Here is a 115,343-nt window from a genome sequence, read left to right as displayed (position 1 = left end):
AGGGCAACGCATTTTATTACTGCAACCGCGGCGTATCGCAGCGTTATCGATAGCGCGCTTCTTAGCCAGCCAGTTGGGTGAACACGTTGGCCAACAAGTCGGTTACCATGTTCGTGGTGACCAACAACAAAGTGCCGACACCCGCTTACTGGTGCTCACCGAGGGCATGTTCACCCAGTATCTGCAACGCGACCCTGAACTGCAGGGCGTTGGCTTGGTGATCTTTGATGAATTCCACGAACGCAATTTAGCCTCTGACTTGGGGCTGGCGATGCTGTTGGAAAGCCTGCAATTGCGACCCGACCTAGCGCTATTGATTATGTCGGCAACGCTGCCTGCCCAGGCTATTGCCGATTGGCTCAATGCCGTCGTGACAGTAAGCGATCACCAAACCAAAGTACTCAGCACCGCTGGTCGCAGCTATCCCGTCACCATTCACTACCGACCACCAACCCCACATAGCCCATGGTTAAGCCAAGTGCCCAGCGCCATTCATGAGGGGCTGCAGCTAGCGCAAGCCGGGGTGTTGGTGTTCTTACCCGGGCAAGCTGAGATTGAACAGGTAGCGGCGCAGTTGGGTGAGATCCCAGGTGTCATGGTGTTGCAGTTATATAGCCAATTACCGCTAGCGCAGCAGCAGCTCGTATTGCAAGCGCCAGAGCAGGGTGAGCGGCGCGTCATTCTCGCCACCAATATCGCTGAAACCAGTTTGACCATTGCTGCTATCGATGTGGTGGTGGATTGCGGCCGCGAACGCTTGGCGCAGTTTTATCCCCAGCATGGTATTAGTCGGCTGCTGACCCGTCGTATTAGCAAGGCTTCGGCGACACAACGGGCCGGCCGCGCAGGGCGGGTACAAGCCGGGCATTGCATTCGCTTATGGGGCAGTGCCGAACAAGCTGGGCTGCGCGATTATCAGGCCGCCGAAATAGAGACCGCTGATCTGAGCGACTTTTTATTAGAGTGCAAGCGCTGGGGCAGCGAACCACAGGCGCTGCACTTTTATAGCCCGGCCAATCAGGCACATCTAGCCGCTGCCCAACAATTATTGCAGGGGCTGGCTATTTGTCATGAGCACGGTGGCTTAACCCAATTAGGCCAGCAACTGGCTGAGTTTGCTGGCGATGTGCGGCTAGCACGTATTGCCGTATGGGCCAAGCAACAACCAGCCCCGGTGCGTGCTGGCATGGCCCTGTTGCTGGCGCAGTTAGAGCAAGCCACTGTCCATGCCAGTAGCTTTCCGTTACCCCCACAACACTTACCGGGGGCGGTGAAACAGCGCTGGCAACACTGGTTGCGGGTATTGCGGGCGCAGCCTAGCGACCTCAACCTTGAGCAATTACCCTTGGCTGATTTGTTATGGGGCTTTGCCGATCGGCTGGCTCAGCGGCGCGGTAGCAGTGACCGCTATTTGCTCAGTTATGGCGGCGGTGCACGCTTTCATGATGTGGATACCCAAGCTCGCAGTGACTGGTTGCTGGCGCTCGGTTTAAGCTTGTCGGAACAACAGGCTGATGCACTGATTCGGCTGGCTATTCCGCTTAGCACGGCCGACCTTGATCATCCAGCGTTGCAGCGGGTGCAGGAGCAGCAGGTTGAATTGCTCGGCCCGCAGCAGCGCCTGCAACTGGTAGAACGTGAGCGTATTGGTGCCATTGTGCTGTCGCAACGGCCCAGTAAGCAGCCGATCTCAGCCGAGTTACGGCTACAAGCCTGGTTGGATTTAACCCGTCAACATGGGCTGGCGCTATGGCAGTGGTCGGCGACAGCGCAGCAATGGCTGGCGCGGGTGCGGTTAGTCAGTGCGGTACAGCCAGAGCTTTGGCCAGACTTTAGTGAGGCAGCGCTGTTACAGCAACTCGAGCAGTGGGCTGCGCCCTATTGGCAGACCATCACCAGCGCCCAGCAATTACGCCAATGGTCGCCGCTACCGGCATTGCAAGCGCGGCTCAGCTATGCCCAGCTACAGCAGTTGGAGCGTGAATGCCCGAGTCATTGGCAAGCTCCCAGCGGGCGTACTCACAGTATTGATTACAGCCAAGCGCAACCGCTGGTGGCAGTGAAGCTGCAAGAAGTTTTTGGTGAGCCGGTATCGCCCACTATTTGCTATGGTCAGCTAACGCTTACCATAGATTTACTCTCGCCAGCCGGCAGATTGTTGCAACGCACTGCTGATTTAGCTAGTTTCTGGAGTAATGCGTACCAACAGGTCAAAAAGGAAATGCGCGGCCGTTACCCCAAACATCCGTGGCCCGATGATCCGCTGCAAGCGCGCGCCAGTCATTTAACCAAGAGACACCTTGAATGAGTAAAAAAAACACGCCACCTAAGCCGTCACGTTGGCGTTATGTGTTGATTACCGGTAGTAAAGTCAGCCTGGTGCTACTGGTACTGCTCGGTGGTTATTTGATTTATTTAGATAGTACCTTAACCGAGCGCTTTCGCAGCAGTCGCTATGAGGCACCGGCCTTAGTTTATGGTCGTGCCTTGGTACTCACGCCGGGCGCGGCGCTTACCATGGCGGCGGTTGAGCGTGAACTGACCTTGTTGCAATATCAGCGCGTGGCGCAGGTGGTTGATAGCGGCCAGTATAGTGTCAGCGGGCCAACCATCACGCTGTATCGGCGGCCTTTTGATTTTGTCGATGGACCGGTGATGGCGCAGCATCTGCGCTTGGAGTTTCAAGGGTCACGGCTGCAACGCTTAATCAGTTTGCCCGATCAACGACCGCTAACAGCGCTGCGATTAGAGCCGCCGTATCTGGGGCGCTTGGCGGGTGGCAATCAAGAAAACCGCCTATTGGTGGGGCTGGAGTTAGTCCCCGACCTGTTGGTGGAAACTTTATTACTGGTGGAAGATCGCGATTTCTACCACCATGGCGGCATCTCACTGACCTCTATTGGTCGTGCTGCGTTGGCCAACTTAGCCGCCATGCGCACGGTACAAGGCGGCAGCACACTCACCCAGCAACTGGTTAAAAACCTCTATCTGACCCGCGAAAAGACGCTGTGGCGCAAGGCTAATGAAGCGCTGATGGCAGTGATATTGGATTATCGTTTCAGTAAAAATGAAATTTTAGAAACCTATTTTAACGAAGTGTATTTTGGCCAAGATGGCGGTTCGGCTATTCATGGTATTGGGCTGGCCAGCCAATTTTATTTTGCCAAGCAGGTACAGCAACTTGAAGCGGCAGAGATTGCGCTGTTAGTGGCCATTATCAAGGGCCCGTCCTACTACAATCCACGCCGCTATCCAGAGCGTGCGCAGCAGCGCCGTGATTGGGTGCTACAACTGATGGTCGCCGAGAACTTACTGAGCCAGCGTGACTATCAGCAGGCGCTGGCGCAACCCCTAGTAGAGCAACAGCGTAGCCGACTGACGCAACAACCGGCAGCGCATTATTTAGAGCTGGTGCAGCAAGAATTGAACGCACTCACGCTACCGGCTAATTGGAGCCAGCAGGGTTTGCGGGTATTTACCTATTTGGACCCATGGGCGCAACAATTGGCGCAGCAGGCACTGGCCAGCCAACTGCCGCTGGTCAGCAAAGATACGCAGCTGCAAGGCGCGGTGGTGATTGCTGATCACCAGCAAGCCGGTATTTGCGCTGTGGTAGGCGATCGTGATGGCCAGCGGGTTGGCTTTAATCGTGCACGTGACGCACTGCGGCCCATCGGTTCATTGCTAAAACCGATGATTTACGCCGCCGCGCTAGAACCCAGCGGTGGCTATGATTTAGCGTCGTTTTTGGATGATTCGCCAGTCAGCATTAGCAGCCCAAATCAACCCGATTGGCAGCCGCAGAACTATGATAGCGAGTATCGCGGCATGTTGATGCTGTACGATGCCTTGGTGCAATCACGCAATATTCCGGCGGTGCGCTTGGGTTTAGATATCGGCCTACCGACCTTGGTGGAAAAGCTTCAGCAAGCTGGCGTAAGCTCTCCCATTGCTGCGGTACCAGCGTTAACCTTGGGCGCGGTGGAAGTTTCCCCGCTGATGATGACCGAAGTCTACGCTATGCTGGCGCAACTCGGGCAGCATCGGCCCTTAGCCACAGTCGCGGCAGTCACCAACCACCAAGGGCTACCCTTGTATCAGCGTAAATTAACCACGCCAACCCAAGTCTTTAGTAACGAGGCCAGTTATTTGGTGAACCATGGCTTACAGGGGGTGATCACTATGGGCACCGGGCGCAAGTTAGGTGAGCGTTTTGCTGGTCACCAATTAGCTGGTAAAAGCGGTACCACTAACGATTATCGTGATAGTTGGTTTATCGGTTATGACGGCCAGCATGTGGTGACCGTATGGTTGGGGCGCGATGATAATCAGCCGATTGGCTTGACCGGCAGCAGTGGTGCGCTTCCGGTAGTGAGCGAGGTGTTTGCCGGGCTGTCGGTGCAGCCATTTGACCAGTTGTTACCGAGCGGGCTAAGCATGGCCGCATTTCACCGCCAAACCGGTGCTCGGGTGCCACTGAATTGTGACCAAGCGCTGCGCTTTCCGGCACGGCCGCAGCGGCTGCCAGAAAACCTCGGTTGTGATGGTCAAATTGAAGACAAATCATGGTGGCAGCGCTGGTTTTAGCCAGCGCTGCACTAGTGCAAAAAGCAATAACCTTTACTTTAACAGCGCGAAGGCTTTTTCGGCCGCAGCAAGCGTCGCTTCAATATCGGCATCGCTGTGGGCGAATGACATAAAGCCCGCCTCAAAGGCTGATGGTGCTAAATACACGCCTTGTTGCAACATGGCGTGGAAGAAGGTCTTAAAGTGTTCAACATTGCATTCAGTGGCTTGCTTGAAGCTGGTGACCTGTTTGGCTTCAGTGAAGAATAGGCCAAACATGGAGCCAGCGCGGTTGGTCGTAAAGGGCACCCCAGCTTTATCGGCAAGTGCTTGCAGACCATCAACCAGTTTATCCACGCGCGCATACAAGCCCGGATAAAGTTCCGGATTATCCAACTGTGCTAAAGCGGCTAAACCGGCAGCCATGGCCACTGGGTTACCCGACAAGGTACCGGCTTGATAGACCGGACCAATGGGGGCGATAAAGTCCATGATGGCGCGTTTACCACCAAAAGCACCCACTGGCATGCCGCCGCCAATCACTTTACCTAAACAGGTCAAGTCTGGGGTGACGCCGTAGAATTCTTGGGCACCGCCACGAGCGACGCGGAAACCGGTCATTACTTCATCAAAAATCAGCACGCTACCATACTGGTCACAAATAGCGCGCAGGCCTTCGAGAAAGCCCGGTGCGGGCGGAATACAGTTCATATTGCCGGCCACCGGCTCAACAATAATGGTGGCAATTTGGTCTCCCAGTTCAGCGAAAATCTGCTCCACCGAGGCTAAATCGTTATAGGTAACTGTTAGTGTGTGCTTGGCAAAGTCGGCCGGGATACCCGGTGAGTTCGGTACGCCCATGGTCAGTGCGCCAGAGCCGGCTTTCACTAACAAGGCGTCGGCATGACCGTGGTAGCAGCCTTCAAATTTCAAAATTTTGTCGCGCCCGGTATAACCACGCGCTAAACGAATCGCGCTCATGGTCGCCTCGGTACCAGAATTCACCATGCGGACTTTTTCGATAGACGGCACAATATTCTTGATGCGCTCAGCCATGGTGATTTCAATAGCTGTTGGCGTACCAAAGCTCAAGCCACGCTCAACCGCTTTGATGGTCGCCTCGCGAATGGCCGGGTGATTATGGCCTAAAATCATTGGCCCCCATGAGCCAATGTAATCAATGTAACGAATGCCATCGGCATCGAACATGTAGGCACCGTCGGCGCGCTCCATAAAAATTGGTGAACCACCCACCCCATTGAAGGCACGAACTGGTGAGTTTACCCCACCAGGAATACTGTGTTGGGCTTGGGCAAATAACTGTTCTGAGCGAGACATCGCGTTCCTCTTTTTTCGGTTGACCTATTACAGGTTAGGCTTGTCGCTGAACCAATTGACGGTGCGATCATAGTTTTCGACCTGCTCCGCAACCCCGAGGGTTAACGCAAACAAAGCCATGCGGATCAATACACCGTTATCAGCTTGTCGGAATATGGCTAGATTCGGGTTTTGGTTCAGATCATTGTCTAATTCATTGGCTTCAGCGCGCGAATCACGCGGTAACGGGTGCATGATCACGGTATTCGGCTTGAAGTGCTTGGTATAAATGTCGCTATTGAGCCGGAAGCGGCCACGGTACTGATTAGCCTCTTCGACACTTTCAAAACGCTCTTGTTGAATGCGCGTTTGGTACAAAATGTGGGCATCCGAACTCTCACTCACTTGGTCGGTGATGGTGACTTGATGACCAGCTTTTTCAAGCACCGCCAACACCGATTCTGGCATCGCCAGCTCGCGCGGTGAGATAAGGGTAAAACGCACATTCGGATACAACGCCAGAAGTCGCGACAGGGAGTGCACGGTACGGCCAAACTTGAGGTCACCCATCATACAAATGTGCAGGCCATTGAGGCTAGTGCCGTGATAGGCCAATTCTTTTTTAATGGTGTATAGGTCGAGCAGGGCTTGGGTGGGGTGCTCATTGGCACCGTCGCCGCCATTTATCACCGGCACCCGGCTGCCTTGGGCAAATTCTGCCACCGAACCGGATTTTGGGTGGCGCATGGCGATGATGTCGCTGTAGCTGCTTAAAACCCGTGCGGTATCGTACAGTGACTCGCCTTTACTGAGTGCCGAACTTTCCATGCCGGTGGTTTCACGCACTTCTCCGCCAAGTAAATTAAAGGCGGTACCAAAGCTCACCCGAGTACGGGTAGAGGGTTCAAAAAATAGGTTGCCGAGAATCGCACCATCAAGCACTGTGGTGCGCTTTTGTCGTCGCGCATAGGGCTGCATGCGGTCGGCAATTTGGAAAATATAGTCGATACTATCGCGATCAAATTGCTCGACAGAGAGGATATTTGCACCGGTGAAATTCATCGTGGACTGGCCCTGCAGTGAGTGAAACACTGGACCGGTACTTTAGCAGAAATAGCCACCAAAAAGAATGCTTGGTGGCTATTTGCTGGTTAAAACGGTTTCAAAATAGCAAGGATGATAATAGCGAACAGCGCTAGCACCGGAACCTCGTTAAAGATGCGGTAAAATTTATGGCTGCGGCGGTTACGATCATGGTAAAAATCAGCCAACAGTTTGAAGCAATAACCGTGATAGACATAGAGCAGCGCAACCAGCACTAACTTGACATGCATCCAGCCACTGGCCTGCCACCACGCCACTCCATAGCTGTAAATCAATAAGGCGCCGAATATCAGCGTCAGCAGCGCGAATGGCGTGACAAAAAACAGTAAGCGGCGTTCCATAACTTTTAATTGCGCGCTGACTTCGGCCGATTCCGTCTGCGCATGGTAGACAAACAAGCGCGGAAGGTAAAAAATACCAGCAAACCAAGCGACCATAAAAATTAGGTGCAGGGCTTTATACCATAAGATTTCCATTGCAGATTCCTGTAGCATGAAGGCGTCATCATCATAAGAACTCAGAGCATGAATGAGAAGCGAAAATTACCCGATTTAGTCCGTTTACATCGCAGTGTGCAGTGGCTACTGCTCGTGGTGGTGTTATTGATTGGTGGGTTAAGCGGTTATTTAGGCGGTAATTGGCAGGTATTGGTGCTGCAAGACAAGGTGGCGCAACTGCAACAGCAGATCACTGAGCTCTATGAGCGTTCCGAGCAATTTGATTATCAGCAGCACATTGCCCAAGTTGAGCTCGGCATTGAGCGAGCCGCGGCAACCAGCCTACAACAAGAATTACTCGCCGCCCAAGATGAAAACTTTGCCTTGCGGCGCGAGTTAACCTTCTATCAGAAAATCATGTCACCGGAGAACGAAGCCAGTGGTGTGGTGATTGACTCACTTGAACTGCAGCCTAGTCGGCAAGCTAATACCTATCATTTTCGCTTGGCTTTGGTGCAAACCGAAAGGCAGCGTAATTTGATCTCCGGAACGGTGACGATTCGTCTGCGTGGTCGTCAGGACGGTACCCCAAAAGAATTCGATCTGCAAAGCCTCGCTGCCATTGAAGCCAAAGATCGGCAATTTAGCATGCGTTACTTTACTGTGCAGGCCGGTACCTTCGTGGTCCCCGATGGCTTTGTTGCCGAACGTATCGACGTTGAGGTAACGATCAAAGGTGCCGGTAATCAGCCACTGGCACGTAGCTTTTTTTGGGAGCAGTTGTTGAACGCACCGGCAACCGAGGCTGAGAACAATACTTGACCCTTTTACTCAGGTAAGCGAAAATAGAGCCCTGTTGTTTAGAGGTAACCATCCATCATGACTGTAGCAGCGCAAGCTATGCCCATTCAGTTTACTGAAGCGGCCGCCAACAAAGTAAAAACACTGATTTCTGAAGAAGAAAATCCAGAGCTGAAATTACGCGTGTACGTCACCGGTGGTGGCTGTTCGGGTTTTCAGTACGGTTTTACCTTTGATGAGAAAGTGAATGCTGGCGACACCCAAATCGAGCGTAATGGGGTATTGCTAGTGGTTGATCCCATGAGTTTGCAGTACTTGGTAGGCGGTACGGTGAACTATGAAGAAGGCTTGCAAGGCGCACGCTTTTTTGTCGAAAACCCCAATGCCACCTCAACCTGCGGCTGCGGTTCTAGCTTTACTATTTAACATTGCGGATGAGATAGACCTCGCTTTCGGTTAGAATGCCTCTACATTCGACCAGCGAGGTTTTTTTATGAGTTCTTATGCCCAGCATCTCAGCACTGTTTCTGCACGCTTCGATGAAGCCCTTGCGGCAACTGGCTATGACGCGGTAATCATTTACGCCGGCCAACCACGATACGCTTTCCAAGACGATAACCCGTACGCTTATCGGGTTAACCCATTATTCAAATACTGGCTGCCCCTGACTCATAGCCCGCAGAGTGCGCTGTACTATAAGCCCGGTCATAAGCCGGTGGTATTTTTATACCAACCACGCGATTTTTGGCATGCCCAAGTGGCGATTGCGGCCGGTGAATGGCAACAACATGTCGACTTAGTGGTCATTGATGACCCGCTAAAAATTGCCGCTCATTTGGGCGACAAGCTCAAGCAGGCGGTGCTATTAGGTGAGGATTTCGCGGAGCCAGCGAGCAGTTGGCCAGTATCGCAGCGCAACCCGCAAGCCTTATTAGACTATCTGCATTATCAACGTGCGGTAAAAACTGCGTGGGAAATTGACAACCTGCGCATCGCCAATGAACGCGCTACTCGTGCCCACGTAGCGGCACGCGATGCATTTTTCGCTGGTGCCAGTGAACTCGGTATTCAGCAAGCCTATTTAGCCGCTATTGATGCGCGCGAAATTGATATGCCGTACAACAATATCGTAGCGTTGAACGAGCATGGCGCAATTTTGCATTATGATATTTACCAACACCAAGCACCGCAGCCGGTACGCTCGTTTTTGATTGATGCTGGCGCCTATTACCACGGTTACTGTGCCGATATTACCCGTACCTACACCACTCAAACCAACGGCTTTTTTGCTGAGCTGATTGCCGCTATGGATGCCAAGCAACGTGGTTTGATTGACAGTATTCAGGTTGGTCAGAGTTATGCCGACTTACATGTCGCGCAGCACCACAATACCGCCCAGCTATTGCATGATTTTGGTCTGATGAATGGTTCGGTGGAGAGTATTCTGGCACAAGGCTATACCCGCGCATTCTTCCCTCATGGCCTTGGCCATTTGATTGGCTTGCAAGTGCATGACGTAGCCGGACACCTGAAAAATCCGCAAGGCGAGCTGCATGAGCGTGACCCAAATCATCCATTCTTGCGGCTAACCCGCACCATGGAAGAGGGTCAGGTGTTCACCATTGAGCCAGGTCTGTACGTGATTGACCAACTGCTGGAGCCTTACGCTGGCAATACTGATTTTAATTGGCAGCGGATTGATGAATTACGGCCTTATGGCGGTGTGCGGATTGAAGATAGTGTCGTAGCAAGTGCTAGCGGAAAGCACCAGAACCTTACTCGTGATGCCTTTGCCAAACTTGGCGTGCGCTAATCCGGTAAAAACAGCCCGCCTAACACCGCGCGCCTGCTGGCGCCGGTTACGGCGGGTAAATTGGCCGGAATTCGTTGCATAAAGCAGTAGGCCAACCACGCGAAAGCCATGGCTTCAACGTGCTGCGGTTGCACCCCAAGAGTGGCCGTAGAATGCAGTTGTTGCCGCGGTAAATGGCGCTGTAACGCTGCCATTAACACACTGTTGTAAACCCCACCACCACACACGAAAACCTGCTCATAGGGCTGTTCAGAGCCATCAGTAAGGCCATTAATTGCCATCGCCACACTGGCGGCGGTTAACTCCACTAAGGTTGCCTGTACATCGGCGGCGGCCTCGTCGCCATGAAGATACTGCTTAAGCCAAGCTAAATTAAAGTCATCACGGCCAGTGCTCTTTGGCGCTGGGCGCTGGAAAAACTCCGCCTGTAACAGTTGCTTCAATAAGGCTGTATCAACCTGACCGTTGGCGGCGAAGGCGCCATCACGATCAAAACTTTCACCAGCATCGGGGTGACAGTAACCAAACCATTGGTCGAGCAGGGTATTGGCGGGGCCGGTATCAAAACCGATCACTGCCTCAGGTGCACCCGGTAGCACGGTGATATTCGCAATGCCACCCAGGTTCAGAATGATACGACGCTGCTGATTATTGGCGAAGATAGCTTGGTGAAATGCCGGTACGAGCGGCGCACCCTGGCCACCGAGGGCGATATCCTTGCGGCGAAAATCGGCCACCACGGCAATACCGGTGAGGCAGGCAAGGGTGTTTGGGTCGCCCAACTGCAGCGTGTAACTCGGGCTAGCGTAAGGCTGATGACGGATAGTTTGGCCATGGCTGCCAATAGCAACAATGTGCTCGACAGTTAGCTGTTGTTGCTGCAGCAAGCGGTGTACGACCACAGCGCAATACTGGGCAAATTCGCGATCGGCTTGCGCGAACACATGCAGCTCATTGCTGCTACTCTGGCAGAGTTGATGCAAGCGTTGGGCTAACGGCTCAGGGAGGGCTTCGCTATAGTGGGCAATGAAACGCGGTTGGGTATCACTGAAATCAACCAATACTGCGTCAAGGCCGTCCATGCTGGTACCAGACATCAGGCCGACGTAGTACTGGGTCATTACAACATCGCCAAATAAATGCGCTTGTTGGTGTTGAGCGCCGCCAAACGTTGCTCTGCGATACCACGGAAGCGCGGTAGTTCAGTGCCAGCCAGTGATTCAGCTTGCGGTAGTTCAACGGTGCGTGGATTACGATGCACCCCGTCCACCAGAAATTCGTAATGCAAGTGAGCGCCGGTAACACGACCAGTGGCGCCAACGCGTCCAATTAATTCGCCCTGCTTAACGCGCTGGCCGTTTTTCACCAAGCGTTTGCTCAAATGTAAATACTTGGTGACGTACCGTTCACCGTGTTGAATAAATACGTAATGACCATTCAAATTATTGTAGGCACTCGCGATTACTTTGCCATCGCCCGCTGACATCACTGGAGTACCGGTTTTGGCGCCATAGTCGATGCCATTGTGTGGGCGCACTTGACCAGTCACAGGATGTAAGCGGCGTGGATTGAAGTTCGAGGTGATATGGGTAAAGTTCACCGGCGAGCGCAGGAACGATTTGCGCATAGCGCGCCCCTCAGCAGTGTAATACTGACCGTTGTCGTGCAGGATGGCCTGAAACACTTGGCCACGGTTAACGAACTCGGCAGCCAGTACTTTGCCGAAACCAATAAACTCACCATCAACGTAATTGCGCTCGAACAGCAAACTGAATTCATCGCCTTCACGAATATCCAAGGCAAAGTCGATATCCCAACCAAACATATCGGCGACGCTCATGATTTGCTGTGACGTTAAGCCTGCTTCAAGCCCAGCGTTCCAGAAGTTACTGGTAATTTTGGCGAAGGCAAAACTAGGGCGGCTTTCAATGGTTTTGGTTTCAATATCGCTGCGATAACGCTCGCCTTCTTTGCTGACCACAAGTGTTTCAGTGGCACTCAGTTGGTAGGTAAGCTGCGCTAATTCACCGTTATCATCGCGGGCAAAACGTAAGGTTTCACCGGGGTGAATGCGGCGCAGCATTTTTTCTGCTTGGGCATCGCGGGTCAGCACATACAGTTGCTGTGGGGTGAACCCCATTTTGTCAAAAATGCGCGCTAAGCTATCACCACTACGGACCGTGTGACTGGTCCAGTTGAGTTGTTGCTCTGGGCCTGCGGTGGGTGCACTGCCAGTAGTATTAACGCTGACTTCGAGTGGGGTGGTAGCCTCAGCTTGGGCAAGCTCTAGGCTGAGATCATAGCGCTTACCGATTTCGAGTTCAGTTTGTTGGTTATCGAGATTGGCGCTCTGTCTTGACGCTGTCGCAGGCTCTGACGGAAGCAATAACAGCACCACTAATAGCGCACTGATACCACTCAGCAAGAGCCGATGGCGCCGCGGCAGGGCAGCGATAGTCGCAGTGATCCACTGTGGTATTGACATCATAACGTTCCGATTTAGCGCACAATTTTTATATAATTGTTGGCAGAATAATACGAAGCCGGCAATTTTTCCAGTTGCTTTACCCATTTTTGCGCTTAAAACCGCGCTGTAATTAGCATACAATGCGGGCTTGAGCGAGATAAGCAGGGTCAATAGAGGATGTCGTTATGGCGCTATCAGCTGCCGCAGCATTTGCTGAAATAGCACGTGGAACCGAAGAAATATTACTTGAAGATGAGTTAAAGGAAAAATTAGCCACTGGTAAGCCATTGATCATTAAGGCAGGCTTTGACCCAACCGCGCCTGATTTGCATTTTGGCCATACCGTACTGATCAACAAGCTGCGTACGTTCCAAGAGCTCGGTCATCAAGTGGTATTTTTAATCGGTGATTTCACCGGCATGATTGGTGATCCCACCGGTAAAAACGTCACTCGCAAGCCATTATCCCGTGATGATGTGCTGGCCAATGCACAAACCTATCAGCAGCAAGTGTTTAAGATCCTTGACCCAGCTAAGACCACCATTCGTTTTAATTCTGAGTGGATGAGTCAACTGGGTGCTGATGGCATGATCAAATTGGCGGCGCGACAAACCGTGGCACGCATGCTTGAACGCGATGATTTCAAAAAGCGTTACAATGGCGGCCAAGCCATAGCTATCCATGAATTTTTATACCCGCTGGTACAAGGCTGGGACTCGGTGGCATTAAAGGCTGATGTTGAGCTAGGTGGTACCGATCAGCGCTTTAACTTGCTGATGGGCCGCGAACTGCAAAAAGACGAAGGCCAGCGGCCGCAAACGGTTATTATGACGCCGCTGCTAGAAGGCCTCGATGGCGTGCAGAAAATGTCAAAATCGTTAGGTAATTACATCGGTATTACCGATGCCCCGAACGATATGTTTGGCAAAGTCATGTCGATCTCTGACGTCTTGATGTGGCGCTATTACGAGCTACTGAGTTTCCGTCCAATCGCGGAAATAGAGCAGTTCAAACAAGCTGTGGCCGACGGCGCCAACCCGCGCGACTATAAAGTGCTGTTGGCGAAAGAACTGATAGCGCGCTTCCATGATGAGGACGCAGCCGCCGCCGCCGAGCAGGATTTTATTGTGCGCTTCAGCAAGAACGCCATCCCCGATGAAATTGATGAGGTGACGGTGCATAGCGCGGGTGAAAGTATGGCGATTGCTAACCTGTTGAAAGAAGCTAATTTAGTCGATTCAACTTCAGAAGCTATGCGCATGATCAAACAACAAGCGGTCAAAATTGATGGTGACAAAGTCACTGATTCGCGGCTGATGGTGGCACCGGGTACCAGCGCGGTGTATCAAGTCGGCAAGCGTAAGTTTGCTCGCATTACCTTAACGGCTTAACCCCATTCAGCGCTGGTTGTTGCCAGCGCTGACCATCCGGCCACCGCCATAGGGTTAAATGCTCACCCCACACGCAGCCAGTATCTAAGCCAATCACATCATCACGCTGGGTGGCTCCGGCCAGAGCTGCCCAATGACCAAATACCAGCCGCTGATCACAGGGTTGCCATAATTCAAACCAAGGAATCAGACCGTGGCTGAGGCTATCGCTGTGTGGTGACTCTTTGCCAGCAAAGTCGAGGCGACCATCAGCGTAAACAAAGCGCATGCGGGTGAAGGCGTTGATGATAAAGCGGATACGTTGTTCGCCGGCTAAACCGCGTTGCCATTGCGCTGGTTGGTTACCGTACATGGTATGTAACCAGTGGCCTAGTTGTTGATTTTGCCAAGCGGCTTGCAGACTGGTCGTTACTTCTTGCGCATAGGCAGCCGCTTCAGCGACTGTCCACCATGGGTAAATACCAGCATGAGTGACCACTAACTGCTGCTGCTGTAACAGCAAAGGGCATTGGCACAACCAATCAATGATGTTCTCACGCTGCTCGCTGGGCAACGCTAAGATAGGTTCTAAGCGATCCGAGGGTTTGGCGGCTTTGACGCCAGTCAAAATGCTCAGTAAATGTAAATCGTGATTACCCAATACCGTTTTGGCGGCATCGCCAAGTTGCTGAAATAGCTGTAAGACCGCCAGTGAATTGGGGCCACGAGCAACTAAGTCGCCCACTGCCCATAATTGATCAAAACGTGGATTAAAAGAAACCTTCTCGAGCAGCGCATCTAACTCGGCATAACAGCCTTGAATATCGCCGACCAAATAGAGCGCCATAACTCGCTACTCAATGCAAAATGTTAGGAATGGCAAGCCGAAACGACGGGATCTCAACCTGAAACAGCTCGCCTTGGTTATCGACCATGCCGTAGTGCCCTTGCATGCTCCCAATCGGTGTTGCTAGCACGGTACCACTGGTGTAGCTGTAGCTTTCACCGGCGGCAATTAACGGCTGTTGACCGACCACGCCATCGCCGGCAACCCGAGTGATTTTGTGGTTAGCATCAGTAATTTGCCAAGCACGATTGAGCAGTTGTACTGGCACGTCACCGCTGTTGTGAATGGTGATGGTATAGGCGAACACATACTGCTGTTGCTCTGGCGCCGACTGGGCCGGCAAATACTGGCTGGTAACGCTAATTTCTACCTGACGCATAGCGCTCTCTATAGTTGTTGATGGTACCAATTAGCCAACTTACAGTAATCCGCCACCGCTATGGTTTCTGGGCGCGCGTCGGGGTCAATCCCCAATGCTTCAAGTTGACTATCACTGATGATCTGCTTCAAGTTATTACGAATGGTTTTGCGCCGTTGATTAAAGGCCACCAAACAAATTTTATGCAGTGTTGCGCGGTCGGTGACCGGGTACGGCGACTCACGATAAGGCTGCAAGCGCACTATGGCAGACTCTACTTTGGGAGCGGGAGTAAAGGCTTCAGGTGGTACCAATAACACCAGCTCTACCGCACAGGCCTGCTGAACGGCCACACTAATACGGCCATAATCGCGACTACCCGGTGCTGCTGCTAAGCGCTCAACTACCTCTTTTTGCAGCATAAAATGCATATCTTGCACGATATCCAGCTGTTCCAGTAAGTGGAATACCAGCGGTGTAGAAATATTGTAGGGTAGGTTGCCAAATACGCGTAACAAGCCGTTATCAGCAAATTGCCGAAAATCAGTTTTCAAGGCATCGCCGCGATGAACCTGCAGCTTACTGGCCAACAACGGATGGCGTTCAAGCCGATCGGCTAAGTCGCGGTCGAGTTCTACCACGGTCAAATGGCCAGCACGTTCTACCACTGGCTCGGTCAATGCGGCTAGACCCGGACCAATCTCGACCAGATTCTCGCCAGGCTGAGGATTGATGGCATCAACGATATCGGTGATGACAAACTGGTCATGTAAAAAGTTTTGCCCAAAGCGCTTGCGAGCGCGATGGCCTAAGTGAGTTTGACTCATGCAGATACCATATCAATTGCTGTACGCACAGCGAGTTGTGCACTGCCGCTGTGGATGGTGCCACGACCGGCTTTATCAAGCGCGGTGCCGTGGTCGACAGAGGTGCGAATAAAAGGCAACCCTAAGGTAATATTAACCGCCTGGCCAAAGCCTTGATACTTCAACACCGGTAGGCCTTGATCATGGTACATCGCGATCACTACATCGGCATGTTGCAAATAGTCTGGTTGGAACAAGGTATCGGCTGGCCATGGCCCGCTGATATCAATCCCTTGCTGCTGCAATCGAGCGATAGCTGGGCTAATAATGTCGATTTCTTCGCGGCCCAAATGGCCTTGTTCGCCGGCATGTGGATTTAAACCGGTCATCACAATACGCGGCTGAGCAATCCCAAATTTGTGTTGTAAATCAGTCGCAACAATCTGCGTAACCTGTTCAATTAACTCGCCGGTGATAGCCTGTGCTACTTTGGCAAGAGGTAAGTGAGTGGTCACTAACGCCACCCGCAAATCAGCGCTGGCGAGCATCATCACCACCTGCTTGGTCTGACTCACCTCAGCAAAAAATTCGGTATGACCAGAGAAGTCGATACCGGCATCATTGATGATACCTTTATGCACTGGGCCGGTGACCACAGCGGCAAATTCACCCTGCAAACAGCCGTGTGCAGCGCGTTCAAGCGTGGCAATAACTGCGGCGGCGTTCGCAACATTGAGCTTACCCGGCTGAATGCTCTCGGTATAGTCGCAGGGTAACAAGGTGAGGCTACCAGCAGCCTGCGCTTGTGCAGGCTGTTGTGGCTGGTAGTCGCGCAAGGTGAGCGCTATGCCGAGTTGCTCAGCGCGCTGCAGTAAGCATTCAGCGCTGGCTAACACCACCAGTTCTATAGGCCATGCAGATTGACTCAGGTAGACTGCCAGATCAGGACCAATGCCTGCTGGCTCGCCTACGGTGAAGGCAATCCGCTTTACCGTCATAGTTCAACCTGTTCGATATACGCTTGGTCGCGGATCTCTTGTTGCCAGTTTTCCAGTTCTTCTTGGTATTTGCGGCTAAACAGCATTTGATAAGCGCGATTCTGGTTACTGGCACGGGTGGTATCTTGCACTCGTGTACCTAGTACCTCAACGATATGCCAGCCAAACTCGGTCTTAAAGGGCTCACTCACTTCGCCGACCGGGGTGGTCTTGATGGTGTCACGAAATACTGGGGTAAATATTTCTGGATCAGACCAGCCTAAGCTACCACCTTGTTGTGCTGAGCCTGGGTCCGCTGAATGTTCGCGCGCTAAGTCAGCAAATTCAGCTTCGCCGGCTAACAGTTGTTGACGATAACCGTCCAGCATTTCTTTGGCACGTGCGTCCGATAAAATAATCGACGGGGTAATGAGAATATGGCGTGCCTCGTATTCAACGATTTCGACGCGATCAACACCACGGGTATCAAGTACTTTCAGAATATGAAAACCAACGCCGCTGCGCAGTGGGCCAACTAACGTGTCTTTTTCTTTGCCACGTACTACTTCAGCGAACAAGGTCGGCATAGCGTTGATGTTCATCCAGCCTAAATCACCGCCTTCAAGCGCTGACGAGCCAGACGATGAGGTGATCGCTGCTTGGGCAAAATCGGCACCATTGCGAAGACGAGATAATAGAATATCGGCGTTATCGCGCGCTTTTTGAATCTGTTCGGCAGTCGAACCTTCAGGCGTTGCCACCAAAATATGACCGAGGCGATATTCGGTTTCTTGTTCGGCCATTTGTTCAATGACTTTGGTGAGGTTATCCACCTCTTGTGGCGAAACGTAGACGCGTCGCTGCACTGCACCGCGCTGCACTTCGCCGGTAACCATTTCATCGCGAATATTTTCGCGATAAGCCTGCCAACTTAGCCCGCTTGCTTCAATATCTTCACGCATTTCGTCGAGTGTGGCACCGGCTTCACGGGCCATGGTCACTAAGGCTTGTTGTAATTGCGCATCACTCACCTCAATACCAACACGACGCGCCATTTGCATTTGCAGTTCGCGTAATACCAAGCGGTCAATCGCCTGCACCCGCAATACGCTGTCCGCTGGCAAAGTCAGTTTTTGCGCCTCAGCGTTACGCTTGACTTGGGTTAACATTTGTTGAATTTCACTCTCTAACACCACGCCGTCGTTAACAATAACGGCGACCCGATCGAGCACTTCTTGGGCTTGGCTGACAGCACTGCTGACGACAATCAGCATCATGCCTAACCACTTAACTAATTTATTCATGTAAACGACCTAGTTACTTAAATGAAATGGGTGGCGGTAGCCAAACAGACTTTGCTCGAGTAAATCGATTAAACTGCGCTTGTCACTACCTAAGCCCTTGATTATAAACTGCACACTAATACCGTTATCGAACTCTGGAGTGCCTACAATGGGGCTTCCTAGTGCTTCGGCGACGCTACGATTAATACGCCGATAGGCACCGATACGGAAGGCCCAACAACAATCACTGTACTGTACGGCAAACAGTGCATCGTTGGTACGCTTTTGCCCTAAATCGTAGTACCAATTACTGGCTAATTGCCACTGTGGTGATAGCTCGAAGACCGCTTGAACACCGAGCTGTTCGATATTATCACCCAATAACGTGGTGACGTTACGATGGCTAAATTGCACCAAGTTCGCTTGGTCCTTGCGATACTCTACTGCTGTCTGACTCTTTTGCGTGCGGTTGAGTTCCATATCGTATTGCAAGGCGCTATTAAAGTACCATCGATCAGAGATACGAATGCGACTTTCTAGGGCTAAATCTGAGCGACTAGCGGTCACCGTACCGGTGTTACCCAGTAGTTCCGTTCGGCTATCTTCAAAGTAATAAATTTGCGCCGCACTAAACCGAAATACTTCGCGAGAACTGCTGTCGTACAGGCTACTGGAGGCGCCCACAGTCACTTGATTGGCATCAGCAATACGGTCAAGACCACTGAAGCGGCGGGCCCTAAACAAACCACGGTAGTCGTCTTGCATCAGCGTGGCGTCATAAATACCGATACCCGACTGATCGCGATAGGGGGTCCATAAATACTGTACTTGCGGTTCTAAGGTTTGCCGATAATCCTTACCAGCGAAGCTCAGCAGCCGCTCAAAATTGAGCCGCCCACGCCAGCGCACATGCGGCAGACCACGGCTTGGGTTAGCGCTGCGGCCACTGGCGAGGTCTTCAGCTTGATCATAATAGGTGTAGCTGTAGCCGACTTCAGCGAGCCAATCATAGCCCGGGCGCTCCATGTGATAGCGTACCTGTGGTTCAATATGCACTCGGGTGGCATAGTCGCGACTATCATCCTGATTGCGAAAATGGCTGATTTCGGAGGCGACTTGATATTCTAAATCAAGAGCACCTGACGCCACGTAGACGCTACTAATTTGCGGCAGGGTGCGATAGGGCGACCGATAGTTACCGAGCAATTCAAAATCTTCCGCACGAATGGTCACGCGCCAACTATCGCTGCGATAATCAGCTTGCGCATGACGATATAACTGGGCGTCAGCACGACCGGCAAAGTCGCTACCAAAATCACTCAAATAGTCGTCATCACTAATGCCAACACCATGCACATAGGTGCGCCATTGTTCGCTCCATACCTGCTGATGCTCGACGCGCCATTGAAAGCGCGAATTATCACTGGTGTAGGCTTTATCATTGCCTAAATAAGAAAGATTAAATTCACCACCACCATTCTGACTCCGATAGCGATACTCAGCCTGCATCATCAGGCCGCGTTCGGCCATGTAGCGCGGTGTAATAGTAGCATCCTGGTTGGCGGCAATATTGATGTAATAGGGTAGTTCGACTTCAAAGCCGTTCTGTTGCGATGAGCGTATGGTCGGAAACAGCAAACCACTTTTGCGTTCATCGTTGATGGGAAAATTGATATACGGCACATAAAGTACCGGTACTCCAAACAACTCAAAGCGTGCATGCCAGGCTTCGCCCCAAGCTTCATCTTCATTCAGTTGGATAGTTTGAGCACTGAGCTGCCAGGCCGGGTCATCGCTGGGGCAAGTGGTGAAGGTAGAGCCACTAAGGATCACTTGCTGCGGTTCAAGCGCTAATAAATCGGCTTTGCCGTGCGCTCCGGTGCTACCAATCTGATACCGTGCACCGCTCAGGTAAGCACGGTTTTCTGCCGAATTCAGACGAAAGTTTTCACTTGCCACTTGCACGTAACCGTCGCTAAAGCGCGTGGCACCACTGGCATTGATATTGCCGGATTGCTGGTTGATTTGCGCTTGTTCGGTCCATAGCTGTTGCTCATCCAGTTGCACTTCAACGTTGCCAAAGAATGATGCCACTTGCGTATCAGAGGCGACATCAGCGCGATCGGCGCGCACACCAATGGCGCCCATAGGCAACTGCACAAACGGCTTTGCGGTATTTTTAATCAGTGCTTGCGGAACTGCACATACGCCATAAGCGTCTGCAGATTGTTGGGCATTTGCCACAGTACTTCCGGCAGCACTGAGGAACAGTGCGAGCGATGTGCTGTAGGCTAAATTTTTCCGCATCTCGTTGGTGACCTAATGTTATTCTTGGCGTCTTGCAGGGTATGATAAAGCAATTTTTGTTACCCTGCCATTTGCTAAGCTACGGATTTTAGTGTGGCGAACATTAAAGCAGCTTAATTGCTGTGAAAATTCAGTTTATTTTTAGTCTGGCTGTTGCCGCGCCCCAACGTAGCTAGGCCATTGCGAGGAATTCATGATAGGTCGGTTATTAGGCACGTTATTTGGTTTCATGCTGGCACGTTTTGCTGGCGCGGTAGTCGGGTTTGCGATTGGCTGGTGGTTTGATAAATCATTGCAGCAAGCACTGCGCAGCTCACCCAATCAAGGCGCCCGGCAGCAACAATTTTTACTGACCTTTTTTGAGGTGCTGGGGCATCTAGCCAAATCTAAAGGCCGTGTCACCGCAGATGATATTCAGTTTGCTAGCCGACGGCTAGACGAACTGCGCCTTGATGGTGAGGCTCGACAAGCAGCCATGGCCGCATTTAATCGTGGCAAGCAAGCTGATTACCAAGTACAGCAACAAGTACAAGCGTTACGCCAAGGCGGTGTCGCGCGGCGCGACTTACTCAACTACTTTTTGGGGCAGGTGATTGTTGCGGCGCTCCTCGATGGTCAGCTCGAAGCTGCCGAATATGAGGTAATTCGCAAAGTAGCAGCTGCACTTGGGGTAAGTAAGTTGCAGCTCGACATGATGCTGCAAATGACTCAGGCACGCTTCCGTTTTGAACAGTATCAGTCCCATGGCGGTCAGTCATACCATGAGCAAGCGCAAGGCCGCAGTGCCCGGCCATCGTCGGCACAGCAGTTGGCCGATGCTTATGCCGTGCTTGGGGTAGAGCGCAGCGCCTCAGCGGCCGAGGTGAAACGTGCTTATCGTAAATTAATGGCGAAACATCACCCGGATAAGCTCGCAGCACAGGGGCTACCGCCGGAGATGCGCGCCAGTGCACAGCAAAAAGCGCAGCAAATTCAAGCAGCCTACGAATTAATCAAGCAAGCGGGTTAATTAAAACTCGGCCGCGCACTCAAAACGCAGCAGTGCGCCGCTGCTGGGGTGGGTGAACTGCAGTGTTTCGGCATGCAGCAGCAGGCGCGGTGCGGCAGTGAATGCCTCACCCTCGGCATAAAACTTATCACCACAGATGGGCGTGCCCAGTGCTTGCATGTGCACGCGCAGTTGATGCGAACGACCGGTGATTGGGGTTAACGCTAACACCGCACCAACAGCGTTGGTATGCAGCACACGGTAAGCAGTTTGTGAACTTTTACCGAGCACTAAATCAAGCATTTGCCGCGGTCGATTAGGCCAATCACAGCGCATGGGTAGATCAATATAGCCCGCCTGCGCCGGTGGCATGCAATAGACTTGCGCGCGGTAGCTTTTCTGCACCGTGCGGCGTTCAAACTGGCGCTGAATCGCCGCTTGCGCGGGCTTATTGAGGGCAAACAGCACAATCCCTGAGGTGGCCATATCCAAGCGATGCACCACCCGTGCCGTTGGCAATACCAGTAATAACCGCGTATACAACGAATCATAATGCTGCGGCTCTTTGCCCGGCACACTCAACAACCCGCTAGGTTTATCCACCACCACGATATCGTCGTCGCGATAAAGTATGCGCAAATAAGGCTGCATGGGTGGGTCATAGCGCAGTAAGGTCATGTTGGTAAATTCACCACTAAGCGCACCGCATCAAGTTGCAACAACGGCTGAGTAATACCTTGCAGCAGTTGCTGGCGGCGTTGCTGCAGCGCCGCTAATTCAACGGCAGGTGCCTGCGGATTGCGTTGGAGCAATTGTTGCATGCGCTGTTGCGCGCGGTCTAATTCACCCTCGAGCTGCTTTAAAGCACCCGCAGCAAGCTGCTGTTGCTGCTGTTCAGCGGGTACCCAGGCTTGCTTCAGCAATTGCTGCCACTGCGGTCGTAGCTGTTTCAGCAAACCACGGGCGGTTTGTTTATCAACCCGTTGCAACTGGCTATCAAAGCCCTGACTGCCAACTTTCGTGGATAAGTCACGACCTTGGCTGTCGAGTAATACTCGCAGTGTTTGGCGTGGATAGAACTCGGCGGCAACCGCCGGTGCTGGTGCAACAGCGACACTACTAAAAAACACTTCAAGGAACCAACTGCCGGCCGGTAACGCACGGTTCTTCAGCAGCGCCACGGCGGTACAGCCGAAGTGATGTTCACTGAATAATTCCAGTGCGTGCTGAACTTGCGGATGATCCCAGCTTAAAAATTCCACATCATCATGGGCCAGCGCATACTGCCGGTCAAAGCTCACGGTCAGGCCATCTTCGGGTAGGCCCGGTAGATTCACTCGTAATTGTTCGGTAGGGCGTAGCCAGCCACTGTGAGCATTGAGTTCATCGTAATCGACCCCAAACGCCAACCAAAACGCCTGCATAAAACTGACCAGCTGTGGGTCGTCGTCAAAGTCGCGAATGGTGTCGATGATGGCCGCCGCTGCGTGTGGGCGGTAAGCATTCAGTTCTTGCAGTAAATCACGACCGGCGGCAACTTCTTCACGGAATTGCTGGGCGGCAATGCGGGTTTCCTCACATAGCGCGTCAACATGTGTCGCGATAAGTTGGGTGTCAGCGTCGGCACTGGTCTGCTGCTCAATCAGCGTCTTTAATCGCGCCGCAAATTGCTGATACAGTTGCGCGCCCACCGGGTTCGGGGCGCTAAAGGCCTGCATGCTGTCGTACCAACGGAACCAAATTTGTTCGGCACTATCAGCTACCACCGGCACATGAATAATCACTGCACCAGTTTGTCCGAGGCGATCCAGCCGGCCAATGCGCTGTTCGAGTAAATCAGGGTGTGGCGGTAAGTCGAACAACACCAAGTTTTGCGCACTCTGAAAGTTGCGCCCCTCGCTGCCAATCTCGGAACAAATCAGCAGCTGGCAGCCATCTTCCTCACTGGCAAAATACGCCGCCGCGCGATCACGTTCCAGTAAGCTCATGTGCTGATGGAACACCGCGGCATGAATGCCGTGACCAATGCGCAAGTGATCACTCAGCTGCAACACCTGCTCAGGTTCTCGGCAGATCACCACAAATTTATGCTGGCGCTGCTGTTTCAGCAGCGTTGTAAGCCAGTCGGCACGGCTTTGAAAGCTATCGCTACTGGCTGGCAGTGGCACTGCGCGCAGCTGACGCTCGGGGAAGCCGCCAATGTGGGCGCGGCTATTGCGAAACATCACTCGGCCGGTACCGTGGAGGTCAAGTAGGCGGTCCAACAGCAACGGCGCTTGAGCCTGCGCTAGCGCTTGGGCCAGTGGTGCAAGGGCACGGTAATTGTGTTGCTCTTGAGCAAAGGCTTCGGCATCGGCAAAGCGGTCGCTATCGAGCAAGCGCAGCCGTGCTAAATGAGCCTCGCTGCCAGCCCGTTCAGGGGTGGCACTTAATAACAGCAATGCTGGAATAGCTTCACAGAGTTGTTGTAGCGCACTGAAATGCGGCTGCTCTGGGGCAATTTGATGGGCTTCATCGACGACCAGCAAATCCCAGGGTACATCGATAAGTTCGGCGAACCAAAACGGTTTGCTGAGCATGCTCAGCGGTAGCAGCACCAGTTGCTCGCTAGCAAAAACCGCATCACTACTGAGCGCGGTTTGCTCGCAACGTTCTTGGTCAAACAAACTGAAGCGCAGCGCGAATCGGCGCTGTAGCTCCACTAACCATTGGTGACAGAGACTGTCTGGTACCACCACCAACAGCCGTGAACTGCGCCCGGTGAGCAGCCGCCGTTGCATGATCAAGCCGGCTTCGATGGTCTTACCCAAGCCAACCTCATCGGCCAGCAGTACCCGCGGTTGAAAGCGATCAGCAACACTTGCGGCGATATACAATTGGTGGCCCAGTAGCTGCGCCCGCGCACCCAACAGCCCAGCCATGCGACTGTGTTGCCAGCGGCGCAAATACTGTTGTGCTTGTTGGCGTAGTCGAAATAAATCCAGGCGATCAATTTTACCTGCCAACATGCGTGTCAAAGGTTGTTGCGTGGCGACATTGGCGGCCAGCTGTGCTTCGGCCACGCTGACCGTTTGTTGATCATCTTCGCGCTCGCCTTGATACACCCAACAGCCATTGCGGGCGCTCCGAGCAGTAATCCGAAACCACCAGCCTTCGGCATGTTGTGCGCGTTCATCGATTAGTAGGGTAAAGCGTGCCAGTGGCGCAGCGTCACGAGCGTATTGGCGTAAGGCATCAGTAGCGGGGAAAAATACACTGATAAGGCGGCCTTGCACCTGTGTAATGAGACCCAGACCTTGGTCCGTTTCAGTTTCACTGAGCCATCGTTGCCCGACCTGAAACTCGCTATCCATGTCAGTGTTTATCTGCGCTTGCGCCATGCCCGAACAACCTTACCTAAGAAGACCTCGAAAAAGGGCGCACATGGTAACGAAAAAAAATCGAATGTTCACACCCTTTTCATAAAAACTGCGCTAGTCTTAAGTAAGTAAGGTTTAGCGCATCATAACTATAGTTCATAACCGCTGCTGAGGTACTGCATGCCTGAAACTCAATCCAAGTATTACCTGCTCGATACCAATATCCTTCTGCACGAACCGCTCGCCTTTTTAAACTTTGAAGAACACCACGTGGTTATTCCCATGGTGGTTCTTGAAGAACTCGACAACATCAAAGATCGCCATAAAGATGTCAGCCGTGAGGCACGAGTTGCTATTCGCTCGTTAGAAAATGCACTGAAAGATGCCACCCCGGAGCAAATCCTGGCGGGTGTGCCATTAGCGGCTATGCAGGGCGCCCATCATGCCCAGGGTACCTTGTCGATTTTCCCTGACTATCAACTCAAGCAAAGTGATTCAGCGCTGAATTTGCACGAGAATGATCACCGCATCATTCAGGCCGCCTTGGAATTACAGAAGCAGCACAGCAAAGCCAAAGTAGTCTTGGTGACCAAAGACATCAATATGCGCTTAAAAGCGAAAGGCGCAGGGGTGAAGCTGGTTGAAGATTACCGTACTGACCAGTTGATCGACGATATTCGCTTTCTCTCTAAAGGTTTTGTTGAAGTAGAGGGCGATTTTTGGGATGGCGTGGGTGAAGTCACTTCCGTCCAAGAGGGTCGTGAAACCTTTCATGAAGTTGAACGCTCAGTACTGCCAGCGGTATTTCGCAACCAATATATTGTCGACCAAAGCGAGACCTTTGCCGCGAAAGTGGTGGGTTACGATAACCAATTTGTGCGCCTGCATGATTTAGGCTTTGAGCGGATGATGTCTTACAAAGCGTGGGGCATTCACCCGAAGAATATCTACCAAGCCATGGCCTTGAACGCCTTGCTGGACCCGAATATTGATTTGGTGATTTTGACTGGCCCCGCCGGCAGCGGTAAAACTCTGCTAGCGCTCGCTGCCGCTCTTGAACAGGTGGTTGAACAGGGTATTTACGAAAAAATTATCGTCACCCGTAACACCCCTGAAATTGCCGAATCCATTGGTTATCTGCCGGGTACCGAAGAAGAGAAAATGGCACCGTGGCTGGCGGCTATCACCGACTCATTAGAAGTACTGCACAAACATGATGAAAGCATGGAATCGAGCATGAACTACATCATGAATAAGGCCAATATTCAGTTTAAATCGCTGAACTTTATGCGCGGCCGCAGTATTCAGAATGCCATTGTACTCCTCGATGAATCGCAAAACTTAACCGCGTCACAGTTAAAAACCATTATTACCCGCTGTGGGCAGGGTACCAAAATCATCTGTTCGGGTAACTTGGCGCAAATTGATAGCTATTATCTGACCGCGGTGACCTCAGGCTTAACCTATATTGTTGAGCGCTTTAAGGATTATCCGGGCAGCGCGACCATTAATTTAAACGGCGTGGTGCGTAGTAATTTAGCCCAGTACGCTGAAGAAAACTTATAAACCTAGGCGGAACGACTCAGATAGTCTTCGAGGATCAGTTGGGCAGCAGCGCTGTCCACCTTTTCTTTTTGCAGGTTTTTGAAACCGCCACGGGAAAACAGCGATTCTTTCGCTGCTACCGTGGTTAAGCGCTCGTCTTGCAGATGCACCGGTAAGCCAAAGCGGCCGTGCAAACGGTTGGCAAATTTTCGCGCCATATCGGTCAGCGGCTGTTCGCTGCCATCCATATTCAGTGGCAAGCCTACCACCAGCTCCTTAGGTTGCCAGGTGCTGATGAGTTTACTCACGTCATCCCAGTTGGGCTGACCATCTTTGGCACGCAGCGCGGCCAGCGGCGAAGCGGTGCCAGTGATACGCTGACCCACCGCTACGCCAATACTAAAGGTACCAAAATCAAAGCCTAAAATTTGGCTCATGCATGCCCCACATCTGGGCCTAGTTGCCATGGTTCAATACCTAATTTCGCGGTAGCGCGCTGCCAGCGTTCGCGAATAGGTGTGTTGAACAAAATCTCCGCATCGGCAGGGATCACCAACCAACTATTTTCGGCTAACTCACGTTCCAGCTGTCCAGCTTCCCAACCAGCATAACCTAAGGTCAGCAAATACCGTTCTGGCGCATGACCTTGGCCCATGGCCTCGAGGATATCTTTGGAGGTGGTGATCATCACTTGCTCGCTCAGCTTTACCGAACTGCGCCAGCCATGATCCGGCGCATGCAGCACAAAGCCGCGGTCGCGCGCTAACGGGCCGCCGGCAAATACCGGTTTTTGCAGCACTGGGCTTTTACTGGGCACCACAATTTCAAGTTGTTGCAATAGGCTTTCTACGGTCACATCTACCGGCTGATTAATCACTAACCCCATAGCGCCATCTTTGTTGTGCTCGCAAATGTAGGTCACGGCACGAGCGAAAAATGGGTCATCCATAGTCGGCATGGCAATTAAAAAGTGATTTTCTAAGCTGGTTAAGGTTTCCATACAGCGTTTCTACCTCACAACAACAAGCCAACACTAGTGCTGGCGATAGCGTTCAATGGCCTCAAATAACTGACCGGCGATATTGATGTTATATGCGGCCTCAATTTCACGCATGCAAGTAGGGCTGGTGACATTTATTTCGGTAATGCGGTCGCCGATCACGTCAAGGCCGACGAGTAACAGGCCACGACGTTGCAATTCCGGCCCCACAGCGCGAGCTAGAGCCCAGTCGCTATCGCTCAGCGGTTGTGGTCGACCGCTGCCACCAGCGGCCAAGTTACCGCGGGTTTCACCGGCCGATGGTACCCGTGCGAGGGCATACGGCATGGCTTCACCGTCAATCATCAAAATACGCTTATCGCCGTCTTTAATAGCCGGTAAGTAGCGTTGCACCATAGCAAATTGCTGACCGTGATTGGTCAGTGTTTCAATGATCACGCCAAGGTTGGCGCCATCGGCGGCGACGCGGAAAATCGAAGCACCACCCATGCCATCTAAAGGCTTCAAAATAATATCGCCATGCTGCTGATGGAAGGCGCGAATTTGCTCCGCACGGCGGCTGACAATAGTTGGCGGTGTGTGCTCGGCAAACCAAGCAGTAAAGAGTTTTTCATTACAGTCGCGCAGGCTTTGCGGCTTATTTACCACTAAACTGCCGCGCTGTTCCGCTAACTCCAACATATAAGTGGCGTACACATATTCCATATCAAAGGGCGGATCTTTGCGCATCATGATCACGTCAAAATTAGCCAATGGTTGTTCGTTGGCTTCGCCCAAGGTGAAGTAGTCAGTGGCTTGGTCACGCACGCTAACGCTGCGGGCACGCGCCATCGGTTCACCCTGCACAATAGAGAGGTCGGCGAGCTCCAGGTAATAGCACTCATAGCCCCGCGCTTGCGCCTCTAGCAGTAAGCGAAAGCTAGTATCTTTGTAGGTTTTGATGCTGGCGATGGGGTCCATAATCATGGCAAGTTTCATGAGCTATCCTCGTAAACGACTAACGCAGCAGTTAGGCAAGATCGCCAAACTGATACTGAATCACGGTTAATGCGGCCAATGCCGCGGTTTCGGTACGCAACACACGCGGGCCTAGGCGTACTGGGGCAAACTGATGCGCTTGCGCTTGGCTTACTTCGCTGTCGGTCAGACCACCCTCAGGGCCAATCAACAGCTGAATGCGTTCAGCTGCCACCACCTGCTGTTGCAGCGGTGTCGTGGCATGTGGGTCAAGAGTTAAGCGCAACGCTGGCGGAAGCTGGTTGAGCCAATCCTGCAGCGACTGCGGTTGATGCACCAGCGGCACCACACTGCGACCACTTTGCTCGCAGGCGGCAATAACGATTTTTTGCCACTGTTGCTGCTTTTTATCCAGCCGCTCGCCAGTCAATTTAACCCCGCAGCGTTCGGTAAATAGTGGGGTAATAGCACTCACCCCAAGCTCCACCGATTTCTGCAACACAAAGTCCATGCGGTCGCCGCGCGAAATACCTTGGCCCAAATGAATCGCCACCGGCGCTTCGCTGGAATTAGCGGTTACTGCATCCACCCGCACCTGAACCTGACGCTTGTCGACCTGCACAATGCTGGCATCGTAGTTATTGCCATCACCGCTAAACAGTTGCAGCGCCTGACCAACCTGCATACGTAATACCCGGCCAACATGATTAGCCGCATCATCACCAAGCTGCAGCACCGCCCCCACTGCTAAGGGGCTGGCAGTTAATGGTAAGTCATGGAAAATTCGCGGTTTGCGCATACATTAATCTCGTTCACACTTTTCTGCATCTTAGCAGACCAACGGCTAAACCGTCAGTAGCAAAAGCATTTGACCTGAGCGCCACAGCAACGGATCATGCAGTTATTGTTAATTTATGTTGAAGCGATTTTCAGGAGTCATCAATGAGCCTCAAGCAGCCGATTAAGCCGGTGCTAGCAGCCGCCTGTGCGTTAGTTACGCTGGCCAATGCCGCCCCCGCAATGAGCAAAGATTTACACAGCTACGCCGCGCTTGACCAGGTCAGCACCAGTCATTTGCATTTAGCGGTAACGGTAGATTTTGAGCGCAGTGAAGTGCGCGGAAGCGCCAGCTACGATTTAGTCCGCCATACTGATGCTAGCGAAATTCATCTCGATACCCGCGAGCTCACTATTAGTAAAGCTGAAATTGCCGTCAACGGTGATTGGCAAGATACCACCTTTACCCTGGCTGAGGCCCACCCGGCACTGGGGCAAAAGCTGACCGTGCAGATTGGTGATAAAGCCGACAAAGTTCGTATTCATTATGCCTCGGCGCCAACTGCCAGTGGTTTGCAGTGGCTTACACCGGAGCAAACTGCCGGCAAACAGCAGCCATTTATGTTTAGCCAATCTCAAGCTATTCATGCGCGCAGCTGGATCCCGATTCAAGACACCCCGGCGCTGCGCTTGACCTATAGCGCCGAAGTCACCACCAAGCCTGGCTTGTTAGTGGTCATGAGTGCGAATAATCCGTTGGGTGATGAGCGCCCGGGGCGTTATGAATTCGCCATGCCGCAAGCTATTCCGCCGTATCTGATCGCCATAGCTGCAGGTGACCTTGCGATTAAAGAAATCAACCAGCAAGTGGCGATTTTCGCGGAACAATACATTGTTGATGCCGCCGCCTGGGAGTTTGCTGATACCCCGCGCATGATCGATATCACCGAGCAAATGTACGGCCCATATTTGTGGGACCGTTACGATTTATTGGTGTTGCCACCGAGCTTTCCGTTTGGTGGTATGGAAAATCCACGCTTATCGTTTATCACCCCAACGGTGGTTTCCGGTGACCGCAGCTTAATTAACCTGATTGCCCACGAGCTGGCGCATTCATGGTCGGGCAATTTAGTCACCAATGCCACTTGGCGCGACTTATGGATCAACGAAGGCTTCACCAGCTACGTTGAAAACCGCATTATGGAAGCATTATTCGGCACCGAGCACGCGCAAATGGAGTTGTCACTGGGCTATCAAGACCTGATGGCTGATTTGCAGCGCTTGCCGGAAGGCGACCAAGTGATGCATCTTGAGCTCGGCCAACGCGACCCCGATGATGCCTTCTCGCAAGTACCGTACGTAAAAGGCCAACTGTTTTTAGTTTACCTAGAGCAGCAATTTGGGCGCCAGAATTTCGATAAATTCTTACGCCAGTATTTTGCTGATTTCGCCTTTAAGAGTATTGATACCGCTACCTTGAAAGCGTATCTGCAAGCCGAATTGTTGGCTAAATATCCAAGCGAAGTAACTATCGCCAAAATCGACCAATGGTTGCATCAGCCTGGTTTACCAGTCGATGCGCCACGGCCTAGCTCCGATGCTTTTACCAAGGTTGAGCAGCAAACTCAGCGTTGGCTAAAAGGTGGGCAGTTGCAGCCAGCGGGCTGGACCACCCATGAATGGCTGCATTTCATTAATAACCTGCCGTTAGATATTTCAGCGGTCAACATGGCGCGTTTAGATCGTGAGTTCAAACTCACAGATAGTCAAAACAGCGAGATTGCCCATGCCTGGTTAAAGTTAGCAATTATCAAAAAATATGAACCAGCACGTGATAGATTGCGTAGTTACCTGCTAACTATTGGTCGCAATAAATTAGTCAGCCCACTGTATCGCGAGCTGGCCCGAACCCCAGATAACCTAAGCTGGGCACGGGACGTGTATCAACAAGCGAAGGCGGGTTATCACCCGCTCACACAAAGTGTTGCCGAGGGCCTGTTGTACCCAGCTGACACCACCACCGAGGACAAATAATTATGAGCAAAGCTATTGGATATGCCGCCCAAGCTGGCGATCAGCCGTTAAATTACTTTGAATTTGAGCGTCGTGAGCCAACCGGCAACGATGTCGAAATTGTCATCGATTATTGCGGCGTGTGTCACTCTGACTTACACACTGCTCGCGGCGAATGGGCTGGGGTGCGCTTCCCAGTGGTACCAGGCCATGAAATTGTCGGCCGCGTACTGCGCGTAGGCAGTAACGTGACCAAGTTCAAAGTAGGCGATACCGTCGGTGTGGGCTGTTTAGTCGATTCATGCCGCAGCTGCGACTGCTGTGCTGAGGGCCTCGAGCAGTATTGTGAAAATGGTTTTGTGGGAACCTATAATGGTGATGACAAGCATCTTGGCGGCCATACCTTTGGCGGCTACTCAAACCATATCGTTGTCGACCAAGATTTCGTGTTACGGGTGTCGGATAAACTCGACTTAGCAGCTGTTGCACCGTTGTTGTGCGCCGGTATAACGACCTATTCACCATTACGCCATTGGAATATTGGTCCGGGTCATCGCGTCGGTGTGGTTGGTTTGGGTGGCCTTGGCCATATGGCGGTAAAATTAGCCAAAGCAATGGGTGCCGAAGTGGTGCTATTTACCACTTCGAGCAATAAAGTTGCCGACGGTAAACGCTTGGGCGCTGACCATGTGGTGATCTCGAAAGACCCAGAGCAAATGGCGGCGTGGGCGAATAAACTCGACTTTATTTTGAATACCGTCGCAGCTCCGCATAACTTGGATAGCTTCTTAGCATTACTGCGGTTCAATGGCACCATGACCCTAGTAGGCGCCCCAGCAGAGGCGCATCCATCGCCGAATGTATTCAATTTAATCTTCAAGCGACGCAGCTTAGCTGGTTCGCTGATTGGTGGCATCAAAGAAACCCAAGAAATGCTGGATTTCTGCGCCGAGCACAACATTGTTGCTGACATTGAAATGATTGCTATGGACGACATCAACGACGCCTACGAGCGGATGTTGAAAAGTGATGTGAAATATCGTTTCGTTATCGATATGAGTACGCTCAATCAGAAATAAAGACTTTTAGACGTCTAAATGTGGAAAGTGCGTGGCCAGTCTGCTAGACTACGCGCACTTTTTTTATCACCGTTTTTAGCTGAGTTTAGCCACCATGAGCAAGCACGTTTTTACCTCCGAGTCGGTGTCCGAGGGGCATCCAGATAAAATTGCTGACCAAATTTCAGATGCCGTCCTCGACGCCATTCTGGCTGAAGATCCACATGCCCGTGTGGCCTGTGAAACCTTCGTCAAAACCGGTATGGTGCTGGTGGGTGGTGAAATTAGCACCAATGCTTGGGTGGATATCGAAGACATCACCCGCCGTACCGTCAGTGAAATTGGCTACGTGCATTCTGACATGGGCTTTGATGGCGCCTCATGCGCAGTGTTAAACGCTATTGGCAAGCAATCACCGGATATTAGCCAAGGTGTTGACCGTGCCCGCCCTGAAGATCAAGGTGCTGGTGACCAAGGCTTGATGTTTGGTTATGCCTCCAATGAAACCGACGTATTGATGCCGGCACCGATTACCTATGCACACCGCTTGGTGCAGCAGCAGGCCTTGGTGCGCAAAGATGGCACCTTGCCATGGTTGCGCCCAGATGCAAAAAGTCAGCTGACCTTTGTCTATGAAAACGGCAAGCCGGTGGGCATTGACGCCATTGTGTTATCGACCCAGCACGCCGATGTGATTAGCCAGAAAGATCTCCGTGAAGCAGTGATTGAACATATCATTAAGCCGGTGATCCCAGCGCAGTGGTGGCCCGCCAGCAGCGAGCGTATTTTCATCAACCCAACCGGTAAATTCGTCATTGGTGGTCCTATGGGCGACTGTGGTTTGACCGGTCGTAAGATCATTGTCGATACCTATGGTGGCATGGCTCGTCATGGCGGTGGTGCGTTCTCCGGTAAAGACCCATCGAAAGTTGACCGTAGTGCTGCCTATGCCGCTCGTTACGTGGCGAAAAACCTGGTCGCTGCTGGCTTAGCTGAGCGCTGCGAAATTCAGGTTTCCTATGCCATTGGCGTGGCTGAGCCGACCTCCATCAGTATTGAAACCTTCGGTACTAGCCGTCATGACGAAGACACCTTGATTGCTCTGGTGCGTCGTCATTTCGATTTACGCCCATATGGGCTCATCAAAATGCTGGATTTAGAGCGGCCCATTTACCGTGCTACAGCGGCCTATGGCCACTTTGGTCGTGACGAGTTCCCGTGGGAGCAAACCGACAAGGTTGACGCGCTTCGCGCTGACATCTAATTTGCTAAAAAGCCCCGAAATGTGGACAATACGCGTCATCATTGATGCTATCCACTTCGGGGTTTTTTATGACGACTGCAGTTTCCCAACGCCAACACCTAGCGAACGCTATCCGCGCTTTAAGTATGGATGCCGTTCAGCAAGCCAACTCGGGTCATCCGGGCGCGCCAATGGGTATGGCAGACATCGCCGAAGTGTTGTGGCGCAAGTTTCTCAAGCATAACCCCAATAACCCGCAGTGGGCTGACCGCGACCGTTTTGTGTTATCTAATGGTCATGGTTCAATGCTGATTTATTCATTGCTGCATTTGAGCGGCTATGATCTGAGCATTGATGACCTTAAACAGTTTCGCCAGTTGCATGCAAAAACCCCAGGGCACCCAGAATTTGGCTATGCGCCTGGGGTAGAAACCACCACGGGGCCGCTGGGTCAGGGTATTACCAATGCCGTGGGTATGGCGCTGGCCGAGAAAGTCTTAGCCGCGCAGTTCAACCGCCCGCAGCACCAAATCGTGGATCACTACACCTATACCTTTTTGGGCGACGGCTGTCTCATGGAAGGCATCTCGCACGAGGCTTGTTCACTGGCTGGCACTCTGGGGCTGGGCAAACTGATTGCGTTTTATGATGACAACGGTATCTCCATTGATGGCGAAGTAGAGGGCTGGTTTACCGACGATACCCGTATGCGCTTTGAAAGCTACGGCTGGCAGGTGCTGGGCCCGCTCGATGGCCACGACGCTGATGCTGTTGAAGCGGCCATTACCGCAGCGCAAGCTGAGGTGCGCCGCCCCACACTGATTATTTGTAAAACCATTATTGGCTTTGGCGCGCCCAACAAGCAGGGTACTGAGAGCTGTCACGGCGCGCCGTTAGGTGCTGATGAAATTGCTGCAGCTCGGCAGCAACTGAACTGGAACCATGGCCCGTTTGAAATCCCCGCTGAAGTGTATCAGCAGTGGGATGCGCGCAGCAGCGGCAGCATCGCTGAAGCCGCCTGGCAGGTTAAATTTGATGCTTACCGTGCGGCGTACCCAGCGCTGGCGAGCGAATTTGAACGCCGCTTAAACGGCGATCTGCCAGCCGATTTTGCCGCCCAAGCGCAACGCTATATTGAGCAATTGCAAGCCAACCCAGCTACTATCGCTAGCCGCAAAGCCTCGCAAAATGCCATTAATGCCTTTGCCCCACTGTTGCCAGAATTACTCGGTGGCTCAGCCGACTTAGCGGGCTCCAATTTAACCCTGTGGAGCGGTTCAAAAGGTATCAGCGCCGACGATGCCAGCGGTAACTATGTCTATTACGGTGTGCGTGAATTTGGCATGTCAGCCATGATGAACGGCATTGCCTTACACGGTGGTTTTGTGCCGTACGGCGCCACTTTCTTGATGTTTATGGAGTATGCGCGTAATGCCGTGCGCATGGCAGCGTTGATGAAACAGCGCTGTATCTTTGTGTATACCCACGATTCCATTGGCCTTGGCGAAGATGGCCCAACCCACCAGCCGGTTGAGCAAACCGCCAGCTTACGCATGACCCCGAACATGAGCACTTGGCGCCCCTGCGACCAAGTCGAATCAGCGGTAGCTTGGCAGGCGGCATTGCAGCGCCAAGACGGGCCAACAGCGTTAATTTTCAGTCGCCAGAATCTGCCACAACAGGGGCGTGATGCTGAGCAACTCGCCAATATTGCCCGCGGCGGTTACGTGCTGCGCGATTGCAGCGGCACCCCAGAGTTGATTCTGGTTGCCACCGGCTCAGAAGTCACCTTAGCCATGCAAGCTGCCGAGCAGCTCAGCAGCGCTGGTCATGCCGTGCGTGTGGTGTCGATGCCAGCTACCGATGTGTTCGACGCGCAACCAGCTAGCTATCGCGAGCAGGTACTGCCAGCTGCAGTGAGCAAGCGTGTTGCAGTGGAAGCGGGTATTGCCGATTACTGGTACAAGTATGTTGGTCTGCATGGCCGCATCATCGGCATGAACAGTTTTGGTGAATCCGCACCAGCGGGTGATTTATTTAAGCATTTTGGCTTCACCGTTGAGAATATCGTTCATCAGGCGCAGGAGTTATTGGCTTGAGCCAAGCGCGGCGTTATCGCATAGCCATCAATGGTTTCGGCCGCATTGGTCGCTCGGTGTTGCGGGCGCTGTATGAGCGTGGCTACCAGCAGCACCTTGAAGTGGTGGCGATTAACGAGCTCGCGCCGGTGCAGAGTATGGCGCACTTACTAAAATATGACACCAGCCATGGCCGCTTTGCCATGGCGGTGACCAGCCCTGACCAAGACACCTTGCAAGTGGGTGCTGATACAATCGGGGTGTCATCAGCGCTGACTATTGCTGAGTTGCCGTGGCAGCAACTTGAGCTTGATGCAGTGCTTGATTGTACCGGTGTGCATGGCTCCCGCCAGCATGGTCAAGCCTATGCCGAGGTTGGTGTGGAGCGGGTATTGTTCTCGCAGCCAGGCGATGCCGACCTAGATTTTACCGCCATATTTGGGGTCAATAGCGATGCCCTAGCGGCACAGCATCGTTGGGTATCCAACGGTTCATGCACCACCAATTGTATTGTGCCGGTGATTCAAGTGCTTGACCAAGCTTTTGGGATTGATAGCGGTGCCATCACCACCATTCACGCCGCCATGCACGACCAACAAGTGATTGATGCCTACAGCCCCGATTTGCGCTTAGCACGCGCCGCTGGGCGATCAATTATTCCAGTGGATACCCGCTTAGCGCGCGGTATTGAACGTATTTTGCCCAAATTTGCTGGGCGCTTTGAAGCCATTCAAGTGCGCGTACCAACCACTAATGTTACCGCCATGGACTTGAGCGTCACAGTCAACACCGCGGTATCGTTAGCCGAGGTCAATCAGGTGCTTAGCGATGCCGCTCGTGGGCCCATGGCCAGTGTGCTGGGCTATGTGGATGAGCCACTGGTATCGATTGATTTCAATCATGATCCACGTTCAAGTATTGTCGATGGCACGCAAACGCGGGTCGCCGATAAGCGATTAATTAAAGTTCTATGCTGGTGTGACAACGAATGGGGCTTTGCTAACCGCATGCTCGATACCGTTGGCGTAATGCTAGCGCGACAGTCTGCTGAGTCGATAAGGAAATAACCATGCCTGTAATCAATATGACCGATCTAGATTTAGCCGGTAAGCGGGTGCTGATCCGGGAAGATCTCAATGTGCCCATTAGTGACGGCAAAGTCAGTTCAGATGCGCGCCTTAAAGCGGCGCTGCCAACCCTTGAGCTAGCGTTGCAAAAAGGCGCCAAAGTGATGGTGATGTCACACCTAGGCCGCCCTGAAGAAGGCGTTTATGACGCTGAATCATCGTTGCAGCCGGTGGTCGATTACCTGCAGCAAGCCTTGTCAGTGCCAGTTCGCTTGGTCAGCGACTACCTCAACGGCGTTGAGGTGCAAGCTGGCGAGTTAGTGGTGTTTGAAAACGTGCGCTTTAACAAAGGTGAAGGCAAGAATAATGATGCCCTAGCGCAGCAGTTGGCCGCGCTGTGTGACGTGTTTGTGATGGATGCCTTTGGCACCGCCCACCGCGCCCAAGCATCCACCCACGGTGTAGCAAAATATGCCCCGATTGCCTGTGCTGGGCCACTGTTAGCAGCAGAGCTCGATGCGCTCGGTAAAGCACTAGCCAACCCGGCACGGCCATTAGTCGCTATTGTCGGCGGTTCAAAAGTCAGTACCAAACTCACGGTACTCGAGTCGCTGTCCGGTATTGTTGACCAGCTGATTGTTGGTGGTGGTATTGCCAATACCTTTATTGCTGGCGCCGGTCACGCCATTGGTAAATCGTTGTATGAGGCCGACTTAGTCCCAGAAGCACAGCGTTTGGTTGCGGCTGCCCGCGCCAAGGGCGGCGATATTCCACTACCAAGCGATGTGGTTACCGGCACCGAATTTAGTGCCACGGCAGCGGCTAGCACCAAAGCAGTCAGCGCGGTTGCTGCCGACGATATGATTTTTGATATTGGCCCAGATACTGCCGCGGCGTTCGCAAAAATCATCGAAAACGCCGGCACTATTGTATGGAACGGCCCAGTCGGGGTGTTTGAATTTGATCAGTTTGGTGCCGGTACCGAAGCCTTGGCCCAAGCTATTGCTGCGAGTTCAGCTTTTTCAATTGCCGGTGGCGGTGATACACTGGCGGCCATTGATAAGTATGGCATCGCTGATAAAATCAGCTACATCTCGACCGGTGGTGGAGCATTTTTAGAGTTTTTGGAAGGCAAGCAATTGCCAGCCGTCGCGATTCTGGAAGAACGCGCATTAAATGGCTAACGAGCCAAACCCAATAGGAATTTAGGAGCACATAATATGGCATTGATTTCATTACGTCAGCTACTTGATCACGCTGCCGAACACAACTATGGCGTACCAGCCTTTAACGTCAATAACTTAGAGCAAATGCGGGCAATCATGGAAGCGGCAGATGCCACTGACAGCCCGGTTATTGTGCAAGCCTCAGCGGGCGCACGTAGCTATGCCGGAGCACCGTTCTTACGCCACTTAATTCTAGCCGCCATCGAAGAATGGCCGCACATTCCAGTGGTGATGCACCAAGACCACGGTACCTCGCCAGCAGTCTGTCAGCGCTCCATTCAGTTGGGCTTTAGCTCAGTGATGATGGATGGCTCGTTACGTGCCGATGGTAAAACCCCAGCCGATTACGACTACAACGTCAGCGTGACCCAGCAAACTGTCGCTATGGCCCATGCCTGTGGCGTATCCGTTGAAGGTGAAATTGGTGTATTGGGCTCGCTCGAAACCGGTGAAGCTGGTGAAGAAGATGGTGTAGGCGCTGAAGGTAAACTCAGCCACGATCAATTACTCACTGACCCAGAAGAAGCCGCGCAATTTGTTAAAGCCACTAATGTTGATGCCTTAGCCATTGCTTGTGGCACGTCACACGGCGCCTATAAATTTTCACGACCACCAACCGGTGATATTTTGGCCATTGGACGCATTAAAGAAATTCACCGTCGTATTCCCAACACGCACTTAGTGATGCACGGTTCATCGTCGGTGCCACAAGAGTGGTTGAAAATCATTAACGACTTTGGCGGTGACATTGGTGAAACCTATGGTGTACCGGTTGAACAAATCGTTGAAGGCATCAAGCACGGCGTGCGTAAAGTCAATATCGATACCGATTTGCGTCTCGCTGCAACCGGTGCCATTCGCCGTCATCTGGCCAACAACACCAAGAATTTTGATCCACGGAAATTTTTACAGGCATCAACAGATGCCATGTATGATATCTGTAAAGCACGTTATGAAGCATTTGGTTGCGCTGGACAGGCCAGCAAAATTAAAGTTATATCACTCGAGGATATGTTTAAACGCTACGAGCGGGGCGAATTAGAGGCTAAAGTGAACTAATTCACGCATCGACAAGCCACAATCAGCGGTTATACTTATCCCTGCTGGTTGTGGCTTTTTTATTTTGTGCGCTATGAAATTACAAGGGGAACACGTGAAATATATCATCACGCCAATCGCTCTCGCCATCGCAATGTCAACAGCGTTGCCAGCTAGTGCGTCGATCTTTATGTATGACGACGCTAGCGATCTCGATACCGAAGCGAAAAAAGACTGGGATGCAAGCGCTGAACTTGGGCTGCTGTACACCTCAGGTAACACCAAAACTGAGACCTTACGCAGTAAACTGAGTGCTGCCCGCGATTATGAAAATTGGCGTCACAAAGGCGTTATTGATTATTATCGCGCCGAGCAAGAAAACCAAACCACTGGGGTGACAGCTACCACGGGTGACAAGTTATTTATTTCGGCGCAGTCCAACTATAAGTTTTCTCCAGAAAGCCGTTCGTCGCTATTTGTTTTTACCTCGTATGAAGAAGACAAATTTAGTGGTTACGAGTATCAAGGTACCGTGGCGGTCGGTTATGGTGCCCGTTATCGCTACAGTGAGAGCTTATTTGCTGATTATGAAATAGGTCCGGGTTACTCGCTCAACAAACCTATTATCAATGGTGTGGTGCAAGAGCAAGAGAGCAGTGCAATTCTGCGTATTGCGGGTAATTTAGTATGGGATGTCAGCAAAAACTCTAAGTTCAATGCATTAGCCGCTACTGAAATTGGTGAAGTGAATACTAAAAGCCGTGCCGAAGTCTCAATTTCAGCCAATGTGAATAGTTCACTAGCGCTCAAGTTCAGTATCTCTGGTACCCACAATTCATTTTTAGACGACCCCAGCAAAGAGAAATTAGATACCGAAACCGCCGTCACATTGGTGTATAGTTTTTAAAATCTTTGCGTCAGTTTAACAGTTTGGATAGTATGCGCGGCATCCGTTAAGGATGCCGTCTACTATTAACTACTAGCAGCAACAAAGGCGAAACTTTATGTCTGCAAATTCGTTTCTTGGTATGTTTGCCAAGTCGCCGATCAAACCGATGATCGACCATATTGAGCAAGTGCATGAATGTGCTTTACTGCTCAAACCCTTCTTCCAAGCTGTCTATCAAAATGATTGGGATAAAGCGCACGAATGTCGTGAAATGATCGTGCTGAAAGAGCGTGCTGCCGATGAGCTTAAGCGTGACATTCGCTTGAATCTGCCGGGTGGATTATTCATGCCGGTTGAGCGCACCGATTTGTTAGAGTTGGTTTCTCAGCAAGATCGTATCGCCAATAAAGCCAAAGATATTTCCGGCCTTGTTACGGGTCGGCAAATGCTGATCCCTGAGTCGATGGTTGCAGCATTCGATGAGTATCTGACGCGCTGTTTAGATGCCTCTGATAAAGCGCGCGATACTATCGGTGAATTCGATGACTTGCTCGAAGCTGGCTTCAAAGGCCGCGAGCGTCAAATCGTTGACCGGCTGATTAAAGAGCTCGATGTCATTGAGCAAGATACCGATGCGTTGCAAATTCGTTTACGCCGCAAACTCAAGGCACTAGAAGGCGAGTTAAGCCCGTTAGATGCCATGTTCCTGTACCAAATTTTAGATTGGGTCGGTGATTTAGCAGACCTAGCCGAGCGCGTGGGTGCACGTTTTGAACTCATGCTTGCACGTGTCTAAGTCGGAGAGCTAACCATGGATATTATTAATACCTATAACGCCACACTGATCTTACTGGCGGCTGGCTTTGCCTTTTTCATGGCATGGGGTATCGGCGCCAATGACGTGGCCAATGCTATGGGAACCTCGGTAGGTTCCAAAGCATTGACCATCAAGCAAGCCATTATTGTGGCGATGATTTTTGAATTTGCTGGCGCCTACTTAGCCGGCGGTGAAGTCACCGCAACCATTCGTAGCGGTATTATCGATTCCGGTTATTTTGTCGATACGCCAGAGCTACTGGTATTCGGCATGATCGGCTCGTTATTGGCGGCAGGTACTTGGTTGCTGATTGCTTCATGGCTTGGCTGGCCGGTATCCACCACGCACTCTATTATCGGTGCTATCGTTGGCTTTGCCGCAGTAGGCGTCGGTACTGAAGCAGTACACTGGTCAAAAGTAACCGGTATTGTCGGTAGCTGGGTGATTACGCCGTTAATTGCCGGTTTAATTGCTTATTTTATTTTCTTAAGCGCCCAGAAGCTGATTTTTGATAGCGAAAATCCACTCGCTATGGCCAAGCGCTATGTGCCGTTTTATATGGCATTGACCGGCTTCATGGTGTCGTTGGTTACGATCAAAAAAGGCCTTACCCACGTTGGTTTAGATTTAACCAGCATGCAAGGTTATGGTGCTGCCATTGCCATGGCGGTAGTGCTGTTTTTTGTCGGTAAATACGCTATCGGTAGGCTTAAGTTTGATCCCTCGGCGGATCGACACATGCACTACACTAACGTTGAACGGGTATTCGCTATTTTGATGGTGGTGACTGCGTGTGCCATGGCCTTTGCCCATGGTTCAAACGATGTCGCTAACGCTATCGGCCCGCTCGCTGCGGTGGTCAGTATCGTCAACAGTGGTGGCGAAATTGCTAGCACTGCCAAACTAGCCTGGTGGGTATTACCGGTCGGTGCGGTTGGTATCGTGCTCGGTTTGGGCATGCTCGGCCGCCGCGTTATCGCCACCATCGGTAAAGGTATTACCCATTTAACGCCTAGCCGCGGTTTTGCCGCGGAGCTAGCGGCAGCCACCACGGTGGTCATCGCCTCAGGTACTGGCTTGCCTATTTCTACCACACAAACTTTGGTGGGCGCGGTGCTGGGTGTTGGTATGGCGCGCGGTATTGCGGCTCTGAACTTAGGTGTGGTGCGTAACATTGTGGTGTCGTGGGTAGTCACCTTACCCGCAGGTGCCATCATGTCGATTATGTTCTTCTACATGCTGAAGGGTATTTTCAGCGCGTAACTCATAATGCACTGCGCGAGATTGAAAAAAAGGTGGCTACTGAGCCACCTTTTTTTTGCCATAAACAAACTTTTTAAGCGCTGCTGGCGACTAAGGTTACAAGTCATTAAGGAACGAAACGCGTGTTTGCACCCTCAGATGAACGGCTCATTGAACGAGCGCTGGATAACAACAAGCAAGCTTGGCTGCAATTAGTTAAGCGTTATGAAGGCTTAGTCTATAACTATGGCTTGCGGATGCTTGGCCAGCGTGAGGATGCGCAGGATTTACTGCAAGACGTATTTTTGTCCGTGTTTCGCAATTTAGCTGGCTGGCGCGGTGAGGCGAGCTTTAAAACCTGGTTACTGACAATCGCCCATCATCGGTGTATTGAGGTGTATCGGCGCCGTCGAGACCATCTCGACATGGATAGCGTTGACAGTCAGGTCAGTGACCAAGATTGGCATCATCCAGAGCAGGTCTATCAAGGCCAGCAGCGCGGCAATCAACTGGTCGCTGCACTGCAAAAGCTGCCGCTGGAGCAGCGCCAAGTGGTGGAATTGAAGTTCTTTCAGCATCTGCCCTTGGCTGATATTGCGGCCCAACTTGAGGTGCCGCTGAGTACCGTTAAATCACGACTTTATAGCGCTGTAGAAAAACTACAACGCGACTTGGAGGCAGTATGAAGCAACAGCATCCATTCACTGACCAGTTACAGCAGCTTGCCGACCAATGGGAACCCCAACCGGTACCTAACTGGGATCGCCAGCGCACCTTTCGCGCCGTGCAGCCGCCGCGTCTAGCTTGGTGGCAGCGGCCATGGTTGCCGTTAGCCTCAATGGCCTGCTCGGCGTTGGCACTGTTGCTGGTGGTGGGTAATACCCAGGTCATCAGTAACGAGCAGGGGCTGACCGTACGTTTTGGTGGCAACGCTATTGATCCTCTAGTGATTGAACAGCGCGTTGCCGAGCGTCTGAATGAATATGCCGCAGCGCAGCAAGTAGCCCTGGTCAATTATGGTGTCACCCTGCGTAACGACATGCGTGAAGATATGAACGTGGCGAATCAACAGCTGGTCAATTACGTGATTGCCGCGAATCGTGAAGAGCGCAATGACGACATGGCTGATCTGATCCGCTACGTCAACGCTCAGCGTGAAGATGATCAGGTATTTTTCGCCAATCAAATTCAGCAAATTTCCGAAGATTTACTCCAACAAAGCGGCTATCCGCTTTATCAACCTGTTAGTCAATAATTGAGGATCATGGTATGCGCACATTCATTTTGACCGCCACCGCAGCGGCACTCACCCTAAGCGCTGCGAGCTGGGCAAACGCGCAGCAACGCGAGGCGTTGACCAAGCAGTTAGATATTATGGCCAGCATTATTAACACTGCTATCGGTCATCAGCAGGGTGATGACCGCAAGCGCAGCTGGGCTGAGCGTAGCCCGCTTGAGAGCACCTATTTAGCCGGTCAGGGTGTGGTGTATCGAGTCAATTTTGGCAGTCGCATGCAACGCTTTGGCATCGCCGGCGCACCTATGCCGCCCATGCCACCCATGGAAAAGCTCGAATTAATCCAAATTGACCGACGCGGGCCACGGGTCGAAAAAGTCATTGAGATAGATGATGGCGAGCAGCGTGAGGTTGAGGTTATCATCGATAGCCACGAAGTCCGTATCGAGGGTGATGAGATTCATTTTGAAGACGGTGTGACTTTTTCTGATGAATTGCGCCAAGCGGTCTCGACCATGCGTGATGCCGCAGAGGAAATGCGCGATGCGCGGCGGGTGATTCGTGATTTATCGCGGGTCGATAAAGACGCGAGTGACAGCGCGCGTAAACAGTCTGAGCAGCAGTTAGCCGAGGCTAAAATGAAACTCGAGCAAGCGCAGCAGCGTATGCAATCAGCGCGAGCTGAACTGCGTGAAGCGCAGGGCCAGATCGAGCAACGCACCAGCGCTCGCATGGAAGAGATGCAGCAAGCGCGCAGCGCACGAGTGGCTAGCTTTGAACAGACCTTTGTGCAGACCTTGTGTGATTATGGCAGTACCTTGCGAGACTTACCCAATAACGAGCACATCAGCCTAGTCATCATTGGTGCTGGCGAACAGGATAACGACAAGATTCACGTGTTCACGAAAAAAGATGTGGTGAATTGTAAAGGCGAGAAAGGTGCCAGTGATCTGTTAAGCAAAGCAATCACGTATTCTTTTTAGTGAACGGTAGAAGGGTTGTTCATAGCTTCGCGCACCGCTAGTCGGTGCGCTTTTTTTTGCCCATCAAACAGGGTAAAGTACGCGCCACAACTGCTGTTAACGGAACCTTGAAATCCAGCCATGAACGTGACCGATTTTAGCTTTGAGTTACCTGATGAATTAATTGCCCGCTACCCGCAACCCCAGCGTAGTGCCAGTCGCTTACTGTGCCTTGATGGCAATACCGGTGCCATAGCGCATCAGCAGTTTAGCGATATCATCGCGGTATTACAGCCGGGCGATTTATTGGTGTTTAACGATACGCGGGTGATCCCCGCGCGGCTACTGGGTGAAAAGCTCTCAGGAGGCAAAGTTGAAGTGCTGGTCGAACGCATTTTGGATGACCGCCGTGCGCTAGTGCATTTGCGCAGTAACCGTTCGCCAAAACCAGGGCAACGGATGCTGCTTGAAGGTGCCGTTGAAGTGGAAATGCTCGGTCGTGATGACGCCTTGTTTGAGTTGTATTTTCATCATAGCGACAGCGTGTTAAGCCTGTTAGAGCAGTATGGACACATGCCGCTGCCACCGTATATTGACCGCCCTGATGAAGCCAGTGACCGCGAGCGTTATCAAACTGTCTACAATAAAAAGCCCGGCGCGGTTGCTGCACCAACCGCCGGTTTACACTTTGATGAGCCGATTTTAGCAGCATTGCGCGAGCGTGGCGTTGAGTTTGCCTATGTCACTCTCCACGTCGGCGCCGGTACCTTTCAGCCGGTGCGGGTGAGTAATATTCTTGAGCACCACATGCACAGTGAGCATGCTGAAGTGCCCGCCGAGACCGTCGCCGCCATCGCTGCAACACGCGCCCGTGGTGGTCGCGTAGTCGCCGTGGGGACCACCTCAGTACGCTCATTAGAATCTGCCGCTCAGGCGGCGCTGAAGAGCCAACAGCCGTTGCAGCCATACACCGCCTATACCGATATCTTTATTTACCCGGGTTATCAGTTCCAAGTGGTCGATGCCATGATCACCAATTTCCACTTACCGGAATCCACCCTGATCATGTTGGTATCGGCCTTTGCTGGCCGTGAGCAGGTGTTGCATGCCTATGCTGAAGCTGTGCGTGAGCGCTACCGTTTCTTCAGTTACGGCGACGCAATGTTTGTGACCGCGAAATCCAGCTAGGGTATACTAAACGCCCTCGGACTGTTTATCCGTTATTAACGTGGTGATGTGATGAAATTTGAATTATTAGGGACTAGCGGCAAAGCCCGTCGCGGCCGTATGACCTTTGCCCGTGGCATTGTCGATACCCCAGCCTTTATGCCCGTTGGCACCGCCGGCACGGTAAAAGGCATGACCCCCGAAGAAGTCGCCGCTACCGGCGCGCAAATTTGCTTGGGCAATACTTTCCATTTGATGTTGCGACCCGGTACCGCCATTGTCAAACAACACGGCGACCTGCATGACTTCATGAATTGGGATAAGCCGATTCTAACCGACTCCGGTGGCTTTCAGGTGTTCAGCTTAGGCGAATTGCGCAAAATCACCGAAGAAGGCGCGACCTTTCGGTCGCCTATTAACGGCGAAAAGATTTTGCTGACCCCAGAAAAATCCATGCAAGTGCAGCGCGATCTTGGCGCTGATATTGTCATGATCTTTGATGAATGTACCCCGCATCCGGCCACACCCGAGCAAGCGCGTACCTCGATGGAGTTGTCATTACGTTGGGCGCAACGCTCGAAAGATGCCCATGGCGATAACCCCGCAGCGCTATTCGGTATTATTCAAGGTGGCATGTACGAAGAGCTACGTACCATTTCGCTTGATGGCCTCAGCCAAATTGGCTTTGATGGCTATGCCATTGGTGGCCTCTCAGTTGGTGAGCCGAAAGAAGACATGATGCGGGTGTTGGACCACATTACCCCGCAAATGCCAGCCGATAAGCCACGCTATTTAATGGGCGTGGGCAAGCCCGAAGACTTGGTTGAAGCGGTGCGTCGTGGCGTGGATATGTTCGATTGCGTGATGCCCACCCGGAACGCCCGTAATGGCCATCTGTTCGTTTCGAATGGGGTGGTGAAGATCCGCAATGCGGTCAATCGTACCGATACTGGCCCGCTCGACCCAGAGTGCGATTGCTACACCTGTAAGAATTACTCGCGGGCTTATTTGCATCATTTGGATCGCTCCAACGAAATGCTCGGTGGGCGTTTGAACACCATTCACAACCTGCATTTTTATCAACGGGTGATGAAAGATATGCGTAACGCGCTAGAAGCCGGGACCTTTGACCAATATGTCACCGACTTCTATGCCAAACGTGGCCTTGAGGTGCCCGCGCTCGGTTAAATGGAGCGCGCGATATCAATGATGTAAGGCTTGATGCCGGCGAAGAAGAACTCGACGGCAATCAGCATCACAATTAAGCCCATCAGCCGCATCAGAATTTTAGTGCCGCTACGGCCTAAGCGGGCCAGCATGCGGCGACCGCTGGCCAGAATGATAGCGGTCAGCACGCTCACGGCAATAATGGCGCCAAATAAGCTGATGGTGTTGGCTGAGTCTGGGCTGGCTTGAATGAAGATGATCACCATGGTGATGGCGCCGGGGCCGGCAATCATCGGGATGCCGATAGGCGTTACTGCTACGTCGGAGCCGAAATCGCCGTCGGTTTCACCGTCCATGCGCTTAGGCACAGTGCGACCGCGCAGCATTTCAAAGCCCATGACAAAGAACAGCACGCCACCAGCTACACGCAGGCCGTTGACCGAAATATTAAAGAAGCTAAAGATCGCTTCGCCCAGCAGGGCAAACACACACAGCGCAATACAGGCGGTGAGTGAAGCGCGCATAGCCACCCAACGCGCCGCCTTCGGCGTCATGGCTTCGGTCAGTGCAATATAGATAGGGATCGCGGCGATCGGGTTGATCATGGTAAACAGTGAGGTAAATTGCACTAAAAAGGTTTCGATCATGGAACCGTGCTCCAATAGCTTGCGCCAACAAAATTTGCACAAGTTTACCTGATGGCGCAACAAAAATCAGTGGCATCAACGATTAGAATTTAATTGATCTCAGGCTTTACATCAGGATCTGAAGCCGCTACAATTCAGCACCAAATTTAATTGTCGTGGTTATTTTTTAACCAATTCGATAAACAACAACGAATTATTCATTGAGGTGAGATTTTAATGCCAGTTGTTAAAGTGAAAGAAAACGAGCCGTTTGACGTAGCTTTGCGTCGTTTCAAGCGCTCTTGCGAAAAAGCCGGTGTATTGTCTGAAGTACGTAGCCGCGAGTTCTACGAGAAGCCAACCACTGAGCGTAAGCGTAAGAAAGCTGCTGCTGTGAAACGTCACGCCAAGAAAATGTCACGCGACAACGCTCGTCGTACTCGTTTGTACTAAATCAGTTCGCACTGACAACAGTCATCTCGACAGCATAAGCAAGACACCTCGAAACCGGATTGATACGCTCAATCCGGTTTTTTATTGGCTGCTGATAATTACTCACGAAGCATGTACAATCAGCGCTGACCAAATCAAGGTCGCGGCATAATAGATAGCGAAAGGATTGCATGGCTGGGCTGATTCCAAAGCATTTTATTCATGATCTGGTGGATCGCGCCGACATTGTCGAGGTGGTCGACAGCCGTGTGCCACTGAAAAAAGCCGGCCGTAATTATCAAGCCTGCTGCCCATTTCATAATGAAAAAAGCCCCAGTTTTACCGTTGCTCCAGACAAGCAGTTCTATCACTGCTTTGGCTGTGGCGAGCATGGCAATGCACTTGATTTCTTAATGAAATTTGATGGCCTGGAATTTGTCGAGGCGATTGAAGAACTCGCCAGTATGCTCGGCGTAGAAGTACCCCGCGAAACCAACGGCAACCCGCAGGCCGATGCCAAAAAGCGCGAGCAAGCTGCCAACGACTATGAACTGATGGAGCAGGCCAGCAAGTTTTTTGCCAAGCAACTGCGTCAGCACAGTAATTCCGCCAAAGTCATTGAGTACCTGAAAGGTCGTGGCTTAAGTGGCGAGATCGTTAAAGCCTTTGATATCGGCTATGCTCCCGATGGCTGGGATCAGCTGTTACAGAGCTTAGGCCGTGGCCCGCAGAGCCGTGAGCAATTGCTTGAATTAAAGCTAGCCAACCGCAATGATCAAGGCCGTGTTTACGACTTTTTCCGCGACCGGGTGATGTTCCCTATTCGCGACCGCCGTGGTCGGGTAGTCGGTTTTGGCGGCCGCGTGCTCAGCGCCGAGCAAGGCCCTAAGTACTTAAACTCACCAGAAACCCGCATTTTCCATAAAGGTCGTGAACTCTACGGCTTTTATCAGGTACGCCAGGCCCACAAGCAACCTGAACGGGTGATTATTGTTGAAGGCTATATGGATGTGGTAGCGCTGGCGCAAGCTGGTATTGATTATGCTGTAGCCTCACTCGGTACCGCTACCACCACCGAACAGCTGCAAATGTTGTTTCGCGCCACCAATCAAGTGACCTGTTGTTACGATGGCGATCGCGCTGGCCGCGATGCTGCTTGGCGTGCACTAGAAAACGCCCTACCGCTACTCAACGATGGGGTAGCATTAGACTTTCTATTTTTACCCGATGGCGAAGACCCTGATACCTTGGTGCGCAAAGAGGGTAAAGCAGCATTCGAGCAACGCCTGCAGCAAGCACAAAGTTTCATCGATTACTTTTTTGCCCATCTCACCGATGGCTTGCAGCTAGACACCGATAGCGGTAAATCGGCGTTGCTAAAGCAAGCCAAGCCGCTGATCGAGCGGGTTGCTAGTGCCTTCTATCGCGAGACCTTGTTAGAGCGGCTAGCGCGCTTATTGCGCCGGGATGTATCGCAAGTGAGTGCTCACATAAGCGTGGCTAAAGCGGCCGCTAAGCAAGCCGAAAGCTTTAAGATCACTCCCATGCGTCGTGCTATTGGCTTGCTGTTACAGCATCCGCAGGTGGCTGCGACTATTCCACTGCACCCGCAGCTGCAGGGCTTAAAAATAGCCGGCATGAAGTTACTATTGGCGTTGCACGAACAAACCCATCAAGGCTGTCATAGCACCGCGCAACTGCTGGAGCGCTGGCGCGATAGCAAGGAAGAATCAGCGCTGCGCCAGTTGGCACGCTGGGAGCATCATCTCGACGACGAAGCGGTGCTGCGTGAGCTGTGCGATATCTTTGTTTATTTTATTGATCAGTTCGTGGAACAACGCGCTTCGCAACTGTTAGAAAAAGAACGTCACACGCCATTAACGCAAGTGGAAAAGCGCGAATACCAAGAACTTCTGCGCTACCGCAGCGATAAAGGAAAAAGCCAATAATTAGTGAAATTACTCACTAATTATCGGCGCTTTGCTAGTCATTTCACGTCTTGTTACAAACAAATCAATATCTTACACACTTTGGCAAGATGTTTGCATTAAGCTAACTACCGAACCGACTGAGTTGATACTTGGTCATATTTTTACTTGTCTGGAGAATAACTATGAAAGCATCGCAACTGGCTGCACTGAGTCTTGTCGTGGTATTGGGTATGGGTTTACAAGGCTGCGTGATTGCGGTGGGCGGTGAGGGCTACGATAGCTACGATAGCTCAAGCGACTATCGCAACACGGAAAAACGTAATCGTCAGTATATTGCTAGTTTGACTGAAGGCACCACCTTGGCCGCTGTTGAAGCCGAGCTAGGAGCCCCGAATTTCTCTGATTTAGTGACTGTTGACGGCGTGCGCTATCGGGTTATGTATTACCGTACTCACCGGGTTCAGGCCGATGGTAATACCACCCGTGACGAATGCACCCCAGTGGTGTTCGCAGACGGCTTGATGATTGGCACTGGCGACCTTGCACTAGCCCGTGTACCTAGCCTCAACTGATTAAATTCTGGCTGAAAACATCAGTATCTGCTATAATTTCCGGTCTTAAATTAGTGTCCCAATTTGACATAGTAAATAGACATTTTTGAGACCGGTAATAATCCTGTTATTGCTCGGTTCGCTTTCTTTTTTTGCAATTTAGAACAGGTGGTAGATCTGTATGCAGCAGAGTCGTCAATCGCAACTCAGAATGCTTATTGCCAAAGGCAAAGAGCAAGGCTATTTAACGTTTGCGGAAGTAAACGATCATTTGCCCTCTGAGATCGTTGATTCGGATCAAATTGAAGACATCATTGGCATGATCAATGACATGGGTATTCAGGTGTTTGAAACAGCACCCGATGCCGATGAATTGATGATGAGCGAAGACACCGCCGATGAAGATGCTGCTGAAGCTGCTGCGCAAGCGCTGGCAAGCGTTGATGGTGAGCTAGGCCGTACCACCGACCCAGTGCGCATGTACATGCGTGAAATGGGTACGGTTGAATTGTTAACCCGTGAAGGCGAAATCGACATCGCCAAGCGTATTGAAGATGGTATCAACCAAGTTCAATGCTCGGTCGCGGAGTATCCAGAAGCCATCAACTTCTTACTCGATCAGTGGGATGCCTGCGAAGCTGAGCAGATGCGTCTGACCGATATCATCTCAGGCTTTATCGACCCCAATGAAGTGGACACCGCACCAGTTGTTGCCACTCACATCGGCTCTGAATTGAGCGATAAAGAACTCGACGATGAAGATGACGATGCCGACGACAGCAGCGATGACGACGACAGCGCTGATACCGGTATTGATCCTGAATTCGCGCGGCAGAAATTCGCTGAATTGCGCGAGCAGTATGAGAAAACCCGCAAAGCCATCAGCAAACATGGCCGCGATCACGCCAAAGCGCGCACTGAAATTGATGCTTTAAGCGAGCTGTTCAAACAGTTCCGCCTAGTGCCGAAGCAGTTCGACCGCTTAGTGAAAGACATGCGCGACATGATGCATCGGGTGCGCGTGCAAGAGCGCTTGATCATGAAAATGTGCGTTGAGCAGGCTGCCATGCCGAAGCGTACCTTTATGAAGGTGTTCTCAGGTAACGAAAACAGCACCGCTTGGTTAGCCGCTGCTGCCACTGGCAAAGACAGCTATGCCGAAGCGCTGGCTACTTTACAGCCAGAAATTGAGCGCTGCATTCATAAATTGGCTGAAGTTGAAGTAGAAACCGGGCTGACCATCGCCAAGGTAAAAGACATCAACCGCCGCATGTCTATTGGTGAAGCCAAAGCCCGTCGCGCCAAGAAAGAAATGGTCGAGGCCAACTTGCGTTTGGTGATTTCAATCGCCAAAAAGTACACCAACCGTGGCTTACAATTCTTGGATCTGATTCAAGAAGGTAACATTGGTTTGATGAAGGCGGTGGACAAGTTCGAATATCGCCGTGGTTATAAGTTTTCAACTTATGCCACCTGGTGGATACGTCAGGCCATTACCCGCTCCATTGCCGACCAAGCGCGGACTATTCGTATTCCGGTACACATGATCGAGACCATCAACAAGCTCAACCGTATTTCACGGCAAATGCTGCAAGAGATGGGCCGCGAGCCGTCGCCAGAAGAATTGGCAGAACGCATGATGATGCCAGAAGACAAGATCCGCAAAGTGCTGAAAATCGCCAAAGAGCCAATCTCTATGGAGACGCCTATTGGTGACGATGAAGATTCGCATTTAGGGGACTTTATTGAAGACACCACCTTGGATCTGCCGGTCGATTCTGCCACTTCAGAAAGCCTGCGCAACGCCGTACGTGAAGTACTCGGTGGCTTAACCCAGCGTGAAGCTAAAGTGCTGCGCATGCGTTTTGGTATCGATATGAACACCGACCACACCTTGGAAGAAGTCGGCAAACAGTTCGACGTAACCCGTGAGCGGATTCGTCAAATTGAAGCCAAAGCGCTGCGTAAATTGCGCCATCCAAGCCGTTCAGAGCAGCTGAAATCGTTCCTTGACGACTAAGCGCTAGCGTTGAATGATAAAGCCCTGCTCGGTGCAACCGCGCGGGGCTTTTTTATGCCGCGAGGTCATGACAAGCGTAGCAAAATTCCTTATACTTGCCGCCGCTTTGCAATTCCCATGGGAATACAACATCCCATCTCAATGGCCCCTTAGCTCAGTGGTTAGAGCAGCCGACTCATAATCGGTTGGTCCCCAGTTCAAATCTGGGAGGGGCCACCATTCATCGCTACAGGGTTGAACCATGGCGCTACAAGCAACCCCCTATAAAATTAGCTTAGATATTTCCGATACCGACCGTGGCGTTTACGAGAGCGTAAAGTTTACCGTGGCGCGGCATCCGTCGGAAACCGAACTGCGTTTGGCCAGCCGGGTGCTGGCCTATGCCTTGTTCTATCATCCGCAGTTGGCGTTTGGGCGTGGCTTGTCGGATAGCGATGAAGCGGCGCTGTGGCAAAGCGACTTGACCGGTGCCTTAGAGCATTGGATTGACGTAGGCCAGCCCGATGCCGCGCGCATTACTAAGGCCAGCCGCCGGGCGCCAGTCATGTCAGTGCTGGTGTATGGCAATGCGCGGTTGTGGCGTGACAAGGTGCTGCCGCAGGTGGCGCATTTGAGCACTGTGCGGGTGTTGGCATTACCGCAAGACGGGTTAGCAGAAGTGGCCAGCAAACTGCAGCGCAACACCCATTGGGGTGTGCTAATTAGCGATGGCCAGATATATATCAGCGATGGCGATGAGCAAATCACCATCGCGCTGGAACTTTGGCAGGGCGAATTACCTAGCGCCTAATACCCACACCGAGCGGCTAGTCGCGCTGCTGCGCGCGCCAAGCGTGTAGCTTCTTATAGCTGTCAATCAAGCGTAAGTGCTTGTCGAGGCCTTCAAGCTGCATGTTGGTGGGCGTTAAGCCGGCAAAACGCACGCTACCGTTGACCGAACCTATCACCGCAGCCATGACCTGCTCACCGTACATGCGGGTCAAGTTGTGCTGATAGTCGCTAAGCTCTAACTCGTCATCCAGAGCAATTTCCAGTACTGCTTGCATGGCGCGGAAGAACAATTGCCGCGCAACGGTGTTGTCGTTGTATTGCAAGAAGGTTTCTACCCCTTCTAGCGCCTCTTCGTGGCGGCCTAAGGCTAAATAAATTAGCGTTTTTAACTCTAAAATAGTCAGCTGGCCCCACACCGTGTTCTCATCAAACTCAATGCCAATCAGGGTGATGATATCCATGTACTGGTCAAGCTGACTTTCTTCCAGGCGTTCCGCCAAGTCGGTGAGTTCGGCATCACTCAGGCGGTGCAGATTGAGAATATCTTCGCGGTATTGCAGCGCCACGTTGGTGTTATCCCAGACTAAGTCTTCAACGCCGTAAATCTCAGAAAAGCCCGGCACCAAAATACGACAGACTGGCGCACCTAATGAGGTATGTACCGCCATATAGACGTCATAATCCATGGCATCGAGAATGCCAAACAGCGCATCGGCCTCGGCTTGGTTGCTACCGGAGAAATCCCAATCGACAAATTCATAATCAGCACTGGCGCTAAAGAAACGCCACGACACCACGCCTGATGAGTCAATAAAGTGCTCAACAAAGTTATTCGGCTCGCTGACTTCTTGTGAGTTAAAGGTGGGCGGCGGCAAGTCGTTTAAGCCCTCAAAACTGCGCCCTTGTAGCAGCTCCGTAAGGCTACGCTCAATGGCTACCGCCATACTTGGGTGCGCGCCAAATGAGGCAAATACGCCACCGGTACGTGGGTTCATCAAGGTTACACAAGCCACCGGGAACTGGCCGCCCAACGAGGCGTCTTTCACCAGTACCGGAAAACCCTGCGCCTCAAGCGCGGCGATACCCTCAACAATATGCGGATAGCGCGCTAAAACCTCGGCCGGCACATCGGGCAGAGCAATTTCTTGCTCAATGATTTGCCGCTTAATAGCCCGTTCAAAAATCTCCGACAAGCACTGTACTTGTGCTTCAGCCAGGGTATTACCGGCGCTCATGCCGTTACTTAAGTACAGATTTTCAATCAAATTGGATGGAAAGTAGACCGTCTCGCCATCGCTGCGGCGCTCAAATGGCAGCGCACAGATGCCGCGGTCAGTGCGGCCTGAGTTGGTATCAATTAAATGCGAACCGAGCAGCTCATCATCGGGGTTGTAGATGCTCAAACAATAGTCATCAAGCAGGCCAGCGGGCAGGCTATCGTCAGCAGTCAGCGCAAACCACTTTTCATTGGGGTAATGCACAAATTCACTGGCGGCAATGTCTTCGCCAAAAAATTGGTCGTTGTAGAAAAAATTGCAGCTTAAGCGTTCAATAAACTCGCCGAGCGCCGACGCTAACGCCGCTTCTTTGCTGGCGCCTTTGCCGTTGGTGAAGCACATCGGTGAGGCGGCATCACGAATATGCAGCGACCACACATGCGGCACAATGTTACGCCACGAGGCAATCTCAATTTTCATGCCCAGCTTGGCCAGCATAGCGGTCATGTTGGCGATGGTTTCTTCGAGCGGTAAGTCTTTGCCTTCAATGTAGGTGCGCTGACCATCAAGGCTGTGCCCCATCAATAGCGCTTGGGCGTCTTCATCGAGGTTTTCAACGGTTTCAATTTGGAACTCAGGGCCAGTTTGCACCACTTTTTTAACCGTGCAGCGGTCAATGGAGCGCAAAATACCCTCGCGGTCACGCTCCGAAATCGATTCTGGCAGCTCGACTTGGATCTTGAAGATCTGGTTGTAGCGATTCTCAGGATCAACAATGTTGTTCTGTGACAAGCGAATATTATCGGTGGGGATATTGCGCGCAACACAATAGACCTTGACGAAATAAGCCGCACACAAGGCTGATGAGGCCAAGAAATAATCGAACGGGCTCGGCGCCGAACCATCGCCTTTATAGCGAATGGGTTGGTCGGTAACCACGGTGAAGTCATCAAACTTGGCTTCAAGCCGCAAGTTATCGAGAAAGTTAACCTTAATTTCCATGAGCGCGCCTACCGGTTCACAAGTCAGTGTATTGGCGCCGATTATAGCACTTATTTGCGCGGACTTGAGACCCCGTAACGCCTTAATCGGCGTAACCGCTGCCGATGGCGCTAAAGGGTAGCTCGAGGCCGAGTTCTGGCACTTGCAGCGCTATCCAAGCGGGGAAGGTGTTACTGTTGGGGCCAGGTACGGCGGTATATTCATCGGCCCACGGGTAACGCGCTGAGGCTTCAGCAATACGCGGAATTAATGCAGCCGCTTCAGCGCCGCGCAGTGACAGCAATTTCTCCGGCCGTGCGCCATACCAATAGCGATCAGGGGTTGGTGTTTGATAGCTGTACAGCGCTGGCTGGCCGCGCTCAACGCGCCAACCCACCACTTCATAGACGGTGTACTCGCGGGCATGGGCTGGTTTTATCGCAATCCAGGTATGCACCGCAAAAATTCCGCGCCAGCCGAAGGCATCGGCCGCAAACACTTCAATCACCGCTTCAGGGCTGGCAGCCGAAGTGGCGATACCAGCCGGTTCGCGTGACGCACTGCGCCAATCATTGGAAGAACACCCGGCCAATAGCAGCGCCGCCAAAACCATGAGAACCGCAGATTTTGTCACAACAGTTATACCTCTAATTAAGATTTTTGCTCCAGCCCCAGTGCTTCACGAAGATTATTAGCAAAGGCAACGAACTTTTCTTTCATGGTACGCTTCACTTTGACGTCCAGCGAGCCCAATACCGAATACCCTGTGATGGTAATATGCGGTGCTTGGCGGCCAGCCATCGATGGCGCAGAGTTTTCTGACGAGCCAATGATGTTGAACATCTTCACTGTGACGTTCACGCTCTCGGGCACAAATATTTCAACACTACCTAATACGGTGGCAAGCTCAATTTCGATGTGTTGATGTTGAAAAATCGCATCAGTGAAGTCCAGCTTGCTGGAGCCGAGAATATCGATCACCTTGATCCGCTTGGGCACCAACCATTCACCTTCGCGCAGGCCATTACCCAAAATACTGATGATTTTGTCGTCTTCGGTGTTATCGCCAGCGGCATATTTTGGGCTAAACGAACGCTCTTTGCTGGCGTCGTAACGCTTATCCGCCTCCATCGGCAGGTCACTGACTAAATCCACTAAGTGCTGATGTGAATTGCTTGCCATCGCCTCATCAAGACGGCGCTCAAAGGCTTCGGCGGAAATAATGGCATGGCTGTAATTAACGATCAGTTTGTCCACCGCTTCTTCGCGGACTTGCTCGATAGGGCGATCTTCTAATTTCACGGGCATAACGGCTCCTTAGGTCATGATTTACTGTAGCATTAGTGCATGAATAAGACACAAGCAAGAATCGCGCCAATCTGTAACTAATTGTTTTATAAGCTATGCAGCGAGAGTTATTAGTTCTTATGGTGGGTATTTCACTATTTATCGTCAAAACCAACCAAAAAGTAGGTTATTTACCGCGTCAAATGGACAGACCTTCCGATTTGGGATTGCAATTTGGGGTTAACTTCCTCTACAGTGCTGCATCAGTAAAATAACAATAAACAACGAGAGACGTGTTATGACGGGTTCAACCGATAGTCGCGGCAGCTGGGGCTCAAAAATTGGCTTCATTTTAGCTGCATCAGGTTCCGCCGTAGGTTTAGGCGCCATCTGGAAATTCCCTTACATTGCCGGCGCCAATGGTGGTGGGGTATTCCTATTAGTGTATTTGGCCTGCGTATTTTCAGTGGGCGTGGTGATGATGTTGTCAGAAATGATGATCGGTCGCCGTGCCCGCAAATCAGCCACTTCAGCGTATCGCGCCCTCGGTGGCGGCAAATGGCATTACGCGGGTTGGATAGCAGTACTGTGCGTATTCCTCATTCTCGGCTTCTACTCGGTGGTAGGCGGCTGGACTATTGCCTACATCATAGAAGCGATTCGCGGCGATGTATTGATGACCGACGGCGCCGCGCTTGAAGCGGCGTTCAGCGGCTTTATCGGCGACCCAATTGCAGCCTTGAGTTTCACCGCTATCTTCCTGTTTATCACGGCATCCATTGTTATTGCCGGGGTGCAATCAGGTATTGAGCGCATCTGTAAAATCCTAATGCCAACGCTGTTTGTGCTGATGCTGTTCTTGGTGTATCGCAGCTTAACCTTGCCGGGTGCTATCGATGGCCTGATGTATTTGCTCACCCCTGACTGGAGCAAATTATCCGTTCGCATGGTACTTGATGCGTTGGGCTTAGCGGTATTCTCACTATCAGTAGGTGCTGGTTTGATGATTGCCTATGGTTCGTACTTGAACCGTGAAACGCGTATTGTGAACGCTGGTTTATGGATTGGCTTCTTAGCTATGCTAGCGTCAGTGCTGGCCGGTTTAATTATTCTACCGGCGGTATTTGCCTTCGGCGTAGACCCAGGTGCTGGCCCAGGCTTGACCTTTATCACCATGCCAGCATTATTCGCACAAATGGCCGGTGGACAATTCTTAGCGGTATTGTTCTTCTGCCTACTATTATTTGCCGCCATTACCTCGTCTATCTCAATTCTTGAGCCAGCCGTGGCGTTTCTCATCGACGAATACAACATGCCACGTAAAAAGGCGACCCTGATTGTTGCGGTCAGTAACTACCTGATTTTAGGTGTGCCCGCTGCGCTGTCGTTTGGTGTGTATGCCGGTGATTTATCGATTTTCGGTAAAACCCCATTCGATATGATGGACTTCCTCGCCTCGAATATACTCATGCCAATTGGCGGTATGTTAGCTGCGGTGTTTGTAGGCTGGAAAATCTGGCCACAAATTCGTGAGGTGCTACTCAAAGAGTGCCCAGCCTGGTGTGTGGTCGGTTTCCGCTTTATCGCCGGTGTGCTGTCACCATTATTGATTGGCGCAGTGGCGTATTTCCTGATTTTCGGCTAGCTAGCGCTCGGCATGACCACAAAGGCTCGCTTCGGCGGGCCTTTTTCGTTTGCTTATAATATTTCTATGGGCACTATTCGTAAAAATTATAGCCTGCATATTTGACAAATGCCTCAAGCAGGCGAAAGATGAAGCGTGCATCATGCTGTAACGATGTTATAAGAAAACTAACAACGACTTACCCAGCAATGGCGTCAGGACGACAAATAACTATTCGATAAAGCCATGCTGACGAGTCTTACTCGGAGAAAAGCTATGCGAACGTTTAAATTAAGCCCTTTAGCGCTCAGTTTATCAGCAATTTTGTTCCTTCCGACCATGAGTGGCCAAGCGCTTGCTCAAGATGCCCAAGAAATTCAAGAAAAGGCGGAAGTCATCACCGTAACAGGGTCGCGGGTGAGTGGTCGTACGGCTGCTGAAACTGCGGTTCCGGTGGATATCATTAGTGGTGATGATTTGGCAAAATCAGGTTCAACCGAGCTGAATCAAGCCTTAGCAACGGCCTTGCCATCGTTTAACTTCCCGCGCCCCGGTTTGACCGACGGTACCGATACCGTGCGTCCAGCCACCTTGCGCGGCTTGTCGCCCGACCAGTCATTGGTGCTCGTGAACGGTAAGCGCCGTCATTCAGCAGCGCTAGTGAACGTCAACGGCTCTATTGGCCGTGGTTCATCGGCAGTAGATTTAAACAGTATCCCAATGGGCGCCATTGGCTCGGTAGAAGTACTCCGTGACGGCGCCTCAGCACAATATGGTTCAGACGCCATTGCTGGGGTATTAAACGTTAAACTACGTGAAGCCAGCGATGGTGGTAACGTCACTTTCGGTTATTCGTATCGCGACACCGAATACACTATTCCAACCGGCAACATTCCAGCGGGTGCCAATTGGACTGCACCAAACCCAATCAGCCGCAGCCGTACCGATGGTGATACTATTGTGTTGTCGGGATGGAAGGGCCTAGAGCTGGGTAATAATGGCTTTTTAACCGTGTCGTTTGAATACAAAGATGCCGACCGTACTGAACGTGGCGGCTATGATGTGCGGCAACAATACCCGCTGCTTGGTGATGGTTCGTATGACCCGCGTGAGGCAACGATTGAGCGATTCAATGCGTGGTACGGTGAGCCAGAAGTTGAACAAACCACCTTATTTGCGAATGCCGGTATGGATTTAGAGGGCGGCAAACTTTACGGCTGGGCTGGCTATCAAAAACGCGAGGCAGTATCTGGCGGTTTTTATCGTCGCGCATTAGACGACCGTAACGTCATTGAGATCTATCCAGACGGCTTCTTACCACTGATTGCTCCAACCGTTGACGATTTATCAGCAGCAGTAGGTTACGAGTGGGTGCAAGGCGATTGGGATATGGATACCTCGTTGGTATACGGTAGCAACAAAATGTCCTACGACGTATTAAATACCGTAAACCGTTCCATCGGGCCAACCAGTAAAACTGAGTTCTACGCTGGTGGTTTTGACTACAACCAGTTGGTGCTGAACTTATCGGGTGCGCGGTTTGTGCAAGTTGACGGTCTCTATTCGGACCTAAGCGTTGCTGCAGGTATCGAAGCACGTCGTGAAGCTTACAGTATCTTTGCTGGTGAGCCAGATTCGTACCGCAATGGTGGCGTGTTGTTACCAAATGGTAACTCAACTGCATCAGGTGCGCAGGTTTTCCCGGGTTTCCGTCCTGCTAACGAGCTTGATGAAAGCCGCACCGCCGTGGGTGTGTATTTAGACCTTGAAGCCAACATCACCGAGAACTTCTTAGGCTCAGTAGCACTTCGTGCCGAAGACTACTCAGATTTTGGGAGTAACGTAACCGGTAAAGTTGCTGGTCGTTATGATGTTAGCGATGATTTTGCGATTCGTGGTTCGGTGCAAAATGGCTTCCGCGCACCATCGTTGCAACAGCAGTATTTCACCACCACATCAACCAACTTTATTGGTGGTGTGCCGTTTGATATCACCACCTTCTCGGTGGATGATCCAGTCGCTATCTCGCTGGGTGCTCAACCACTTGATGCCGAAGATTCATTCAACTACTCGCTTGGTGTGGCGTTCCGAGTCGGTGGCGCTGATGTGACTATTGATACTTATCGGATTGATGTAGAAGACCGTATTGTGCTGTCAGAAAACTTGACCGCAGCAAACGTGCGTCAGTATCTGCAAGACCAAGGTTTTATTGGTTCGGGCGGTGGTCGCTTCTTTATCAACGGTGTTGATACTGAAACCAAGGGTGTAGATATCGTAGTGAACTATCCGTTGGTAACGGAAACTGCCGGTTCGTTCAATTTCACCTTTGCCGCTAACTTCAACGACACCAAAGTCACTAAGGTACCAAGTATTCCTGTGCTTGAGGCGTTAAATCCGGCGCCAACATTATTTGCTCGGGTGAACATCAAAACCTTTGAAGAAGGCACACCGGATAATAAATTTGCCTTTACTACGGACTGGAACTTTGGTGAATTTGGTGCAACGTTCCGCGCTACTCGTTACGGTGATGTGCTAGTGCCTAATAGTAATGCTGCCAACGATTATTACCTCGACGCCAAGGTCATCGCTGACATCGAAGGTCGTTGGGATATTACCGATAACGTCCGCTGGACCGTAGGTATCGACAACATCGCCGATACTTACCCTGTTGAAGCGCCTATCTCACAGAACGGTACCGGTAACACGCCGTACTCAAACTACTCACCGTTTGGCCGCGCTGGACGTTTAGTCTATACCCGCTTAAGCTATAATTTCTAAGCCGCAAGCGATAATAAAAAAGCGCCTTCGGGCGCTTTTTTTTATGGAGCAGATAGGTTTAGGCGAAACGTGCTTCAATAGCCTGATGGAGTTGCTTTTTTAGGCCCAGCATAAACACTACTTCAGCCACTACGAACAATGGCCCAATGGCTAACCCCATAATGTCATCGACAAATGCCGGTTTACGCCCTTCAAAGTAATGACCGATAAATTGGAATACCCAGCCCACCACGAATAAGCCCACGCCCCATAGCAGCCATTCGGTGGTCGACAATAGCGCTACTTGTTGTCCGAGTAGCAGACAACCTGCCAGTAGTAGGCCCATCACCGCGCCCAAGGCAACGTCTAGTTTTAAATAGAATAGGGTGGCAATCAGCGCAACCACCAGTGCCGGTGACAGTGTCCAATCGGCGACCAAAAAGCTGGGGCGCGACAATAGCACAATTAAAGCAATCACAATCATTGGGATACCCACTAAATGGGTGGCGATATTGCGACGGTCACGGTGATAGGCAGCATATTGAGCAAGATGGTCAGTAATTGTTTTCATAGCCAAGTTCCTGTGGTTGAATGTAGAACTTATTTATCAGTTTCTCCGGATAAGCACAAGGACAGACCATGTCAGCGCAACGCGAACAATTGGAACGGCGTGCCTTTTTACTCTTTTTAGCTGCCGTCAGTGTGGCATTTGGTGCCATTTTATGGCCATTTTGGGGCGCTATTTTTTGGGCCTGTGCAATTGTAGTTATTTTTGCGCCACTGCAACAACGCTTGCATCAGCGCCTGCCTAAGTACCCGAATACCGTCGCCTTGTTGACACTATTGCTGTGCATGATTGTGGTGATTGTGCCGGTTGCCTTTATTGGCTCGGCCTTTATTCAAGAAGGTGTACAGTTTTATCAGCGCCTCGATTCCGGCGAATTTGACCCGCGCCAAGCTGTGCAAAAATTGCGTGATGCCTTCCCGGTGCTCGATGCTGCCTTAGTTGAGTTTGGCATCACCGGTGAATCAGTGCGCGACAATTTAACCGAATTGGTAAAAAGCGTGAGTGGCTTTATGGCGCGTGAAACCCTCGCCATTGGGCAGAATACCTTTGGCTTTTTAATGAGCCTGGCACTCATGCTGTACCTGGCATTTTTCCTGCTCCGCGATGGTGACAAATTGCAGCAGCTGATTATTAAAGCGCTGCCATTAGGGGATGAACGCGAGCAAGCATTACTGCAAAAGTTCTCTGAAGTGACCCGGGCAACGGTGAAAGGGAATTTAGTGGTAGCGCTGGTACAGGGCGCCCTCGGTGGCATTATCTTTTGGATCTTAGCGATTCCCGGGCCATTTTTATGGGGGGTGGTGATGGCGTTATTGTCACTGATCCCGGCTGTTGGTGCGGCGTTGATTTGGCTCCCGGTCAGTCTCTATTTATTTGCCAGCGGTGATTGGGTTAGCGGTACTATTTTGATGGCTTATGGGGCCTTGGTCATTGGTTTAGCGGATAACGTACTGCGGCCATTATTAGTCGGTCGTGATACCAAGTTACCCGACTATGTGGTGCTATTTTCAACCATTGGCGGTATTGCCTTGTTCGGTATTCACGGCTTTGTTATTGGGCCGTTAGTGGCGGCGTTGTTCATGGCCAGCTGGCAAATTTTCATGACCGATTTTAATCAGCAACAGTCGTAATGACTGTTGCTGATGCTGTCATTAAGGGCGGCGTACACTGACAAATTCTGGATACGCTTCAAGACCACATTCGCTGACATCGGCGCCGACGTACTCCGCCTCAGCATGAATGCGTAAGCCCATACTGCGTTTTAACAGCCACCAGACCACGGCGCTGACAGCGAAACTCCAACCTGCGAGAACGCCGATGCCAATGAGCTGGGCTAGCAGCTGCGCTTCAGGGTCGCTCCAGACCACTGCCAACAGGCCATAAATACCGACCACACCATGCACCGAAATGGCGCCTACCGGGTCATCAATGCGTAACCGCTCCAAGGCATAGATACTGATGATGACTAACACCCCGGCACCGGCACCAATGGCACTGGCGAGGTAGGGTGATGGCGTGACTGGAGCTGCGGTGATGGCGACCAAGCCAGCTAAAGCGCCATTTAAAATCATCGTGAGATCGGCTTTACCCCAACGCCACTGTGTCACCACATAGGCGGCAATGGCACCGGTAGCCGCAGCGGCATTGGTGTTAACAAAGGCCGCGGCCACGGCGTTAGTATTGTCGATACCTGTCAGTTGCAGTTGTGAACCGGCATTAAAGCCAAACCAGCCAAACCATAAAATAAAGGTACCTAAGCTAGCCAATGGCATATTAGCCCCAGGAATCGGGTAAATAGCACCGCTGTGACCGTATTTGCCTTTGCGTGGGCCGAGCAGTAACACTCCGGCTAGGGCCGCTGCGGCACCCACTAGATGGACAATACCTGAGCCAGCAAAGTCACGGAAACCCGCGTCAGCGAGAAAGCCGCCGCCCCAACTCCACGATCCTTGGATTGGATAAATAAAACCACACATGACCACACAAAAAACCAAGAAGCTTTTTAGTTTCATGCGTTCAGCCACAGCACCGGAGATGATCGACATAGCGGTAGCAACAAACACTACTTGAAAGAAAAAGTTAGCGGCTGGGGCGTGCGAGGGGGTCTGCACGTCGCCATACATTAAGCGATAACCAACCAACAAATAGCAGACGCAGGCAATCGCATACAGCAGCATGTTCTTGACTAAAATTTCTGCAGTATTTTTACTGCGGACCAAGCCGGCTTCCAGCATCGCAAAGCCAGCGGCCATCCACATCACCAGCGCGGCACTTATTAACAAATAAAAGGTATTGAGTGCATAACTTAAGGTATCTACAGCAGTCTGTTCTATTGGCATGGTAGGGTCCTCTAAATCGCGTTGGCGTTGATTTCGCCAGTACGAATGCGAATGGCTTGCAGCAGCGGCATGACAAACACTTTGCCATCTCCGGTTTGGCCACTGTGAGCGGCCTCTACGATAGCGTCGATGACCGCGTTTAATTGCGGGTCGGTCACGGCAATATCGAGGCGTAGTTTGGGCAGAAGGTCGATGCGATACTCGGCACCACGATACAGTTCAGTATGACCCTGTTGTCGACCAAAGCCGCGTACTTCAGTGACCGTCATGCCGCGACAACCAACTGCGGCGAGCGCATCACGCACATCGGTTAATTTCGAAGGTTTAATAATAGCGATAACCAGTTGCATAGTGACTCCTTGCTGGCGAGAGAGTGGGAGACTCTATAACTCGGTAGCAATAACCATGCCAGTTTTTAATGTATTGATTTATATATAAATAGTTATTTTTATTCAGCGCTAATGTGTTCTAGTGGTGCAATCCAAGCAGTGCCTGCGCTATGTTGGTGCAGCCCAGCAAACGGATCTACCTTATGGCGAAAGCTTCTGGACAACCACCCGCTCAAGTCGGTAATGTGAGTGCTGATGTCAGGTCAGAGTAGGAGACTGGTATGTTACGCACTAAAACACTCTGTGCCGTTGTGCTGAGTACCATGGTGCTGACGCTTGTGAGCGCTTGTGCGAGTCAAGCCGACAGCGGCTTGAGTGCCGCCGAGCAACAACGTATTGAGGCGGTTGAGTTTATGCGCCCGTATGAATTGTCCCGCCGCGACGTGAACTTTACCGCACTCGGTGACGTGGTCGGTATCTCTTGCCAAGCCACTATGATGCAGCCAGCCGCCAGCCAAGCTGAAGCGCTGCTGCGGTTAAAGCTGGCAGCTGCCGATATCGGTGCCAATCGCGTCATTCTCAAACAATGCCAACAGGTCAGCACCGACGGTTGCCGCGCTAGTTGGCGCTGCAGCGGTGATGCGCACCAACAGCAGCCACTCCGTTAACTAGAAGTCATGAGGTCGTTATGCGTCAGGTCGATCGCCCCACAGCGCTGATTGGTCACACCGATATGTTGTTATTGCGCTCACTGTCAAAACTGACAGGCTGCGAAATATGGTTGAAGTTAGAATCACAAAATCCAGGTGGCTCGATCAAAGATCGGGCGGCGCTACAAATGATAGAAGATGCTTTTGCCAGTGGCGCATTACAGCCCGGCATGACCATCGTTGAGGGCACTGCTGGTAACACCGGCATTGGTTTAGCCCTAGTAGCGAAGAGTTTCGGTTTGAATATGCTGGCGGTGATGCCGAACGACCAAAGTCCGGAAAAACAACGCATGATCAGCCTCTATGGGGCTGAGCTAAAAACCGTTAATCCGGTGCCATTTAAAGACCCTAACCATTTTTATCATACCGCCCGCCGCTTGGCGGAATCGCGCGATGACTATTGGTGGGCTAATCAGTTTGAAAATACCAGCAATGCCCGTGCTCACTACTTGCATACCGGCCCAGAAATTTGGCAGCAAACCAATGGTGCGATTGATATTTTTGTTTCGGTGGCCGGCACCGGCGGCACCATTGGCGGTAACTCTAAATTTTTCAAAGAACAGCAGCCAGATTGCCAGATTTGGTTAGCCGACCCCGATGGCTCAGGTATCTACAGTTATCTCAAAACCGGCCAGTATCAATCGCAGGGTAGTTCAATGACCGAGGGCATCGGCATTATGCGCTTGGTGGAAAACTTCCGCATGGCGCAGATTGATGCGGCGGTGAATTTGCCCGACCAAGATTTAGTCAGCTTGTCACGCTATGTGCGTGAGCAAGACAGCCTGGTTCTGGGCAGTAGCTCGGCCTTGAATGTCGCGGCGGCGTTACAAGCGGCGCTATTGCATGGGCCCGGCAAGACCATCGTGACCTTTGCTTGCGATTTAGGTGAACGCTCGGCGTCGAAACTCTATAACGATGAGTATCTCGTACAGCGTGGCCTCAGCTTAGCCATTGAACCGATTGATCAACTGATAGGGCGTTACCGTGAAAACGGTGAACGTGTTTGGTATGCCTCTTCGCACTAAATTTATCACCAGTATCGCCGCGCTGTGGATGGCCGCGCAGCCGAGCGTGAGCGCCTTGGCGCAACAGCATCAGCCGCTGATCATTGCCCATCGCGGGGCATCGGGTTATGTGCCGGAGCACACCGCGGCAGCAGTGGTGATGGCGCATGCCATGAATGCTGACTTCATCGAGCAAGATGTGGTACTCAGCCGCGACCATGTGCCGGTGGTACTGCACGATGTAAAACTCGATGCGGTGACTAACGTCGCTAGCGTGTTTCCTGAACGTAAGCGCGCTAATGGTAGCTACTATGCCATTGATTTTAGCTTTGCTGAATTGCAGCAACTAACCGTTAATGAACGTCGCCATGCTAGTCAGGCTGGGCAACTTTTTCCACAGCGATATCAAGGTGGTCATCCGCATTTCACCATTATGAGCCTAGCTGAACAGCTCAGCTTAATTAAGCATTTAAATGTCAGTCGCCAGCGTAATGTCGGCGTTTATATTGAGATTAAAGCGGCGCGTTGGCATCGCGAGCAACAATACGATGTCACTCAAGCGGTGGTGAAAGTACTTAAACAGCATCAGTATTTGACCGAGCAGCCGCCGACAGCGATTTATTTGCAAAGTTTTGATCCAGAGGTGCTGCGGCGCTTACAGCGCGAATTTCATCTCACCATGATCCCGCTTATTCAGCTGATTGCTCATAATAGTTGGAACGAGAGCCCAGTTGATTACGATGCCATGCTAACGGCAGCCGGATTAGAAAGCCTGCGAACCTATGCACATGGTGTGGGGTTATGGATCGAGCATGTACTAGAAGGTGTGGATGACCAGCAGCAACCGCAATTTAGCCGCGTGGTAGAAAATGCTCATGCGGCTGGCTTAAAAGTGCATGTGTATACCTTGCGCCGCGACCAATTGCCAGCCGGCGTGAGTTCCTACGAACAGCTATTACAGTGGCTACAGCGCCATGGCGTGGATGGTTTATTTACTGATTTTCCAGATGTTCGTGGCTAACGGCTACGCTGCTGTCACAGTGATAGGCGCATGCGATAGCCGTCACTCGCATGATCATCGTCGTAGTAGTTCAGTAGCAAATCAACCACGGCAAAATCGAGTGCTTGGTACAGCGCAATCGCTGCTTTATTGTCGGTTTTTACTTCAAGGCTTAACTCGCCAGCGCCCTGCTGGCGAGCGTAATCAATGGCATGTTCGAGTAACGCCCGACCAAGCCCCATACCGCGGGCTTGGGCGCTGGTGGCAATGGAATACAAACGCCAACGCTTACTATTGCTGCGTGTCAGTAACAGATAATAGCCCAATAGGGTGTGCTCAGCCCCACAGGCCACATGAAAGTGCGCACTGGGTGCCTGCAGCAAGCGCCGAAAGCTGGCACGGCCCATTTGACTGTAGTTGAAGGTAGCGGCTTCGAGGGCGACTAGAGCATCCAGGTCGGCCAGCGTGGCTGGCCGAATCTGTGCATTGAGGTTATTTTTCATCGAGACGTCGGGCAAAATCGCGCATGATAATGTGATACAGCTCATCGCCAATCAGCAAATCTTCAACCCCCGATTCAATTGATGGATTATCATTGATTTCAATGATGACTGGGCCTTTATGGGTGACTTTGAGGTCAACACCGTACAAACCATCACCAATCAAACGGGTTGCCTGCAGCGCAGTTTTCACCACCTCTTTGGGCACTTGGTGAATACCCACGGTTTCGAAGCCCCCGGTTTTGCCACGGCTGCTAGCGCTGGCGTGGTTGTATATTTGCCAATGGTTGCGCGCCATCAGGTATTTACAGGCATAAATAGGGCGGTTGTTGATCACCCCAATGCGCCAGTCAAAGTCAGTTTTAACAAATTCCTGAGCCAGCAAAATGGTCGACTTATTGAATAGCTCAGCGGCTACTTTACGGAATTCGGCCTCGTTCTCGGCTTTTTCTACGCCAATTGAAAACGAGCCATCTGGAATTTTCAGTACCACTGGATAACCCAGCCGTTGGCCAATTTTGGCAAAATCGATATCTTGCTGATTCAGCAACAACTCGGTGCGCGGCGTTGGAATATTGTGCTTATCGAGCAGCTCTTTCAAAAACACTTTGTTGGCACACTGTAAAATCGATCCAGGTGCGTCAATCACTACCATGCCATTGGCTTCTGCTTTTTTGGCAAAGTGATAGGTGTAATGATTAATACGAGTGGTCTCGCGAATAAATAGCGCATCAAACTCTAACAGCCGATTGTAATCGGCGGCGGTGATCAATTCGGCATCAATGTCGGCATCTTTGGCAGCTTTAATAAAACGTTGTAAGGCCTTTTTATCGCTGGTGGGTATGGCTTCATTAGGGTCATGTAAAATAGCCAAATCATAGCGATATTCGCGCGGTGCACGGGCCTTACGCCATACCCGTTTGCTGAAGTTATCCAGCGAGTTACCGAAAAAGGTCTGCTGGGCATCATTTAATTCTCCCATATCACCGGCGTATAAGCGATTAATAAACCAGCGGCCTTGATAGTGGAACTCAACCCAAATCATCGGGCACGGGTAGCGGTCAAACATTTGCCGGGCAAAGTTGGTCAGCTGTGGGTGTTCACTGTGACCAAAACAAATCAGCACTTTCAGCGGCTGAGTGGTGTCAGCAGCGGCGAGAAATTTATTCAAATGTTTGTCGGTATTCGCCAGTAACAGCTGGTAATGACTAAAGTTGGCCAGATCATTAATGGTCGATACCGACGGCATCACCCGTTGCCCGCGCGCTTCTGCCAGCAAGCTGACATAGTAGCCCGTGGACAAATAGCTCAAATCACCACAGAGGTTCAGTATTTGGGTGCGAGGGCCGGCTGATTGCTGTTGTTGCTGCAAGTACTCACTTGCGGTGACGGTGGCTTGACTGGGGTAGTAGGGCTGCCAATCGGTGATATCTTCAAGAATAATCAGTGCAGAGTTTTGCATGTCCACTCCATTGCTAAGAGGTGCTCATTGTCAACTGCGGTGGCCCTTCATTACAAGCATCTCGGGCGAAAAAATACGTAAATTTTTAGTCTGTTAGAGCTATGTGAGCTATTCTTTAGAAATTAGCTATAGTCTAGCTCACTTTTGACTTTTTGCAGTGGCCATAGGAGGCGATGCGATTATGCTGCGATTACTGGCGAAATTATTCAAAGCGTTAAATTCCGAGACCGGTGCCTGGGCCTTGGCATTTGCTTTTATGCTCGGCATGATCATGGGGTTCACGCCATTATGGCGGGTGCATAACTTGGTCATTCTATTAATTGCGCTGCTGTTCCGCGTCAATCTCAGCGCCTTTATTCTGAGCTTCTTAGTCTGCTCCGGCTTAGCCTTTGCGCTCGACCCATTATTCCATCAGTGGGGCGTAGCCGTGTTATCGGCCGAGACCTGGCAACCATTATGGCAGTCGCTCTACAGCTCAGCGGCCTGGCGCGTGGTGCAGTTCCATCACAGCATTACTATGGGCAGCATGTTGTTCAGTTTAGCCCTAGCACCGCTGCTACTGGTGGTCAGCTATTGGTTGGTGAAGCAATACCGGCAGCGTATTCAAGCTCGGGTGAACCAGTTGCGGGTCGTGCAGCTGCTTAAAGCCAGTAAGTTCTGGTCATTGTATGAGTCGCTACGGGGGTAATTAGCATGAACACAAAAACCATTCGTAACAGCGCAATACGTTGGCCCGGCCTCGCCGCCTTTGCGGTTATTGTGGGGCTGTTGGTGGCCTTTTCCTGGTTATTGCTCGATAGCATTTTACGCTGGAGCATGGAGCGCAGCCTCGGCGCCTTAAACGGCGCTGAGGTGAATATTGAGCGCGTTGAACATACTTGGTCGCCACTCGGTGTTCGGGTCATTGGCGTACAAATGACCGACCCCGCTGCGCCGCAGCAAAATCGCTTGCTGGTGGGTGATGTGCAAGGCACTTTGAATGTCGAGCAACTGTTGCTTGGGCGTTTACACTTTGAGCAAGTGGTAGCGAGTGGTATCCGCGTTGACCAGCCACGCGCGAGTGCTGGCGAGGTCTATCAGGCGCCGAGTCAGGAGGATCTGAAAGATTGGGCTGGCGACGCCTTGGCGGCACTGAATCTCGAGGTGCCGAATGTCGATGAGGTGGTAGCGCGTATTGACCTCAAAACCCCCGCCGCAGTTGCCCAAGCCCAAGCTAATTTTGCTGACATAAAGCAGCGCCTTGAAGCAGCGCGCGCTAATTTGCCCAGTGAAGCAACCATCAGTGACTATCAAAGCCAACTGAAAGCGCTCAATGAGGGCGATATGGGCGATATGGGTGATATCACCAAGCTCGCCGAGCGTAAGCAGAAGTTTGAGCAATTGCGCGCGAAATTCGCCGAAGATCGGCAGAAAATCGCCGATTTTAAGCAACTTGTAGCGGATGTAAAGGCTAACGTAGAAGCTGATTTAAAAGCGCTACGCGAAGCCCCGCAACAGGACCTAGAGCGCGTACAACAGCTGCTCCAGCTCAATGGCGAAGGCTTAGCCGAAATTACCAGCGTGCTATTTGGCGAGCAAATGCGCCAGTGGAGTCATTACTTGTTGTTAGCCTATGAGCAATTGGCGCCATTATTGAATCGCGCTGGTGCCGTGGAAGATATTCAGCCGCAGCGTGGTGAGGGCGTGTGGTTTAGTTTTGCCGGTAGTGACAGCGCGCCAGAGTTTTTGATCAAGCAAGCGGTGACCGAGTTTGACGTCGCTGGCACGGTGATCGCCGTGGACTGGGAAAATATCACCCATCAACATGAGTTACTGGGTCAGCCTACCGTGTATAGCGCGCGGGCTAGTAATACCGAGCGTTGGCAGAGCTTGCAACTTAACGGTGAGCTAAGCCTGCTGGATACTGGTGTGAACGCGCGGCAGCAGTGGCAGCTCGGTGGTGTACAACTGGCTCAGTTGGGGCTTAGCGATCAGCCGCAATTTATCGCCGAAATCGTCTCGGCTTTGCTCGATAGCGAGGGTCGTGTGGCCTTGCGTAATGGCGTGCTAGAAGGCGATAGCACGGTACGGCTGAATCAACTGAATATCAATGCCAGCGCTGAGAATAAATGGGCGCAAGTGGTCGCAAGTGCGCTCAATGGCTTACAGCAGTTGGACATGCAGGTAGGGGTTAGCGGCGCTATGACCGCACCGCAGCTCAGTTTACGCTCAGATCTCGATCGCCAGCTCGGTGGTGCCCTACAAAGCGCCGCTATGGACCTTGGCAAGGCCGAGCTAGCGCAGTTCAGTAGTGGCTTGCAACAGCAAACCGCCGGCTTACTGGGTAATGGCGAAGCCGACTTAGAGCTGATAAATAGCTTGCTCGGTAGCGCCGAAAGCCGTGACGCCCAGCTCAAAGAATTGCTTGAGGCCCAACTTAAGGAGGGCCTACAAGACCAGCTGAAAGACCGCTTACGTGGTCGGCTCGGCGGTTAAGGCGTGGCTAAAAACTCCCGAATAGTCTCGGCTTTGCTGCTGATACTAAACAGGCCGTCGAGATGGCCCCAAATACCGCTGATTTCTTCGTACTGCGGTGTTTTGCCTTGCTGTTGCAGTAACTCGACGGTTTGTTTGGCCAAATAGGGCTGTAACAGTAAGTCATTGCTGGCTGGTAAAAACAACGTCTTAGCTTTGATAGCACTCAGGCCAGTGGCTAAATCGGTGTTATGACCGGCAACAAATAGTTGGTTGGCGCGCACCAAATACAGGATATGGTTAGCGTCGGCCATGGGCGCTCGCAGCGCCGCTGAGGCAAATAAGAAATCTAACTCGGGCAAGCTATTGGTAACGCTGGCTAAACCGGCTTCTGGCAGCACGGTGGGTGCCGGCGAGCGCATATTCATGCTCAGTGGATGCATGGCGTACTGCGTGATCAGCGCCAGCGCATTGGTCACACCCAGCAGCGGGGCCTCAGCACCATAATAATTGCCATTATTCCAGTTCGGGTCGGTTTTAATCGCCCGCGCCCAATGCTCAAGGGCCATGATCGACCAAGCGTCCATGGCGCCGGTGCCAATCACTGAAATCATGCGCTCCACCTGGTCTGGGTAGCGTGCTGCCCATTCAATCGCTTGCAACGAACCCATCGATGGCCCCATCACCGCGTGCAGTTTTTCAATGCCAAGACTGCTGATCAGCGCGTGTTGCACCTGTACAAAGTCAGCAATAGTGACCACCGGAAAATCGAGGCCATAGGGCTTGCCAGTGGCTGGATTAATTGACGCTGGGCCAGTGGTGATGACATTTGGGTCATGCGGGAAGGCGTTGACCAAAGTGTCAGAACTAATGACAAAGTATTTGTCGGTATCAATCGCTTTGCCGGGGCCAATAATGGCATCCCAATAACCGGGCAGCGGGTCGGCACTGCTATATTTGCCAGCGGCGTGGCTATTACCGGAGAAAAAATGGGTGATCAGAATTACGTTATCTTTGGCGTCATTGAGCTGGCCGTAGCTCTCCCAGCCAATGGTCACTTCAGCAATGGTTTTGCCGCCAATAGTGGTGTAGTTCTCAAGCGTGAAGGCTTGCTTCTGCACCAGCAGTTCGGCCTGGCTGGCCGCGCTCATCAGGCTGAGCGCCAGTAGCACAAGGGCAACGATTGAACGCATCATGATTGTTTCTCCATTAGGTAATTTTGGTACTGTTTGCGCAGCTCATTTTTGATCAGTTTGCCGGTGCCGGTATGCGGTAGTTCTGCCACCACAATAATGGCATCCGGCATCCACCATTTGGCGATTCGTTCGCTCAAAAAGGCCTCAATAGCAGCACCATCAATGGTTTTACCCGGTTTAGCAACGAGCAATAAAATCGGCCGCTCATCCCATTTCGGGTGCTTGGCGCCAATCACACAACTTTCATGCACATCAGGGTGTTGGCTACAAATATTTTCAATATCCAGTGAGCTAATCCATTCACCGCCGCTCTTAATCACATCTTTTTTGCGATCGACCACTTTCATATAGCCCTGAGCGTCAATCACCGCAATATCACCGGTGGCTAACCAGCCGTCAGCGAAGGTGTCGGCATCGCTACGGCGAAAGTAACTGCTGGCTATCCATGGCCCGCGCACGCGCAGCTCACCACTGCTGACACCATCATGCGGTAGCGGCTGGCCGTCGGCATTAACGATTTGCATCTCCACGCCAAAACAAGCACGGCCGGCGGTAGTTTGAATGGCATAACGCTGCTCAGCGGGCAGCGCTAGCAGCCACGGCTCAGGCGGTGCCGAGCAGGCCAGTGGGCCGGTCTCGGTCATACCCCAAATGGGTTGCCAGTAAATATTGTAGTGTTCCGCATAGGTTTTCACTAAGCCCAATGGTGACGCCGCACCACCTACACAAACCCGTTGCAAAGGCGCTAAACTGAGCTGCTGTTGCTGGGCATAGGTATGCAGAGTGAGCCAGATGGTTGGTACCGCTAAGCCCACCGTAACACCCTCGTCAGCAATCAGCTGTTGCAGCGCCTCACCCGACATACCAGCACCTGGTAATACTAGTTTACAGCCGGCTAACGGCGCGGCATAAGGCGCGCCCCAAGCACCGGCATGGTACATCGCAACCACCGGCAATAACACGGTATCCGCGTTGAGAGCTAACAGCTCGCCACTGGCAGTGGCTTGGGCATGCAACACCATAGCGCGATGCGAGCTGAGTACGCCTTTAGGGTTGCCGGTGGTGCCAGAGGTATAGCACAACAACGCCGCGCTATGTTCGGGAATAATTGGCCACCGGTAGCTCTGCGGCTGATCAGCCAATAACTGCTCGTAGACCATGATCGGTAGCTTGATCGGCGCCAAAGCAGCGCTCGGCATGTGTTCAGCATCACAGAGCATGACGATGCCTTTCACGCTCTGCAATTGATCGGCAAACTCCGCTAATAAGCCAGCAAAACTAATATCTACAAACAGCCACTGTGCTTCAGCATCATCTAAGATCCAGCGAATTTGCTCGGCAAATAAGCGTGGGTTGACGGTATGCAATACCGCACCAACACCGGCCACTGCGTAATACAGCTCCATGTGGCGATAGGTATTCCAAGCTAAGCTAGCAACGCGCTCGCCCGGTTGCACGCCAAGCGCATCGAGGGCATGCGCTAACTGACAGCTACGGGCATAGCAATCGGCATAACTATAGCGGTGAATATCGCCTTCTAGGCGTCGGCTAACCACCTGTTGCTGCGGATGACGACGCACCGCATGGCGCAACAAATCGATGATCAGCAATTGGCTGTTCTGCATGGCGCCGGCCAGCGCCGGCTGCGTATCTTGCGTGACTTCAAACATGTTTACCCTACCACCAAATGAATAAACTAATCGCTGTGATCAAGCCTAACAACGGTACCACTACAGTCACTGCGGCCACCGCCCAGTAGGCATCTTTGTGCGTCTCGTTACAGATACCGCGAATGGTGGTGACCACGTAGCCATTGTGTGGCAGTGAATCCAGCGCACCCGACGAAATCGCCACAATACGATGCAGTTGATCCGGATTGACCCCAGCATCCAGGTAATGCGGACCAATCAGCGGCAGGGCAATGGCTTGGCCGCCTGAGGCTGAGCCAGTAAGGCCAGCAATAACACTGACCGCAACTGCGGCGCCCACCAATTCGTTGCCGGGTAGATTGGTCATCACCGCAACCGCCTCGTTAAAGGCCGGAGTGATTTTCGCCACGCTACCAAAGCCGACCACCGCAGCAGTGTTACCAATAGCCACTAAGGCACCGGTTGAGGCCTCAGATATGGCTTTACTGACATCATGAAAGAATTTGTAGTTGATGATAGCCAGCGCCAGCACGCCGCCGCTTAAGGCTACGATTAAGGCATTTTGTTTGAGTGAGTCGTGGAAGATAAAGCTTAAGGTCAGTACCACCAGTAGCGGAATCAAGCCACTAATCGGCGAAGGCAGAGGCCGATCCAGCAATTGCGGATCGCCTTGGCGGCCCTGAAAACGTTCACCATTGGCCACCGCCTTGGTGATCAACTTTTTTAACCACCAATAGCCGAATAACGCCATCAAAATCGCCACAAATAAGCTGACTTCCCAGGCTGCATAAGGCGAGGTACCGAGGTATTGAATTGGGATCCAGTTTTGAATTTCTGGCGAACCGGCCGAGGTCATCGTAAAAGTCACCGAGCCAAAGGCTAAGGCTGCGGGGATAAACCGGCGCGGTAAATCGGCATCTTTAAACAATGACAGCGCCATCGGATACACCGAAAACGCCACCACAAATACGCTCACGCCACCGTAGGTCAGAATGGCACAGGCTAAGACCACGGCTAACACCGCCTGTTTGCGGCCCAAGCGCTGGATAATAAATTTCGCCACACTGTCAGCGGCGCCGGTATCTTCCATAAACTTGCCGAACAGCGAGCCGAGCAGGAACATAAAGAACCACGACGCGACAAAGCCGGCAAAACCGTTCATATAAGCGCTAACGAAGTTCACTTCGCCTTGAAATAACGCTACGTTGCTACACAATGCCACCAGCACGGCACACAGTGGCGCACTAATAAATAAGTTCATACCGCGTAGGGTGAGAACAATAAGCAGGGTTAATCCGCCGATTAGTCCAATCATGCTTAACATGCAATACCTCTAAGATTGGTTGGGTTTCAGGTGTGCCATGACCTGTACCACCAGCGCTATCCGCTGAAGCTGATGAACACTATGCGGCAGTAGCGGTGATTTTTACATAGTACTAACGTACAGAATACAAACATGCAAGATTGGGCTAGGGTAGCTGTGCCATGACAACTTATTCAAATAATAACCGGGAGCACGACATCATGAGTCAACCCAATTTTCGCCACTCTTTGGTAGCTCTAGCTATCGCGGCAGTGGTTACCCTGCCGACTACTGCGCAGGCTCAACAAGCACAAACCAACGAGCAAGAATTTGCCGGCCTAGAGCGTATCGAGGTTACAGCACGCCGTAAGACCGAGAGCTTACAAGAAGTGCCCGTCGCGGTGAGTTCGTTTAGCGCGCAAGATCTTGAAGAGATTGGCGTTGAAGATATCACCGAGCTACAACAACGCATTCCTAACACCACGCTGCAAGTGAGTCGCGGTACTAACTCCACCTTAACGGCGTATATTCGCGGTGTCGGCCAGCAAGATCCATTGTGGGGCTTTGAGCCAGGTGTGGGTATTTATATTGATGACGTTTACGTAGCGCGGCCACAAGGCGCGGTACTGGAAGTGTTTGATGTTCAGCGCATTGAAGTACTACGAGGCCCGCAAGGCACGCTGTACGGTAAGAACACCATTGGCGGCGCGATGAAATACGTCACCAAAGAATTAACAGGTGACGATGAACTGTACCTGCAAGGCGCTATTGGTAGTTACAACCAGCGCGACCTGAAAGTCTCTGGGCAAACGGCGCTTAGCGATAACTTTTTTGTCGGTGCTGCGGTTGCAGTGCTGAACCGCGATGGTTTTGGTGAATTTATCAACGTCGGCGAAGAAAACTACAACAAAGACTTGATGACTGGGCGTTTGAGCGCGCGTTGGTTGGCCTCAGATGATGTCTCAGTGAAGTTCTCGTACGATAAAACTAAGGACGAATCCAACGCCAAAGGCGGTTATCGGTTAACGCCAAGTTTATTGACTGGCGACCAGCCATTAGACAGCGTGTATGATTCAAAAACCTCCATGTCAACCGACAACTTGGTCGAGACCGAGGGCATGTCGATGACTGTGGATTGGGATATCAACGCCAATTGGTCGTTCAAATCGGTGACCGCGCAACGTGAAGGCGATACCGATACCAATATTGACTTTGACTCCACCGGCGCTGGCGCATTACTGGTCCCGGCCATCTATGCCGATGAGCAATTCAGCCAAGAATTCCAGTTCTCCTACACCGGTGATAACTTCGATTTCGTGGGTGGTTATTACTACTATGATGGCGAAGCCTGTGGCGTATTCGGTACCTTATTGCCGCGCCTGTTTGGTGGCTTTACCGTTGAAAACGGCGGCTGTGTTGATACCAAGAGCACCGCGTTATTTGGTCAGGGCACCTACCAAATTGACGACCAATGGTCGGTCACTTTAGGTGGTCGTTATACCAATGATGACAAAAAAGCTGATGTGTATCGCTTTAGCTACCTTGGCTTGCGTTATCCGAACACCAACGATGGCACCTTATTTGCCACCAACTCGGACTTCACTACTGAAGCCGATTGGAGCAAATTCTCGCCGCATGCCAGCGTGCGCTATAAAGCCACTGATGACACCATGTACTATGCCAGCTTCAGCAACGGCTTTAAGTCAGGTGGCGTCGACATGCGTGCCGACGTGTCATTGAACCCGAATGCCTCAAACCCATATGACCCAGAAGAAGTCGACACCCTTGAATTCGGTGTTAAAACTGAGCTGTTAGATGGTCGTATGCGCTTGAATGCGGCAGTATTCAGCTCTGACTACACCGACATGCAAGTCACCGTGCAACGTGCGGTTCCAGCTGGTGTGGCTTCGCAAGTGTTGAACGCGGCTGAAGCAACCGTACGTGGCTTTGAAATTGAAGCCCAAGCAGCATTGACTGATAGTTTAAATGTCACTGCCAGCATCGGTAACATCAACGCCGATTTTGACCAAGTGGTGTTCTTTGACCCAGTCACTCAGCAAAACACCGATGTATCGAATATCTGGTCGTTTGCCAACACTCCAGAATGGTCCACTAACCTTGGCTTCAATCAAACCTTTATGACCGACTTCGGCCAAGTGGTTTGGTCAGGCAACATGGCGTATCGCAGTGAAACGCAGATCTTCGAGGTGCCGTCAATGCTGGATATGGGTGGCTACAGTGTGATCAACACTAGCGTGACCTGGTATTCCGATGATGGTAAATGGAATGTTGGTTTACACGCCAAAAACCTCGGCGATAAAGTGTACCGCTTAGCCGGTTACAACTTCGCTGCGGCGCGCGATGCCAGTGGTAATATCACTGCGCCTGGCTTAGGTGGTGAAGACACTATCGTGGGTTACTACGGCGACCCACGGACTATCTCCCTGTCGGTGGGGTATCGTTTCTAAACCTCACCCAGTGCCTACCGACAACGGTGTCGGTAGGCGCTGACTTTTTACTCTGGACGCGTTAGCATGACCCCATCTTCCCCTCAGTTCATGCAAGAGACTATGGCGCGCGCAATTATTGCTGATGATCATCCGCTATTTCGAGCTGCACTTAAGCAGGCATTGCAACAAACTTTGTCCACCGATATCAAAGAGGCGGCGAGTTTTGAGCAATTATTGGAGCTGCTGCAGCATGAACCGCATATTGAACTGGTCCTGCTAGATTTATCCATGCCTGGCAATAAAGGCCTAGCGGGCTTAACCTCGTTACGCAGTCGTTACCCCGATATCTTAGTGGTGATTGTGTCGGCCAATGAACAGGTCAGTGTGATTCAACAGGCCATGGCCTATGGTGCCAGTGCCTATATTCCCAAATCAATGCCGCTGGCCGAACTGCAACGCGCCGTGCACGTGGTGCTGGCTGGCGATACCTGGCTGCCTGAGCACTTGCTCGATACCATCAATCAATTGCCAGCAAACCCCGCACAGGCTTTTGCCAGCCGCCTTGAGCAACTGACGCCGCAGCAATATCGGGTATTAGAATGTTTGGCCGATGGTCTGCTGAATAAGCAAATTGCCTATGAATTGAATGTGCAAGAAACCACTATCAAGCAGCACGTCTCAGCAATTTTGCGCAAACTTGATGTGCTCAACCGCACCCAGGCTGGGGTGTTGTTCAAACAAATGCTGAGTGCTGGTAACGAGACTAACGCAGCAGACGTTTAAGTGAGCGTTTCAGTGCCGCAGTTTTCAGTGGCTTGGGCATAAACAACGCTTGCTCGGCAATGGCTTGTTCACGCAATTGTTCGTCTGGGTCGGCCGAATTGATAATCGCTGGCAGCATCACCCCACAGCGCTGGCGCAGCGCTTTGAGTACTTCAATACCGGTATCACCGCCATCCAGATGGTAATCCAAGATCACTAAGTCGGGGCAGGTCGCTGCGTCACTGGGCAAGTGTTCACGCCCGGTGGCGCTGAAGACCTCGGCACCCCAATCGGTTAGTAACTGCGCTACCGCAGCCAATAAGCGACTATCGTTGTCGACTACCCACAATCGTTTACCCTGTAAGAAACGTTCGAAGCCAGCTTCGTTATGACTTAGCACGCGTTGTTGTGGCGACTGCCAGCGTTGCACCGGCAAAGTCAGGCTAAAGCGCGTACCAACACCGAGTTCAGACTGCAAATCGAGCGGGATAGTCAACAGTCGACACATCCGTTCAACAATCGCCAAACCAAGGCCGAGACCAGGGTTATCGCCGGCTTGTTCAAGTTGATGAAACTCGCGGAAAATATTATCCCGTTGGTCAGCCGGGATACCGCGGCCGGTATCAATGATATGCAACTGCAGGTGTTGACCACGGCGGCGCCCACCAATAATGATGCGGCCGCTATCGGTATAGCGCACGGCATTGGACAGTAAATTTTGCACAATACGGCTAAGTAACTTGCGGTCGGTATAGAGCACCGCACTGGTGGGGATATAGTGAATGCTGAGCTGTTTTTCAGCGGCAATCACCTGCTGACTATCAATCAGCGGTTGTAGCACATCATGCAAGGCTACCTGCTGCTTGTGCACTGGCAAATTACCCGCTTCAAGGCGGGTCATGTCGAGTAACATGGTCAGCAACTCTTCGGCGTTTTGTAGCGATTGCTGCACATGAATCACCAACTGCTTTTGCTCATCATTAATGCGCTGGCGCAGCATGTCACAAAATAACGTGGCGGCATTAAATGGCTGCATCAGGTCATGACTGACAGCGGCAAAGAACTTGGTTTTACTGATGTGCGCGCGCTCTTCAGCTTGTTTGGCGGCTAGCAGCTCTTGCGTGCGCTCATCCACCCGTTGTTCCAGTTCGGCATTGATACGCTCTAACTCGCGTTGGGTGGCCACTAATTCGGTGATATCGGTATAGGTGGTAACAAAGCCGCCACCAGGCATAGGCGCGCCCTGTAGCTCAATCACCCGGTCGCCCTGCTCGCGTTGATAGCGGTAAGCACTGCCGGCCCGCAAGTAGGCTAAACGTTTATCTACTTCGGCTTGCAAACTGGCCTCGTTACCCAAGCCAAGCAAACCGCGCTGGGCGTTGTAGCGCAAAATATCAGCCACGGCCATGCCGGCATGAACGAAGCCAGCCGGGTATTGGAATAGTTCAAGATAGCGACGGTTCCAGGCGACCAGGCGCAGATCACCATCAATCACCGAGATCCCTTGCGGGATATTTTCCACCGAGGCTTGCAGTAACTCACGGTTGAATTTGTACAGCTGCGAGGCTTGCGTCGCCCAAGTCACCACTTGCGATAACGGCACGCTCGGTTGTTGGGTAATGGCTTCAAGTAAAATACGACTAGCTGCACTACCTATCACCGCGGCGAGCTCGCGTTCAATGCGCGCAACAATGTGTCCCGGTACTAATTCATCATGATGCGCGGCGCCCAGATCCACCTGCATGCGGGTATTCATGCGGTCTAGCTCAACACTATCAAAGAACCGTGCTAACACTTGCCGCAGTCGGCCCCAACTAATAGATTGCGCATGCAAGGGTTCGGTAGACTGCGCCAACGGGTCCAAAAACTGTCGTCGCTGTTGCTGCTCAAGCCACGATGGCCGGCGCCACCACGAGGCGGCAATGTAGAGCAGGGTATTCGCTAATAAGCTCAACAACACGCCATCACTGAGCGCACTATCACTAAGCGCTTGGTCTACGCGAATGCTGGGGATCAATAACAGCCATAGCCACAGCACGGTACCAACAAAAATGCCGCTAATGGCGCCAAATTTATTGCCGCGTTGCCATATCATCCCGCCCAATAATGCTGGCGCCAGCTGTGCCAACAGGGCCAGCGATAACAAGCCGGCGTTCACCAGCGGCAAGTTGGCTTCGGTTAATTTATGAAAGCCATAAGCCAGTAATACAATGACAATAATGGTGCTGCGGCGAATCAGCAGGATTTTACCCGGGGTAAAACTGAATTTACGCAGCCGTTGCTCAGTTAAGCGCAGCCACAGCGGCATAATCACGTCGTTCGACATCATGATGCTCAGCGCTAGGGTGGCAATGATCACCATGCTGGTGGCTGAAGCGAGGCCGCCAATAAAGGCGATAGCTGTCATCAGTGGTTGCTCAGCTTGTAACAACAAGGTCAGCATAAAGGTGTCACTACGCGCGGCTTCTGGCACCAACAATAGCCCTGCCAGCGCAATGGGTAAGATAAAGAGGTTAATGGCGAACAAATACAGCGGGAAGGCCCAGCGCGCGGTGCGCAGTTCTTCTGGGTCGGTGTTTTCGATATAACTGACATGAAATTGCCGCGGTAGGCAAAACATCGAAATAGCACCCAACAAAATATGCGTGGCATACACATACATACCTTGCGGTTGGCCACTCATGACCGCGCTGACCTGCGGGCTTTGCGCCGCTTGAATGACTAAGTCACTAATACCATCAAACATCTGGTAGCTGACATAGGCGCCAACCAGCATAAACGCGAGTAGCTTGACCACCGATTCAAAGGCTACTGCGTCCATTAAACCAGAATGTTGTTCAGCCAAGCTCAAGCGCCGCGTACCAAATAAAATGGCAAAGCCGATCATGCCGAGCGCCACCAAAGTCGCGACATCGCCAAACCAGGGGATCGGCCGATCAGCCAGCCCAGTTACTGCGGCAAAGCTGCCCGTCACGGCGCGCAATTGCAGCGCAATATAGGGCACAATGCCAATCAGCGCGATGCCTGCCACCACCATGCCAAGGCCCGAGGCTTTGCCATAGCGGTTACTAATGACGTCGGCGATAGAGGTGAGATTCTGCTGCTTACAGACATTGAGCAAGCGCATTTGTAACCGATGAGCGAACAAAAATACCGCAATAGCGCCAACATAAGTGGGTGCCATCGACCAACCATAATAGGCCGATTGGGTAATGGTGCCGTAAAACGCCCAAGTAGTGCAGTGAATCCCTTGTGCCAAGGCGTAGCGGTAAGGTTTGATTTGGTTAGCTGGTTTGCGTTCGCCGCGATAGGCAATGCTGTATAGAACGGCAATGTAGCCAATAGCTAAAATAATCGTTAGCGATACACTAAGCATGATTACGGATGCTCGTTACTGTGCGGCTGAAACACCGCCAGCGTCCATTGCCATTTTATTGCGCCAAGGCGCAGCAGCAGCGTCACCAAACCACCGATAAGCAGCGCCCAGGCAGGTTGATAGGGTTGTAGCAATACATACACGCTGGCCCCGGCAATACAGGTCGTGGCGTAGAGTTCACCTTTGAGCACCATGGGTAAATCACGGGCAAGGACATCGCGCAGCATGCCGCCGAAGCAGGCGGTAATGGTACCCATGATCACACAAATAATCGGTAAGAAGCCGGCTTCAAGGGCTTTTTGTGCGCCCATCACGGTAAAAAATGCCACCCCAACCGCATCAGCAACCAGCAAGGTCGTCAGCGGAATCACATCACGAAAACGCAGCCAGATAATGGTAGCTAGCGCGGCTAACAAAATGGCGTAGATATAACTGGGGTCATACACCCAAAACACCGGTAAATCGAGAATCAGGTCGCGTACTGTGCCGCCGCCAATGGCGGTCACAGAGGCTAAAACCACCACGCCAAAACCATCCAAATTTTTACGAAACGCCAGTAAGGTTCCGGCAATTGCAAATACCGCCACGCCAAGATGGTCGGTCCACCAAAGTATCAGTTCCATGGGCGGTTCCCTAATCGTTCTATACCTTGCAGTTTGGCATGCTTTTAAGCAGCTGCCTAGGGTGGCGACTGTGCTACCATAGTACAGTGTCACAGCCGGAAAAAACTGGAGTATGGGGCTTGATTCCTTTAAAGTTAGCCCCATCTTTTGCCTTAACCAATAAAACTTTTAGGGGAACACTATGGATTTCTTGATTGCACCAGCTTACGCACAAGACGGCGCAGCACCACAAGGTGGCGGTATGGAATTGATTTTCATGCTGGTTATGTTCGGTTTGATCTTCTATTTCATGATCTACCGGCCGCAAGCTAAGCGCGTTAAGCAGCATCGTGAACTGATTGCAAGTGTAGCCAAGGGTGATGAAGTACTCATGAACGGCGGTATGGTCGGTCGCATCAGCAAAATCAGTGATGACAAAGACTTCATGGTGCTGAGCCTAGCTGATAGCGTTGAAGTGATGGTACAGAAATCTGCTGTAACTGCCGTACTTCCGAAAGGAACGATGAAATCTCTGTAATCAAGAGATAAGGACCGCTCGTGTTAAATAAGTTTCCACTGTGGAAAAACTTACTGGTTATCTTCGTTCTGGCTGTGGCAGCGCTGTATGCGCTGCCTAATCTCTATGGTGAAGATTACGCCGTCCAGGTTTCCGCAACCCGCACCACCACTATCGATAACAGTACCCTAGAGCAAGTCGAGCAGGCGCTCGATCAAGCGCAGATTGTGCCGAAATCAGTGGTGATTGAGGGTGATCAAGTACTAGTTCGTGTGACCAACGATAGTGATCAACTTGAAGCTCGCGATGTGATCTTAAGAGCCCTCGGTAATCAATACGTGGTGGCGCTTAACTTAGCGGCAGCAACACCCGACTGGCTTGAGAGCCTAGGTGCTGAGCCACTCAAACTTGGTCTTGATTTACGCGGTGGCGTGCACTTCTTAATGGAAGTCGACATGGCCGAAGCGGTTCGTAAGATCCAAGATCAGCTGCGTGACAGTGTTCGTACCGAATTGCGTGACGAACGTATTCGCTATACCGCGGTTAATCGCGATGGTAACGATGTGGTGATCACCTTGCGCACGGCAGAAGATTTCGCCGCTGCCGATAGTTATCTCAACAATCGTTACCCTGGTTACGATGAGGTCACCGATAGCGATGCGTTCAGTATTCGCTTGCGCATGACCGAAACCAAATTACAAGAAACCCAAGACTACGCTATTTCGCAAAACGTCACGATTTTGCGGAATCGGGTCAACGAATTGGGTGTTGCCGAGCCATTGGTTCAACGGCAAGGTGCTGATCGTATCGTGGTGCAGCTACCGGGCGTGCAAGACACCGCGCGCGCGAAAGAAATTTTGGGCGCTACCGCCACCCTTGAATTCCGTATGGTGGACTCTGAAAACAGCATGTTAGAGGCCGAACGTGGCCGTGTGCCATTCGGCTCGGAGTTATTTCCGAATCGCCAAGGCGGTAATGTGCTGTTAAAAGAAGATGTCATTTTGACCGGTGACCATATTGTTAATGCCACCGCTGGGTTTGACGAGTATCAGCGCCCGCAAGTGAGCATTTCACTAGACGGCGCAGGCGGTGACAAAATGTCGTTGGCCACTCGCGATAACGTTGGCAACCCAATGGCAACTCTGTTCATTGAGTATAAAGCCACTGGTGATCGGGATGCCGAGGGTAAGCTGGTGTTTGAGCCATTGGCCGAAGTAATCAACATCGCCACGATTAATTCACGCTTAGGCAGTAATTTCCGCATTACCGGTATCAGCTCGCAGCAAGAAGCGCAAAACTTGGCATTGCTGCTGCGTGCCGGTGCTTTGATTGCGCCCATTCAAATTGTTGAAGAACGCACCATTGGCCCAAGCTTAGGGCAAGAGAATATCAATATGGGTATGCAAGCCATCATCTGGGGCTTTGTCATGGTATTGGTGTTTATGGTGGTGTACTACCGCAAGTTTGGTTTGGTGGCGAACGCTGCTTTGGCCGCTAACTTAGTGTTGATTATTGGTGTGATGTCGATGATCCCAGGTGCTACGCTGACCTTGCCTGGTATGGCTGGTATCGTTCTGACCGTAGGTATGGCGGTTGATGCCAACGTACTGATTTTTGAGCGTATTCGTGAAGAGATTAAAGCCAAGCGCAGCCCGCAACAGGCGATTCACCATGGTTATGATAGCGCGCTGTCAACCATTGCGGATGCTAACATCACCACCTTAATTGCCGCCATTATTCTATTTGCCGTAGGTACTGGCCCGATTAAAGGTTTCGCGGTCACTTTGGCCATCGGTATTATCACCTCCATGTTCACTGCCATTGTCGGCACCCGTGCGGTTGTAAACGCAATTTGGGGCGGCAAGCGCATTGATAAGCTGTCGGTGTAAGGGGCCACTATGCGTGAATTAATTAGTACAGATAAAACCATTCAGTTTATGCGCTATCGTATGCCGGCGCTTATTCTGAGCGCATTATTGCTGATTGGCTCAATCACCTCATTAGCGGTCAATAAACTCAATTGGGGTTTGGACTTCACCGGCGGTACGGTGATTGAACTGGGCTATCAGCAAAATGCTGATTTGGGCCAGATCCGCTCGGTGTTAGAGCAAAACGGCTTTAACTCGGCGGTGGTGCAGAACTTTGGTACCCAGCGCGATGTGTTGATTCGTATCGACGCCATTGAGGGTGTCAATGCCCAGCAAACCGGCGACCAGATTGTTGCCATGATGCGCGCTAGTAGTAGTGAGAAAGTCGATTTGCGTCGCAGTGAATTCGTCAGCGCTAGCGTTGGCGATGAATTGGCTGAGCAGGGCGGTTTAGCGCTGTTGACCGCGCTGATTTGTATCTTGATCTACATCGCTATTCGCTTTGAATGGCGGTTAGCGCTCGGTGCCGTGGGTGCGTTGGCGCATGACGTGATAATCACTTTAGGGCTGTTCTCAGTGTTGCAGCTTGAGTTTGACCTGACCGTATTGGCAGCTTTGCTGGCGGTGATCGGTTATTCCATCAACGATACCGTGGTGGTCTGTGACCGTATTCGCGAGAACTTCCTGAAGTTCCGTAAATACAGCAGCGAAGAAGTCATCAATGGTGCCATTACCGACACCATGAGCCGCACCGTGATCACCTCGTTAACTACCGTTCTGGTGTTGTTAGCGCTGTTCTTCTTGGGTGGTCAATTGATCCATGGCTTTGCCACGGCACTATTATTTGGTGTTTTCATTGGTACCTATTCATCTATCTTCGTTGCCAGTGCGCTGGCATTTATGTTGGGAATTAGTCGTGAAGACCTGCTCCCACCTGAGATTGAGAAAGAAGGCGAAGATCTCGACCAACTACCATAATCATCAAGGGGGCATGACATGCTCGTCGTATTATCTCCCGCGAAAAACCTAGACTACGAAAGTCCGCTGCCAACAGCGGACTTTTCGCAGCCGCGGATGCTAGAACATGCTCAGCAACTGGTTGATGTTGCCAAGCACTTAACACCTACTGATTTAAGCCAATTGATGCATATCAGTGATAAATTGGCTGGTCTCAATGCCGCTCGTTTTCAAAGCTGGCAACAACCCTTTACTGCCGATAATGCCCGGCCAGCCATGTATGCCTTTGCGGGCGACGTTTACACGGGTTTAGCCGCGGAAAAATTTTCCAATCAAGCTATTTACTATGCCCAGGAACATTTACGCATCTTGTCAGGTCTATATGGTGTATTACGGCCATTAGACTTAATGCAACCCTACCGTTTAGAGATGGGAACCAGCCTAGCAACTGAGCGTGGAAAGAACCTGTATGAGTTTTGGGGCCAAGCGATTACCGATAAGCTCAATGACGATTTAGCCGCTATTGGCAGCGATATATTGGTGAACTTGGCGTCTAACGAGTATTTTAGTAGTGTAAAGACGCGTCATTTGAAAGCTCAGGTGATTACCCCCGTGTTCAAAGATGAGAAAAACGGGCAGTATAAAGTCATCAGTTTTTGGGCGAAAAAGGCGCGTGGTGCTATGGCTCGCTATGTGATCAACGAGCAAGTCACTACGGTCGCCGGTTTACAGCAATTTAACGCCGCTGGATATCGTTTTGACCCAGCGCAATCAACGGCAACAGAATTAGTCTTTTGCCGCGCCGAGCAGGATCAATAGTTTCAAGAGGAGTAGTGAATGACTGACCTATACCGTGATGAGCCCCCAGCCGCATCTGGCAACGGCAAACTCATCTTTACTATTGTGATTGTTGTTGCCTTAGCAGCGGCAATCATTGCCTGGTTATGGGTCAATCAACAGCGTCAACAACCTACTCCGATTGAACAGCCGCAAGTGGTTGAAGTGGAGGTGCCAGAACAACCACAACAACAACCACAAGAGACCGAGCAGCTGCCGCCCGAACTGCCAGAAACAGTCGAGCTTGAGGTGGTTGAGGAACAGCCTATTCTGCCTGAATTAGCCACCAGCACAGCCGATGTCATCGAGCAACTACAGCTGGCGCAGCAAGATACCTCAGCATTAACCAGTACGCAGTTAATCCGCGATGCAGTGGTGTTCATCGATAACCTCCGCAATGGCGTGGTGGTACGCGATAAGGCGGGTATTGACGGGCCGCGCAATGCATTCCGGGTACTTGAGCAAAACGACAAACTCTATATCGATCCGCGCAGCTATGACCGCTATAACACCTTAGTTGATTGGTTTGTTAGCCTTGATACTGAGGTATTAGTGACTATGATGCAGCGCTATCGGCCACTGATTGTTGCTGCCTTGGCGGAGATTGGCTATCCAGATACCGCTCCAGAGCAAGTGCTGCTCGAAGCCATTGCGGTACTGAACGACACCCCTGCGGTGGGTACGGTGGTGGAATTGACCGATGACACGGTGATGTATCGATTTGCTGATCCGGCACTGGAATCATTACCGGATGCACAAAAACAAATGTTGCGCCTCGGGCCTGATAACATTCGCCGAGTTAAGCTTAAGCTGAGCGCTATTCAAGCTGCTGTGTCACCGTAGGCGTATCAGACTATGAGCGATATCAATTCGGTCATCCCGGAGCACCTGCGCGGTCCATTCCCAACCCGAGGCAATCGTTTTAGCCGTTGGGTTGGTCGCGTCGGTATGCGCGTTTTAGGTGGCTGGCGGGTAGAGGGTGAATTACCACAAACTCGCCAAGCGATTATTCCAGTTGCCCCCCACACCTCGAATTGGGACTTCTTTGTCGGTGTGTTTGTGAAACTTGCCCTAGGCATGAAGCTATCTTTTCTTGGTAAGCACACTATTTTCCGTTTTCCTGTTCGTGGTTTATTGATTTGGCTAGGCGGTATTCCACTGAATCGAGGCTCTGCGCAGGGCGTAGTGGCGCAAATGATCGAAGAATTTAAGCAGCGTGATGAATTGATGCTGGCTTTATCGCCCGAGGGCACCCGTAAAAAAGTCGATGAATGGAAGAAAGGTTTTTTACATATGGCCAAAGCAACGGGTGTACCTGTGGTACCGATTGCCTTAGATTTCTCCCGCAAAGTGATGGAAATACGCCCGCCGATGTTGATTACCGGTGATATTGATGAAGAATTGTTGCGGGTCAAAGCCGAAGTGGCTCACGCCGTGGGTAAAAAACCGCAGAATGCCTGATCGACAAATTTGTGCTATTATCGCGCGAAATTTAGCGTAGCTCGTACTGAAGGATAGCTTCCATGAAGATGATTGAAGGCGGTATTGCCGCAAAAGGCAAAAAGTTCGCATTGGTGGTGTCACGGTTTAACCACTTTGTGGTGGACAGTTTACAAGCCGGTGCCATTCAAGCACTGCAGCAATACGGTCAAGTCAATGCCGACGACATCACCGTGGTCAAAGTACCGGGCGCTTACGAGATCCCATTGGCGGTGCAAACCCTGGCAGCCAGTGGAAATTATCATGCCATCATCGCCTTAGGTGCAGTGATTCGCGGCGCCACCCCGCATTTTGATTTTGTTGCCGGCGAGTGTAACAGCGGTTTAAGTCGTGTTGGTCATCAGTATGCGATTCCCGTCGCCAACGGTGTAATTACCACCGATACCATTGAGCAAGCCATTGAGCGCAGTGGTACCAAAGCCGGCAACAAGGGTGCTGAAGCGGCCCTGACAGCGCTGGAAATGGTCAATTTGCTTGACCAATTAAAAGGTTAATAGCATGAAACCAGCAGCACGTCGTAAAGCCCGCAAACTGGCGGTGCAAGCCATTTATTCCTGGCAGTTGTCGCAGAATAGTATGAGCGATATCGAAGCCCAATTTCTGACCGATAATGACACCAGCAAAATTGATGTTGACTATTTTTTAGCGCTGGTGCGCGGCGTGGCGGGTCAGTCACAAACCCTTGATTTGGCTCTTGAGCCATTCCTCGACCGTCCACTTAACGATCTCGACCACATTGAGCATGCGGTGCTGCGCTTAGCCGCGTACGAGTTGCGCGATCGCCTTGATGTGCCCTACAAAGTTGCCATTAACGAAGCCATTGAATTGGCTAAAGCCTTTGGTGCTGACGACAGCCATCGCTTTGTGAACGGCGTGCTCGACAAAGCCATTAACAGCTTACGTCCGTCGCGTAAGTAAGCGCCCCAAGGCCAGCTCATGGCATTTGCTGAATTCGACCTAATCGATAGCTATTTTACCCATCGCCAGCCCCAGCGCAGTGACGTTGTGGTTGGTATTGGTGATGATGGCGCGGTACTGAACTGCCCAGCAAATAATCAACTGGTGGTGGTGACCGATACCATGGTGGCCGGCGTGCATTTTGATCAGCATGTGCCCGCCCGTGCCATTGGTCACAAAATCGTTGCTGTTAATCTCAGCGATCTCGCCGCCATGGGCGCCGAGCCAGCCTGGGTCAGCCTTGCGCTTACACTCCCCAGCATTGACCACGAATGGCTGACCGGCTTTGCCCAAGGCTTACGTGACATTTGTGAGTATTATGGCTGCCAGCTGATTGGTGGCGACACCACCCAAGGGCCGTTGTCGGTTACCGTCACCGCCCATGGTTGGCTGCCGCAGGGTACTGCCATTCGTCGTGATGGCGCCAAGCCCGGTGACTGGTTATTTGTCAGTGGTGCTCTCGGCGATGCCGGTTTAGCACTCGCTGCGCAACAAAAACGTATACGTATTGCTGATGATCATTATCGCCGTGCCTGTGAACGACTATTTATGCCGTCACCGCGGGTTGCCCTCGGGCAATCGCTGCGTGGCATAGCGAGCAGCGCCATTGATGTTTCCGATGGTCTGGTAGCTGATTTACAGCATTTACTGAAAGCCTCACACGTTGGCGCTCGGCTGAGTCTGCAAGAATTACCGTTATCGCTAGCCATGACCGAAAGTGTCGATCAGCAGCGCGCTATTGAACTTGCATTGACCAGTGGTGATGATTACGAACTGTGCTTTACCGTACCCGAGTCGCGCCGTGGCGTATTTGACACCCTAGTAGCTCGTAGTGCCAGCAAACCCACCTGTATTGGCCGTATTACCAGTGAACCCGGCAAATTGAAGCTCGAGCTCGATGGCGAGCCGTGGCAACTAGCGCAACCGGCCGGCTATCAGCATTTTCAAACCACCACCGCGTTCGAGCACGACCAATGAGTAACCAGCAATGAATACTGCGCGCTTATTGCGTCACCCCATACATTGTTTAGCGCTCGGTTTTGGTTCAGGCTTGGCACCAAAAGCACCCGGTACCTTTGGTACGCTTGCGGCGCTGCCGGTGGTGTGGTTAGCGCAACAAACCGGTAGCTGGGGTTACCTAGCACTGACGCTGCTCGTGGTGATCGCAGGTGTCGGTATTTGTGGCTATACCGCCAAAGCCATGGGCGAGCATGATAGCCCAGCGATTGTTTGGGATGAAATTGCCGGCTATATGGTGGCGTTTATTGGCTTGTCGTGGACCTGGCAGAACCTGCTGCTGGCATTTTTACTGTTTCGCTTACTGGATATCACGAAGCCAGGCCCCATTGGTTGGTGTGACCGTAAGCTTACGGGTGGCTTGGGTATTATGGCCGACGATGTGGTGGCTGGGGTAGCCACCGGTTTAATCATTCAGCTTGGCTATATAGCGCTCAATCTGCTGCACTAAGCCGTGACTATCGAGCGCCAGCTCAGCACGAATTTCTTCTTGTGAGCCATGCTTAATAAATTCATCAGGCAGGCCGAGCATCAGCAGCGGTGTGATTAGCGCTTGTGTGGATAAATACTCTTGCACGGCACTGCCCGCCCCGCCGGCAATGACGTTCTCTTCAATACTGACCAGCAGTTTATGGCTAGCGGCTAATTGGCTGATCATGGCGCCATCGAGTGGTTTAACAAAGCGCATGTCTACCACCGTTGCATTGAGGTGTTCAGCCGCTTTCTCAACCTCTGGCAACAGCGTACCAAAGTTCAATAGCGCGATACCTTCACCGCTACGAATAGCCCGTGCTTGACCCAGTGGATACACTTGCATATCGGCATCAAAGGCTACACCAATACCGTTACCGCGCGGATAGCGCACGGCAGCAGGCTGCTGCAGCTGATAGCCGGTGTAGAGCATGTTGCGGCACTCGTTTTCATCGCTTGGCGTCATCACCACTAAGTTCGGTACACAGCGCAAGTAACTTAAATCAAAGCTACCTTGGTGGGTGGGGCCATCGGCACCGACAATGCCGGCGCGGTCAATGGCAAACAACACCGGCAGATTTTGCAGTGCGACATCGTGAATAAGCTGGTCGTAGGCACGTTGTAAAAAGGTCGAATAAATCGCCACCACCGGCTGAAAGCCACCAATGGCTAAGCCAGCGGCAAAGGTCACCGCATGCTGTTCAGCTATGGCCACATCAAAGTACTGTTGTGGATAGCGCTGCGAGAACTGCACCATGCCCGAACCCTCGCGCATGGCCGGGGTCACCGCCATCAGCTTAGGATCACCCGCGGCCATCTCGCACAACCAGTCGCCGAAAACTTGCGAATACGACGGCGTAGCTGCCACTTTATGCGGCAGCGAGGTCGATTTTGGGTCAAATTTCGGCACCCCGTGGTAGCCGATCGGGTCGTTCTCAGCAGGGGCGTAGCCTTTGCCTTTACGAGTCACAATGTGCAAAAACTGAGGCCCTTTGAGACTGCGCATGTTGCGTAAGGTCTCAACCAACAAATTCACGTCGTGGCCATCAATAGGGCCAATATAGTTAAAGCCCAGCTCTTCAAAAATAGTACCCGGCGCTACCATACCTTTCATGTGCTCTTCGGCACGGCTGGCCAAATGCTGAATGCCCGGCATGCCTTGCAATAGGCGCTTACCGCCCTCACGAATTGAGGTGTACACCTTACCCGATAACACCCGCGCCAAATGATTATTGAGCGCGCCGACATTCTCTGAAATGGACATGTCGTTATCGTTCAAGATCACCAGCATGTTGGGTTTGATGTCACCGGCGTGATTCAACGCTTCAAAAGCCATACCGGCGGTTAATGCGCCATCGCCAATCACCGCCACGACTTTTTGCTGGCTTTGCTCACGCTCGGCGGCAATCGCCATGCCTAAGGCCGCACTAATGGAGGTGCTCGAGTGACCCACACTCAAGGTATCGAACTCACTTTCTGGGCGCCACGGAAAGGGGTGTAAACCATCTTTTTGACGAATGGTGTGCAAGCGGTTTTTACGCCCGGTTAAGATCTTATGCGGATAGGCCTGATGGCCAACATCCCATACCAGTTGGTCGTGTGGCGTGGCATACACATAATGCAGCGCTACAGTCAGCTCAACCGTACCCAGCCCCGAGGCTAAATGGCCGCTACTGCGACTGACGGAATTCAGCAAAAACTCACGCACCTCGCCACACAACTGCGGTAACTGTCGCTCATTAAGCAACCGCAATTCAGCTGGATTATCAATCAGGTCCAGCAATGGATAGGTGGTTTTAGCATGTGACATGTAGTCAGTGGTCCCTAGTCAGCAGATACTCTGCAAGTTGCTCCAATACCTCGGTATTGTATGGGATTCTTGCCAGCGCATGAAGCGCTTTCTGGTGTAATTCGCGGACTTTAGCCTGCGCTCCAGCTAAGCCCAATAATTGTACATACGTAGCTTTTGCCGCTGCCGCATCACTGCCTTGGGTTTTTCCTAAGGCCTCAGTGGTACCGGTCACATCAAGAATGTCGTCTTGTACCTGAAAGGCCAGCCCGAGCGCTTCAGCAAATTGGTCAAAGTGGCTGTAATACTGTTGTGCCGCTGCATTGCCAGCTAAAACCCCTAATTGCGCCGCGGCCCGAATTAAGGCGCCGGTTTTATTGTGATGCACTTGCTGCAATTGCTGCTCATTAAGCTGCTGCCCGGTGGCGGCTAAGTCCAGTGCCTGACCACCGCACATACCTAAATCACCACTGGCCAGCGCCAAGCGCTGAATCATCGCCAATTGATTAGCCGCCGCGGTATCAGCATCGGCGTGACTCAAGAGTTCAAAGGCTAGAGTTTGCAGCGCATCACCGGCCAGTATGGCGGTGGCTTCATCAAAGGCAATATGACAGGTGGGCTGACCGCGCCGCAGCACGTCGTTGTCCATAGCCGGTAAATCGTCATGCACTAACGAGTAGGCATGGATGCATTCTAATGCCGCTGCGGCACGCCATAGCAATGGCTGTGACGCGCCACATAACTGGCCGATTTGCAGGGTTAAAAACGGCCGTATACGCTTACCACCAAGTACTAAGGCATAGTGCATGGCTTGCTTCAGTCGCGGCGCTTCAGCGTGACGTTGTTGTAATAACGCCGCCAAATAATCGTTTAATTCAGTACGCGTTTGTCGCAATAACGCATCGACACTCACTACTCATCCTCTTGCGGCTGAAATGCCACCAGTGACTCTTGCCCTTGTTGTTGCAAAAGTTTACTAATTTTTTGCTCTGCCTGTTGCAGCTTTTGTTGACTGATACGTGCCAGACTGACAGCCTGTTCGTACTGCTCAAGCGCTTGCTCTAATGGCAGTTCGCCCTGTTCAAGTTTTACTACAATCTGTTCAAGTTGTTGCAGCGCTTGTTCGAATGAAATGTCGCTCATAAGGTCACCATCACGTGAAATAGGCGCTCACGTTAGCGCGATTCCGAGAACCGGTCAAATGGGTTACACTAGCACTTACCAGCAGGTTTAATATGGTTCGTAATAGCATAAAGGATGTATGAATGACCCCAAAAAATGTAGCTCGGATAATTTTCTTGCTGGTGCTAATTGGTTTATCCGCTGCGTTTCTCATGCAGGTGTCAAACAATACCTTACCGCGTTTCCAGCATCTCGATAAAGTGGTGCATTTTGGCGCATTTTTTGTGCTGGCGTTAACCTTTCACCGGGCCTTTCCGTTACCGTTTTGGTTAGCCTTGCTGATTCTAACGGGGTACGGTCTTGCCATTGAATATATTCAAGGGCTGCTGCCGTACCGGTCATCTAGCTGGGGCGATCTGGTCGCTGATGCAGCAGGTGCCGCCAGCTACTACGCCTTTACTTGGTGGCGCTACCGCTATCAGCAGCGCCGCCAAGCAAACCGTTAGCTCTTCGGCCGCGGCTTGGCTTTCGATTTAGCAGCACCAGGGGCCTTACCAACCTTGCCAGACTTACCAACCTTGCCAGCTTTAGCGCTTTTACTGTCTTTGGTTTTGCTCTTTTTCTTCTTTTTCACCGCATCGGGGAATTTATACTGCGGGCGCAAATCGTCAATCACACGGCGCTCGAGCTTAATTTTCTGGTAGCGTTCAATGCGGCGCAAGTTTTCGGCGTCATGCGCTTCAACCAAACTGACCGCTAACCCTGATTTACCAGCGCGGCCAGTGCGCCCAATGCGGTGCAAGTACACATCAGCTTGCTTCGGCAAATCAAAGTTCACCACCAAAGCGATGTCTTCAATGTCTAGGCCACGGGCAGCAACATCGGTCGCGATCATGGTGCTATCGGCAGAATTCTCCATACGGGCGATGATTTGTTGGCGTTCATTTTGCGGCATATCACCACGCAAGGTCAGATTACGGATACCGGCTTGCTGTAGCTTGCTGGATAACTCGTCGACCTTTTCACGGGTACGCACAAACACAATACGGCGGCCGGGATGCTCTTGCAGCAAGCGCAGCAACAGCTTTAATTTGTGATCCACGGTATCGGCTTGATACCAGCGCTGCAAAATTTTACCTTTTTCGCGCTTCGATGGGTCAATCACCAACTCTTGTGGTTCGCGTTGAATTTCCGCAGAGAACTTACGCACCCCAGCACTATCTAGGGTGGCTGAGAACAGCAGGCTTTGCTGCAGCTTGCGCGTTTCGGCGACAATTTGCTTCACAGTAGTGGCAAATCCCATGTCCAACATGCGGTCAGCTTCGTCAATAATCAGCCACTCAATTTGTTCCAATTGCACGCGGTCAGCGCCGAGCAAATCGACTAAGCGGCCTGGCGTTGCTACTAAAATATCAAAGGGTTGATCCAGCTGGTCGTGTTGGCTGCCGTAATTCACCCCACCGGTGATTAACACGGTTTTTAGTTGGGTGGTGGGCTCAAAGGCATCTGCCTGCTCGGCAATTTGTTGCGCCAGCTCGCGCGTTGGTGCCAAAATCAGCACCCGTGCTGAGCCGGGGTGACGGCGCGGAAAATCCAACATATGTTGCAATGCTGGTAGTAAAAACGCTAAGGTCTTGCCGGTGCCGGTGGGCGAGGTGACCAACAGGTCAGCGCCACCTAAAGCCAGTGGAATAACCGCTTGTTGCACGCGGGCGGGCTTATTCAGCTGCGCACCTAAGAGCACTTCAACGAGCGAGTCATCAAGATCCAGTTGTTCCCAATCTGGCGTCATTTTATAGTCCTGTGGTGTAAGAACCGCTTCGATGAGGCAGTCCGTGGGTTTCCAATGTCAGCAATTTTATCTTAAAGATGACCGCTGTGCGATGAAAGTTAGCACCGATAGCCTTTTGTTGGGTGCGTGGGTAGACATTGGCGCGGCTAAACGCCTAGCTGACTTTGGTTGTGGCTGCGGTATTTTGGCGCTGATGCTGGCACAACGGAGCGGCGCAGATGCCGAAATAACCGCAATTGAACGTGATCAGGCGGCGGCCGCACAAGCCGCCGAAAACGTAGCCGCATCACCGTGGCCAGACAAAGTGCAGGTGCAACAGCAGGATATTCAGCGCGTTAAGCAGCCGCAGTTTGACTTGGTCATCAGTAATCCGCCGTACTTTGCCCAGTCGCTAGCCAGCAGCAATAGCCAACGCGCATTGGCGCGCCAAGGTGCGGGGCTTGATCTCACTGAGTGGTTTAGCTGTGCCGCCGCGGCAACCACCGCCAACGGCCAGATTGCCATGGTGATACCCAGCGCACAATGGCCGCAGTTGCGCGCTGTGACGCAACAGCAGGGCTGGTATGTAGCGCGCTACTGTATGGTCACTACGGTGGCGCACAAAGCCCCCAAGCTGGTGCTAGCGCAATGGCAGCGCCAGCCTACGGTCACCGAGCAGCAGCAGTTAGTGATTCAGCAGCAGGGTGGTTATACCGCTGAATTTCGCCAATTGACCGGTGCCTTTTATTTAGCCGGAGCGCCTAGCGCAGCCCCAACACCTGCTTGCCCTGCGAAAAAGTAATATCGACCGGAATATTAGCTGCAGCTAAGCGTGCAAGGTCAGCTTGCAGTTGTGCATCTATGCCACCAAGTTGGTCAAATAACGCCACTACGCCGGCATAATCGCCGTTACCTTGCAGAGTCAGGATCTTCTCCGACAGGCTATTCATGGCGCTGCGCATATTGGCCATATCAACCGCATACAAGCCTTGCTCATTGCGGCTAAAGGCACCAGCTTGGGCAAAGTAGTTAAAGCGGATCATGTTGGCTTTGCCGTGCGCACTCGAAGCACCAAAGCGCACCGAGCGGAAGATCCCGGCCAAAAAGGTGGTGTAGTAATCTTCCAGCTGGCCTTCGCTGATCACGCCCTGCTCAAGCAATTGCGTGACCATATACAAACCCAAAATATCGGCTTTGCCTTCTTCTAACGCTGAAGCAGTTTCTTTCAAGGCCTCACGCACGGTACCCGGCTGACCGACCAAGTTTTTGATGCCTAAACCGTGGGCCACTTCATGGAACATGGTGTTGGCAAAAAACGCATCGAAGGTCACATGCTGGCGCTGCTCGGGCACAATCAACTCCGCCGCAATCGGCAGCATGATGGCGTCAAACTTAGCACGCATGGCGTTCTTTAACTGTAACCTGCGGGTTCCTTTTTCGAGCTGCACTTGCTCGTCGTTGGGTAGGTTAATGGCAATGGTTTTGCTGCCAGCATTGGAATGACCGGCATAGTACACCACGTCATAGGCGTTTAGCTGTGCGCCGGCACCAGGAACTTCAGCTTTGTAGGCAGCATCCACCGGTAAACCTTGCTGTAGCGCGGGCAAGTATTGCGCGTAGTGAGCTAATTTTTCACTCCACACTAAGTCTTTCACCAACACATAGGATTCAAAACCAGCGCGATAGCCGTACAGCTGATCCTCGTAGGTTTCAATCGGACCAATCACCACGTCGACTTTATTGTTGGTCATTTCCATCCAGGCCATATCTGATGGTTGGTAGCTGTTGCTCATAAAGGCGTCGGCACGTAGGCGCAAATAATTGGCAAACTGCGGGTCCTCGGCGTATTCGGCGGCTTCACGCAGCAATTCAGCGGCACGACCAAGCTGCTCAGCGAACATCACGTTGTACGGAATAGCCACCAATTGGCCTTGCTGGTCGCGGCGGACCATGGAATACAGGTCAATTTTACCGGCAAACTCCGCTTGCTCAAATTCAGCCTTACTCATATCGGCTGGGTAATAATTAGCCCCGGCTGGCTTGGCATCGATACCTTGCAAAAAGGCTTGGTTGCTATTGAGGCGATCCCACGGGCCGTAGTTGATCTCAGCGAATTTACGCGCCGCTGGGTCAATGATACTGGCTAGAAGCTGCTGCTTGTCGCCCGGGTAGGCTTGCTTCCAAAACAGTGCATCCATAATTTCTGAGGCTTCAATTAACAGCTCAATCATATGCCGTTGGCGATCACTCAAATGGCTCAGATCAGCCGTCAGCTCCATTGGGTGATAAATGTTCAAGCGCTGCTGCGCATCAGCCCGCAATTCCAGCGTGGGCGTGACTGCTGCAGGTTGTTCCGGTGCCGGTTGGCAGGCGCCTAGGGCTACCACTAAGCTGGCGGCAATGGCGGTATAAACGGTATTCGAGATGACCGATTTCATGCTGTAATCCTTGTGCAAAAGCAAACCAATGGCGTTAATTTACGCTCAATTCAGTCTGAAATAAACTCACCAACTGCGGAAACAACTGGCCAATCTCGCCGCTTAATAAGGCAAAATCGGCATCAATGCGCTGCTCAGGAGTGGCATCCACTAGCTTATCTTGCTCGTCAACGAGCACATCGGTGGCTTTAAAGCGTTTAATGGCTAAGTCTTGTTCCAGCACGAACTGCACACGCTGTTGCCATATCAAGCCGAGCTTGGTGACCTGTTTGTTATGAGCTAAATGGGTTTCAATTTCGGTGCCGCTCAAATCATGTTGACGGCAACGCACCACGGCGCCGCTATCGTTAGCATCGCGCAGTTCCACTTCATCGCCAAACTCAAAGCCATCGGCGAGTTGTTGCTGGCGCAAGAATTGAGTGAAATATAGCTCGCTTGGGTGCTCAGCAAACCATGGTTTGACCGGCAGTGAGCCAAAGCTACTGCGTAACAGGCCTAGGACATCTTCGGCGGCGCTGGCACTACTAGCGTCTACCACCACAATACCCAGTTGCGTATCAATCATCGCCGCTACTTGCTTAAACTTGCTGAATGCTTGCGGCAACAAGCGGTGAATCAAATCTTCTTTCATTGCCTGCTTTTCTTTGCTCGGCAGTTTACGGGCAAGTTCAGCTTCGCGTTGCGCCACTAGTTCGTCTAACTGCGCGTTAACCACGCTGCTGGGTAACACTTTTTCTTCTTTACGTGCGCTGACCAAGTAGCATGGCCCAATCTTGTGAAACAACACCTCACTGTCGCGGCCAAACGGCGAAGCCCAGCCAAAACTAGCCATCTCACTGCGACCACAGGGCTTAAAACGCATCGGTTCGAGCGCTTGGTCAAGCTGTTCAGGGACACTAAAATCGGGCGCAAGCGTATAAATACGCAGGTTTCTAAACCACATAACGACTTCCTTGATGAATTACAATTGGCGATAGTTTACCGGAATGATGAACTCATAGGTGAGCCCTTTACCTACCTCACTGCTGGCATTAATGGTGCCGTGTAAGGTTTGGGTGACCAGGTTACGAATGATATGTGTGCCTAAACCACTGCCGCCTTGCTGGCGTTTGGTGGTAAAGAACGGGTCAAATAATTTTTCCATTTGCTCAGCGGTAAGACCTTTACCGTTATCACGGTAGATAAATTGCAGTTGCTGATCATCGATAGCGCGCACCACAATCTGAATATGCCCACGCACTTGCGCTTCAAAGCCGTGAAACAACGAATTGACAATAAGGTTGGTGAAAATCTGTGCAAAAGCGCCCGCTGGCGCGGTAAGAGTAATACTGTCATCGCATTCTAATTCAATCTGATGCTGGGTATTTTTCCAGCGCGGTCGTAACGATTGAATCACCTCCTGCAAATATTTCTTCAGATTAAACTCGCGCACGGATTCCGAGGTTTGGTCCACCGCCACTTGTTTAAAACTGCCGATCAGATCCGAGGCACGGCTGAGGTTGTTTTCCAGCAGTTGCATGGCGTCATTGCCGGTTTGTAAAAATTCCTGCAATTGCTGCTGGGTCAGTTTGCGCTCACTCAGCGCGGTATTCATGGCCTGCATTTGGTCGCGCAAATAGCTGGCGGCAGTAATGGAGATACCCAAGGGGGTACTGACATCATGGGTAATACCGGCCACTAAACCACCCAGCGAGGCCATTTTTTCCGACTCTAGCAACTGCGATTGAGCGCGCTCCAACGCCGTTAGCGAACTTTGCAGGCGGCCGTTGGCTTCGCGCAGATCCGCTTCAATCACCTGCCGTTGGCGAATTTCTCGCATGAGCTTATCTTGTCGCTGTTCTAATTCGTTTTTACGGCGTTCCAGATCCAGCAGCACTTGGCTCAAACTCGAGGTCTTGTGCGCCACATCTTGCTCGAGCATGGCATTTTGCTCATCCAGCTTACGGTTAGCGTGTAACAATTGCTGCTGAGTCAGTTGCAGATCGTGTTGATAGTCTTCTAATTTATCCAGCAGCTGATTGTATGCTTGCTCTACCATCAAAAACTCAGCGTTACGCTGGTCATGCAGGCGAATCCGCGAGTGCTCAAGATCATCTAAGCGGAAATTATGAATTTGCTGGGTGAGGTCACGCATGGGGCGGTGCAGTTGGCGACTGAAAGCAAAGCTGAACAACACAATCAAAAAGGTGCTTTTGATAATGGCGTTACCAATAATGAAGTATAAGCTGACCTTGATGCGGTCAATAGCAACATCGCGGGTGGAGAACAGTGTCACGTCACCCACTGGCGTAGACTGCCCAGAAAATTCAAAGGTCAGTGGCGCATAATAGCCAAATACGCCGCTAGCTTCGTCAATATTAATGGTTTCGCTGGCGTTCTTCGGTAATAGCGATTGCGACGCCGCAGCGCCTAGTTCCACCATGACCTGGCCAGTATCATCACGAATAATAATGCCAGAAATAGCCGGAATACTGATCAGACCCTCGGCCGTGGCATTGATTTGGTCGTAGTTAAACTCCCACAATGAGCGTGCTAGCGAGTTACTAAAGGTGCTTTGTTGGTTTTGTAGTTCCTCCACCAGCATGCGTTTGGTATCGTAATACTCGCCGAGTACCTGCACGCAGGTAACCAACAACGTCAACACGAAGTAAACGGAGAGCACGCTCGTTAGCAGCGATTTTGAGATACTGGTGGTAGTCATGAATGGTCTCGCAGACGATATCGCATCACGTTAAATGATCGATGCATGAAGCGCAAGGAACATGCCATAATAAGCCAGCTCAATGAGCCAATAAAGCGCACAGCACAGGAGCAATAGCGTGACTGAAATAAGCCAATTCAATGACTGGTTAAGCGGTAATCCGGGCCTCGATACTTGGGTGAAAATAGGCTTATTATTGGCCGCCGCCTGGCTCGCCAACTTTGTGGTTAAAAAAGTCTTGCTCAAAGGCGTAGTGCGCCTGCTGTCCCTAGCCAAAGCCAATCACATTGTGCAGTTGCTCGAAACCCATGTGGTGGCGCGGCTCGCCAACGTGGTGCCAGCGCTGGTCATTGCTTATGGCATTGATAGTGTGCCGCACCTGCCTGAAGTGCTGCCCATTATTGTTCATAACGTCTGTAATGCCTTTATTGTGGTGACTATTGCCCGTGCGCTGAGCGGCATTTTGACCGTTGCTAATCATCTGTACGAACTGCAAGACGATGCGCGCGAGCGGCCCATTAAAGGCTTCGTGCAGGTGGCGAAAATTGCTATTTACGGGGTCGCGACTATTCTCATGGTGGCGGTGCTGATTGACCGCTCGCCCGTGATTTTATTATCCGGCTTGGGCGCGATGGCGGCAGTGTTGCTGTTGGTATTCCAAGATACGCTACTGTCGCTGGTGGCCAGTGTACAAATTAGCTCTAACGACATCATTCGCGTTGGCGATTGGGTGGAAATGCCCAATCTCAATGCCGATGGTGATGTGGTGGATATTGCCCTACATACCATTAAGGTGCAGAACTGGGATAAAACCATCACCTTTATTCCCACCAAGCGCTTTATCAGCGACCCGTTTAAAAATTGGCGTGGCATGCAAGAATCAGGCGGGCGCCGTATTAAACGTAGCCTGCAAATCGACCAGCAAAGTATACACTTTCTATCTGATGAAGAACGCCAGCAGTTATACCGCTTCCGCTTGCTGCGCGATTATCTCGATAGCAAGCAGGCAGAAATTGATGCCTGGAACCAGCAACTCGAAGAAGCTGGTAAAGAGCCGGTCAATACCCGCCGTATTTCCAATATCGGTACCTTTCGGGCCTATGTGCATCAGTACTTAAAGAATCACCCCAAGGTGCATCAGCAAATGACCTTAATGGTGCGCCAACTGCAACCCACCTCCGATGGCTTGCCGTTAGAAATCTATTGTTTCACTAACACCACAGCCTGGGCTGAGTATGAAAGTATCCAAGCCGATATCTTCGACCATTTGTTGGCTATTGCTGGCGAATTTGGCTTGCGGGTATTCCAGCATCCGAGTGGTAATGACATGCGCGGTATGTTTCAGCAAATGCCATCAAACTGACATAAATCCGTCATTCTGTCATAAATCTGACATCTAGCAGTCACTAAGCTGTCACACAACTGCAGTATCTTTGCGCTCATCTTTCCAAAACGACGTGCAAGGTACTGTCATGAGAATATTGTTCATTCCTTCCATGCTGGTGCTTGCGCTCAGTGCGACTATCGCCGCAGCGCAAGATGCCACGCTAGAACCGGTGGTTGATGCCGCCAACGTCATCACGCAATCCGCTCGCAGTTCACAAGTAACGGTCGAGAACATTGCTGACACCACGCAAGAACGCATCCAGCAGTACAAACAAATCATGCGCCAAATTGAAGGCCTTGAGGTGTATACCCAGCAATTACAAAAGCAAATCGACAATCAGAACAGCGAGAAAGCTGAGCTGAACCTGTCGATTGACGAAGTCAGTGTGGTGGAGCGCCAAATCACTCCATTGATGCTGCGCATGATTGAAGCCTTGGACGCGTTTATCGGCTTAGATGTGCCATTTTTGGGTACCGAGCGCGATGAGCGTATTGCCAACCTGAGCGATTTGATGGAACGCGCTGATGTCGACGTATCTGAGAAGTTTCGCCGGGTCATGGAAGCCTACCAAATTGAAGCCGATTACGGCCGCAACATCGAAGCCTACAACGGTGTGATGGACATTAATGGCCAGTCACAAGACGTTGAATTCCTACGTATCGGCCGCTTAGTGCTGATTTACAAAACCCGTGATGGCAGCCAAATGGGTGTGTGGGATCAGCAACAAAAAACCTGGCAGGCACTGGATAGCAGCTACAGCTCTGGCGTACAAGAAGCTATCCGTATTGCCCGTAAACAGTTAGCGCCAGATTTGTTGATGCTACCCATTAATACCTCAGGCAGTGGAGAGTAAGAGATGAAACTGATCAAATCTATCGCCTTCATGGCCGGCTTATTCGCCGTAACTGCCCAGGCGGCGCCGCAACAACCGGTTGACCTTGACCAATTGCTGAAGCAGTTGCAGCAAGGCCAATATGCCCAGTCTGAAGAGAACAAGCAACGCGAAGCCCGCTTCCGTGCCGAAGCTGCGCAGCAAGAGCAATTACTGCGTGAGGCAGTGGCGCAACGCGACCGTTTGGAGCGCTTAAGTGAGCAGCTCGAAACGCAATTTGAAAAGAATGAAATTGAACTGGCCGCAGTCACCGAAACCCTGAACCAACGCTTAGGGTCATTACGTGAACTATTCGGCGTATTGCAGCAAGTATCGGGTGATACCGCCAGCAAGTTACAAAACTCGTATGTATCGGTTGAGTTTCCGGGCCGCAGCGAAGCATTAAGTGCGCTAGCCAAGAAAATGGGCAGCAGCTCAAAACTGGCCTCAATTAGCGAAATTGAGTCGGTATGGTTGGCGTTACTGCAAGAAATGACCGAATCAGGCAAAGTCAGCCGCTTCAACACCGAAGTGACTTTGGCCAATGGCGAAAAAGTTGCCCGCGATGTGGTGCGGGTCGGCACCTTTAACATGGTAGCTAACGGCCAATACCTAGAGCTGGTGCCGGGCACCGATACCGTCGCCGAGTTGATTCGTCAGCCGTCATCACGCTACCTAAGCACTGCAGCCGATCTACAAGCGGCGCAGAACGAGCAAGTGAAGTTTGCTCTGGACCCAACGGCTGGTGCCATTTTGGGCTTGTTAGTACAAGCGCCAAGCCTCGGTGAGCGTATCGACCAAGGTGGTACCGTCGGTTACATCATTTTAGCCTTAGGTGCTATCGGCCTATTGATTGCCCTGGAGCGCTTCGTCAGCCTAACGCTGATGGGTGGCAAAGTGAAACGCCAGCTGAAGCAAAGCGAAGCACGTAACGACAACCCATTGGGTCGCGTTATGGCGGTACAAGACAAATACCCAGAAGTTGACACTGAGACCCTTGAATTGAAGCTCAGTGAAGCGATTTTGCGTGAAATCCCAAGTATCACCCGCAACCTGACCTTCATTAAGATTATCTCGGTAGTAGCGCCGCTGATGGGCTTACTTGGTACCGTAACCGGTATGATCAACACCTTCCAGGCCATTACCTTATTTGGTACCGGTGACCCGAAACTAATGGCCGGCGGTATCTCGCAAGCCTTGGTCACGACCGTACTTGGTTTGGTGGTAGCGATTCCGATGACGTTGTTGTTCGCCCAGTTGAATACTCGCAGCCGCACCATTGTGCATGTGTTGCAAGAGCAAGCATCGGGCATTATTGCGGAGCGTTCTGAGCGGAGGCACTAAGCGTGATTCTGAACGAATTCTACGGCGCTATTCAAGACTTCGTCGAAACCGGCGGGCAAGTACTGGTAGTGATTGGGGTGCTGATTTTCGTCATGTGGCTGATGATCCTAGAGCGTATTTTTTACTACCTCAAGGGCCATCAGCAAGCCAAACGCGCCGCGTTAGCCAACTGGCAGCAGCGCAGTGACAAATCATCATGGCATGCCGAGCAAATCCGCCAAGCCATGATCTCACGGGTGAGTTTGGCTCTTGGCGGCAACCTGCCGGTGCTGCAAGCACTGGTGGCCTTGTGTCCACTCCTTGGCTTGATGGGTACCGTGACCGGCATGATTGAAGTATTTGACGTGATGGCAGTGGCTGGCACCGGTAACGCGCGGTCCATGGCGTCTGGGGTATCAAAAGCGACCATCCCAACCATGGCCGGCATGGTCGGCGCGTTGTCAGGGGTATTTGCTGCCACCTGGTTGCAACGTACCGCCAAGCGCGAACGTTTGAAATTAGAAGACCGGTTGTTGCTGGAACACTAGTTGTTCGGACACCAGTAGCACAAACATTGAATAAGGCGAGTCAGCTATGAAACAGCATTTTGCGAATTTGATTGACGAGGAAGATACCCAGATTGATATGACCCCCATGCTCGACGTGGTGTTCATCATGTTGATCTTCTTTATCGTCACCGCGTCGTTTGTGAAAGAGGCCGGTATTGATGTCAATCGCCCTGATGCCGCCACTGCGGTACAAAAGGACCGAGCCAACATTTTGATTGCCATCAGCGACAAGGGTGAAATTTGGATCAACAAGCGTCAGGTGGATGCCCGAGCGGTACAAGCCAACATTGAGCGCTTGTATGCTGAAAACCCGCAGGGTTCTGTGGTGATTCAGGCTGATAAACTGGCCACCACCGAGCGTTTAATTCAAGTAATGGATGCTGCGCGCGCCGCCGGGGTGTTTGACGTGTCCATTGCCACACAAGAAGACTAGTTATGATGCGTTTTCTGGCAGCATTTGCATTAGCGGTCGCGGTGACCCTGGGCTTGTTCTATTTGATGCAATCACTGATTACTGGCGGTGAAGGCGCTATGAGCGAACCACCGAAGGGCTCAATGCTCGACTTTGTGCGGGTGAAACCAGAAGAAGTGGTGCAAGAAAAAGATCGTAAACCGAAGCGCCCACCGGAGCCAGAACAAGCGCCACCGGAGTTGCCACAGCCGCAGTTTGACCCAGCCGTGGCTGATGTTGACGGCGAAGGCTTCGACTTTAGCACGCAAGTGTCTGGCGATACGGCGTTAACCGGCGGGCTCGGTTTAGACACCAGCGATGGCGAGTATTTACCTATTGTAAAAGTACAAGCGGTGTACCCACGCCGTGCTCTGCAGCGTGGTATTGAAGGCTACGTGGTGGTGGAGTTTACCGTGACCAAATTAGGTACGGTGCGGGACCCACGGGTGGTTGAAGCACAGCCAGAAGGTATTTTTGACCAAGCGGCGATGGATGCGGTGCTGAAGTTTAAATACAAGCCACGGGTTGTAAATGGCGAAACCGTTGAAGTAGAAGGCGTGCAAAACCGTCTTACCTTTGAGTTAGGAGAATAATCATGCGTCTTGGCCTATTGATGGTGTTAGCAGTTTGTATTTTAGCGATATTTCCAGCCGAACTTTACGGTCAAGAACGCAAACGTACCCCGGCTCTGCGTGAGCAAGTGTATAGCCAACTAGCACGAGCGCAACAACTGGCCGATGGCGGCGATGTCAAAGGTGGCTTAGCGGTGTTAGCGAATGTTGAGGGCAAACTCAGCAGCATGAATAGCTATGAGCGCGCTATGTTGTGGAATTTCTATGGCTTTATGTATTACGGCCAAGACGATATCAACACCGCTATTACTTATTTCAGCAAAGTGGTGCAAGAAGACCCTATTCCAGACGCGCTGTTACAGGGCACCTTATTTAGTTTAGCGCAACTAGCGCTTGGCCAAGAGCGCTATCAGGATAGCTTGAACTATTTAGAGCAGTGGCAGCAAGCCGTCGGCGGTGAGCCGCAGGTTAAAGCCTTAGTGCTGCGCGCCCAAGTACTGTATCAATTGAAGCGTTATGACGATGCCTTAGCACCGATTATTGCCGCTATTGAGGCCTCAGAGCAGGCCGGTCAACGCCCGGAAGAGAACTGGTACGTATTAGCCCGCGCCATTTATTTTGAGCTCGATCAAATTGACCAAGTCGCCGCGGTACTGGTGCAAATGATCAAGCACTACAACAAAGCTGAGTATTGGGTGCAGTTGGCTGGTGTCTATGCGCAATTAGGCCAAGACAAAAAGCAATTGGCAGTACTCGAAGCCGCCCATGTGCAAGGTTATCTGACCAAAGGCCAAGATATCCTCAATTTGGCGCAAGCGTATTTTGTTAACGATATTCCGTACAAAGCCGGTGTCACTTTAGAGCAGGCGTTGGCTGAGAAAAAAGTAGACGCCAACTTACGCAACCTGAAGTTACTGGCGCAAAGCTGGGTGGCTGCGCGCGAAACCGATAAAGCGGTGGCCGCATTGGCCCAAGCAGCCAGTTTGAGTGACGACGGTGAACTGGATGCCCAGCGCGCCCAAGTATTACTGAATGCCGAGCGCAATAGCGAAGCCATGCAAGCCGCGCAGCAAGCACTTGACAAGGGCGGTTTGAAACAGCCCGGTAACATGCATTTAGTGATTGGTATGGCGGCATTAAATGAAGAAGACTTTAATACGGCCCTACAAGCTTTCGCCGCAGCCAAGCAATTTGATGATGTGCGCCGCACTGCAAGCCAGTGGGAACGCTATGCCAGCTCAGAAAAAGAGCAGGCCGAACGCATAGAGGCGCTGAAACAGTCATAAAAAAGACATGCCAACGTCATAAATAAGTCAAAAAACTGACACAAAGTCATAAAACTGTCATAAAAGTGCCATATCCTAGTGCCATAGGTTGGGAGTATCATTGTACTCCCGCGTAGCAATGGTTTATTACTAGGTGGCTATTTTATGAAAACTGTTCAATTCTCAGCACTCTCATTGGCCCTTGCGGCAACTCTTTCTGCGTCATTGTTGCAACCCGCTGTGGCGGCCGACAAAGATGAAACCATTAGCTTTGATTTCTACGGCCAGGCCAATGTGGCTTTGTTGCGTGCCGATCGTCCGAACAACGACGAAACCGAATTAGCCAGCTACGCATCGCGTATTGGCGTGAAAGGCGGCACCGAATTAGCCAGCGGTATCGAAGTGATCTATCAACTGGAATGGGAAGTTGACCTGACCGATTTAGGTGGCGACGATAATTTAAAATCGCGTAACCAATTCGTCGGTTTAAAAGGTAGCTTCGGTGAGTTAACGGTTGGTCGTCGCGACACCGCAGTGAAATATCTACAGAGTGGCTTTGACCTGTTCGCCGACTACCAAGGCGATATCAAAAATATTTTCGCCGGTAAAAACCGTACTGCCGACACCATTTCTTATTTCACGCCAATGTTTGACGAGTGGCAATTTGCCGCCAGCTATGTGCTGAGTGAAGACGACTTAGTCGATGATGGCAAATCACTGACGGTTACTTACGGTGACAAGAAATTAAAACGTACTGCGTTCTATTTTGGCGCCGGTATTGACCGCGACGTAAACGGTCGTGACATTGAGCGTATGGTCGCCATGACTAAATTGGGCGAAACCCAAGTTGGCTTCATGTATCAAGATCAGCAACGTGTTGATGGCACTGCGCAGGCCGATGGTTTTGTGGTAAACGCTGTACATCCATTTGGTGATTTCAGCGTAAAAGCACAGTATCAATTGCTCGATACCGGCAACGGCGATCAGTCATCGTTAGCTGCTGGCGTTGACTATAAACTAGGGTCAAAAACCACTGTGTATGGCTGGTACACCGGTCAAGACTTTGACAACCTCGATGTTGAGCAAACCTTCGTAGCAATTGGCTTATTGCACAAGTTTTAAGTTTGCAGCGCTGCGGCCACAGGTTAGACTAAGACACGATTTTTCTTAGTCTAACTCGGCTCATGAGCAACTTTATTTTAATTGCCGGCTATCTGCTGATTGGTTTACTGCTGCAGCGGAGCCGGCAATTTCCACAGAATACCGGGCAAATTCTCAACGCATATGTGATTTATGTGGCGTTGCCAGCATTGGTCCTGCAAAAAATCCCCTTTCTGCAGATTAGCCCGCAACTACTGATCCCAGCACTCACACCCTGGCTGTTGTTAGCACTCACGGTACCTTTTTTGCTGTGGCTAAGCCGCCGTTTGCAGTGGTCACGCGGCACCACCGGCGCGATGCTGATCATTGTGCCGCTGGGCAACACCTCATTTGTTGGCTTTCCGATGATCGAGGCATTTTTTGGCAGCGCTGGCATTCCCTATGCGCTGCTATACGACCAAGTCGGTTCATTTCTAATTTTATCCATTTATGCCACGATTATTGCCGCGGTGTATAGCCACTCACCGAGCAGTTATGCCGCCGGCAGTCGCCCCAGCGCCCGCCAGTTACTGCTGCGTATTGTGCGCTTTCCACCCTTTGTGGCCTTGCTGCTAGCGCTGCTATTGCGCGATATCAGTTACCCGGCAATTGCCCAACAATTTATTGATTCGTTAGCGCAAACACTGGTGCCGGTGATTATGGTTGCGGTCGGTTTTCAATTGAAGTTTCGCTTGGCTGCCGAAGACCGTCAGCCGCTGGCTATGGCGTTAGTGATAAAGTTAGTACTTACTCCGGCCATTACCCTTGCAGCCTTGTATGGCTTTGGCCTGACCGACCTAGTCATTCAAGTGACCATTATGGAAGCGGCCATGCCGGCCATGATTTCAGCCGGTGCCTTGGCGATTATGTCGGGCTTAGCACCCACCTTGGCAGCAGCTATTGTCGGTTATGGCGTCATGCTGTGCTTGCTGACGCTGCCACTATGGTTTTACCTACTGCAGTGGCTGGTCAACCTGTAAACATCAGTCATCCAGTTTTTTCGCGTTAAATTCACCACCGGCTACCCGCACCTGAAAGACTTCGTTGGCCGCTAACTGCTGCGGCTGGCGAATCACCTGCTGCGCGCCATTGGTGACCACGGCATAGCCACGGGCAATGGTCTGTAGTGGGCTGACGATATGTAACTGCTGTAATTGCGCTTGCAGTTGCTGTTGCCGCTGTTTGCTCTGTTCAGCAATGAGCCGTTGTAGGCGCTGCTGCAGTTGGCTCAGTTGCTGCTGGGCAGGGGCCAAGCGGCGCTCTGGATGCACCCGCTGTAAACGTTGCTGCTGCTGCTCAAACTGGCGCTGGTGTAATTGCAAGCTGCGCATCACCGCCTGCTTAATCCGGCCACTGAGCTCATCGAGGCGTTGGCTATTGAGTTGCATGCGGCGCTGCGGATCTTGCAACTGCAAGCGCTGCTGCAGCACCAGCAGCTGCTGCTGGTGCTGGCGGTGATAGCGCTGCCAACTAGCACGCAGGCGTTGCCGCTGTTGTTGCAACTGCTGCAACCACTGACGCTGGTCTTGACTGACTAATTCAGCCGCTGCCGATGGCGTCGGCGCGCGCACATCCGCAACAAAGTCACAGATGGTGAAATCCACTTCATGGCCAATAGCACTGATGGTCGGAATAGGGCAACTGTGCAACGCATAAGCTAATTGCTCATCGTTAAAGCACCATAAATCTTCCAACGAGCCGCCGCCGCGCGCCAAAATAAGCACATCCACTTCATTTCGCGCCACCGCTCGTTGCAACATGCTGAGTAATTCAGCCGTAGCCGCTTGGCCTTGCACAGCGCTGGGGTAAATAATCACCTCAATACTCGGGTCGCGGCGCTTCAGCACCGCTAAAATATCGCGAATTGCGGCACCGGTGGGCGAGGTAATGATACCCACCCGGCGAATATCAGCGGGAAGGGACTGTTTGCTGTCACTGGCAAATAACCCCGCCGCGGCGAGCCGCTGTTTCAATTGCTCATAGCGCTGTTGCAGCAAACCGGCGCCGGCATCTTCCATATGCTCAACAATCAGCTGGTAATCGCCACGCGGCTCATACACCGTGAGCTTGGCGCGCACCAACACTTGCATGCCATTTTGAGGGCGCACGCGCACACGTTGATTACTGTTGCGAAACATCGCCGCTTTGATCTGCGCCTGTTGGTCTTTGAGGGTAAAATACCAGTGCCCAGAGCTGGGCGCAGAAAAGTTTGAAATCTCGCCGAGCAGCCATACGGTACCGAAACCTTGCTCAAGCATTTGTCTTACTTCAGCATTTAAGCTGGCAACGGTAAAAATATGTGGTTCGGACATGGTTGAGCGATCTCGCGAGTCGGAAAAAATCAGTTTACTGAAAAGCCCTTTAGGAGTAAAATCTGCCCGCAACATAAAGCCAGTCAGTGAGATGTTGCCATGCTACGAATTGCCCAAGAAGCGCTTACCTTTGACGACGTACTTCTCGTCCCCGGTCACTCCACCGTATTACCCCATACGGCCGACCTAAAAACCCAGTTAACTCGCTCGATCAGCTTGAATATTCCGCTGGTTTCCGCCGCTATGGACACCGTTACTGAAGCGTCGCTCGCCATTGCTTTAGCGCAAGAAGGCGGCATGGGCTTTATTCACAAGAATATGACTATTGCTGACCAAGCAGCCCATGTTCGTAAGGTGAAAAAATACGAAAGTGGCGTGGTAACTGACCCAGTGACCGTTACTCCAGATACCACCCTTGGGCAAATTCGCGCCTTAGCGGTTGAGCATGGCTTTCATGGCTTTCCGGTGGTGCAACAAAACGGCGAACTGGTCGGCATCATCACTGGTCGCGATACCCGCGCTGAAAAAGACGACAGCAAGCTGGTCACCTCCATCATGACGCCTAAGCAGCGTTTGGTAACGGTAAAAGCCAATGCTGATAGCGAAGAAATCTTGGGCTTGATGCACCAGCATCGCATTGAAAAAATCCTAGTGGTGGATGACCAGTTCCATTTGGTCGGCATGATCACCCTCAAAGACTTCACCAAAGCTGAAAACAAGCCCAACGCCTGTAAAGACGAATTGGGCCGTTTACGCGTAGGCGCCGCAGTGGGCGTTGGCCCTGGCACCGATGAGCGCATCGCCGCCTTGGTAGAAGCTGGCGTGGACGTATTGTTGATTGACACCTCACACGGGCACTCGCAAGGCGTGATTGACCGCGTGATCAGTACCCGTAAAGCCTACCCTGAGCTAGCCATCATTGCTGGCAACGTGGCCACTGCCGAGGGCGCCAAAGCGCTAGCTGCCGCGGGTGTTGATGCGGTGAAAGTGGGTATTGGCCCAGGTTCTATTTGTACCACCCGTATTGTCACCGGCTGTGGTGTACCGCAAATCACTGCCATCAGCGATGCCGTGGAAGCGCTCAAAGGCACCGGTATTCCAGTGATTGCCGATGGTGGTATTCGCTTCTCCGGCGATATCGCTAAAGCCATTGTGGCTGGCGCCGCCTGCGTCATGGTTGGCAGCATGCTAGCCGGTACCGAAGAAGCTCCAGGCGAAGTGGAGCTGTACCAAGGGCGTTACTACAAATCCTACCGTGGTATGGGCAGTATTGGCGCCATGAATCAGCGCAATGGCTCGTCAGATCGGTACTTCCAAGCTAGCAACGAAGCCGAAAAATTGGTGCCTGAGGGCATTGAAGGGCGGGTGGCTTACAAAGGCCCTATTGCCAATATCATCCATCAGCAAATGGGCGGTATTCGCTCAGCCATGGGCTTAACCGGCTGCGCCACTATTGCCGAAATGCAAACCAAACCAGTGTTTGTGAAGGTCACTGCCGCTGGCATGGGCGAATCACACGTGCACGATGTGCAAATTACCAAAGAAGCACCGAACTACCGGATGGGCTAACAAAACATGCAAGATATTCATGCACAGAAAATTCTGATTCTTGATTTCGGCTCACAGTACACCCAGCTGATCGCCCGCCGCGTGCGCGAACTCGGCGTGTATTGCGAACTATGGGCGTGGGATGTCGACGCCGCAGACATCAAAGACTTCGCGCCCCAGGGCATTATTCTTTCGGGTGGCCCAGAATCGGTCACTGAAGCTGGCTCACCGCGTGCTCCAGAGTATGTATTTCAGGCGGGGGTGCCAGTATTAGGCGTGTGCTATGGCATGCAAACCATGGCGGCGCAGTTAGGTGGCCAGGTGCAAGGCTCAACCGAGCGTGAATTTGGCTACGCCCAAGTAGAAGTGCTACAAGCCACCGAGTTATTCAAAAACATTGAAGACAGCTTACACAGCAATGGTAATGCGCAATTAGACGTATGGATGAGCCATGGCGATAAAGTAGTCGTCGCGCCGGACAGCTTTAGCGTGATTGCGCAAACACCAACCTGCCCAATTGCCGCTATGGCTGACGTTGAGCGGCGTTTTTACGGCGTGCAGTTCCACCCTGAAGTGACCCATACCCGCCAAGGCATGCGCATGCTGGAGCAGTTTGTCACCGGCATTTGTGGCTGCGACACCAACTGGACGCCCAGCCAAATTATTGACGACGCAGTACAACGTATTCGCCAGCAAGTGGGTAACGGCAAAGTGGTGTTAGGTTTATCGGGCGGGGTAGATAGCTCGGTCACCGCCATGTTGCTACACCGTGCTATTGGTTCCCAGCTGACCTGCGTATTCGTCGATAACGGCCTGCTGCGTTTAAACGAAGCCGAGCAGGTGATGGAAATGTTCGGTGACCATTACGGCCTGAACATTGTGCACGTTGAAGCCGAGCAGCGCTTTTTATCCGCCCTAGCCGGTGAGCACGACCCAGAAGCCAAGCGCAAAATCATTGGCCGCGTGTTCATTGAGATTTTTGACGAGCAAGCCAGCAGCATTCAGGGCGTGGAATTCTTAGCGCAAGGCACTATTTACCCCGACGTCATTGAATCAGCTGGCTCTAAAACCGGTAAAGCCCATGTCATCAAATCGCACCACAACGTGGGTGGCTTGCCGAAAGACATGGCGCTGAAGCTCGTCGAGCCATTACGTGAATTGTTCAAAGACGAAGTACGCAAAATTGGCTTAGAGCTAGGCTTGCCTTACGAAATGCTCTATCGCCACCCATTCCCCGGCCCAGGCCTAGGGGTGCGGGTACTGGCCGAAGTGAAGAAAGAGTATTGCGACATTTTGCGTCGCGCTGATCACATCTTTATTTCTGAGTTACGCAGTGCTGGGCTCTACCACGAAGTCAGCCAAGCCTTTGCGGTATTCCTACCGGTGCGCTCAGTAGGCGTGATGGGCGATGCCCGTAAATACGATTGGGTAGTAGCGTTACGCGCCGTCGAAACCATCGATTTCATGACCGCACGTTGGGCGCATTTGCCGTACGATCTACTCGGCAAAGTCTCCAACCGTATCATCAATGAGATCGATGGCATCTCCCGCGTGGTGTACGATATCTCAGGAAAGCCACCAGCCACCATCGAGTGGGAGTAGTAGGTATACTCCCGTTCTGACTAGGTCGTTGGTGTTGTGTAAAAATGACTAGCCGGGGGAAATAAGGCTGTTATTACGCGTCAACACATAGAAAAATTTAATCGGTTAGTTTTTTAGCTAATAACGACACAACGTTAGATAATCGTTGTTATTTATGAATAGAGGTGTATAAAAAGCAGAAAGGACCAACCCATAAACGCCAAGGATTGTCATGACTATCAAACACGGTGGCGATGGCCAGCCATGAAATTACCTACACCCTACGCGACCGTTTAGGCTCGGTGGTGACGCTTAGCAATCACAACAACCTCATCCTAGAGCACCGCAGCTATGACCCGTTTGGCAAGCCACGCTATGGCACCATGCAGGCGAGCCCGTCAGCAACACTGTGGAATATTGCTGGCGGCACACCCTTCACCATGCGGGGTTTCACCGACCACGAGCACATCGATGAAGCGCAGTTGATTCACATGAACGGCCGGGTGTACGATTACAACTTAGGCCGGTTCTTAAGTGTCGACCCGTTCATCCAGGAGCCCGGCAACAGCCAGTCGCTCAACCCCTACTCCTACATCATGAACAACCCGCTGGCGGGGACGGACCCGAGCGGGTATGTAAGCGTTGGGAATTTGGGTTTGGCAGAAGGTGGCGCATTCTGCGGCTTTATATGTGCGGTTAACAGAACAATTTTGGCGGGATTTACCTCTGCTGGCGACAATGGAATAGGGGCCATGTCGAAGAGAGCGTTTGGACAACAAATCGCAGAATTAGGTGGACAAAAAGATTTTGCCGGTTATACCTGGCTTCAGGATTATAAGCGGAATACTAGTAAGCAAGTGAGTGGGGGCACTGGAGAAGCGGCTGAGTTTGTGGATAATTTCATTGACAATCATGTAAACCACATAACCGAAGCATTAATGGCTGCCGACGACGTGTCGTCGCCGGTTACCGCTGAAGTTCGATTTGCTTTAATCGAAATGGCAAAAACGGAAACAGGTCGAGGGCTGATGGAGCACTTCATTGAGACAGGAACAACGCTTGCTCTAATAGATACAACGTTCACGCGCACATCAGAGAATCTAACTTTAGGTAAGGCCTTTATGGCTACTTATGGCCTCGATGATTTGATACCTGACACCGTATTCTATACCAGAGACATCCAAGGTTTCACTTCTGTTATGAGAGTAAACAATCCCTTTATGTTAGATAGTGTAATTCAAAGTATGACTTTGGACGTTTTGCTAGTCCAAGAGTTTGGTCATACGAGAGCAGGAGGACGATTTGGTATTGATGAAAATAACACCTACAATGAAGTTGTTTCTCACTCGCTAGTAGAAAACAAATATAGAGCCGAAAAAGGATTGCCATTAAGGCGCTCTTACTCAAAAAAAGATGATATATATAACTATATGAATAAAATAAATTAGGGCGGTCGGTATGATACGTATTTTTTTATTTTTAATAATATTTATCTATTGTAATTCATACGCTAAAGCAACTGAATTAGATCTTCACAATAACGCCATTGCGGATCAGCGCATTGCTGTGAAAGTTGAATTCTTTGATGGCGAGATGCTCAACATATTGATTGCTAAGAATGTATGGGCTAGGTTTTTATCCAAGGTAACTTGGCAGGATGCTACACAACAGAAAATTTTTAGATATCTTACCGAACTTGTTTATCATGATGGCGTGTATTTTCTAAGAAATCTTCCAGGCATTGAAAATTTAACACCAGAGCAAATCAATCAGTTTAAATTTAGTTTAAACCATTACCTAGTAGTTCCTGTGACTGTTGAAATGCTTGGTTATAAAAATTTTGGTGATTTTAGAATCAACAACATTAGTTGTGAAAATTTAGGGTCAAAAACATTTTTTTCGTGTCAGTTAAAGGCAAGCTCATTTATAAACATTCAACACGCCTCTTATATAATGGCTACTAATGGATATTTAATAAATGCTTCCGGCTATCTTGAATTTTCAAATGTTAAATTTATTGGAAAAATAGACGATTAAATTTAGACCTAAACTAAATATTTATAGAAAAGAACAACCTGAATAGCGCCGTGAGTGAGACCATCACCCGCACCTACATCGATGATATCGCTATCATCAAGCGCACCGAGCACGCTGGCGTGGCGATGGCCAGCCATGAAATCACCTACACCCTACGC

At 51.6% G+C, this 115,343-nt stretch carries 102 protein-coding genes and 1 tRNA gene (1 of these 103 running past the window's edge); 64 read left to right on the top strand and 39 right to left on the bottom strand.

The features are described from left to right. Positions 1-2,308 carry the 3' portion of an ATP-dependent helicase HrpB gene (hrpB, locus tag EFO84_RS02825; protein WP_127346553.1) on the top strand. Its footprint begins 158 nt before the window's first position, so only the last 2,308 of its 2,466 coding nucleotides appear in the window; its start codon lies off the left edge, out of view; its stop codon occupies positions 2,306-2,308. After that, positions 2,305-4,587, top strand: coding sequence for a penicillin-binding protein 1B (gene mrcB / locus EFO84_RS02820; protein WP_127346552.1), 2,283 nt, complete (start codon positions 2,305-2,307; stop codon positions 4,585-4,587). Before hrpB ends, mrcB begins: the two co-directional genes overlap by 4 nt. Positions 4,588-4,620: 33 nt before the next feature. On the opposite strand, the gene hemL is transcribed toward mrcB, so the two are convergent. The 3 genes from hemL to hemJ form a co-directional block, all read right to left on the bottom strand. Further along, positions 4,621-5,904, bottom strand: coding sequence for a glutamate-1-semialdehyde 2,1-aminomutase (gene hemL, locus EFO84_RS02815; RefSeq protein ID WP_127346551.1), 1,284 nt, complete (start codon positions 5,902-5,904; stop codon positions 4,621-4,623). Between the two features lie 27 nt (positions 5,905-5,931). Next, positions 5,932-6,945: an aspartate carbamoyltransferase gene (locus tag EFO84_RS02810; RefSeq protein ID WP_127346550.1), complete on the bottom strand. Its 1,014-nt coding sequence runs from the start codon at positions 6,943-6,945 to the stop codon at positions 5,932-5,934. Between the two features lie 89 nt (positions 6,946-7,034). Further along, the gene (gene hemJ / locus EFO84_RS02805; protein WP_127346549.1) at positions 7,035-7,463 is read right to left on the bottom strand and encodes a protoporphyrinogen oxidase HemJ; all 429 of its coding nucleotides are present in this window, start codon (positions 7,461-7,463) and stop codon (positions 7,035-7,037) included. Positions 7,464-7,511: 48 nt separating this feature from the next. On the opposite strand from hemJ, the gene EFO84_RS02800 reads away from it, so the two are divergent. From EFO84_RS02800 to pepQ, 3 genes are all read left to right on the top strand, one after another. Then, positions 7,512-8,246 carry a DUF6776 family protein gene (locus EFO84_RS02800; protein ID WP_127346548.1) on the top strand — a complete coding sequence of 245 codons (735 nt, stop codon included), beginning with the start codon at positions 7,512-7,514 and terminating at the stop codon, positions 8,244-8,246. Positions 8,247-8,303: 57 nt separating this feature from the next. Continuing rightward, on the top strand, positions 8,304-8,651 hold the full coding sequence (gene erpA, locus EFO84_RS02795; RefSeq protein WP_127346547.1) for an iron-sulfur cluster insertion protein ErpA: 348 nt from the start codon (positions 8,304-8,306) through the stop codon (positions 8,649-8,651). 67 nt (positions 8,652-8,718) lie between these two features. Continuing rightward, the gene (pepQ, locus tag EFO84_RS02790; RefSeq protein ID WP_127346546.1) at positions 8,719-10,038 is read left to right on the top strand and encodes a Xaa-Pro dipeptidase; all 1,320 of its coding nucleotides are present in this window, start codon (positions 8,719-8,721) and stop codon (positions 10,036-10,038) included. Here the strand turns inward: pepQ and EFO84_RS02785 are convergent. Together EFO84_RS02785 and EFO84_RS02780 are read right to left on the bottom strand one after the other, a co-directional pair. Further along, on the bottom strand, positions 10,035-11,159 hold the full coding sequence (locus EFO84_RS02785) for an anhydro-N-acetylmuramic acid kinase (protein WP_127346545.1): 1,125 nt from the start codon (positions 11,157-11,159) through the stop codon (positions 10,035-10,037). The two genes, pepQ and EFO84_RS02785, sit on opposite strands and share 4 nt — an antisense overlap. After that, positions 11,159-12,505: a peptidoglycan DD-metalloendopeptidase family protein gene (locus tag EFO84_RS02780; protein WP_431355313.1), complete on the bottom strand. Its 1,347-nt coding sequence runs from the start codon at positions 12,503-12,505 to the stop codon at positions 11,159-11,161. The genes EFO84_RS02785 and EFO84_RS02780 overlap by 1 nt, the downstream gene beginning before the upstream one ends. Positions 12,506-12,690: 185 nt before the next feature. Between EFO84_RS02780 and tyrS the strand changes: the two genes are divergently transcribed. Next, complete coding sequence (tyrS, locus tag EFO84_RS02775) at positions 12,691-13,896, top strand: tyrosine--tRNA ligase (RefSeq protein WP_127346543.1); 1,206 nt, start codon at positions 12,691-12,693, stop codon at positions 13,894-13,896. Here the strand turns inward: tyrS and EFO84_RS02770 are convergent. Genes EFO84_RS02770 through EFO84_RS02745 form a run of 6 tightly spaced genes read right to left on the bottom strand, consistent with a single transcriptional unit; the run spans position 13,880 to position 20,453 of the window. Continuing rightward, the gene (locus tag EFO84_RS02770) at positions 13,880-14,722 is read right to left on the bottom strand and encodes a symmetrical bis(5'-nucleosyl)-tetraphosphatase (RefSeq protein ID WP_127346542.1); all 843 of its coding nucleotides are present in this window, start codon (positions 14,720-14,722) and stop codon (positions 13,880-13,882) included. The genes tyrS and EFO84_RS02770 overlap by 17 nt on opposite strands. A gap of 10 nt (positions 14,723-14,732) precedes the next feature. After that, on the bottom strand, positions 14,733-15,101 hold the full coding sequence (apaG, locus tag EFO84_RS02765) for a Co2+/Mg2+ efflux protein ApaG (protein WP_205701925.1): 369 nt from the start codon (positions 15,099-15,101) through the stop codon (positions 14,733-14,735). A gap of 8 nt (positions 15,102-15,109) precedes the next feature. Further along, entirely contained in the window at positions 15,110-15,907 is a 798-nt protein-coding gene (gene rsmA, locus EFO84_RS02760) for a 16S rRNA (adenine(1518)-N(6)/adenine(1519)-N(6))-dimethyltransferase RsmA (RefSeq protein ID WP_127346541.1), read from the bottom strand. Beyond that, positions 15,904-16,884, bottom strand: coding sequence for a 4-hydroxythreonine-4-phosphate dehydrogenase PdxA (gene pdxA / locus EFO84_RS02755; RefSeq protein WP_127346540.1), 981 nt, complete (start codon positions 16,882-16,884; stop codon positions 15,904-15,906). Before pdxA ends, rsmA begins: the two co-directional genes overlap by 4 nt. Continuing rightward, positions 16,881-18,167: a peptidylprolyl isomerase SurA gene (gene surA, locus EFO84_RS02750; protein ID WP_127346539.1), complete on the bottom strand. Its 1,287-nt coding sequence runs from the start codon at positions 18,165-18,167 to the stop codon at positions 16,881-16,883. Before surA ends, pdxA begins: the two co-directional genes overlap by 4 nt. 9 nt (positions 18,168-18,176) lie before the next feature. Beyond that, a complete protein-coding gene (locus EFO84_RS02745) occupies positions 18,177-20,453 on the bottom strand; it encodes an LPS-assembly protein LptD (RefSeq protein ID WP_127346538.1) in 2,277 nt (758 codons plus the stop codon). A 193-nt stretch (positions 20,454-20,646) separates the two neighbouring features. On the opposite strand from EFO84_RS02745, the gene djlA reads away from it, so the two are divergent. Further along, a complete protein-coding gene (gene djlA, locus EFO84_RS02740) occupies positions 20,647-21,462 on the top strand; it encodes a co-chaperone DjlA (RefSeq protein WP_127346537.1) in 816 nt (271 codons plus the stop codon). On the opposite strand, the gene EFO84_RS02735 is transcribed toward djlA, so the two are convergent. Both EFO84_RS02735 and EFO84_RS02730 read right to left on the bottom strand, forming a co-directional pair. Further along, a complete protein-coding gene (locus EFO84_RS02735; protein ID WP_127346536.1) occupies positions 21,463-22,119 on the bottom strand; it encodes a pseudouridine synthase in 657 nt (218 codons plus the stop codon). Continuing rightward, positions 22,116-24,821, bottom strand: a complete 2,706-nt coding sequence (locus EFO84_RS02730) for an SNF2-related protein (protein ID WP_127346535.1) — start codon at positions 24,819-24,821, stop codon at positions 22,116-22,118. Before EFO84_RS02730 ends, EFO84_RS02735 begins: the two co-directional genes overlap by 4 nt. A gap of 159 nt (positions 24,822-24,980) precedes the next feature. Here EFO84_RS02730 and EFO84_RS02725 point away from each other — a divergent pair, with 159 nt between their 5' ends. Then, the gene (locus EFO84_RS02725) at positions 24,981-26,366 is read left to right on the top strand and encodes a PhoH family protein (RefSeq protein ID WP_127346534.1); all 1,386 of its coding nucleotides are present in this window, start codon (positions 24,981-24,983) and stop codon (positions 26,364-26,366) included. 2 nt (positions 26,367-26,368) lie between these two features. On the opposite strand, the gene ruvX is transcribed toward EFO84_RS02725, so the two are convergent. The 4 genes from ruvX to EFO84_RS02705 are packed head-to-tail and all read right to left on the bottom strand — an operon-like array spanning position 26,369 to position 29,101. Further along, positions 26,369-26,782, bottom strand: coding sequence for a Holliday junction resolvase RuvX (ruvX, locus tag EFO84_RS02720; RefSeq protein ID WP_127346533.1), 414 nt, complete (start codon positions 26,780-26,782; stop codon positions 26,369-26,371). Then, positions 26,779-27,345 carry a YqgE/AlgH family protein gene (locus EFO84_RS02715; protein ID WP_127346532.1) on the bottom strand — a complete coding sequence of 189 codons (567 nt, stop codon included), beginning with the start codon at positions 27,343-27,345 and terminating at the stop codon, positions 26,779-26,781. The genes ruvX and EFO84_RS02715 overlap by 4 nt, the downstream gene beginning before the upstream one ends. A 33-nt stretch (positions 27,346-27,378) precedes the next feature. Further along, positions 27,379-28,323 (bottom strand): glutathione synthase, encoded by a 945-nt coding sequence (gene gshB / locus EFO84_RS02710; protein WP_127346531.1) that lies wholly within the window; start codon positions 28,321-28,323, stop codon positions 27,379-27,381. A gap of 31 nt (positions 28,324-28,354) precedes the next feature. After that, a complete protein-coding gene (locus tag EFO84_RS02705; RefSeq protein WP_127346530.1) occupies positions 28,355-29,101 on the bottom strand; it encodes a 16S rRNA (uracil(1498)-N(3))-methyltransferase in 747 nt (248 codons plus the stop codon). 143 nt (positions 29,102-29,244) lie between these two features. On the opposite strand from EFO84_RS02705, the gene EFO84_RS02700 reads away from it, so the two are divergent. The 15 genes from EFO84_RS02700 to tgt all read left to right on the top strand — a co-directional run bounded on the left by EFO84_RS02700 (position 29,245) and on the right by tgt (position 46,304). After that, positions 29,245-31,113: a M1 family metallopeptidase gene (locus EFO84_RS02700; protein WP_127346529.1), complete on the top strand. Its 1,869-nt coding sequence runs from the start codon at positions 29,245-29,247 to the stop codon at positions 31,111-31,113. A gap of 2 nt (positions 31,114-31,115) precedes the next feature. Beyond that, on the top strand, positions 31,116-32,171 hold the full coding sequence (locus EFO84_RS02695; protein WP_127346528.1) for a zinc-binding dehydrogenase: 1,056 nt from the start codon (positions 31,116-31,118) through the stop codon (positions 32,169-32,171). Between the two features lie 94 nt (positions 32,172-32,265). Further along, the gene (gene metK / locus EFO84_RS02690; RefSeq protein WP_127346527.1) at positions 32,266-33,414 is read left to right on the top strand and encodes a methionine adenosyltransferase; all 1,149 of its coding nucleotides are present in this window, start codon (positions 32,266-32,268) and stop codon (positions 33,412-33,414) included. A 68-nt stretch (positions 33,415-33,482) separates the two neighbouring features. Next, complete coding sequence (gene tkt / locus EFO84_RS02685) at positions 33,483-35,492, top strand: transketolase (protein WP_127346526.1); 2,010 nt, start codon at positions 33,483-33,485, stop codon at positions 35,490-35,492. Then, complete coding sequence (gene epd, locus EFO84_RS02680; protein ID WP_127346525.1) at positions 35,489-36,538, top strand: erythrose-4-phosphate dehydrogenase; 1,050 nt, start codon at positions 35,489-35,491, stop codon at positions 36,536-36,538. Before tkt ends, epd begins: the two co-directional genes overlap by 4 nt. Before the next feature lie 2 nt (positions 36,539-36,540). Next, positions 36,541-37,722 carry a phosphoglycerate kinase gene (locus EFO84_RS02675; RefSeq protein ID WP_127346524.1) on the top strand — a complete coding sequence of 394 codons (1,182 nt, stop codon included), beginning with the start codon at positions 36,541-36,543 and terminating at the stop codon, positions 37,720-37,722. A gap of 36 nt (positions 37,723-37,758) precedes the next feature. Beyond that, positions 37,759-38,823 (top strand): class II fructose-bisphosphate aldolase, encoded by a 1,065-nt coding sequence (gene fba / locus EFO84_RS02670; protein WP_127346523.1) that lies wholly within the window; start codon positions 37,759-37,761, stop codon positions 38,821-38,823. A 94-nt stretch (positions 38,824-38,917) separates the two neighbouring features. Beyond that, positions 38,918-39,709: a DUF481 domain-containing protein gene (locus tag EFO84_RS02665; RefSeq protein WP_240642631.1), complete on the top strand. Its 792-nt coding sequence runs from the start codon at positions 38,918-38,920 to the stop codon at positions 39,707-39,709. A 97-nt stretch (positions 39,710-39,806) separates the two neighbouring features. Further along, positions 39,807-40,487 (top strand): TIGR00153 family protein, encoded by a 681-nt coding sequence (locus EFO84_RS02660; protein ID WP_127346522.1) that lies wholly within the window; start codon positions 39,807-39,809, stop codon positions 40,485-40,487. A gap of 15 nt (positions 40,488-40,502) precedes the next feature. Beyond that, positions 40,503-41,771 (top strand): inorganic phosphate transporter, encoded by a 1,269-nt coding sequence (locus EFO84_RS02655; RefSeq protein ID WP_127346521.1) that lies wholly within the window; start codon positions 40,503-40,505, stop codon positions 41,769-41,771. Between the two features lie 122 nt (positions 41,772-41,893). Further along, a complete protein-coding gene (locus tag EFO84_RS02650) occupies positions 41,894-42,436 on the top strand; it encodes an RNA polymerase sigma factor (RefSeq protein ID WP_127346520.1) in 543 nt (180 codons plus the stop codon). Further along, positions 42,433-43,005, top strand: a complete 573-nt coding sequence (locus tag EFO84_RS02645; protein WP_127346519.1) for a hypothetical protein — start codon at positions 42,433-42,435, stop codon at positions 43,003-43,005. Before EFO84_RS02650 ends, EFO84_RS02645 begins: the two co-directional genes overlap by 4 nt. Positions 43,006-43,019: 14 nt before the next feature. After that, positions 43,020-43,970, top strand: coding sequence for a hypothetical protein (locus EFO84_RS02640; RefSeq protein ID WP_127346518.1), 951 nt, complete (start codon positions 43,020-43,022; stop codon positions 43,968-43,970). 120 nt (positions 43,971-44,090) lie between these two features. Continuing rightward, a complete protein-coding gene (queA, locus tag EFO84_RS02635) occupies positions 44,091-45,137 on the top strand; it encodes a tRNA preQ1(34) S-adenosylmethionine ribosyltransferase-isomerase QueA (RefSeq protein WP_127346517.1) in 1,047 nt (348 codons plus the stop codon). Between the two features lie 51 nt (positions 45,138-45,188). Further along, a complete protein-coding gene (gene tgt, locus EFO84_RS02630) occupies positions 45,189-46,304 on the top strand; it encodes a tRNA guanosine(34) transglycosylase Tgt (protein WP_127346516.1) in 1,116 nt (371 codons plus the stop codon). Here the strand turns inward: tgt and EFO84_RS02625 are convergent. After that, positions 46,301-46,930, bottom strand: a complete 630-nt coding sequence (locus EFO84_RS02625) for a MarC family protein (RefSeq protein ID WP_127346515.1) — start codon at positions 46,928-46,930, stop codon at positions 46,301-46,303. The two genes, tgt and EFO84_RS02625, sit on opposite strands and share 4 nt — an antisense overlap. A gap of 216 nt (positions 46,931-47,146) precedes the next feature. Between EFO84_RS02625 and rpsU the strand changes: the two genes are divergently transcribed. From rpsU to EFO84_RS02595, 6 genes are all read left to right on the top strand, one after another. Next, positions 47,147-47,362 carry a 30S ribosomal protein S21 gene (rpsU, locus tag EFO84_RS02620; protein ID WP_127346514.1) on the top strand — a complete coding sequence of 72 codons (216 nt, stop codon included), beginning with the start codon at positions 47,147-47,149 and terminating at the stop codon, positions 47,360-47,362. Between the two features lie 170 nt (positions 47,363-47,532). Next, a complete protein-coding gene (dnaG, locus tag EFO84_RS02615) occupies positions 47,533-49,290 on the top strand; it encodes a DNA primase (protein ID WP_127346513.1) in 1,758 nt (585 codons plus the stop codon). Between the two features lie 164 nt (positions 49,291-49,454). Next, positions 49,455-49,844: a DUF3192 domain-containing protein gene (locus tag EFO84_RS02610; protein ID WP_127346512.1), complete on the top strand. Its 390-nt coding sequence runs from the start codon at positions 49,455-49,457 to the stop codon at positions 49,842-49,844. A 160-nt stretch (positions 49,845-50,004) separates the two neighbouring features. Next, entirely contained in the window at positions 50,005-51,843 is a 1,839-nt protein-coding gene (gene rpoD / locus EFO84_RS02605) for an RNA polymerase sigma factor RpoD (RefSeq protein WP_127346511.1), read from the top strand. A gap of 143 nt (positions 51,844-51,986) precedes the next feature. Continuing rightward, positions 51,987-52,062, top strand: a tRNA-Ile gene (locus EFO84_RS02600). Positions 52,063-52,084: 22 nt separating this feature from the next. Continuing rightward, positions 52,085-52,633, top strand: coding sequence for a YaeQ family protein (locus tag EFO84_RS02595; RefSeq protein ID WP_127346510.1), 549 nt, complete (start codon positions 52,085-52,087; stop codon positions 52,631-52,633). A gap of 16 nt (positions 52,634-52,649) precedes the next feature. Here EFO84_RS02595 and EFO84_RS02590 read toward each other — a convergent pair whose 3' ends face one another. The 3 genes from EFO84_RS02590 to EFO84_RS02580 all read right to left on the bottom strand — a co-directional run bounded on the left by EFO84_RS02590 (position 52,650) and on the right by EFO84_RS02580 (position 56,120). Beyond that, complete coding sequence (locus EFO84_RS02590; protein WP_127346509.1) at positions 52,650-54,833, bottom strand: OsmC domain/YcaO domain-containing protein; 2,184 nt, start codon at positions 54,831-54,833, stop codon at positions 52,650-52,652. An 82-nt stretch (positions 54,834-54,915) separates the two neighbouring features. Then, positions 54,916-55,425: a DUF3750 domain-containing protein gene (locus tag EFO84_RS02585; protein ID WP_127346580.1), complete on the bottom strand. Its 510-nt coding sequence runs from the start codon at positions 55,423-55,425 to the stop codon at positions 54,916-54,918. 38 nt (positions 55,426-55,463) lie between these two features. Beyond that, the gene (locus EFO84_RS02580) at positions 55,464-56,120 is read right to left on the bottom strand and encodes a LiaF domain-containing protein (RefSeq protein ID WP_127346508.1); all 657 of its coding nucleotides are present in this window, start codon (positions 56,118-56,120) and stop codon (positions 55,464-55,466) included. A 277-nt stretch (positions 56,121-56,397) separates the two neighbouring features. On the opposite strand from EFO84_RS02580, the gene EFO84_RS02575 reads away from it, so the two are divergent. Then, the gene (locus EFO84_RS02575; RefSeq protein ID WP_127346507.1) at positions 56,398-57,744 is read left to right on the top strand and encodes a sodium-dependent transporter; all 1,347 of its coding nucleotides are present in this window, start codon (positions 56,398-56,400) and stop codon (positions 57,742-57,744) included. A 255-nt stretch (positions 57,745-57,999) separates the two neighbouring features. After that, positions 58,000-60,501: a TonB-dependent receptor plug domain-containing protein gene (locus EFO84_RS02570; RefSeq protein ID WP_127346506.1), complete on the top strand. Its 2,502-nt coding sequence runs from the start codon at positions 58,000-58,002 to the stop codon at positions 60,499-60,501. A gap of 58 nt (positions 60,502-60,559) precedes the next feature. On the opposite strand, the gene EFO84_RS02565 is transcribed toward EFO84_RS02570, so the two are convergent. Further along, positions 60,560-61,051 (bottom strand): Mpo1 family 2-hydroxy fatty acid dioxygenase, encoded by a 492-nt coding sequence (locus tag EFO84_RS02565; RefSeq protein ID WP_127346505.1) that lies wholly within the window; start codon positions 61,049-61,051, stop codon positions 60,560-60,562. 68 nt (positions 61,052-61,119) lie between these two features. Here EFO84_RS02565 and EFO84_RS02560 point away from each other — a divergent pair, with 68 nt between their 5' ends. Then, positions 61,120-62,178, top strand: a complete 1,059-nt coding sequence (locus tag EFO84_RS02560) for an AI-2E family transporter (RefSeq protein ID WP_127346504.1) — start codon at positions 61,120-61,122, stop codon at positions 62,176-62,178. Between the two features lie 21 nt (positions 62,179-62,199). Here EFO84_RS02560 and EFO84_RS02555 read toward each other — a convergent pair whose 3' ends face one another. Both EFO84_RS02555 and EFO84_RS02550 read right to left on the bottom strand, forming a co-directional pair. Then, positions 62,200-63,387, bottom strand: coding sequence for an ammonium transporter family protein (locus EFO84_RS02555; RefSeq protein WP_127346503.1), 1,188 nt, complete (start codon positions 63,385-63,387; stop codon positions 62,200-62,202). Between the two features lie 11 nt (positions 63,388-63,398). Beyond that, the gene (locus EFO84_RS02550; RefSeq protein WP_127346502.1) at positions 63,399-63,737 is read right to left on the bottom strand and encodes a P-II family nitrogen regulator; all 339 of its coding nucleotides are present in this window, start codon (positions 63,735-63,737) and stop codon (positions 63,399-63,401) included. Between the two features lie 260 nt (positions 63,738-63,997). Between EFO84_RS02550 and rcsF the strand changes: the two genes are divergently transcribed. The 3 genes from rcsF to glpQ are packed head-to-tail and all read left to right on the top strand — an operon-like array spanning position 63,998 to position 66,451. Next, a complete protein-coding gene (gene rcsF, locus EFO84_RS02545; RefSeq protein ID WP_127346501.1) occupies positions 63,998-64,384 on the top strand; it encodes an Rcs stress response system protein RcsF in 387 nt (128 codons plus the stop codon). Positions 64,385-64,404: 20 nt separating this feature from the next. Next, a complete protein-coding gene (locus tag EFO84_RS02540; protein WP_127346500.1) occupies positions 64,405-65,451 on the top strand; it encodes a cysteine synthase A in 1,047 nt (348 codons plus the stop codon). Next, positions 65,435-66,451: a glycerophosphodiester phosphodiesterase gene (gene glpQ, locus EFO84_RS02535; RefSeq protein ID WP_127346579.1), complete on the top strand. Its 1,017-nt coding sequence runs from the start codon at positions 65,435-65,437 to the stop codon at positions 66,449-66,451. The genes EFO84_RS02540 and glpQ overlap by 17 nt, the downstream gene beginning before the upstream one ends. Positions 66,452-66,465: 14 nt before the next feature. Here glpQ and EFO84_RS02530 read toward each other — a convergent pair whose 3' ends face one another. Together EFO84_RS02530 and EFO84_RS02525 are read right to left on the bottom strand one after the other, a co-directional pair. Then, positions 66,466-66,933 carry a GNAT family N-acetyltransferase gene (locus EFO84_RS02530; RefSeq protein ID WP_127346499.1) on the bottom strand — a complete coding sequence of 156 codons (468 nt, stop codon included), beginning with the start codon at positions 66,931-66,933 and terminating at the stop codon, positions 66,466-66,468. After that, positions 66,923-68,392 carry a RimK family ATP-grasp domain-containing protein gene (locus EFO84_RS02525; protein WP_127346498.1) on the bottom strand — a complete coding sequence of 490 codons (1,470 nt, stop codon included), beginning with the start codon at positions 68,390-68,392 and terminating at the stop codon, positions 66,923-66,925. The genes EFO84_RS02530 and EFO84_RS02525 overlap by 11 nt, the downstream gene beginning before the upstream one ends. A 181-nt stretch (positions 68,393-68,573) precedes the next feature. Between EFO84_RS02525 and EFO84_RS02520 the strand changes: the two genes are divergently transcribed. Both EFO84_RS02520 and EFO84_RS02515 read left to right on the top strand, forming a co-directional pair. After that, on the top strand, positions 68,574-69,080 hold the full coding sequence (locus EFO84_RS02520; RefSeq protein WP_127346497.1) for a TIGR03546 family protein: 507 nt from the start codon (positions 68,574-68,576) through the stop codon (positions 69,078-69,080). Between the two features lie 5 nt (positions 69,081-69,085). Continuing rightward, positions 69,086-70,867: a TIGR03545 family protein gene (locus EFO84_RS02515; RefSeq protein WP_127346496.1), complete on the top strand. Its 1,782-nt coding sequence runs from the start codon at positions 69,086-69,088 to the stop codon at positions 70,865-70,867. Here EFO84_RS02515 and EFO84_RS02510 read toward each other — a convergent pair. From EFO84_RS02510 to EFO84_RS02500, 3 genes are read right to left on the bottom strand one after another with little or no spacing between them, the layout of a single operon-like run. Further along, positions 70,864-72,039: an E22 family MetX-like putative esterase gene (locus EFO84_RS02510; protein WP_127346577.1), complete on the bottom strand. Its 1,176-nt coding sequence runs from the start codon at positions 72,037-72,039 to the stop codon at positions 70,864-70,866. The two genes, EFO84_RS02515 and EFO84_RS02510, sit on opposite strands and share 4 nt — an antisense overlap. Then, the gene (locus EFO84_RS02505) at positions 72,039-73,712 is read right to left on the bottom strand and encodes a long-chain fatty acid--CoA ligase (RefSeq protein ID WP_240642630.1); all 1,674 of its coding nucleotides are present in this window, start codon (positions 73,710-73,712) and stop codon (positions 72,039-72,041) included. Before EFO84_RS02505 ends, EFO84_RS02510 begins: the two co-directional genes overlap by 1 nt. 7 nt (positions 73,713-73,719) lie before the next feature. Further along, complete coding sequence (locus EFO84_RS02500; RefSeq protein WP_127346495.1) at positions 73,720-75,015, bottom strand: GntP family permease; 1,296 nt, start codon at positions 75,013-75,015, stop codon at positions 73,720-73,722. Between the two features lie 200 nt (positions 75,016-75,215). Here EFO84_RS02500 and EFO84_RS02495 point away from each other — a divergent pair, with 200 nt between their 5' ends. Next, on the top strand, positions 75,216-77,462 hold the full coding sequence (locus tag EFO84_RS02495; RefSeq protein WP_127346494.1) for a TonB-dependent receptor: 2,247 nt from the start codon (positions 75,216-75,218) through the stop codon (positions 77,460-77,462). A 66-nt stretch (positions 77,463-77,528) separates the two neighbouring features. Beyond that, a complete protein-coding gene (locus EFO84_RS02490) occupies positions 77,529-78,227 on the top strand; it encodes a response regulator (RefSeq protein WP_240642629.1) in 699 nt (232 codons plus the stop codon). Here the strand turns inward: EFO84_RS02490 and EFO84_RS02485 are convergent. After that, positions 78,208-81,582 (bottom strand): hybrid sensor histidine kinase/response regulator, encoded by a 3,375-nt coding sequence (locus EFO84_RS02485; RefSeq protein WP_127346493.1) that lies wholly within the window; start codon positions 81,580-81,582, stop codon positions 78,208-78,210. The genes EFO84_RS02490 and EFO84_RS02485 overlap by 20 nt on opposite strands. A 2-nt stretch (positions 81,583-81,584) precedes the next feature. Further along, a complete protein-coding gene (locus EFO84_RS02480; protein WP_127346492.1) occupies positions 81,585-82,205 on the bottom strand; it encodes a trimeric intracellular cation channel family protein in 621 nt (206 codons plus the stop codon). Positions 82,206-82,386: 181 nt separating this feature from the next. Here EFO84_RS02480 and yajC point away from each other — a divergent pair, with 181 nt between their 5' ends. The 10 genes from yajC (at position 82,387) to EFO84_RS02430 (ending at position 90,288) form a co-directional block, all read left to right on the top strand. Continuing rightward, positions 82,387-82,722 (top strand): preprotein translocase subunit YajC, encoded by a 336-nt coding sequence (gene yajC / locus EFO84_RS02475; protein ID WP_127346491.1) that lies wholly within the window; start codon positions 82,387-82,389, stop codon positions 82,720-82,722. Positions 82,723-82,742: 20 nt separating this feature from the next. Continuing rightward, the gene (gene secD / locus EFO84_RS02470; protein WP_127346490.1) at positions 82,743-84,590 is read left to right on the top strand and encodes a protein translocase subunit SecD; all 1,848 of its coding nucleotides are present in this window, start codon (positions 82,743-82,745) and stop codon (positions 84,588-84,590) included. A gap of 9 nt (positions 84,591-84,599) precedes the next feature. Beyond that, complete coding sequence (gene secF / locus EFO84_RS02465; RefSeq protein WP_127346489.1) at positions 84,600-85,547, top strand: protein translocase subunit SecF; 948 nt, start codon at positions 84,600-84,602, stop codon at positions 85,545-85,547. An 18-nt stretch (positions 85,548-85,565) separates the two neighbouring features. Next, a complete protein-coding gene (gene yaaA / locus EFO84_RS02460; RefSeq protein ID WP_127346488.1) occupies positions 85,566-86,345 on the top strand; it encodes a peroxide stress protein YaaA in 780 nt (259 codons plus the stop codon). Between the two features lie 18 nt (positions 86,346-86,363). Beyond that, positions 86,364-87,206, top strand: coding sequence for a DUF3014 domain-containing protein (locus EFO84_RS02455; RefSeq protein ID WP_127346487.1), 843 nt, complete (start codon positions 86,364-86,366; stop codon positions 87,204-87,206). A gap of 12 nt (positions 87,207-87,218) precedes the next feature. Further along, positions 87,219-87,824: a 1-acyl-sn-glycerol-3-phosphate acyltransferase gene (locus EFO84_RS02450; protein WP_127346486.1), complete on the top strand. Its 606-nt coding sequence runs from the start codon at positions 87,219-87,221 to the stop codon at positions 87,822-87,824. 62 nt (positions 87,825-87,886) lie between these two features. After that, positions 87,887-88,357, top strand: a complete 471-nt coding sequence (ribH, locus tag EFO84_RS02445) for a 6,7-dimethyl-8-ribityllumazine synthase (protein ID WP_127346485.1) — start codon at positions 87,887-87,889, stop codon at positions 88,355-88,357. Positions 88,358-88,361: 4 nt separating this feature from the next. Then, positions 88,362-88,781 carry a transcription antitermination factor NusB gene (nusB, locus tag EFO84_RS02440; RefSeq protein ID WP_127346484.1) on the top strand — a complete coding sequence of 140 codons (420 nt, stop codon included), beginning with the start codon at positions 88,362-88,364 and terminating at the stop codon, positions 88,779-88,781. 18 nt (positions 88,782-88,799) lie between these two features. Further along, positions 88,800-89,798, top strand: coding sequence for a thiamine-phosphate kinase (gene thiL / locus EFO84_RS02435; protein ID WP_127346483.1), 999 nt, complete (start codon positions 88,800-88,802; stop codon positions 89,796-89,798). Between the two features lie 10 nt (positions 89,799-89,808). Further along, complete coding sequence (locus tag EFO84_RS02430) at positions 89,809-90,288, top strand: phosphatidylglycerophosphatase A family protein (protein ID WP_127346482.1); 480 nt, start codon at positions 89,809-89,811, stop codon at positions 90,286-90,288. Here the strand turns inward: EFO84_RS02430 and dxs are convergent. The 3 genes from dxs to EFO84_RS02415 are packed head-to-tail and all read right to left on the bottom strand — an operon-like array spanning position 90,244 to position 93,240. Continuing rightward, a complete protein-coding gene (dxs, locus tag EFO84_RS02425; RefSeq protein WP_127346481.1) occupies positions 90,244-92,118 on the bottom strand; it encodes a 1-deoxy-D-xylulose-5-phosphate synthase in 1,875 nt (624 codons plus the stop codon). The two genes, EFO84_RS02430 and dxs, sit on opposite strands and share 45 nt — an antisense overlap. A 4-nt stretch (positions 92,119-92,122) precedes the next feature. Beyond that, complete coding sequence (gene ispA / locus EFO84_RS02420) at positions 92,123-93,010, bottom strand: (2E,6E)-farnesyl diphosphate synthase (RefSeq protein WP_127346480.1); 888 nt, start codon at positions 93,008-93,010, stop codon at positions 92,123-92,125. Continuing rightward, positions 93,010-93,240, bottom strand: a complete 231-nt coding sequence (locus EFO84_RS02415) for an exodeoxyribonuclease VII small subunit (RefSeq protein ID WP_127346479.1) — start codon at positions 93,238-93,240, stop codon at positions 93,010-93,012. The genes ispA and EFO84_RS02415 overlap by 1 nt, the downstream gene beginning before the upstream one ends. 122 nt (positions 93,241-93,362) lie before the next feature. Here EFO84_RS02415 and EFO84_RS02410 point away from each other — a divergent pair, with 122 nt between their 5' ends. Continuing rightward, positions 93,363-93,725, top strand: a complete 363-nt coding sequence (locus EFO84_RS02410; RefSeq protein WP_127346478.1) for a VanZ family protein — start codon at positions 93,363-93,365, stop codon at positions 93,723-93,725. Here the strand turns inward: EFO84_RS02410 and srmB are convergent. After that, positions 93,722-95,011 carry an ATP-dependent RNA helicase SrmB gene (srmB, locus tag EFO84_RS02405; protein WP_127346477.1) on the bottom strand — a complete coding sequence of 430 codons (1,290 nt, stop codon included), beginning with the start codon at positions 95,009-95,011 and terminating at the stop codon, positions 93,722-93,724. The genes EFO84_RS02410 and srmB overlap by 4 nt on opposite strands. 31 nt (positions 95,012-95,042) lie before the next feature. On the opposite strand from srmB, the gene EFO84_RS02400 reads away from it, so the two are divergent. Continuing rightward, positions 95,043-95,792 carry a tRNA1(Val) (adenine(37)-N6)-methyltransferase gene (locus EFO84_RS02400; protein ID WP_127346476.1) on the top strand — a complete coding sequence of 250 codons (750 nt, stop codon included), beginning with the start codon at positions 95,043-95,045 and terminating at the stop codon, positions 95,790-95,792. On the opposite strand, the gene EFO84_RS02395 is transcribed toward EFO84_RS02400, so the two are convergent. The 3 genes from EFO84_RS02395 to EFO84_RS02385 are packed head-to-tail and all read right to left on the bottom strand — an operon-like array spanning position 95,752 to position 100,129. Continuing rightward, a complete protein-coding gene (locus EFO84_RS02395; RefSeq protein WP_127346475.1) occupies positions 95,752-97,428 on the bottom strand; it encodes a DUF8614 domain-containing protein in 1,677 nt (558 codons plus the stop codon). The two genes, EFO84_RS02400 and EFO84_RS02395, sit on opposite strands and share 41 nt — an antisense overlap. A 34-nt stretch (positions 97,429-97,462) precedes the next feature. Then, positions 97,463-98,371, bottom strand: coding sequence for a recombination-associated protein RdgC (gene rdgC / locus EFO84_RS02390; RefSeq protein WP_127346474.1), 909 nt, complete (start codon positions 98,369-98,371; stop codon positions 97,463-97,465). Positions 98,372-98,389: 18 nt separating this feature from the next. Further along, complete coding sequence (locus tag EFO84_RS02385) at positions 98,390-100,129, bottom strand: ATP-binding protein (RefSeq protein WP_127346473.1); 1,740 nt, start codon at positions 100,127-100,129, stop codon at positions 98,390-98,392. A 118-nt stretch (positions 100,130-100,247) separates the two neighbouring features. Here EFO84_RS02385 and EFO84_RS11860 point away from each other — a divergent pair, with 118 nt between their 5' ends. The 9 genes from EFO84_RS11860 (at position 100,248) to EFO84_RS02340 (ending at position 108,687) form a co-directional block, all read left to right on the top strand. Then, positions 100,248-101,492: a mechanosensitive ion channel family protein gene (locus EFO84_RS11860; RefSeq protein ID WP_127346472.1), complete on the top strand. Its 1,245-nt coding sequence runs from the start codon at positions 100,248-100,250 to the stop codon at positions 101,490-101,492. Between the two features lie 109 nt (positions 101,493-101,601). Beyond that, positions 101,602-102,369, top strand: a complete 768-nt coding sequence (locus tag EFO84_RS02375; protein WP_127346471.1) for a DUF3450 domain-containing protein — start codon at positions 101,602-101,604, stop codon at positions 102,367-102,369. Between the two features lie 3 nt (positions 102,370-102,372). Next, complete coding sequence (locus tag EFO84_RS02370; protein WP_127346470.1) at positions 102,373-103,731, top strand: MotA/TolQ/ExbB proton channel family protein; 1,359 nt, start codon at positions 102,373-102,375, stop codon at positions 103,729-103,731. A gap of 8 nt (positions 103,732-103,739) precedes the next feature. Continuing rightward, on the top strand, positions 103,740-104,258 hold the full coding sequence (locus EFO84_RS02365) for a MotA/TolQ/ExbB proton channel family protein (protein ID WP_205701926.1): 519 nt from the start codon (positions 103,740-103,742) through the stop codon (positions 104,256-104,258). A 46-nt stretch (positions 104,259-104,304) separates the two neighbouring features. Next, positions 104,305-104,712 (top strand): ExbD/TolR family protein, encoded by a 408-nt coding sequence (locus EFO84_RS02360; protein WP_127346469.1) that lies wholly within the window; start codon positions 104,305-104,307, stop codon positions 104,710-104,712. A 2-nt stretch (positions 104,713-104,714) separates the two neighbouring features. After that, positions 104,715-105,323, top strand: a complete 609-nt coding sequence (locus tag EFO84_RS02355) for an energy transducer TonB (RefSeq protein WP_127346468.1) — start codon at positions 104,715-104,717, stop codon at positions 105,321-105,323. A 2-nt stretch (positions 105,324-105,325) separates the two neighbouring features. Beyond that, the gene (locus tag EFO84_RS02350) at positions 105,326-106,588 is read left to right on the top strand and encodes a tetratricopeptide repeat protein (RefSeq protein ID WP_127346467.1); all 1,263 of its coding nucleotides are present in this window, start codon (positions 105,326-105,328) and stop codon (positions 106,586-106,588) included. A gap of 144 nt (positions 106,589-106,732) precedes the next feature. Beyond that, entirely contained in the window at positions 106,733-107,689 is a 957-nt protein-coding gene (locus tag EFO84_RS02345; protein ID WP_127346466.1) for a porin, read from the top strand. Between the two features lie 62 nt (positions 107,690-107,751). Then, on the top strand, positions 107,752-108,687 hold the full coding sequence (locus EFO84_RS02340; RefSeq protein ID WP_127346465.1) for an AEC family transporter: 936 nt from the start codon (positions 107,752-107,754) through the stop codon (positions 108,685-108,687). Between the two features lie 3 nt (positions 108,688-108,690). Here EFO84_RS02340 and xseA read toward each other — a convergent pair whose 3' ends face one another. After that, the gene (xseA, locus tag EFO84_RS02335; protein WP_127346464.1) at positions 108,691-110,019 is read right to left on the bottom strand and encodes an exodeoxyribonuclease VII large subunit; all 1,329 of its coding nucleotides are present in this window, start codon (positions 110,017-110,019) and stop codon (positions 108,691-108,693) included. Positions 110,020-110,118: 99 nt separating this feature from the next. On the opposite strand from xseA, the gene guaB reads away from it, so the two are divergent. The 4 genes from guaB (at position 110,119) to EFO84_RS02315 (ending at position 115,185) form a co-directional block, all read left to right on the top strand. Further along, a complete protein-coding gene (guaB, locus tag EFO84_RS02330) occupies positions 110,119-111,588 on the top strand; it encodes an IMP dehydrogenase (protein ID WP_127346463.1) in 1,470 nt (489 codons plus the stop codon). Between the two features lie 6 nt (positions 111,589-111,594). Continuing rightward, positions 111,595-113,169 carry a glutamine-hydrolyzing GMP synthase gene (gene guaA / locus EFO84_RS02325; RefSeq protein WP_127346462.1) on the top strand — a complete coding sequence of 525 codons (1,575 nt, stop codon included), beginning with the start codon at positions 111,595-111,597 and terminating at the stop codon, positions 113,167-113,169. Between the two features lie 233 nt (positions 113,170-113,402). After that, positions 113,403-114,596 (top strand): RHS repeat domain-containing protein, encoded by a 1,194-nt coding sequence (locus EFO84_RS02320; protein WP_127346461.1) that lies wholly within the window; start codon positions 113,403-113,405, stop codon positions 114,594-114,596. A 10-nt stretch (positions 114,597-114,606) separates the two neighbouring features. Next, positions 114,607-115,185 (top strand): hypothetical protein, encoded by a 579-nt coding sequence (locus EFO84_RS02315; RefSeq protein WP_127346460.1) that lies wholly within the window; start codon positions 114,607-114,609, stop codon positions 115,183-115,185. The last annotated feature ends 158 nt before the right edge of the window (positions 115,186-115,343 follow it).

The organism is Pseudidiomarina mangrovi, from assembly GCF_003999375.1.
GTDB classification, from domain to species: Bacteria; Pseudomonadota; Gammaproteobacteria; order Enterobacterales; family Alteromonadaceae; genus Pseudidiomarina; species Pseudidiomarina mangrovi.
This window is presented reverse-complemented; position numbering and strand designations above follow the sequence as displayed.

Coding starts and splice junctions, on each gene's coding strand:
- guaB (WP_127346463.1), top strand. CDS start 110,119: ATGCTACGAATTGCCCAAGAAGCGCTTACCTTTGACGACGTACTTCTC.
- EFO84_RS02355 (WP_127346468.1), top strand. CDS start 104,715: ATGATGCGTTTTCTGGCAGCATTTGCATTAGCGGTCGCGGTGACCCTG.
- EFO84_RS02410 (WP_127346478.1), top strand. CDS start 93,363: ATGACCCCAAAAAATGTAGCTCGGATAATTTTCTTGCTGGTGCTAATT.
- dxs (WP_127346481.1), bottom strand. CDS start 92,118: ATGTCACATGCTAAAACCACCTATCCATTGCTGGACCTGATTGATAAT.
- srmB (WP_127346477.1), bottom strand. CDS start 95,011: ATGACGCCAGATTGGGAACAACTGGATCTTGATGACTCGCTCGTTGAA.
- tgt (WP_127346516.1), top strand. CDS start 45,189: ATGAAATTTGAATTATTAGGGACTAGCGGCAAAGCCCGTCGCGGCCGT.
- yajC (WP_127346491.1), top strand. CDS start 82,387: ATGGATTTCTTGATTGCACCAGCTTACGCACAAGACGGCGCAGCACCA.
- EFO84_RS02770 (WP_127346542.1), bottom strand. CDS start 14,722: ATGGCGCTCTATTTGGTCGGCGATATTCAAGGCTGTTATGCCGAGTTA.
- rpoD (WP_127346511.1), top strand. CDS start 50,005: ATGCAGCAGAGTCGTCAATCGCAACTCAGAATGCTTATTGCCAAAGGC.
- tyrS (WP_127346543.1), top strand. CDS start 12,691: ATGGCGCTATCAGCTGCCGCAGCATTTGCTGAAATAGCACGTGGAACC.
- EFO84_RS02570 (WP_127346506.1), top strand. CDS start 58,000: ATGCGAACGTTTAAATTAAGCCCTTTAGCGCTCAGTTTATCAGCAATT.
- EFO84_RS02575 (WP_127346507.1), top strand. CDS start 56,398: ATGACGGGTTCAACCGATAGTCGCGGCAGCTGGGGCTCAAAAATTGGC.
- EFO84_RS02370 (WP_127346470.1), top strand. CDS start 102,373: ATGAAACTGATCAAATCTATCGCCTTCATGGCCGGCTTATTCGCCGTA.
- secF (WP_127346489.1), top strand. CDS start 84,600: ATGCGTGAATTAATTAGTACAGATAAAACCATTCAGTTTATGCGCTAT.
- EFO84_RS02480 (WP_127346492.1), bottom strand. CDS start 82,205: ATGGAACTGATACTTTGGTGGACCGACCATCTTGGCGTGGCGGTATTT.
- EFO84_RS02645 (WP_127346519.1), top strand. CDS start 42,433: ATGAAGCAACAGCATCCATTCACTGACCAGTTACAGCAGCTTGCCGAC.
- EFO84_RS02565 (WP_127346505.1), bottom strand. CDS start 61,051: ATGAAAACAATTACTGACCATCTTGCTCAATATGCTGCCTATCACCGT.
- EFO84_RS02375 (WP_127346471.1), top strand. CDS start 101,602: ATGAGAATATTGTTCATTCCTTCCATGCTGGTGCTTGCGCTCAGTGCG.
- EFO84_RS02705 (WP_127346530.1), bottom strand. CDS start 29,101: ATGCGCAAACCGCGAATTTTCCATGACTTACCATTAACTGCCAGCCCC.
- rdgC (WP_127346474.1), bottom strand. CDS start 98,371: ATGTGGTTTAGAAACCTGCGTATTTATACGCTTGCGCCCGATTTTAGT.
- EFO84_RS02625 (WP_127346515.1), bottom strand. CDS start 46,930: ATGATCGAAACCTTTTTAGTGCAATTTACCTCACTGTTTACCATGATC.
- EFO84_RS02810 (WP_127346550.1), bottom strand. CDS start 6,945: ATGAATTTCACCGGTGCAAATATCCTCTCTGTCGAGCAATTTGATCGC.
- EFO84_RS02415 (WP_127346479.1), bottom strand. CDS start 93,240: ATGAGCGACATTTCATTCGAACAAGCGCTGCAACAACTTGAACAGATT.
- EFO84_RS02400 (WP_127346476.1), top strand. CDS start 95,043: ATGAGGCAGTCCGTGGGTTTCCAATGTCAGCAATTTTATCTTAAAGAT.
- surA (WP_127346539.1), bottom strand. CDS start 18,167: ATGAATAAATTAGTTAAGTGGTTAGGCATGATGCTGATTGTCGTCAGC.
- EFO84_RS02595 (WP_127346510.1), top strand. CDS start 52,085: ATGGCGCTACAAGCAACCCCCTATAAAATTAGCTTAGATATTTCCGAT.
- gshB (WP_127346531.1), bottom strand. CDS start 28,323: ATGAAACTTGCCATGATTATGGACCCCATCGCCAGCATCAAAACCTAC.
- EFO84_RS02730 (WP_127346535.1), bottom strand. CDS start 24,821: ATGGCGCAAGCGCAGATAAACACTGACATGGATAGCGAGTTTCAGGTC.
- glpQ (WP_127346579.1), top strand. CDS start 65,435: ATGCCTCTTCGCACTAAATTTATCACCAGTATCGCCGCGCTGTGGATG.
- EFO84_RS02450 (WP_127346486.1), top strand. CDS start 87,219: ATGAGCGATATCAATTCGGTCATCCCGGAGCACCTGCGCGGTCCATTC.
- EFO84_RS02485 (WP_127346493.1), bottom strand. CDS start 81,582: ATGCTTAGTGTATCGCTAACGATTATTTTAGCTATTGGCTACATTGCC.
- EFO84_RS02495 (WP_127346494.1), top strand. CDS start 75,216: ATGAGTCAACCCAATTTTCGCCACTCTTTGGTAGCTCTAGCTATCGCG.
- nusB (WP_127346484.1), top strand. CDS start 88,362: ATGAAACCAGCAGCACGTCGTAAAGCCCGCAAACTGGCGGTGCAAGCC.
- EFO84_RS02695 (WP_127346528.1), top strand. CDS start 31,116: ATGAGCAAAGCTATTGGATATGCCGCCCAAGCTGGCGATCAGCCGTTA.
- EFO84_RS02580 (WP_127346508.1), bottom strand. CDS start 56,120: ATGCCCGTGAAATTAGAAGATCGCCCTATCGAGCAAGTCCGCGAAGAA.
- EFO84_RS02550 (WP_127346502.1), bottom strand. CDS start 63,737: ATGCAACTGGTTATCGCTATTATTAAACCTTCGAAATTAACCGATGTG.
- EFO84_RS02555 (WP_127346503.1), bottom strand. CDS start 63,387: ATGCCAATAGAACAGACTGCTGTAGATACCTTAAGTTATGCACTCAAT.
- EFO84_RS02800 (WP_127346548.1), top strand. CDS start 7,512: ATGAATGAGAAGCGAAAATTACCCGATTTAGTCCGTTTACATCGCAGT.
- EFO84_RS02320 (WP_127346461.1), top strand. CDS start 113,403: ATGGCCAGCCATGAAATTACCTACACCCTACGCGACCGTTTAGGCTCG.
- tkt (WP_127346526.1), top strand. CDS start 33,483: ATGACGACTGCAGTTTCCCAACGCCAACACCTAGCGAACGCTATCCGC.
- rpsU (WP_127346514.1), top strand. CDS start 47,147: ATGCCAGTTGTTAAAGTGAAAGAAAACGAGCCGTTTGACGTAGCTTTG.
- rcsF (WP_127346501.1), top strand. CDS start 63,998: ATGTTACGCACTAAAACACTCTGTGCCGTTGTGCTGAGTACCATGGTG.
- mrcB (WP_127346552.1), top strand. CDS start 2,305: ATGAGTAAAAAAAACACGCCACCTAAGCCGTCACGTTGGCGTTATGTG.
- metK (WP_127346527.1), top strand. CDS start 32,266: ATGAGCAAGCACGTTTTTACCTCCGAGTCGGTGTCCGAGGGGCATCCA.
- EFO84_RS02585 (WP_127346580.1), bottom strand. CDS start 55,425: ATGGTTTTGGCGGCGCTGCTATTGGCCGGGTGTTCTTCCAATGATTGG.
- yaaA (WP_127346488.1), top strand. CDS start 85,566: ATGCTCGTCGTATTATCTCCCGCGAAAAACCTAGACTACGAAAGTCCG.
- queA (WP_127346517.1), top strand. CDS start 44,091: ATGAACGTGACCGATTTTAGCTTTGAGTTACCTGATGAATTAATTGCC.
- EFO84_RS02530 (WP_127346499.1), bottom strand. CDS start 66,933: ATGAAAAATAACCTCAATGCACAGATTCGGCCAGCCACGCTGGCCGAC.
- EFO84_RS02725 (WP_127346534.1), top strand. CDS start 24,981: ATGCCTGAAACTCAATCCAAGTATTACCTGCTCGATACCAATATCCTT.
- pdxA (WP_127346540.1), bottom strand. CDS start 16,884: ATGACGGTAAAGCGGATTGCCTTCACCGTAGGCGAGCCAGCAGGCATT.
- EFO84_RS02660 (WP_127346522.1), top strand. CDS start 39,807: ATGTCTGCAAATTCGTTTCTTGGTATGTTTGCCAAGTCGCCGATCAAA.
- EFO84_RS02525 (WP_127346498.1), bottom strand. CDS start 68,392: ATGCAAAACTCTGCACTGATTATTCTTGAAGATATCACCGATTGGCAG.
- EFO84_RS02590 (WP_127346509.1), bottom strand. CDS start 54,833: ATGGAAATTAAGGTTAACTTTCTCGATAACTTGCGGCTTGAAGCCAAG.
- ruvX (WP_127346533.1), bottom strand. CDS start 26,782: ATGAGCCAAATTTTAGGCTTTGATTTTGGTACCTTTAGTATTGGCGTA.
- EFO84_RS02395 (WP_127346475.1), bottom strand. CDS start 97,428: ATGAAATCGGTCATCTCGAATACCGTTTATACCGCCATTGCCGCCAGC.
- EFO84_RS02515 (WP_127346496.1), top strand. CDS start 69,086: ATGAACACAAAAACCATTCGTAACAGCGCAATACGTTGGCCCGGCCTC.
- apaG (WP_205701925.1), bottom strand. CDS start 15,101: ATGCGTCAGGTAGAAATTAGCGTTACCAGCCAGTATTTGCCGGCCCAG.
- EFO84_RS02360 (WP_127346469.1), top strand. CDS start 104,305: ATGAAACAGCATTTTGCGAATTTGATTGACGAGGAAGATACCCAGATT.
- EFO84_RS02385 (WP_127346473.1), bottom strand. CDS start 100,129: ATGACTACCACCAGTATCTCAAAATCGCTGCTAACGAGCGTGCTCTCC.
- EFO84_RS02735 (WP_127346536.1), bottom strand. CDS start 22,119: ATGACCTTACTGCGCTATGACCCACCCATGCAGCCTTATTTGCGCATA.
- EFO84_RS02700 (WP_127346529.1), top strand. CDS start 29,245: ATGAGCCTCAAGCAGCCGATTAAGCCGGTGCTAGCAGCCGCCTGTGCG.
- djlA (WP_127346537.1), top strand. CDS start 20,647: ATGATAGGTCGGTTATTAGGCACGTTATTTGGTTTCATGCTGGCACGT.
- EFO84_RS02430 (WP_127346482.1), top strand. CDS start 89,809: ATGAATACTGCGCGCTTATTGCGTCACCCCATACATTGTTTAGCGCTC.
- EFO84_RS02745 (WP_127346538.1), bottom strand. CDS start 20,453: ATGCGGAAAAATTTAGCCTACAGCACATCGCTCGCACTGTTCCTCAGT.
- erpA (WP_127346547.1), top strand. CDS start 8,304: ATGACTGTAGCAGCGCAAGCTATGCCCATTCAGTTTACTGAAGCGGCC.
- EFO84_RS02715 (WP_127346532.1), bottom strand. CDS start 27,345: ATGGAAACCTTAACCAGCTTAGAAAATCACTTTTTAATTGCCATGCCG.
- xseA (WP_127346464.1), bottom strand. CDS start 110,019: ATGTCCGAACCACATATTTTTACCGTTGCCAGCTTAAATGCTGAAGTA.
- EFO84_RS02520 (WP_127346497.1), top strand. CDS start 68,574: ATGCTGCGATTACTGGCGAAATTATTCAAAGCGTTAAATTCCGAGACC.
- EFO84_RS02455 (WP_127346487.1), top strand. CDS start 86,364: ATGACTGACCTATACCGTGATGAGCCCCCAGCCGCATCTGGCAACGGC.
- EFO84_RS02540 (WP_127346500.1), top strand. CDS start 64,405: ATGCGTCAGGTCGATCGCCCCACAGCGCTGATTGGTCACACCGATATG.
- EFO84_RS02350 (WP_127346467.1), top strand. CDS start 105,326: ATGCGTCTTGGCCTATTGATGGTGTTAGCAGTTTGTATTTTAGCGATA.
- EFO84_RS02510 (WP_127346577.1), bottom strand. CDS start 72,039: ATGCGTTCAATCGTTGCCCTTGTGCTACTGGCGCTCAGCCTGATGAGC.
- dnaG (WP_127346513.1), top strand. CDS start 47,533: ATGGCTGGGCTGATTCCAAAGCATTTTATTCATGATCTGGTGGATCGC.
- ribH (WP_127346485.1), top strand. CDS start 87,887: ATGAAGATGATTGAAGGCGGTATTGCCGCAAAAGGCAAAAAGTTCGCA.
- pepQ (WP_127346546.1), top strand. CDS start 8,719: ATGAGTTCTTATGCCCAGCATCTCAGCACTGTTTCTGCACGCTTCGAT.
- EFO84_RS02490 (WP_240642629.1), top strand. CDS start 77,529: ATGACCCCATCTTCCCCTCAGTTCATGCAAGAGACTATGGCGCGCGCA.
- EFO84_RS02340 (WP_127346465.1), top strand. CDS start 107,752: ATGAGCAACTTTATTTTAATTGCCGGCTATCTGCTGATTGGTTTACTG.
- EFO84_RS02675 (WP_127346524.1), top strand. CDS start 36,541: ATGCCTGTAATCAATATGACCGATCTAGATTTAGCCGGTAAGCGGGTG.
- EFO84_RS02785 (WP_127346545.1), bottom strand. CDS start 11,159: ATGACCCAGTACTACGTCGGCCTGATGTCTGGTACCAGCATGGACGGC.
- EFO84_RS02640 (WP_127346518.1), top strand. CDS start 43,020: ATGCGCACATTCATTTTGACCGCCACCGCAGCGGCACTCACCCTAAGC.
- EFO84_RS02505 (WP_240642630.1), bottom strand. CDS start 73,712: ATGTTTGAAGTCACGCAAGATACGCAGCCGGCGCTGGCCGGCGCCATG.
- rsmA (WP_127346541.1), bottom strand. CDS start 15,907: ATGAGTCAAACTCACTTAGGCCATCGCGCTCGCAAGCGCTTTGGGCAA.
- EFO84_RS02315 (WP_127346460.1), top strand. CDS start 114,607: ATGATACGTATTTTTTTATTTTTAATAATATTTATCTATTGTAATTCA.
- hemJ (WP_127346549.1), bottom strand. CDS start 7,463: ATGGAAATCTTATGGTATAAAGCCCTGCACCTAATTTTTATGGTCGCT.
- thiL (WP_127346483.1), top strand. CDS start 88,800: ATGGCATTTGCTGAATTCGACCTAATCGATAGCTATTTTACCCATCGC.
- hemL (WP_127346551.1), bottom strand. CDS start 5,904: ATGTCTCGCTCAGAACAGTTATTTGCCCAAGCCCAACACAGTATTCCT.
- guaA (WP_127346462.1), top strand. CDS start 111,595: ATGCAAGATATTCATGCACAGAAAATTCTGATTCTTGATTTCGGCTCA.
- EFO84_RS02345 (WP_127346466.1), top strand. CDS start 106,733: ATGAAAACTGTTCAATTCTCAGCACTCTCATTGGCCCTTGCGGCAACT.
- fba (WP_127346523.1), top strand. CDS start 37,759: ATGGCATTGATTTCATTACGTCAGCTACTTGATCACGCTGCCGAACAC.
- EFO84_RS02560 (WP_127346504.1), top strand. CDS start 61,120: ATGTCAGCGCAACGCGAACAATTGGAACGGCGTGCCTTTTTACTCTTT.
- EFO84_RS02655 (WP_127346521.1), top strand. CDS start 40,503: ATGGATATTATTAATACCTATAACGCCACACTGATCTTACTGGCGGCT.
- EFO84_RS02500 (WP_127346495.1), bottom strand. CDS start 75,015: ATGTTAAGCATGATTGGACTAATCGGCGGATTAACCCTGCTTATTGTT.
- EFO84_RS02610 (WP_127346512.1), top strand. CDS start 49,455: ATGAAAGCATCGCAACTGGCTGCACTGAGTCTTGTCGTGGTATTGGGT.